This is a genomic window from Arthrobacter sp. Soil_C_60 (genome assembly GCF_057656375.1).
Genome location: NZ_JBDGKM010000003.1, coordinates 112,116 through 224,699, shown reverse-complemented (window position 1 = coordinate 224,699; position 112,584 = coordinate 112,116). Strand labels below are relative to the sequence as shown.

Annotated in this window: 102 protein-coding genes, 4 tRNA genes, 1 pseudogene and 5 riboswitches (1 of these 112 cut by a window edge); of the genes and pseudogenes, 40 read left to right on the top strand and 67 right to left on the bottom strand. The window is 66.2% G+C overall.

The features are described from left to right. A protein-coding gene (locus AC3A4M_RS07845) for a DUF1206 domain-containing protein (RefSeq protein ID WP_498735047.1) crosses the window boundary here: on the top strand, positions 1-722 show its 3' portion. It extends 118 nt beyond the left edge of the window; 722 of the gene's 840 nt are visible here — the last part of the coding sequence; the start codon falls outside the window, past its left edge; its stop codon occupies positions 720-722. Positions 723-800: 78 nt separating this feature from the next. Here AC3A4M_RS07845 and AC3A4M_RS07840 read toward each other — a convergent pair whose 3' ends face one another. The 7 genes from AC3A4M_RS07840 to AC3A4M_RS07810 form a co-directional block, all read right to left on the bottom strand. Next, a complete protein-coding gene (locus AC3A4M_RS07840) occupies positions 801-2,207 on the bottom strand; it encodes an LLM class flavin-dependent oxidoreductase (protein WP_498735046.1) in 1,407 nt (468 codons plus the stop codon). Between the two features lie 89 nt (positions 2,208-2,296). Next, a riboswitch (SAM riboswitch) is annotated at positions 2,297-2,386 on the bottom strand. 114 nt (positions 2,387-2,500) lie between these two features. After that, positions 2,501-3,730, bottom strand: coding sequence for an acyl-CoA dehydrogenase family protein (locus AC3A4M_RS07835; RefSeq protein ID WP_498735045.1), 1,230 nt, complete (start codon positions 3,728-3,730; stop codon positions 2,501-2,503). Continuing rightward, positions 3,727-5,175 (bottom strand): LLM class flavin-dependent oxidoreductase, encoded by a 1,449-nt coding sequence (locus AC3A4M_RS07830; RefSeq protein WP_498735044.1) that lies wholly within the window; start codon positions 5,173-5,175, stop codon positions 3,727-3,729. Before AC3A4M_RS07830 ends, AC3A4M_RS07835 begins: the two co-directional genes overlap by 4 nt. A 47-nt stretch (positions 5,176-5,222) precedes the next feature. Then, the gene (locus AC3A4M_RS07825) at positions 5,223-6,569 is read right to left on the bottom strand and encodes an MFS transporter (protein WP_498735043.1); all 1,347 of its coding nucleotides are present in this window, start codon (positions 6,567-6,569) and stop codon (positions 5,223-5,225) included. Positions 6,570-6,662: 93 nt separating this feature from the next. Next, a riboswitch (SAM riboswitch) is annotated at positions 6,663-6,829 on the bottom strand. 45 nt (positions 6,830-6,874) lie between these two features. Next, the gene (locus tag AC3A4M_RS07820) at positions 6,875-8,332 is read right to left on the bottom strand and encodes an APC family permease (RefSeq protein WP_498735041.1); all 1,458 of its coding nucleotides are present in this window, start codon (positions 8,330-8,332) and stop codon (positions 6,875-6,877) included. Further along, a complete protein-coding gene (locus AC3A4M_RS07815; RefSeq protein ID WP_498735039.1) occupies positions 8,329-9,576 on the bottom strand; it encodes an acyl-CoA dehydrogenase family protein in 1,248 nt (415 codons plus the stop codon). Before AC3A4M_RS07815 ends, AC3A4M_RS07820 begins: the two co-directional genes overlap by 4 nt. A gap of 75 nt (positions 9,577-9,651) precedes the next feature. Then, positions 9,652-9,765: riboswitch (SAM riboswitch) on the bottom strand. 109 nt (positions 9,766-9,874) lie between these two features. Next, positions 9,875-10,291, bottom strand: coding sequence for a CoA-binding protein (locus tag AC3A4M_RS07810; protein ID WP_498735037.1), 417 nt, complete (start codon positions 10,289-10,291; stop codon positions 9,875-9,877). Between the two features lie 92 nt (positions 10,292-10,383). After that, positions 10,384-10,498, top strand: a riboswitch (SAM riboswitch). An 11-nt stretch (positions 10,499-10,509) separates the two neighbouring features. Between AC3A4M_RS07810 and AC3A4M_RS07805 the strand changes: the two genes are divergently transcribed. The 5 genes from AC3A4M_RS07805 (at position 10,510) to acs (ending at position 17,136) form a co-directional block, all read left to right on the top strand. Then, entirely contained in the window at positions 10,510-11,721 is a 1,212-nt protein-coding gene (locus AC3A4M_RS07805; protein ID WP_498735036.1) for a cobalamin-independent methionine synthase II family protein, read from the top strand. A gap of 435 nt (positions 11,722-12,156) precedes the next feature. Further along, positions 12,157-13,011, top strand: a complete 855-nt coding sequence (locus AC3A4M_RS07800; protein WP_498735034.1) for an ABC transporter ATP-binding protein — start codon at positions 12,157-12,159, stop codon at positions 13,009-13,011. Positions 13,012-13,151: 140 nt separating this feature from the next. After that, a complete protein-coding gene (locus AC3A4M_RS07795; protein ID WP_498735033.1) occupies positions 13,152-14,198 on the top strand; it encodes an aliphatic sulfonate ABC transporter substrate-binding protein in 1,047 nt (348 codons plus the stop codon). Beyond that, on the top strand, positions 14,198-15,124 hold the full coding sequence (locus tag AC3A4M_RS07790) for an ABC transporter permease (protein WP_498733652.1): 927 nt from the start codon (positions 14,198-14,200) through the stop codon (positions 15,122-15,124). The genes AC3A4M_RS07795 and AC3A4M_RS07790 overlap by 1 nt, the downstream gene beginning before the upstream one ends. After that, positions 15,100-17,136, top strand: coding sequence for an acetate--CoA ligase (gene acs / locus AC3A4M_RS07785; RefSeq protein ID WP_498735031.1), 2,037 nt, complete (start codon positions 15,100-15,102; stop codon positions 17,134-17,136). The genes AC3A4M_RS07790 and acs overlap by 25 nt, the downstream gene beginning before the upstream one ends. A 212-nt stretch (positions 17,137-17,348) precedes the next feature. Here the strand turns inward: acs and AC3A4M_RS07780 are convergent, their stop codons facing one another. After that, complete coding sequence (locus tag AC3A4M_RS07780; protein ID WP_498735029.1) at positions 17,349-18,116, bottom strand: type IV toxin-antitoxin system AbiEi family antitoxin domain-containing protein; 768 nt, start codon at positions 18,114-18,116, stop codon at positions 17,349-17,351. Positions 18,117-18,339: 223 nt separating this feature from the next. Continuing rightward, a riboswitch (SAM riboswitch) is annotated at positions 18,340-18,434 on the top strand. Between the two features lie 119 nt (positions 18,435-18,553). Between AC3A4M_RS07780 and sfnG the strand changes: the two genes are divergently transcribed. The 4 genes from sfnG to AC3A4M_RS07760 all read left to right on the top strand — a co-directional run bounded on the left by sfnG (position 18,554) and on the right by AC3A4M_RS07760 (position 27,799). Beyond that, positions 18,554-19,738 (top strand): dimethylsulfone monooxygenase SfnG, encoded by a 1,185-nt coding sequence (gene sfnG, locus AC3A4M_RS07775; RefSeq protein WP_498735027.1) that lies wholly within the window; start codon positions 18,554-18,556, stop codon positions 19,736-19,738. Continuing rightward, positions 19,738-21,213, top strand: coding sequence for an O-acetylhomoserine aminocarboxypropyltransferase/cysteine synthase family protein (locus AC3A4M_RS07770; protein ID WP_498735026.1), 1,476 nt, complete (start codon positions 19,738-19,740; stop codon positions 21,211-21,213). The genes sfnG and AC3A4M_RS07770 overlap by 1 nt, the downstream gene beginning before the upstream one ends. After that, complete coding sequence (locus AC3A4M_RS07765; protein ID WP_074700122.1) at positions 21,210-21,710, top strand: CoA-binding protein; 501 nt, start codon at positions 21,210-21,212, stop codon at positions 21,708-21,710. Before AC3A4M_RS07770 ends, AC3A4M_RS07765 begins: the two co-directional genes overlap by 4 nt. Positions 21,711-22,069: 359 nt before the next feature. Then, positions 22,070-27,799 carry a peroxidase family protein gene (locus AC3A4M_RS07760; RefSeq protein ID WP_498735024.1) on the top strand — a complete coding sequence of 1,910 codons (5,730 nt, stop codon included), beginning with the start codon at positions 22,070-22,072 and terminating at the stop codon, positions 27,797-27,799. Between the two features lie 103 nt (positions 27,800-27,902). Here AC3A4M_RS07760 and AC3A4M_RS07755 read toward each other — a convergent pair whose 3' ends face one another. The 5 genes from AC3A4M_RS07755 to AC3A4M_RS07735 form a co-directional block, all read right to left on the bottom strand. Beyond that, a complete protein-coding gene (locus AC3A4M_RS07755) occupies positions 27,903-28,862 on the bottom strand; it encodes a hypothetical protein (RefSeq protein WP_498735022.1) in 960 nt (319 codons plus the stop codon). Continuing rightward, entirely contained in the window at positions 28,859-29,413 is a 555-nt protein-coding gene (locus tag AC3A4M_RS07750) for an RNA polymerase sigma factor (RefSeq protein ID WP_498735021.1), read from the bottom strand. The genes AC3A4M_RS07755 and AC3A4M_RS07750 overlap by 4 nt, the downstream gene beginning before the upstream one ends. A gap of 249 nt (positions 29,414-29,662) precedes the next feature. After that, positions 29,663-30,469 (bottom strand): carbon-nitrogen hydrolase family protein, encoded by an 807-nt coding sequence (locus AC3A4M_RS07745; protein WP_498735020.1) that lies wholly within the window; start codon positions 30,467-30,469, stop codon positions 29,663-29,665. Positions 30,470-30,546: 77 nt separating this feature from the next. Further along, positions 30,547-31,959 carry a pyridoxal phosphate-dependent decarboxylase family protein gene (locus AC3A4M_RS07740; RefSeq protein ID WP_498735019.1) on the bottom strand — a complete coding sequence of 471 codons (1,413 nt, stop codon included), beginning with the start codon at positions 31,957-31,959 and terminating at the stop codon, positions 30,547-30,549. A gap of 43 nt (positions 31,960-32,002) precedes the next feature. After that, entirely contained in the window at positions 32,003-33,292 is a 1,290-nt protein-coding gene (locus AC3A4M_RS07735) for an adenylosuccinate synthase (RefSeq protein ID WP_498735017.1), read from the bottom strand. A 233-nt stretch (positions 33,293-33,525) separates the two neighbouring features. On the opposite strand from AC3A4M_RS07735, the gene AC3A4M_RS07730 reads away from it, so the two are divergent. Then, positions 33,526-34,401: a DUF72 domain-containing protein gene (locus AC3A4M_RS07730; protein ID WP_498735570.1), complete on the top strand. Its 876-nt coding sequence runs from the start codon at positions 33,526-33,528 to the stop codon at positions 34,399-34,401. Here the strand turns inward: AC3A4M_RS07730 and AC3A4M_RS07725 are convergent. The 6 genes from AC3A4M_RS07725 to AC3A4M_RS07700 form a co-directional block, all read right to left on the bottom strand. Beyond that, positions 34,365-34,991, bottom strand: a complete 627-nt coding sequence (locus AC3A4M_RS07725; protein ID WP_498735016.1) for a thymidine kinase — start codon at positions 34,989-34,991, stop codon at positions 34,365-34,367. The genes AC3A4M_RS07730 and AC3A4M_RS07725 overlap by 37 nt on opposite strands. 71 nt (positions 34,992-35,062) lie before the next feature. Then, positions 35,063-36,208 carry an LPXTG cell wall anchor domain-containing protein gene (locus AC3A4M_RS07720; protein ID WP_498735015.1) on the bottom strand — a complete coding sequence of 382 codons (1,146 nt, stop codon included), beginning with the start codon at positions 36,206-36,208 and terminating at the stop codon, positions 35,063-35,065. Positions 36,209-36,493: 285 nt separating this feature from the next. After that, positions 36,494-36,913: a DUF3151 domain-containing protein gene (locus AC3A4M_RS07715; protein ID WP_498733626.1), complete on the bottom strand. Its 420-nt coding sequence runs from the start codon at positions 36,911-36,913 to the stop codon at positions 36,494-36,496. Then, the gene (fbaA, locus tag AC3A4M_RS07710) at positions 36,914-37,990 is read right to left on the bottom strand and encodes a class II fructose-bisphosphate aldolase (protein WP_169992393.1); all 1,077 of its coding nucleotides are present in this window, start codon (positions 37,988-37,990) and stop codon (positions 36,914-36,916) included. A gap of 40 nt (positions 37,991-38,030) precedes the next feature. Next, positions 38,031-39,125, bottom strand: a complete 1,095-nt coding sequence (locus tag AC3A4M_RS07705; RefSeq protein WP_498735569.1) for an FUSC family protein — start codon at positions 39,123-39,125, stop codon at positions 38,031-38,033. Between the two features lie 114 nt (positions 39,126-39,239). Next, a complete protein-coding gene (locus AC3A4M_RS07700; RefSeq protein ID WP_498735568.1) occupies positions 39,240-39,815 on the bottom strand; it encodes a TrmH family RNA methyltransferase in 576 nt (191 codons plus the stop codon). A gap of 206 nt (positions 39,816-40,021) precedes the next feature. On the opposite strand from AC3A4M_RS07700, the gene AC3A4M_RS07695 reads away from it, so the two are divergent. After that, a complete protein-coding gene (locus AC3A4M_RS07695; RefSeq protein ID WP_498733622.1) occupies positions 40,022-40,816 on the top strand; it encodes an HAD-IIA family hydrolase in 795 nt (264 codons plus the stop codon). Between the two features lie 4 nt (positions 40,817-40,820). On the opposite strand, the gene AC3A4M_RS07690 is transcribed toward AC3A4M_RS07695, so the two are convergent. The 3 genes from AC3A4M_RS07690 to AC3A4M_RS07680 form a co-directional block, all read right to left on the bottom strand. After that, positions 40,821-41,831, bottom strand: a complete 1,011-nt coding sequence (locus tag AC3A4M_RS07690; RefSeq protein ID WP_498735014.1) for a thioesterase domain-containing protein — start codon at positions 41,829-41,831, stop codon at positions 40,821-40,823. A gap of 38 nt (positions 41,832-41,869) precedes the next feature. Next, entirely contained in the window at positions 41,870-42,436 is a 567-nt protein-coding gene (pyrE, locus tag AC3A4M_RS07685; protein ID WP_498735013.1) for an orotate phosphoribosyltransferase, read from the bottom strand. A 222-nt stretch (positions 42,437-42,658) separates the two neighbouring features. Further along, positions 42,659-43,858: an ROK family transcriptional regulator gene (locus AC3A4M_RS07680; RefSeq protein WP_498735012.1), complete on the bottom strand. Its 1,200-nt coding sequence runs from the start codon at positions 43,856-43,858 to the stop codon at positions 42,659-42,661. Between the two features lie 115 nt (positions 43,859-43,973). Between AC3A4M_RS07680 and AC3A4M_RS07675 the strand changes: the two genes are divergently transcribed. The 10 genes from AC3A4M_RS07675 (at position 43,974) to AC3A4M_RS07630 (ending at position 54,870) form a co-directional block, all read left to right on the top strand. Beyond that, the gene (locus tag AC3A4M_RS07675; RefSeq protein ID WP_498735011.1) at positions 43,974-45,632 is read left to right on the top strand and encodes a sugar ABC transporter ATP-binding protein; all 1,659 of its coding nucleotides are present in this window, start codon (positions 43,974-43,976) and stop codon (positions 45,630-45,632) included. Beyond that, complete coding sequence (locus AC3A4M_RS07670) at positions 45,629-46,681, top strand: ABC transporter permease (protein WP_498735010.1); 1,053 nt, start codon at positions 45,629-45,631, stop codon at positions 46,679-46,681. The genes AC3A4M_RS07675 and AC3A4M_RS07670 overlap by 4 nt, the downstream gene beginning before the upstream one ends. Further along, on the top strand, positions 46,678-47,835 hold the full coding sequence (locus AC3A4M_RS07665) for an ABC transporter permease (protein ID WP_498733612.1): 1,158 nt from the start codon (positions 46,678-46,680) through the stop codon (positions 47,833-47,835). The genes AC3A4M_RS07670 and AC3A4M_RS07665 overlap by 4 nt, the downstream gene beginning before the upstream one ends. 30 nt (positions 47,836-47,865) lie before the next feature. Continuing rightward, positions 47,866-49,083, top strand: a complete 1,218-nt coding sequence (locus tag AC3A4M_RS07660; RefSeq protein WP_498735009.1) for a substrate-binding domain-containing protein — start codon at positions 47,866-47,868, stop codon at positions 49,081-49,083. A 76-nt stretch (positions 49,084-49,159) separates the two neighbouring features. Beyond that, positions 49,160-50,011: a sugar phosphate isomerase/epimerase family protein gene (locus AC3A4M_RS07655; protein ID WP_498735008.1), complete on the top strand. Its 852-nt coding sequence runs from the start codon at positions 49,160-49,162 to the stop codon at positions 50,009-50,011. Positions 50,012-50,035: 24 nt separating this feature from the next. After that, positions 50,036-51,217 carry a Gfo/Idh/MocA family protein gene (locus AC3A4M_RS07650; RefSeq protein ID WP_498735007.1) on the top strand — a complete coding sequence of 394 codons (1,182 nt, stop codon included), beginning with the start codon at positions 50,036-50,038 and terminating at the stop codon, positions 51,215-51,217. Positions 51,218-51,247: 30 nt separating this feature from the next. Further along, complete coding sequence (locus tag AC3A4M_RS07645) at positions 51,248-52,243, top strand: sugar phosphate isomerase/epimerase family protein (RefSeq protein WP_498735005.1); 996 nt, start codon at positions 51,248-51,250, stop codon at positions 52,241-52,243. 63 nt (positions 52,244-52,306) lie between these two features. Continuing rightward, positions 52,307-53,131 carry an NAD(+) synthase gene (gene nadE, locus AC3A4M_RS07640; RefSeq protein WP_498735003.1) on the top strand — a complete coding sequence of 275 codons (825 nt, stop codon included), beginning with the start codon at positions 52,307-52,309 and terminating at the stop codon, positions 53,129-53,131. 105 nt (positions 53,132-53,236) lie between these two features. After that, positions 53,237-54,040 carry an exodeoxyribonuclease III gene (locus AC3A4M_RS07635; protein ID WP_139003923.1) on the top strand — a complete coding sequence of 268 codons (804 nt, stop codon included), beginning with the start codon at positions 53,237-53,239 and terminating at the stop codon, positions 54,038-54,040. A 2-nt stretch (positions 54,041-54,042) separates the two neighbouring features. Further along, on the top strand, positions 54,043-54,870 hold the full coding sequence (locus tag AC3A4M_RS07630; RefSeq protein ID WP_264667971.1) for a DUF8083 family protein: 828 nt from the start codon (positions 54,043-54,045) through the stop codon (positions 54,868-54,870). A gap of 13 nt (positions 54,871-54,883) precedes the next feature. Here AC3A4M_RS07630 and AC3A4M_RS07625 read toward each other — a convergent pair whose 3' ends face one another. From AC3A4M_RS07625 to AC3A4M_RS07555, 15 genes are all read right to left on the bottom strand, one after another. Next, positions 54,884-56,128 carry an RNA polymerase sigma factor gene (locus AC3A4M_RS07625; protein WP_498735002.1) on the bottom strand — a complete coding sequence of 415 codons (1,245 nt, stop codon included), beginning with the start codon at positions 56,126-56,128 and terminating at the stop codon, positions 54,884-54,886. A 26-nt stretch (positions 56,129-56,154) separates the two neighbouring features. After that, positions 56,155-56,598, bottom strand: a complete 444-nt coding sequence (locus tag AC3A4M_RS07620; protein ID WP_498735001.1) for a YciI family protein — start codon at positions 56,596-56,598, stop codon at positions 56,155-56,157. A 139-nt stretch (positions 56,599-56,737) separates the two neighbouring features. Continuing rightward, entirely contained in the window at positions 56,738-57,751 is a 1,014-nt protein-coding gene (locus AC3A4M_RS07615; RefSeq protein ID WP_498734999.1) for a LacI family DNA-binding transcriptional regulator, read from the bottom strand. Positions 57,752-57,758: 7 nt separating this feature from the next. Continuing rightward, positions 57,759-58,724: a carbohydrate ABC transporter permease gene (locus AC3A4M_RS07610; RefSeq protein WP_498734998.1), complete on the bottom strand. Its 966-nt coding sequence runs from the start codon at positions 58,722-58,724 to the stop codon at positions 57,759-57,761. After that, positions 58,721-59,686, bottom strand: a complete 966-nt coding sequence (locus AC3A4M_RS07605) for a carbohydrate ABC transporter permease (RefSeq protein WP_498734997.1) — start codon at positions 59,684-59,686, stop codon at positions 58,721-58,723. Before AC3A4M_RS07605 ends, AC3A4M_RS07610 begins: the two co-directional genes overlap by 4 nt. Positions 59,687-59,774: 88 nt before the next feature. Continuing rightward, positions 59,775-61,133, bottom strand: coding sequence for an ABC transporter substrate-binding protein (locus AC3A4M_RS07600; protein WP_498733592.1), 1,359 nt, complete (start codon positions 61,131-61,133; stop codon positions 59,775-59,777). A 213-nt stretch (positions 61,134-61,346) separates the two neighbouring features. Then, positions 61,347-61,958 carry a hypothetical protein gene (locus tag AC3A4M_RS07595; RefSeq protein WP_498733591.1) on the bottom strand — a complete coding sequence of 204 codons (612 nt, stop codon included), beginning with the start codon at positions 61,956-61,958 and terminating at the stop codon, positions 61,347-61,349. Further along, positions 61,955-62,587 (bottom strand): hypothetical protein, encoded by a 633-nt coding sequence (locus tag AC3A4M_RS07590; RefSeq protein WP_498734996.1) that lies wholly within the window; start codon positions 62,585-62,587, stop codon positions 61,955-61,957. The genes AC3A4M_RS07595 and AC3A4M_RS07590 overlap by 4 nt, the downstream gene beginning before the upstream one ends. Then, entirely contained in the window at positions 62,584-62,976 is a 393-nt protein-coding gene (locus tag AC3A4M_RS07585; RefSeq protein ID WP_498734994.1) for a hypothetical protein, read from the bottom strand. Before AC3A4M_RS07585 ends, AC3A4M_RS07590 begins: the two co-directional genes overlap by 4 nt. After that, positions 62,973-63,164, bottom strand: coding sequence for a DUF2273 domain-containing protein (locus tag AC3A4M_RS07580; RefSeq protein WP_074700154.1), 192 nt, complete (start codon positions 63,162-63,164; stop codon positions 62,973-62,975). The genes AC3A4M_RS07585 and AC3A4M_RS07580 overlap by 4 nt, the downstream gene beginning before the upstream one ends. Before the next feature lie 32 nt (positions 63,165-63,196). Continuing rightward, the gene (locus AC3A4M_RS07575; protein WP_498735567.1) at positions 63,197-63,688 is read right to left on the bottom strand and encodes an Asp23/Gls24 family envelope stress response protein; all 492 of its coding nucleotides are present in this window, start codon (positions 63,686-63,688) and stop codon (positions 63,197-63,199) included. Positions 63,689-63,758: 70 nt separating this feature from the next. After that, the gene (locus tag AC3A4M_RS07570; protein WP_498734993.1) at positions 63,759-64,379 is read right to left on the bottom strand and encodes a hypothetical protein; all 621 of its coding nucleotides are present in this window, start codon (positions 64,377-64,379) and stop codon (positions 63,759-63,761) included. A gap of 137 nt (positions 64,380-64,516) precedes the next feature. Next, positions 64,517-64,592: transfer RNA gene (locus AC3A4M_RS07565), tRNA-Phe, on the bottom strand. A gap of 57 nt (positions 64,593-64,649) precedes the next feature. Beyond that, positions 64,650-64,723 (bottom strand) — tRNA-Asp (locus AC3A4M_RS07560). Positions 64,724-64,806: 83 nt separating this feature from the next. Beyond that, a tRNA-Glu gene (locus AC3A4M_RS07555) sits at positions 64,807-64,879 on the bottom strand. Positions 64,880-64,987: 108 nt separating this feature from the next. Here AC3A4M_RS07555 and AC3A4M_RS07550 point away from each other — a divergent pair. The 3 genes from AC3A4M_RS07550 (at position 64,988) to AC3A4M_RS07540 (ending at position 68,179) form a co-directional block, all read left to right on the top strand. After that, the gene (locus tag AC3A4M_RS07550; RefSeq protein WP_498638104.1) at positions 64,988-65,353 is read left to right on the top strand and encodes a metallopeptidase family protein; all 366 of its coding nucleotides are present in this window, start codon (positions 64,988-64,990) and stop codon (positions 65,351-65,353) included. 2 nt (positions 65,354-65,355) lie between these two features. After that, on the top strand, positions 65,356-66,288 hold the full coding sequence (locus AC3A4M_RS07545; RefSeq protein WP_498734992.1) for a cation diffusion facilitator family transporter: 933 nt from the start codon (positions 65,356-65,358) through the stop codon (positions 66,286-66,288). Positions 66,289-66,577: 289 nt separating this feature from the next. Beyond that, the gene (locus AC3A4M_RS07540; RefSeq protein WP_498734991.1) at positions 66,578-68,179 is read left to right on the top strand and encodes a C40 family peptidase; all 1,602 of its coding nucleotides are present in this window, start codon (positions 66,578-66,580) and stop codon (positions 68,177-68,179) included. Positions 68,180-68,206: 27 nt separating this feature from the next. Here AC3A4M_RS07540 and AC3A4M_RS07535 read toward each other — a convergent pair whose 3' ends face one another. After that, a complete protein-coding gene (locus AC3A4M_RS07535; RefSeq protein WP_498732769.1) occupies positions 68,207-69,220 on the bottom strand; it encodes a universal stress protein in 1,014 nt (337 codons plus the stop codon). A gap of 199 nt (positions 69,221-69,419) precedes the next feature. On the opposite strand from AC3A4M_RS07535, the gene AC3A4M_RS07530 reads away from it, so the two are divergent. Then, entirely contained in the window at positions 69,420-69,968 is a 549-nt protein-coding gene (locus tag AC3A4M_RS07530) for an FAD-dependent monooxygenase (RefSeq protein WP_498732770.1), read from the top strand. Position 69,969: 1 nt separating this feature from the next. Here the strand turns inward: AC3A4M_RS07530 and AC3A4M_RS07525 are convergent, their stop codons facing one another. Next, the gene (locus AC3A4M_RS07525; RefSeq protein WP_498734990.1) at positions 69,970-70,575 is read right to left on the bottom strand and encodes a copper resistance CopC family protein; all 606 of its coding nucleotides are present in this window, start codon (positions 70,573-70,575) and stop codon (positions 69,970-69,972) included. A gap of 73 nt (positions 70,576-70,648) precedes the next feature. Between AC3A4M_RS07525 and AC3A4M_RS07520 the strand changes: the two genes are divergently transcribed. Beyond that, positions 70,649-72,109 carry an NCS2 family permease gene (locus AC3A4M_RS07520; RefSeq protein WP_498734988.1) on the top strand — a complete coding sequence of 487 codons (1,461 nt, stop codon included), beginning with the start codon at positions 70,649-70,651 and terminating at the stop codon, positions 72,107-72,109. A 267-nt stretch (positions 72,110-72,376) separates the two neighbouring features. Here AC3A4M_RS07520 and AC3A4M_RS07515 read toward each other — a convergent pair whose 3' ends face one another. The 3 genes from AC3A4M_RS07515 to AC3A4M_RS07505 form a co-directional block, all read right to left on the bottom strand. Further along, complete coding sequence (locus AC3A4M_RS07515; RefSeq protein ID WP_498734987.1) at positions 72,377-73,231, bottom strand: spermidine synthase; 855 nt, start codon at positions 73,229-73,231, stop codon at positions 72,377-72,379. Positions 73,232-73,307: 76 nt separating this feature from the next. Further along, the gene (locus AC3A4M_RS07510; RefSeq protein WP_498734986.1) at positions 73,308-74,006 is read right to left on the bottom strand and encodes an O-methyltransferase; all 699 of its coding nucleotides are present in this window, start codon (positions 74,004-74,006) and stop codon (positions 73,308-73,310) included. After that, positions 74,003-74,332 (bottom strand): thiamine-binding protein, encoded by a 330-nt coding sequence (locus AC3A4M_RS07505; protein ID WP_498734985.1) that lies wholly within the window; start codon positions 74,330-74,332, stop codon positions 74,003-74,005. Before AC3A4M_RS07505 ends, AC3A4M_RS07510 begins: the two co-directional genes overlap by 4 nt. Before the next feature lie 115 nt (positions 74,333-74,447). Between AC3A4M_RS07505 and AC3A4M_RS07500 the strand changes: the two genes are divergently transcribed. Continuing rightward, complete coding sequence (locus AC3A4M_RS07500) at positions 74,448-75,590, top strand: acetate/propionate family kinase (protein ID WP_498734983.1); 1,143 nt, start codon at positions 74,448-74,450, stop codon at positions 75,588-75,590. Positions 75,591-75,642: 52 nt separating this feature from the next. On the opposite strand, the gene AC3A4M_RS07495 is transcribed toward AC3A4M_RS07500, so the two are convergent. The 5 genes from AC3A4M_RS07495 to AC3A4M_RS07475 form a co-directional block, all read right to left on the bottom strand. Further along, on the bottom strand, positions 75,643-75,909 hold the full coding sequence (locus AC3A4M_RS07495) for a DUF1876 domain-containing protein (RefSeq protein ID WP_074700163.1): 267 nt from the start codon (positions 75,907-75,909) through the stop codon (positions 75,643-75,645). An 87-nt stretch (positions 75,910-75,996) separates the two neighbouring features. Next, entirely contained in the window at positions 75,997-76,308 is a 312-nt protein-coding gene (locus tag AC3A4M_RS07490) for an AzlD domain-containing protein (RefSeq protein WP_139003900.1), read from the bottom strand. Further along, the gene (locus AC3A4M_RS07485) at positions 76,305-77,111 is read right to left on the bottom strand and encodes an AzlC family ABC transporter permease (protein WP_498734981.1); all 807 of its coding nucleotides are present in this window, start codon (positions 77,109-77,111) and stop codon (positions 76,305-76,307) included. Before AC3A4M_RS07485 ends, AC3A4M_RS07490 begins: the two co-directional genes overlap by 4 nt. Positions 77,112-77,137: 26 nt before the next feature. Next, on the bottom strand, positions 77,138-79,360 hold the full coding sequence (locus AC3A4M_RS07480) for a glycoside hydrolase family 15 protein (RefSeq protein ID WP_498735566.1): 2,223 nt from the start codon (positions 79,358-79,360) through the stop codon (positions 77,138-77,140). 54 nt (positions 79,361-79,414) lie between these two features. Then, complete coding sequence (locus AC3A4M_RS07475) at positions 79,415-80,287, bottom strand: glycerophosphodiester phosphodiesterase (RefSeq protein ID WP_498734979.1); 873 nt, start codon at positions 80,285-80,287, stop codon at positions 79,415-79,417. Between the two features lie 104 nt (positions 80,288-80,391). Between AC3A4M_RS07475 and AC3A4M_RS07470 the strand changes: the two genes are divergently transcribed. Beyond that, positions 80,392-81,672 carry a DUF445 domain-containing protein gene (locus AC3A4M_RS07470; RefSeq protein WP_498734977.1) on the top strand — a complete coding sequence of 427 codons (1,281 nt, stop codon included), beginning with the start codon at positions 80,392-80,394 and terminating at the stop codon, positions 81,670-81,672. An 18-nt stretch (positions 81,673-81,690) separates the two neighbouring features. Here the strand turns inward: AC3A4M_RS07470 and AC3A4M_RS07465 are convergent, their stop codons facing one another. Next, positions 81,691-82,710, bottom strand: a complete 1,020-nt coding sequence (locus AC3A4M_RS07465) for a hypothetical protein (protein ID WP_498734975.1) — start codon at positions 82,708-82,710, stop codon at positions 81,691-81,693. Between the two features lie 192 nt (positions 82,711-82,902). On the opposite strand from AC3A4M_RS07465, the gene AC3A4M_RS07460 reads away from it, so the two are divergent. Next, on the top strand, positions 82,903-83,154 hold the full coding sequence (locus tag AC3A4M_RS07460) for a DUF6458 family protein (protein WP_264667687.1): 252 nt from the start codon (positions 82,903-82,905) through the stop codon (positions 83,152-83,154). Here the strand turns inward: AC3A4M_RS07460 and AC3A4M_RS07455 are convergent. Together AC3A4M_RS07455 and AC3A4M_RS07450 are read right to left on the bottom strand one after the other, a co-directional pair. Beyond that, complete coding sequence (locus AC3A4M_RS07455; RefSeq protein WP_498734974.1) at positions 83,151-83,771, bottom strand: alpha/beta hydrolase; 621 nt, start codon at positions 83,769-83,771, stop codon at positions 83,151-83,153. The genes AC3A4M_RS07460 and AC3A4M_RS07455 overlap by 4 nt on opposite strands. Before the next feature lie 24 nt (positions 83,772-83,795). Beyond that, positions 83,796-84,197, bottom strand: a complete 402-nt coding sequence (locus tag AC3A4M_RS07450; RefSeq protein WP_498734973.1) for a hypothetical protein — start codon at positions 84,195-84,197, stop codon at positions 83,796-83,798. Between the two features lie 178 nt (positions 84,198-84,375). Here AC3A4M_RS07450 and AC3A4M_RS07445 point away from each other — a divergent pair, with 178 nt between their 5' ends. Genes AC3A4M_RS07445 through AC3A4M_RS07425 form a run of 5 tightly spaced genes read left to right on the top strand, consistent with a single transcriptional unit; the run spans position 84,376 to position 90,321 of the window. After that, positions 84,376-85,158 carry a DeoR/GlpR family DNA-binding transcription regulator gene (locus AC3A4M_RS07445; RefSeq protein ID WP_169992314.1) on the top strand — a complete coding sequence of 261 codons (783 nt, stop codon included), beginning with the start codon at positions 84,376-84,378 and terminating at the stop codon, positions 85,156-85,158. After that, positions 85,155-86,126, top strand: a complete 972-nt coding sequence (locus tag AC3A4M_RS07440; protein ID WP_498734972.1) for a 1-phosphofructokinase family hexose kinase — start codon at positions 85,155-85,157, stop codon at positions 86,124-86,126. Before AC3A4M_RS07445 ends, AC3A4M_RS07440 begins: the two co-directional genes overlap by 4 nt. A gap of 59 nt (positions 86,127-86,185) precedes the next feature. Beyond that, the gene (locus tag AC3A4M_RS07435) at positions 86,186-88,273 is read left to right on the top strand and encodes a PTS fructose transporter subunit IIABC (RefSeq protein WP_498734970.1); all 2,088 of its coding nucleotides are present in this window, start codon (positions 86,186-86,188) and stop codon (positions 88,271-88,273) included. Positions 88,274-88,330: 57 nt separating this feature from the next. After that, a complete protein-coding gene (ptsP, locus tag AC3A4M_RS07430) occupies positions 88,331-90,016 on the top strand; it encodes a phosphoenolpyruvate--protein phosphotransferase (protein ID WP_498734968.1) in 1,686 nt (561 codons plus the stop codon). Between the two features lie 26 nt (positions 90,017-90,042). Next, positions 90,043-90,321, top strand: a complete 279-nt coding sequence (locus AC3A4M_RS07425; protein ID WP_169992307.1) for an HPr family phosphocarrier protein — start codon at positions 90,043-90,045, stop codon at positions 90,319-90,321. Positions 90,322-90,443: 122 nt separating this feature from the next. On the opposite strand, the gene AC3A4M_RS07420 is transcribed toward AC3A4M_RS07425, so the two are convergent. Then, positions 90,444-90,671 carry a hypothetical protein gene (locus AC3A4M_RS07420; protein WP_139003888.1) on the bottom strand — a complete coding sequence of 76 codons (228 nt, stop codon included), beginning with the start codon at positions 90,669-90,671 and terminating at the stop codon, positions 90,444-90,446. 267 nt (positions 90,672-90,938) lie between these two features. Between AC3A4M_RS07420 and AC3A4M_RS07415 the strand changes: the two genes are divergently transcribed. After that, positions 90,939-91,487 carry a hypothetical protein gene (locus tag AC3A4M_RS07415; protein ID WP_498734967.1) on the top strand — a complete coding sequence of 183 codons (549 nt, stop codon included), beginning with the start codon at positions 90,939-90,941 and terminating at the stop codon, positions 91,485-91,487. A 22-nt stretch (positions 91,488-91,509) separates the two neighbouring features. Here AC3A4M_RS07415 and AC3A4M_RS07410 read toward each other — a convergent pair whose 3' ends face one another. From AC3A4M_RS07410 to AC3A4M_RS07360, 11 genes and pseudogenes are all read right to left on the bottom strand, one after another. Then, on the bottom strand, positions 91,510-92,763 hold the full coding sequence (locus AC3A4M_RS07410; RefSeq protein WP_498734966.1) for an endonuclease/exonuclease/phosphatase family protein: 1,254 nt from the start codon (positions 92,761-92,763) through the stop codon (positions 91,510-91,512). A gap of 45 nt (positions 92,764-92,808) precedes the next feature. Next, on the bottom strand, positions 92,809-94,260 hold the full coding sequence (locus AC3A4M_RS07405) for an amino acid permease (protein WP_498734964.1): 1,452 nt from the start codon (positions 94,258-94,260) through the stop codon (positions 92,809-92,811). Positions 94,261-94,428: 168 nt separating this feature from the next. Beyond that, positions 94,429-95,481, bottom strand: a complete 1,053-nt coding sequence (locus AC3A4M_RS07400; protein WP_498734962.1) for a HoxN/HupN/NixA family nickel/cobalt transporter — start codon at positions 95,479-95,481, stop codon at positions 94,429-94,431. Between the two features lie 81 nt (positions 95,482-95,562). Beyond that, positions 95,563-96,441, bottom strand: coding sequence for an urease accessory protein UreD (locus AC3A4M_RS07395; protein WP_498734960.1), 879 nt, complete (start codon positions 96,439-96,441; stop codon positions 95,563-95,565). Continuing rightward, on the bottom strand, positions 96,438-97,055 hold the full coding sequence (gene ureG, locus AC3A4M_RS07390; protein WP_498732926.1) for an urease accessory protein UreG: 618 nt from the start codon (positions 97,053-97,055) through the stop codon (positions 96,438-96,440). Before ureG ends, AC3A4M_RS07395 begins: the two co-directional genes overlap by 4 nt. 83 nt (positions 97,056-97,138) lie before the next feature. Further along, positions 97,139-97,888 (bottom strand): urease accessory protein UreF, encoded by a 750-nt coding sequence (locus AC3A4M_RS07385; RefSeq protein ID WP_498734959.1) that lies wholly within the window; start codon positions 97,886-97,888, stop codon positions 97,139-97,141. 12 nt (positions 97,889-97,900) lie between these two features. Beyond that, positions 97,901-98,374 carry an urease accessory protein UreE gene (gene ureE, locus AC3A4M_RS07380; protein ID WP_498734957.1) on the bottom strand — a complete coding sequence of 158 codons (474 nt, stop codon included), beginning with the start codon at positions 98,372-98,374 and terminating at the stop codon, positions 97,901-97,903. A 47-nt stretch (positions 98,375-98,421) separates the two neighbouring features. Beyond that, positions 98,422-100,134 (bottom strand): urease subunit alpha, encoded by a 1,713-nt coding sequence (gene ureC / locus AC3A4M_RS07375; RefSeq protein ID WP_498734955.1) that lies wholly within the window; start codon positions 100,132-100,134, stop codon positions 98,422-98,424. A 140-nt stretch (positions 100,135-100,274) separates the two neighbouring features. Beyond that, positions 100,275-100,703 (bottom strand): annotated as a pseudogene (locus AC3A4M_RS07370) (urease subunit beta); the annotation flags it as partial. Positions 100,704-100,717: 14 nt separating this feature from the next. Next, positions 100,718-101,020: an urease subunit gamma gene (locus AC3A4M_RS07365; RefSeq protein WP_139003877.1), complete on the bottom strand. Its 303-nt coding sequence runs from the start codon at positions 101,018-101,020 to the stop codon at positions 100,718-100,720. Positions 101,021-101,259: 239 nt separating this feature from the next. Beyond that, positions 101,260-104,748, bottom strand: coding sequence for a bifunctional proline dehydrogenase/L-glutamate gamma-semialdehyde dehydrogenase (locus AC3A4M_RS07360; RefSeq protein WP_498734954.1), 3,489 nt, complete (start codon positions 104,746-104,748; stop codon positions 101,260-101,262). Positions 104,749-104,876: 128 nt separating this feature from the next. Here AC3A4M_RS07360 and AC3A4M_RS07355 point away from each other — a divergent pair, with 128 nt between their 5' ends. The 3 genes from AC3A4M_RS07355 to AC3A4M_RS07345 all read left to right on the top strand — a co-directional run bounded on the left by AC3A4M_RS07355 (position 104,877) and on the right by AC3A4M_RS07345 (position 107,957). Further along, positions 104,877-105,782, top strand: a complete 906-nt coding sequence (locus AC3A4M_RS07355; RefSeq protein ID WP_498734952.1) for a LysR family transcriptional regulator — start codon at positions 104,877-104,879, stop codon at positions 105,780-105,782. Positions 105,783-105,870: 88 nt separating this feature from the next. Then, positions 105,871-106,641, top strand: a complete 771-nt coding sequence (locus AC3A4M_RS07350; RefSeq protein WP_498734950.1) for an ABC transporter ATP-binding protein — start codon at positions 105,871-105,873, stop codon at positions 106,639-106,641. Further along, on the top strand, positions 106,638-107,957 hold the full coding sequence (locus tag AC3A4M_RS07345) for an FtsX-like permease family protein (protein WP_498734948.1): 1,320 nt from the start codon (positions 106,638-106,640) through the stop codon (positions 107,955-107,957). The genes AC3A4M_RS07350 and AC3A4M_RS07345 overlap by 4 nt, the downstream gene beginning before the upstream one ends. An 88-nt stretch (positions 107,958-108,045) precedes the next feature. Here the strand turns inward: AC3A4M_RS07345 and thpD are convergent, their stop codons facing one another. The 5 genes from thpD to AC3A4M_RS07320 all read right to left on the bottom strand — a co-directional run bounded on the left by thpD (position 108,046) and on the right by AC3A4M_RS07320 (position 111,807). Next, on the bottom strand, positions 108,046-108,945 hold the full coding sequence (gene thpD / locus AC3A4M_RS07340) for an ectoine hydroxylase (RefSeq protein ID WP_498734946.1): 900 nt from the start codon (positions 108,943-108,945) through the stop codon (positions 108,046-108,048). Between the two features lie 91 nt (positions 108,946-109,036). Beyond that, complete coding sequence (locus tag AC3A4M_RS07335; RefSeq protein ID WP_074700189.1) at positions 109,037-109,435, bottom strand: ectoine synthase; 399 nt, start codon at positions 109,433-109,435, stop codon at positions 109,037-109,039. 46 nt (positions 109,436-109,481) lie between these two features. After that, positions 109,482-110,753: a diaminobutyrate--2-oxoglutarate transaminase gene (gene ectB / locus AC3A4M_RS07330; protein WP_498734944.1), complete on the bottom strand. Its 1,272-nt coding sequence runs from the start codon at positions 110,751-110,753 to the stop codon at positions 109,482-109,484. A gap of 133 nt (positions 110,754-110,886) precedes the next feature. Then, positions 110,887-111,396, bottom strand: coding sequence for a diaminobutyrate acetyltransferase (gene ectA / locus AC3A4M_RS07325; protein ID WP_498734942.1), 510 nt, complete (start codon positions 111,394-111,396; stop codon positions 110,887-110,889). A gap of 338 nt (positions 111,397-111,734) precedes the next feature. Then, positions 111,735-111,807 (bottom strand) — tRNA-Lys (locus tag AC3A4M_RS07320). A 125-nt stretch (positions 111,808-111,932) separates the two neighbouring features. Between AC3A4M_RS07320 and AC3A4M_RS07315 the strand changes: the two genes are divergently transcribed. Continuing rightward, complete coding sequence (locus AC3A4M_RS07315; RefSeq protein ID WP_074700192.1) at positions 111,933-112,580, top strand: hypothetical protein; 648 nt, start codon at positions 111,933-111,935, stop codon at positions 112,578-112,580. The last annotated feature ends 4 nt before the right edge of the window (positions 112,581-112,584 follow it).

The following is a 112,584-nucleotide window of genomic DNA, read 5'->3' as shown; positions in this document are numbered from 1 at the left end:
GGCTGATGCATCTGCTGATTGGCTATATTGCCTTGCGGCTGGGCCTTGGGGCATCGGGGGAAGCAGACCAAACCGGTGCTATCTCCCAGCTGGCCAGCACACCGGGAGGCGTCTTCCTGCTGTGGGCCGGGCTCATCGCCTGCGCCGCCTTGGCACTGTGGCAACTCGCCGACGCCGCATTCGGTTACCGCGGGTTGGAAACCAAAAAGAAGTGGGGCAAACGGTTCAAGGCAGCCGGTCTGGCAATCGTCTTCGCCGCCATCGGTTTTACGTTCGGCATCTATGCCCTTGGCGGCAAGAGCGACAGCAGTCAATCCTCACAGGACGCCAGCGCCCAATTGATGGCGTTTCCCGGCGGAGCGCTGGTGCTTTTCCTGATCGGCGCCGGCATCGCCATCGCTGGAGCCTTCTACATCTACAGAGGCATTACGCAGAAGTTCCTAAACGATCTGAAACCCCTGCCCCCGGGCGGCACGAGGATCGGCATCGGCTGGGCCGGTTCTTTCGGCTACGTGGGCAAGGGGGCTGCGCTGTTGGTGCTTGGCATTCTTTTCTCGGTCGCGGCGTTCCACCAGGATGCAGAGGAAGCCAAGGGTCTCGACGGCGCACTGAAGGCGCTGAAAGAACAGCCCTTCGGCGACGCCGCGCTGATTGTGGTGGCCCTCGGCCTCATCTGCTACGGACTGTACTTGGGCGCGCGTGCCCGCTACGCCAAGATGTAGCGGGCACGCACCGGGCCTACGCGTACCGGATTCCTGACGCCGCCCCGGGCCTGGGTCAGGAAAGCCTCACCGACTAAGTCAGGAAGCGGAGACGGCTGCGCCGAGGCGATAGCCGGCACCCCGGTGCTGCTCCGGCAGCCGGTCGCCCTTGCCGAACAGCTTGTTGCGCAGCGTTCCTTCCGCGTACTTGGTCGGGTAGGCGCCACGCTTTTGCAGTTCCGGAACAACGAATTCGACGATGTCCTCAAAGGTACCCGGTGTGATGGCGTAAGCCAGGTTGAAGCCATCCACATCGGTCTCGTCCACCCACTCGATGAGCTTCTTGGCAACTTCCTCGCCGGAACCAACGGTGATCGGTCCAAAACCGCCGACGCCGACCCATTCGGCCAACTGTCGAATGGTCCACGGCTTGCCGTCGTCGCCCGAGGCCTTCTGGAACGTCTCCACGGAGGACTGGATGGCGTTGGACTTCACGTTCTCGCCGATCACGTCGTCCGGCCCGTAGCTGGACAGGTCCACACCCATCCAACCTGAGATCAGCGCCAGTGCACCGTTGACGTCCGCGTAGGACTTGTAGTCCTCGAACTTGGCCTGAGCGGTGGCGCTGTCCGGACCGGTCACAACGGTCTGCATCGCGTAGATGCGAACGTCGTAGCGGCCGCGGCCGGCTGCCTCCACCGCATCGCGGATCTTCTTGACTGAAGCGGCCAGCATTTCCTTGGTCGGGCACGTGACGAAAACGGCTTCGGCATTCGTTGCCGCGAACTCGGTCCCGCGCTTGGATGCGCCGGCTTGGAAGATGACCGGGGTGCGCTGCGGGCTCGGCTCAGTAATGGCGATGCCGGGGACCTTGAAGTACTTACCCTCGTGGCCGATCTCGTGCACCTTGGCCGGATCCACAAAGACACCGGCTTCCCGGTCCTTGACCACGGCGTCTTCTTCCCAGGAACCTTCGAGCAGCTTGTAAACCACCTCAAGGTACTCGTCGGCGTGGGCGTACCGCTCGTCGTGCTCCATCTGGTCCGTTTGGCCCATGTTGCGCGCTGCAGACGGCAGGTAACCCGTGACCACATTCCAGCCGACGCGGCCGTTGGTCAGGTGGTCCAGCGTGGCCAGTCGCCGGGCGAAGGGGTACGGATGCTCATAGGCGGTGCCGGCAGTGAGGCCGAAACCAAGGTTCTCGGTCACCGCGGCCATAGCCGAAACCAGCATGAACGGATCGTTGACCGGGACCTGTGTACCCGCGCGGAGCGTGACTTCGTTTGAGCCGCCGAACACGTCGTAGGTGCCCAGCACATCGGCGATGAAGAGACCGTCGAAGAGGCCCTCTTCCAGCACCTTCGCCAGGTGCGTCCAGTAGCCGATGGTCTTGTAATCGGCGGACTTGTCCTGGGGATGGCGCCACAGACCGGGCGACTGGTGTCCAACGCAGTTCATGTCGAAGGCGTTGAAGCGGATTTGCCTGGGGGCGGGTACCAATGTCATTTCAGACTCCTTCATGACCGTGAAGAGCCCCTACACCGGTAGCTGCGGTCGCTGACGAATACCGCGGCGGCTACCGAAAGAATTTTGGATCTCCATCGGTCCTGGCGGTAGCACCTTCCTCAAAGAGGGGGTTGCTGCGGCGTCAACGAGCCAGGTCTCTCAGCCGCTCTGGATGGTTACAGCTCCATTCCACCGCAGTCCGGCGGCGGGCGCGAAATCCTTACGTCATACCGGGTAATCCCCCGGCTGCTTTTCGCGCACCCGCCGTCCGCGACTGCCGTCGGCATCCCCGTTCAGGACTTGGCCGGTGCATCACCGATGCTGTGGAGTCCCTCGGGCGTGGTGCCGTTGACCTCATAGTCGCCGATGGTCCGCGCCTTGAAGACGGTGGGATTGTGCGTGGCTACGGTCCGAGCGTTGCGCCAATGGCGGTCCAGCGCTTTGCCCCTGGATGTCGCGCTTGCTCCCGTGACGTCAAACAGCTGCCCGGTGGCCTCAAGAACCAGCTCCGGAACAACGATCTGCGCCTTCTCCACAGCAGCTTCCCCGCGGACGTAACGCTGAACGTCGTCGAGCGAAAGGGACTTGTCTGCCGCGGCATCCAGTTCCCGTGCCGCGGTCAGGACCACCGATTCGGCGGCGAATGCTTTGGCCGACAGCTGGCCGACGAGCTGGAGGATCAGCGGGTCATTGCGGAACAGTTCGCCGGTTCCGGTGTTAAAGGTCCGCTTGCGGTTCCGCACCAGGATCTTCGCGTCCGCGAGCGCCGCATTGCCAATCCCTGCCAGTACGGCGAGCAGCACCAGCTGGAAGAATGCAGGTTCGTGCGTGCTCGACGGCTTGCGTTCGATAACGTCGGCCGGCTCCACCACGGCATCGCGGAAGTAGGTTGTCCCCGTCCCGGTCAGCTGCTGGCCGAAGCCGTCCCAGTCGTCAACGATCTCCACGCCCGCCTGCTTGGTATTGACGACGGCGTACTGGCGGCCCTCGACACCGTCGGTACTGGCCATGACCGCGATCCACTCCGCGAAGATGCTGCCGGTGGTGTAGTACTTTTCACCGTTGAGCAGCCACCTCCCGCCGTCCCTGACCAGCTTGGTGTTCGTGGTGCCCAGCGCGTTTCCGGCCTTCTCCGTGGCCGCGTTGCCAAAGATCTCGCCGGCCACAATGCGCGGATACCAGCGGCGGGCAAACTCCTCGCCTTCCAGGCCAACCGTCTCGACGAAGGCGAAGTGCGAGCGGTACAGGTGGGCGACGCTGGAGTCCGCCGCCGCAAGTTCGATCAGGAGGCGGAAGAAGTGCTCGAAGGAGACACCGTCGCCGCCATGCTCCAGCGGCACCCGCAGTTTCCCGAAGCCTGCCGCGTTCAGCCACGCAACTTGTTCGAACGGCAGGATCCTGTTCAGTTCCCGGTCCAGTGCCCCCTGGGCGATCCGCTCGAAGACCGGCCGAAAGCGGCCGGCCAACCGCTCGTAGGTTGCTTCCGCGGTCTCGGTGCGCTCGTTCGCGATAGTTTCCGTCATCGTCTTCCTTCCAAAACCTTGTTCTGTGCTGCGGCTGAGAATTCGTCGAAGGCGCCGCGGTACTGACGTGCGGGGTGCCGGTCGTTGAGCTGCGGCCCGTTGTAGCCCTCGCCGCCGCCGAACAGCTTTTCCCGGAAGCTTCCCGGCGCGTACTCTGTCTGTGCCAGTCCCCTGCTGCGCAGTTCCGGCAGCACTCCGTCGATGAAGTCCGTGTAGGAACCGGGCAGGATCTGGTTGATGATGTTGATGCCGTCCACGCCGGCGTCCTGCCACTGCTCCAGCCGGTCGGCAATCTGTTCCGGGGTTCCCTTGACCCGGTGGGCCCGCCCGCGGAAGTTGGCGATATCGCGCAAGGTCGGGTTGCCTCCGGGGACCGATTTGCGCAGGCTCTCCAGGTGTCCCTGCGTGCCTTCCGTCTGGAAATCGCCCAGCGGCGTGTCCGGATCCAGTCCGCCCAGATCTACGCCGAGACCGCCGGCGATGTGGGCGATCATCGCTCCGGAGTCCAGGTATTCATCCAGTTCGGCTTCTTTGCGGTCCGCCTCCGCCTCGGTGCCGCCGACGATAAAATGCAGCCCCTGGAAGAACTTCAGATCCTCGGCCCTGCGCCCGGCCGCAACCGTCTGGCTCCGCACGGCTGCGGTGTATGCGGCGGCGGCTTCGGGATGCGCCGCCAGCATGAAGGTCGCCTCGGCATTGGCGGCGCAGAACTCCTGTCCGCGGCCCGAGCTCCCGGCCTGGAACAGCACCGGGGTCCGCTGGGGCGACGGCGAGGACAGGTGCGGTCCGTCGATCGAGTACCGTTCGCCGCGGTGGTAGATCTTATGGACCTTCTCCGGATCCGCGTGAACTCCGGCCGCCTTGTCCTGGACCAGCGCGCCGTCGTCCCAGGAGCCTTCCCACAGTTTGTAGACCGCGGAGACGTACTCTTCGGCCCAGGCGTACCGGTCTTCGTGCGCGGCCAGACCGCTGCCGCCAAAGTTCCGGTGTGCATTCTCCAAGGCGCTGGTCACGATGTTCCAGGCTGCGCGACCATTGGAGATGTGGTCAAGGGTGGACATCTGCCGGGCGAACTGGAACGGATGGCTCTGGATCACCGACGAGGTCGCAGCCAGCCCGATCTCCCGGGTTGCCCCGGCCAGGGCACCCAGCAGGATGAGAGGATCATTGGCCGGCACCTGCAGGCCACGCCGGATGTGCGAGGCCCAGCCGCCGTCGTCGTCGCCGTAAAGGCCCACGACGTCGGCGAAGAACAGGGCGTCGAACTTCGCTTCTTCCAACTGCCGGGCCAGGTCCGTCCAGAGCTGCAGGTCATTGAAGCGGTGCTGCTGCGCCTGCGGGTGGCGCCATTGTCCGCCCATGATGTGGCTGTTGGTGTTCATGACGAAGGCGCTCAGCAGCAGGCGGGGTCGCCCCTGCGGGTAGCGCGTACTCTCGGTGGCCAAAACAGGCCCCTTTCTATGAAGCTGCGGTTGCCGGGTCCCGGCTCGGGTCAGGAAGCGGAGACGAGCTCCGGCTTCGTATCGGCCTGCTCGTTCCCGGACAACGGGCGGTCCTTCGTCTCGGGAGCCTTGAGCGTGGCGATGATGGTGATGGCTGAGACGCCGAGGAAGTACACGATGACCCAGACCGGATTCCCGCCGCCGGCTGCCAGCAAAGCCGTCGCCACCAGGGGTGCCAGGCCGCCGCCGAGTACCGAGCCGAGTTGGTAGCCGAGGGAGACCCCGCTGAACCGGACGCGTGTGCTGAACAGCTCGGAGAAGAACGCCGCCTGCGGACCGTACATGGCGTCATGTCCGACGTTCAGGCCGAACACCACGCCGAGGACGATCAGGAAGAACACCCCGCTGTCGAGCAGCCAGAAGAACGGGATGACGGCCACGGCGCTGCTGACTGCCCCGAAGAGGTAAACCCTGCGCCGGCCGATGACATCCGACAGCCAGCCCCACAGCGGGACGGTGACCAGGCCCAGCGCGGACGCGATCAGCACGGCGGCCAGGCCGGTATTGCGGTCCGTACCGGAGACCTGCGTCAGGTACGTCAGGATGAAGACGGTGTAAACGTAGTAGAAGGCGTTTTGCGCAATTCGGAGGCCGGTAGTGAGCACAACCTGCCGCGGGTGGGTCTTGATGCTCTCCAGCACCGGGCGGTCAGCAACCTTTTCCACCTGCTGTACACGCTTGAACTCTGCGCTGTCTTCAACGGACAACCGGATCACCAGTCCGACGGCGACCAGCAGCAGGCTGGCCACGAAGGGGATCCGCCAGCCCCAGGCCAGGAACTGTTCGTTGGTCATGGAGTTCTCCAGCACCAGCAGCACGCCCGTGGCCAGCAGCATGCCGGAGGTCGGCCCCAGCTGTGTGGCACTGCTGGTCAGCCCGCGGCGCTTCGGTTTGGCGTGCTCCACCGTCATCAGTGCCGCACCGGCCCATTCGGCCCCGTAGCCGATGCCCTGGAGAACACGCAGCAGCAGCAACAGTACGGGGGCGACCCAGCCGATCTGTGCGTAGATCGGCAGCAGACCGATGGCGGTGGTGGCCAGACCGGTCAGCAGCAGCGAGGCAACCAGCACGGTCTTGCGACCGATCCGGTCGCCGAAGTGGCCGCCGAGAATCCCGCCGACCGGACGGGCGACGAAGCCGACAGCGTAAGTGGCAAAGGCGGCGATGGTGCCGACCAGCGGTTCGGCCGGGGCGAAGAACAATGGCCCGAAAACGGTGGCCGCTGCGAGCCCGTACAGGACAAAGTCATAGCCTTCGATCGTCGTGCCGATGAAGCTGGCGACGGCGACCTTCGTAGTCATTTTCTTAGGCGGGGAAGGGTTTGCGGTGGTGCTCATTACTGTCTCTCCTTTGGCGTCAGCCGAGAAGATGCAGCGCACATCCGATCGGACCACGGCAGAAGGCAGTGGGAGGGACCGGTTGAGGCGCTTACTCCATCGGTCCTGGCAGTAGCACCCTACGGAACAGGTCTTACTGCGCTAGTTCGGCGCAGCCCTCGACAAGTTCCTTGTTATCAACGCGAATCCAGGGAGATTCGTCGTGACCAGGGTTGCTGCGGCGTCATAGAGCCAGGTCTCTCAGCCGCTCGGGATGGTTACAAGTTCATTCCACCGCAGTCCAACGGCGGCGTGAAATTCGTACGTCACACCGGGTAATCACCCGGCTGCTTTTCGCGCGCCCGCAACCGTTGCTGCCGGGAAGCGATGGCGGCGCCCGCTGCAAAACCCAGCAGGATAAGTACGACGACGGCGACCGCCAACGCAGTGCTGTTGCCGACCAGCGAGGGCAGGTTCTGCAGGATCAGCACCAGAATTCCCAGCAGGCCTACGAATCCGAGTGCCGGCGCGACGGACCGCCTCCAATCGATCACTGCTGTTTGCTGGCGCCGGAAGAACACGAGCACCGCCACGCTGGTCAATGTCATCAGCACCACTATCCCGAGGGAGGCGAAGCCGGCGAACCAGGTGTAGAACTGGACGATCGGGTCCCAGCCGGCGACAACAGCCGTCAGCAGGAACAGGGCTACTACCGCGTTGTCCACGATGGAAGCGAGATGCGGCGAGTTGTGCCGGGCATGCGTCCGTGCGAGCTTCCGCGAAAAGACGTCCCGTCCCGCCAGTTGGAAGAAATAGCGCGAACCAATGTTGTGGAAGGACAGGATGCAGGCGAAGAGGCTGGTGGCCAGCAGCACCTGGACGATGTGGCTGCCCGCCGTGCCCAGATAGAGTGCAGTAGTTTCGGACAGGAGGGTGCCGGGGGCATCCGTGGCTTTTTGTACGATCGGCCCATCTCCCCAGGCACTGATCAGCAGCCAGGTGGAGAGTGCGTAGAAGCCGCCCACTATGATCAAGGCCAGGTAGGTGGCCCGGGGAATTGTCTTGTCCGGATCGCGGGCTTCGTCGCGGAAGATCGCGGTGGCCTCGAAGCCGATGAAGCTGAGGATGGCGAACAGCAACGCGATGCCCGGGGCGCCGGACAGGACTGTGGACGGCGTGACGAATCCTGTTGACAGGCCCTCGGGGCCGCCCCCGCCGAAGACGATGAAGGCGTCAAGTACCAGGACGATAACCACTTCGGCCACCAGCAGGACGGCCAGCACCTTGCCGGAGACCTCGATGTTCCTGTGTCCCAGCCAGGCCACGGCCACCAACGCCGCCGCAGCCCAGAGCCACCAGGGCAGTTCCGGTCCGCCGTAGGCACGGACCACTTCGTCCACGGCTGGTGCGAACAGGCCATAGACCCCGGCTTCCAAGGCCAGGTAGGACAGCAGCGCCACGAACGCGCCGCCCAAACCCGCGCGTCGGCCCAGCCCCTTCTCGATGTAACTGTAGAAGGCACCGGCGGTGGGAACATGCGGCGTCATCGTGGTGAAGCCGACGGAGAACAGCAGGAGGATGCCCGTCGCAAGCAGGTAAATGAAGGGCAGTCCGGCCCCGTTGCCGCTGGCAATGGCCAACGGCACAGTGCCGCCAATGACCCCGAGCGGCGATGCGGCGGCCACCACGATCAAGACGATGCTTGCGACGCCGAGGCGGCCGGACAGGCGAGGAGCGCCGGTTTCTGTTTGCGAAGCAGCTTTCGCAGGGCTGGCAATGCTCACTTCGAGGCCTTAGCGTAATTCGCTTCTGCATTCGAGCCGGCAGCTTCCCGGCCAGCATCGGCGCCGGCGACACCAATGGTCCAGACGTAGGGCGGTTCCGTAGCGTTGACCTCCCAGTCGCCGACGATCCGCGACTTGTAAATGAACGGGTTGTGCGTGGCCACGGTGCGGGCATTGCGCCAGTGCCGGTCCAGCGCCTTGCCCGTGCTGGTCGAGGATGCACCCAGCACATTGAACAGGGCTCCCGCCGCGTCGGGCACCAGAGCGCTCAGCACAATCTGCGCCTGGCCGGATTCAAGTTCGACGGCGATGTTGGCCGCCTTTTCGGCGTCGTCGTTTTGCAATCTTGAAGCGAAGACCCGGTCGAGGCTCTGGGCCACGCGCAGGGTGGTGGCTTCCGCGGCGTAGGCCTTGGCGCTGATTTCGCCGACAACCTGCAGGATCTGGGCGTCGTTACGCACCAGCGGGGCGTTGCCGTGGCCGAAGACGCGCTTCCGCTCGCGGACGTTCGCGGCAACGTCGGTGACCACGGCCTTGGCGATGCCGGCCAGGCTGACCAGCAGGATGTGCTGGTACAGGGCCGTCTGGTAGGGGAAGCGGTCGGCGAAGGCCGAGACGTTGGCCGGGTCCACTTCGGCGTCGGTGAATACCGTGGTCCCGCTGCCTGTGAGCCGCTGGCCGAAGCCGTCCCAGTCGTCGAAGGTCTCCACGCCGGCGGTCTTGGTGGAAATGATGACGGAGACGTCCGATCCGTCCGGGCGTTTGGCCGTCACATCAATCCAGTCGGCGAAGATGGTGCCGGTGGTGTAGAACTTGCGCCCGTTCAGCACCAGCTTGTCGCGGGCTTCGTCCAGCACGGTGCCCGTGCCGCCGACACCGGGCTCGGTCCACGCATTGCCGGCCAGCTGACCGTTGGCGAACCGCTGCAGCCAGACGCTGCGGTCTTCGCGGTGATGGTGGTAGAGGTGTTCCTCCGTCAGGGCGATGTGCGAGCGCAGGGCCTGCGGAATGTTGCTGTCCGCGGCGGCGAGCTCGATGAGCAGCTGGGTAAATTCTTCCCAGCTCAGGCCGTCCCCGCCGAATTCCGTGGGGATGCGCGCGGCGCCGAAGCCGGCTTCCTTCAGCCAGCCGATCTGCTCGAACGGCAGTTCCCGGGCCTGTTCACGGTCCAGTGCACCGGCGGCGATTCGTGCGAAGATCGGCCGGTACTTGGCGGCGGCCTTGGAGAATGCGTTGTCGGTCATGAAGTACTCCTGGGCAGAGGCTCCCGCCTGCCTGCGGCGCGCAACAATCCAAAAGAAGGGGACGCAGCCGGGAGGGGGCCGTACTTGCCGGACACGGATTGTGCACGGCCAGATCCTCATCTGGGGCACCCCACTACGGGAGAGGGTTGCCGCCCAACCAGCCAGAGCTTGTCGTTGGGACTCTTGATCTTGGAGTTCAGTATGCCGAGGAGCCGGGCTCCCCCAAACAAAAATGAAGTTATGTGAATGCGGCACAGCTACGCCCGGCAGCTACACAGGCCCGGCTACAGGCCCACCGCTACAGGCCGAGGTACGGCGCCTCGATCTTCGGGCAGGTGTCCATGACAACGTCCAGCCCGGCGGCCTTGGCCCGTTCCGCCGCGGCTTCGTCGATCACACCGAGTTGCAGCCACACGGCCTTCGCGCCGACCTCGATCGCCTGGTCCACCACGGGGCCGACCTTCTGCGAGTTCACAAAGCAGTTCACCACGTCGATCTCGCCCGGGATCTCCGCCAGCTTCTTGTACCCCTTTTGCCCGTGGACGTCGTCGCCCTTGAGGCTGACCGGAAGGATCTCCATGTCCAGCCGGTCCATCATGTAGCGGGACACGCTCAGCGCCACGCGGCGGGGATTGTTGGAGAGGCCTACCACGGCCCAGCGTGCCGGGGTGCTCAGCAGCCGCTTGATGACTTCGGGATCATTCTGATGCGCCATGCCGCCAGCCTACCGGCGTCACATTCACTCGGGAATGGCGGGGCGCGGTTGGCGGACTTGCGCCGGCAACTCGAAATGCCATTTAGTGGGAGGACCCATCCCGAGCGGCCGAGAGACCTGGATCGATGAAGCCGCAGCAACCCGCCCCCTTGAACAAGCCGTCAGGCTGAACACGGGCAACGGTGCTACTGCCAGGACCGATGGAAAGGAACTCCACCATGTCCTCAAACACTGACCACATCCGCGTCACCCACGCCGGTTCGTTGCCCCGCACGCCGGAACTGCTGGCCGCCAACGAGTCGAAGGAAGCCAACGGAATTACCCCGGAATTCCTGGACCTGCTCGAAACCTCGGTGATCGACGTCGTCGCTCGCCAGCGGAACCTGGGCATCGATATACCGAACGACGGCGAGTACGGGCATGCCATGGCCAGTTCCGTTGATTACGGCGCCTGGTGGAACTACTCCTTCGCGCGCCTGGGCGGACTCGAACCGACCAATGTGGACCGTTGGGCCGATGCCGAAGTGCGCCGCTCTTCCCCCGGCAACATTGTGCTGACATCCTTCCCGGACCGCCGCGACCGGCAGAAGTTCAATGACGCCTACAACGATCCGTCCTCGGGCATCCTGGCGCACCGCAAGTCCGTCACGCAGCCGAAGATCGCCGGTCCGCTGACCTACACCGGGCATGACCTGGTGAAGTCGGACGTGACCAACCTCAAGAAGGGCCTCGACGCCGCCGGGCTGTCCGAAGGTTTCGTGGCCGCGCTGTCCCCCGGGTCCTGCGCCCGCGTGGCCAACGAGTACTACAAGACGGACGAAGAGCTGCTGTACGCGTGTGCCGATGCCATGCGTGAGGAATACAAAGCGATTATCGACGCCGGCCTGACGGTCCAGCTCGATGACCCGTCCCTGGCGGAGAGCTGGGATCAGATCAACCCGGAGCCCAGCCTGGAGGACTACCTGAAGTTCATCCAGCTGCGCGTCGAGGCCACCAACTGGGCGCTGCGCGACCTGCCGCAGGAGCAGATCCGGCTGCACGTCTGCTGGGGCTCCTGGCACGGCCCACACACCACCGACATCCCGTTCGCGGACATCATCGATTCGGTGCTGCAGATCAACGCCGGCGCGTACTCCTTCGAGGCCGCCAACGTCCGTCACGAGCACGAATGGCGCATCTGGGAAGACACGAAGCTGCCCGAGGGCAAGTCCATCATTCCGGGCGTGGTCTCCCATGCGACCAACGTCGTCGAGCATCCCGAACTGGTGGCGGACCGGATTGAGCGCTTCGCCCGGCTGGTGGGCCGCGAAAACGTCATCGCCTCCACCGACTGCGGCCTCGGCGGACGCGTGCACCCGCAGATCGCAATCGCCAAGCTTGAGGCGCTGGGCCAGGGCGCGGACCTCGCCACCAAGCGCCTCTGGAAGTAGCCTCCCCGGTAATCTGCACCGCTGCCTCCCGCTGACTGTGCAGATAATGCCCTTTTGCCCGCCGGGAAAGGGCATTATCTGCACAGTGGACGGCGGTTATGGCAATCTGGACGGCGGTTTGGGCCCATCCGAACAGGGGCTAGGCGGCCAAGCTGCCGGCAGACGGTGGGTGATCGCCCTTTTCGGCCCGGCTTTATTACGCGGGATTGTTACAGCCGCCTTGCCGGATGGGCCTTGCGTGCAGTTTAGTTGGCGTTGACCATCCCGAGCGGCCGAGAGACCTGGATCGATGAAGCCGCAGCAACCCTGGTCGTTGGAAACCTCCCCTGGTTCCCGGCGATAACGAGGTGACAAGCCACGGGAACGGCTAAGCGAAAGCTGCGCCGCAAGGCTTGCTCCGTAGGGTGCTACTGCCAGGATCGATGGAGTGATCTCATGACTGCAGTAATCCCGTCTGTGCGACCGGCGACCCCTTCCAGCTCGGCCTCTTCCAGCAGCGTCGACCCGGCCCACCATGCCTCGGCATTGCCGGTTTCCTTCCGCGCGCTGCGCCGCACCTTCGGCACCGGGAACGCCGCCCACACCGTGCTCCGCGACATCAACTTCGACGTCCGGCGCGGTGAAGTCCTCGCCATCCTCGGCCCCAGCGGCTGCGGCAAGTCCACGCTGCTGCGCGCCGCGGCCGGGCTCGACGCCCCCAGCGCGGGCTCCGTGGACATTGACGGCACGCCGGTCCAGGGCATCGATTCGCGCTGCGCCTTCGCCTTCCAGGAACCGCGACTGCTGCCCTGGCACACGCTGCAGGCCAACGTGGCCATCGGCATGCCCACGGGCACCAGCGCGAAACAGGGCAAGTCCAAGGTCGCCCGCCTGCTGGAGCTGGTGGGGCTGGACAAGTTCGCCAAGCACCGGCCGCGCGAGGTCTCCGGCGGCATGGCCCAGCGCGCCTCGCTGGCCCGCGCCCTTGCCCGCAACCCCGGCGTGCTGCTGCTCGATGAGCCGTTCGGCGCTTTGGACGCGCTGACCCGGATCAAGATGCAGGATCTGCTGCTGGACGTCCACACAGCCGAACCGACCACCGTCCTGCTGGTCACGCACGACGTCGACGAGGCCCTGCAGTTGGCCGACCGGATCATCGTGCTGGGCAAGGAAACCGGCAAAGAGCACGACGGCGCCACCATCGTGCGTACCGTCGATGTCCCCGGCGACCGCCCGCGTGACCGTGGTTCCGTGGAGCTGGCCCGAATGCGCAGCTCCCTGCTGGCCAGCCTCGGCGTCGACGGCCACTAACGCTGCCCGACTGGTACGGCGGCCGGTAGCGCCGTCGTACTCCCCTGTTTTCTCCTGAGCTATGCCGGGTCCATTGCGGCCCGTTACACCCGTGTTCCGCGGATCGTCTCCTGTTCCGCACTACTTTTGAAGGATCAATCATGTCGCTTGCCAGCCGCTTTTCCCGCCGTTCCCTCTTCGGAGCGGCCGCCGTTGCCGCCTCCGCTTCCTTGGCCCTGACCGGCTGCGTGGCCGGCGAGGATTCCGAAGCCACCGCCGCGGCAGGGGCCGCCGGCGACGGTGTCCTGAACATCGACTTCGCCACTTACAACCCGTTGAGCCTGATCATCAAGGAAAAGGGCTGGCTCGAAGCCACGCTGGCCGAGGACGGCGTTGAGGTCAACTGGATCCAGTCCGCCGGTTCCAACAAGGCCAACGAGGCACTGCGTTCGGGCGCCGTCGATGTTGGCTCCACTGCCGGTTCCGCCGCCCTGCTGGCCCGCGCCAACGGTTCGCCGATCAAGACCATCGACCTCTATTCCCAGCCCGAGTGGTCCGCCCTGGTGGCGCTGAAGGAGTCCGGCATCGAGAAGGTCGAGGACCTCAAGGGCAAGTCCGTGGCCGCCACCAAGGGCACCGATCCGTACTTCTTCCTGCTGCAGTCCCTTGAGGAAGCCGGGCTGACCCCGGAGGACGTGACCGTGCAGAACCTGCAGCACGCCGACGGCTGGAGCGCGCTGAACAACGGCTCTGTGGACGCGTGGTCCGGCCTGGATCCGATCATGGCCGGCGCCGAGCAGGAGGGCGCGGAGCTGTTCTACCGGAACCTGGACTTCAACACCTACGGCTTCCTGAACGCCACCGAATCCTTCCTCGAGGAAGAGCCGGAACTGGCGCAGACCGTGGTCAACGCGTATGAGAAGGCGCGTGCCTGGGCCGCCGAGAACCCGGAAGAGACCGCGCAGATTCTCGCCGACGTCGCCGGACTGGACCTCGAGGTAGCCACCACGGTGATCACCGAGCGCAGCAACCTCGACGTCGATCCGGCGCCGGGCGAGGTGCAGCGCGCCGTGCTGGAGAAGATCGGCCCGGCCTTCGTCGAAACCGGCGACGTGGCCAGCCAGAAGCAGATCGACGACGCCGTCGACACGCTTCTCGTAGACTCGCTGGTGCTCAAGGCTGATCCGTCAGCCATCAAGGAATCCTGATGACGCACATTGGGAATTCTGGAGCCACCGGCAACAGCGTTATCGCCACCAGTAAAGAAGGCCTCGAGGCTACTGGCGTGACGGTAACAACCGCAGGCGCAGCCCAGCCGGGTCCGGCAGGTCCTTCACAGGACCGCTCCCCGGCAAACGGATGGTCCCCGGCCGGGGTACTGGACCATGGCTGGGCGCGCCTGTTCCTTGGACTGCTTATTCCCGCCGCGCTCATCGCGGCCTGGCAGTGGAGCACCTCCGCAGGCCTCTTCAGCGTGGTCCAGCTGCCGCCGCCGGCCATGGTGTTCGAGGCGGCGGCCGACCTGATCCAGCGCGGCGAGCTGGCTACGCATATTGCGATCTCGACCCAGCGCGTGCTGATCGGCTTCGCGTTCGGCGCCGCTCTGGGCCTGGCGTTCGGTGCCTTGGTGGGCCTGTCCCGCTGGGCCGATGTCCTGCTGGCGCCGCTGATCGGCGCCCTGCGTGCGGTTCCGTCCCTGGCGTGGGTGCCGTTGCTGATCCTGTGGATGAAGATCGGCGAGGACTCCAAGGTCACGCTGATCCTGATCGGCGCCTTCTTCCCCGTCTTCACCACGGTGTCGCTGGCGCTGCGCCACGTGGACCGCAACCTGGTGGAAGCCGGCCGGGCCTTCGGGCTCAAGGGTCTGAAACTGCTGACCACGGTGCAGCTTCCCGCCGTCGTTCCTTCGGTGTTTTCCGGACTTCGGCTCGCGCTGGCGCAGGCGTGGCTGTTCCTGGTGGCGGCGGAACTGATCGCTTCGTCGATGGGACTAGGCTTCCTGCTGACGGACTCACAGAATAATGGCCGCACCGACCGGTTGCTGCTGGCGATCGTCCTGCTGGCCGTCATTGGAAAGATAACCGACGCGCTCCTGGGAGTCGCGGAGAAATGGGCAGTAAAACGATGGGCATAAATGTAGCCGAAACCACCGCCGGACAGACCCCCGCGCCGGAGACCCCGGCCATCGCCTGGGCCGAGCCGCAGACCGAGACCGAGCGCATCGCGTTCTGGGAGGCGGCCGCCCGGCGCCTGGACTGGGCCGAGCCCTGGCACACTGCGCACTCCGCCACCCCGGTGGATACCGAGGCGCGCCGCGGACCGGAGCTGCGCTGGTTCGACGGCGGCAAGCTCAACGCCGCCTACAACTGCGCCGACCGCCATGTGGAGGCCGGCCGCGGCGACAAGGTGGCCCTGCATTTCGAGGGCGAGCCGGGCGACCGCCGCACCGTCACCTACGCGGATCTGCAGCGCGAGGTTTCCAAGGCGGCCAACGCGCTGCTGGCGCTGGGCATCACCAAGGGCGACCGCGTGGTCATCTACCTGCCGGTGATCGTGGAGACCGTGGTCATCACGCTGGCCTGCGCCCGCATCGGCGCCGTGCACTCGCTGGTCTTCGGCGGCTTCTCCTCCGAGGCACTGAAGTTCCGCGTCGAGGACACCCGCGCCAAGCTGCTGGTCACCACCGACGGCCAGTTCCGCCGCGGCCAGGCCGTCCCGGTCAAGGCCAACGCGGATGAAGCCGTTGCCGGGGACAACGCGATCGAGCATGTCCTGGTGATCAACCGGACCGGCCACACAGACATCAACTGGGTGGAAGGCCGCGACGTCTGGTGGCACGACGTCGTCGACACCGCCTCCGAGGTCCACGAGCCCGAGGCGTTCGACGCCGAAACGCCGCTGTTCATCATGTACACCTCCGGCACCACCGGCCAGCCGAAGGGCCTGGTCCACACCACCGGCGGCTACCTGACGCAGGCCTCCTTCAGCCACGAGTACCTGTTCAGCAACCCGGATCCGGCCCAGCGCGACGGCGACGTCCACTGGTGCACCGCGGACCTGGCCTGGGTCACCGCGCATACCTACGAGATCTACGGCCCGCTGTCCAACGGTGTCACGCAGGTCATCTTCGAGGGCACGCCGAACACGCCGCATCCGGGCCGCCACTTCGAGATCATCCAGCGCTACGGCGTGACCAGCTACTACACCGCGCCCACCCTGGTCCGCTCCCTGATGGGCTGGTTCCCGGACGGCATCCCCGCCGACTACGACCTGAGCTCCATCCGCCTGTGCGGCACGGTGGGCGAGGCCGTGAACCCCGAGGCATGGCGCTGGCTGCGCACCCAGATTGGCCGCGATTCGCTGACCGGGGATCCGGCGTCCGGCGTTCCCATGGTGGATACGTGGTGGCAGTCCGAAACCGGCGCGACCATCCTCTCGCCGCGCCAGACGGACGCGTCCTTCAAGCCCGGCTGCGCCACCCGCGCCTTGCCCGGCGTTGCCACTGACATTGTCGACGACGCCGGTGCCCGCGTGGGCGCGAACGTCCAGGGCAACATCGTGGTCACCAAGACCGGGCCCTCGATGGCGCGGACGGTATGGGGCAACCCGGAGCGCTACTTCACCTCCTACTGGGAGAAGTACGCGGACCAGGGCTGGTTCCTGGCTGGCGACGGCGCACGTTTCGACGACGACGGCGACACCTGGATCCTGGGCCGCACGGATGACGTGATCAACATTTCCGGCCACCGCTTGTCCACCATTGAGATCGAGTCCGCCCTGGTCTCGCACCCGGCGGTGGTGGAGGCCGGCGTCTGCCCCACGTTTGACGCGAAGACCGGCCACGCGGCAACCGCGTTTGTGGTGCCGGCGGACAAGTCGCTGATCGCCGCGTCCACGGCCGCCGAGCCGACGGTTGAGCAGGCTGCGGCTGCTGCCGAGTTGCGCGCGCATGTTGCGACGCAGATCGGGCCGATCGCCAAGCCGCGCGAGATCGTGTTTGTCCCGGACGTGCCCAAGACCCGGTCCGGCAAGATCATGCGGCGTCTGCTGACCCAGCTGTTCGAGGGCAGCACGTTGGGCGACACCACGAGCCTGCAGAATGAGCCCTGCATCGCGGACATCAAGGAGATCTGCGAGGCGCGGTAGGTTCGGGCCCCGGGGGTGGGGCGCGGGGCGGGAACCGCAGCCGGCCCCACGCCCCGGGCCCGAGGCTGGCTACCGCTCCGGGCCCCCGCTTGAGCCCATGTTTTAAAGGAGGCATCTGCATCATGCCTAGTCACAGCCTCAGCAGGTTCCGAAACATGGACCGTTAGGCTTGAACGTGGGCTCGAGCATCCATCGTTCGCGCATCACTCGCTTCAGGCCACTCGACGAACTGCCGCTTTTACCTCGGCCACGACTTTCTCCGGCGTGAATACCAGGTCCTCGAACAGGTAGCGCAAAGAAGGATAACCGCTCAGGACCGCGGCGTTGTTTCGCTTCCGGTCTTTGCGAAAGGAAACGCGGTCCCAGTGAAAGTCGAAGCCGTCCAGCTCGACGATGAGGCATCGCTCGACGATCATGTCCACGCGTCCAACGCCTCGGACCTGCACCTGAGTTTCTACATGAAGTCCTGCCGTGCGGAACAGATCCCGGGCAATGACTTCAAGCGGTGAATCGGCGTCGACCCCAATGCTGCTAACCACTTCCCGCCGGACACCGTTCCGCCTACCTGGCAAGAGTTCCAACAGTTGATCCCGGGTTACTGCTGTCCGTCGCACTGCCGACTCTGCAATCACCAGTGCTTCCAGGCGGGGACGGCAACGAATGGCATGAAGGACGCAGTCGAGGACTGCGACGTAATTGCCCGGGCCTCGCTCGCCCAACAGCTGCCCGCGGTGCTTGACGAAGGGGCCGGTGTGCCGGCCGTTGTGTGTCCACACATGCACTTGTCCCGGATCCTTAATGGTCCATAAGCCGAGCTCTTTGGCGGCTGAGACACAAGTGAGCAACCCGCCCGGCATCAGCGCAGCGCGGAGAACCGGGTCAGCATTTGGCGTTCCAACGAGTCCCCTCCTCAGCGCAACGATGTCCCCATGCGCGATGGCTGCCTTGATGCGGTAAGACCCGAAGCCCGCCTTGGCCAAGTCCGCGGCTTTGAGCGTACCCCCGTACCGTGCCACATACTCTGCAATGGGATCCACGTTCTGCATAGTCAAGAGGATGTCCAGATATGCAGTTCCACGGCCAGAGCCTCTTCGCAGCTGTGGAAAACATTGTTGATATCCCGCGCACTCGGCAAACTCCCGGGAGAACGCAATGCGGCTAAATATTCTTGGTCGCCGCCCGTAACAGTTGCGAGAATAGTCGGGACCATCCCGAGCGGCCGAGAGATCTGGCTCATTGACGCCGCAGCAACCATCCGGACTCCACCGGAGAGGTGCTACCGCCAGAAGCGATGGAGAGAGCGCAAGCAATCTTTGATCCGGATGGCGCAAGGCTGTCCGGCCTGGCGCCCGACGGATCGTCATTGCCCGGGATTCCCGCACATCGCGCCGCGGCGCAGACTTTGAAGGAATTCGCCATGAGCACCAACACCTCGGTCAGCCAGATCGCTGATCTCGAAACCCCGCTGAAATTCGCCTACTGGGTCCCGAACGTTTCCGGCGGCCTGGTGGTTTCCACCATTGAACAGCGCACCAGCTGGGACTTCGACTACAACAAGAAGCTGGCCCGGATCGCCGAGAACTCGGGCTTCGAGTACGCCCTGACCCAGACCCGCTACGCCGCCAGCTACGGCGCGGACAAGCAGCACGAGGCCACCAGCTTCTCGCTGGCCCTGCTCGGCGCCACCGAAAAGCTCAAGGTCATCTCCGCTGTCCACCCCGGCATGTGGCATCCCGGCGTGCTGGCCAAGTTCATCATCACGGCGGACCACCTCTCCGGCGGCCGCGCTGCCGTCAACGTTGTCTCCGGCTGGCTCAAGGACGAGTTCGTGAACTTCGGCCTGGAGTGGCTCGAGCATGACGAGCGCTACGTCCGCACCGAGGAGTTCATCCGTGTCCTGCGCGGCCTGTGGACCGAGCAGGAGTACTCGCAGTCCGGCAAGTACTACAACATCAACAACTTCACCCTTAACCCGGCGCCGCTGGACGTCCCGGGCCGGGCGCACCCGGAGATCTTCTTCGGCGGCAACTCCACTGCGGCCCAGGCCGCCGCCGGCCGCACCGCCGACTGGTACTTCTCCAACGGCAAGGACCTGGCGGGCTTCGAGGACAACATCTCCGGCGTCACGGCCGCCGCAGCCGCCGTCGGCCGCACCCCGAAGTTCGGACTGAACGGCTTCGTCATCGCCCGCGACACCGAAACCGAGGCCAAGGACACCCTGCGCGAAATCGTGGAGAAGGCCCACCGCCCCGCCGTCGAAGGTTTCCGCGCCGCAGTTCAGGAAGCCGGTGCTTCCACCAAGGACGGCAAGGGCATGTGGGCCGATTCGAGCTACGAGGACCTGGTCCAGTACAACGACGGCTTCAAGACAGGACTTATAGGTACGCCGGAGCAGATTGCCCAACGTATCGTGGACTTCAAGAAGATCGGCGTGAACCTGATGCTGACCTGCTACCTGCATTTCCAGGAAGAGGTCGAGGCCTTTGGCCGCAACGTCCTGCCGATCGTCCGCGAACTCGAGGCAGACTTGGCCCGCAAGAACGGTACCGAACTGAACACGGACCTGCTGCCCGAAACCAACTTCGAAGGAGCCACTCTTTAATGGCTGAACGCACATTCGGCTTCCGCACCCGTGCCCTGCATGCGGGTGGAACTCCCGATGCCGAGCACGGTGCCCGCGCCGTACCGATCTACCAGTCCACGTCCTTCGTCTTCAAGGACACCGACGACGCCGCCAATCTCTTCGCGCTGCAGAAGTACGGCAACATCTACTCGCGGATCGGCAACCCCACGGTGGCCGCATTCGAGGAGCGGATCGCCTCGCTCGAAGGCGGCATCGGCGCCGTCGCTACCTCCTCCGGCATGGCCGCCGAATTCATCACCTTCGCCGCGCTGACCGGAGCCGGGGACCACATTGTGGCCTCGTCCAAGCTCTACGGCGGGACGATCACCCAGCTCGACGTCACCCTGCGCCGCTTCGGTGTGGAAACCACCTTCATCGACAGCAATGATCCGGCGGATTTCGCCGCAGCAGTGCAGGAGAACACGAAGGCCGTCTACACCGAAATCGTCGCCAACCCGTCCGGCGACATCGCCGATCTTGAGGGCCTGGCCAAAGTAGCGCACGACGCCGGGATCCCCCTGATCGTCGACGCCACCTTGAGCACGCCGTACCTGATCCGTCCAATCGAGCACGGCGCGGACATCGTCATCCACTCGGCCACCAAGTTCCTGGGCGGCCACGGCACCACACTGGGCGGCGTCGTCGTCGAAAGCGGTCTTTTCAACTGGGGCAACGGCAAGTTCCCGACGATGACGGAGCCGGTGCCCTCGTACGGCAATGTCTCCTGGTGGGGCAACTTCGGCGAGTACGGCTTCCTGACCAAGCTCCGCTCGGAGCAGCTGCGCGACATCGGGCCGTCGCTGTCGGCGCAGTCCGCGTTCCAGCTGCTGCAGGGCGTGGAGACGCTGCCGCAGCGGATGGACGAGCACCTGAAGAACGCCCGCAAGGTCGCCGAGTGGCTCGAGGCGGACGAGCGTGTCTCCTGGGTCAACTATGCTGGCCTGCCCTCGCACCCGCACCACGAGCGCGGCCGGAAGTACCTCCCGCAGGGCGTTGGATCGGTGTTCTCCTTCGGGGTCAAGGGCGGCCGCGTTGCCGGTCAGAAGTTCATCGAGTCCCTGCAGCTGGCCTCCCACCTGGCCAATATCGGCGACGCGCGGACCCTGGTCCTGCACCCGGGCTCGACCACACACCAGCAGCTGACCGGCGAACAGCTGCTGGCCGCCGGTGTGCCCGAGGACCTGATCCGCATTTCCGTGGGCCTTGAGGATGTCGAGGACATCCTGTGGGACCTGGACCAGGCCCTGGCCGAGTCCCAGCATGCCGGCGCCGAGCACGGCCCCAGCCGCGACCATGAAGACGACGTCTTCAATACCTCGGAGTTCGCGTCGCCGTCCTATGCCGGTGAATCCTGCACCGTTCCGGCGGCCCGCAGCGCGCACACCGAACCGGGCACGCGCGTGGTCGAGTCGGTCGAGGATCTCGTCGAAGCCGAAGAAGGAGCTGCCAAGTGAGCGTATCCGCGCCAGAGCGCAAGTGGGTCGGGCCGTCCGCACCGGAGCGCCTGAACATCCTGCGCAACACCAAGACCATCGCCATTGTCGGCGCCTCGGACAAGCCGAGCCGGGCCAGCTACTTCGTGGCCACGTACCTGCTCTCCTCGAGCAAGTACAAGGTCTACTTTGTGAACCCGGTAGCCAAGGAGATCTTGGGCCAGCCGGTCTACGCCTCGCTGGCGGATCTGCCCGAGGTCCCGGACCTGGTCGAGGTTTTCCGCAAGCACGACGACCTCCCCGGCGTGCTGGATGAGTCCATCGCCGTGGGCGCGAAGACCATCTGGCTCCAGCTCGGCTCCTGGCACGAGGAAGTTGCGGCCAAGGCCGAGGCTGCCGGGCTCAATGTGGTTATGGACCGCTGCGTCAAGATCGAGCATGCACGCTTCCATGGCGGCCTGCACCTGGCCGGTTTCGATACCGGAGTCATCTCCTCGAAACGCCAGCTGACAGCCTGATTAACCCATCTGGAGGGGGCGAGCGGTGCCTATGGCAACCGTTTGCCCCCTCTGCTTTTCCCTACAATCCAGCCCAAAACGTACCCATCCCCTTATTTAGGGGATCCCGCAGACCCCCCATCTCTAGGTTTTTACCAAGGTCCTGCCTCGACGATTAACTCCGGCCCATTAACAATCGATGAAGTCCGCGTCGACTGATGAGCCGCTCAATCGAGACCGAGGGGTCTTAGATGTTCACTCACCGGGTTATGGGGAATAAGCGGGAGGATGCGCGGGGGCGCAAAGCATCCTCCCGTCAAGCTGGTGCCGGGCAACCGGCCACGAAACAAACTGGGTACCGGCGCCGCGGCGTCGCCGGCATGCTCGCACTTGTACTGACCACGTCGCTGGGCCTTCCGGCCCTTGCAGGTCCGGCCCACGCTGGGGTGGTGGGCCAGGGATTCACCGTTACGCCAGCGGATCTGGCGTTTATCCTCAAGCAGATCAAGATTTCCGAGGCCCATGTGGCCAACACGACGTCCGCCACGGGCCCCTGCGGAGCGCTGCTCGGCGACGGTCCCAACCAGGTGCCGGGCCCGCTGGTCTCCTACGGCCTGCGCACGGTGGACGGTTCCTGCAACAACCTGCAGGAAGACCGCGAAAACTTCGGCGCGGCGCAGGAGAAGTTCCCGCGGCTCACCACGCCGGACTTCCGGCCGGCCGAAGACAGCACGTCGACGAGGGTCGCCGCCACGGCCGACCCCGGATACGCCTCCAAGAAGGACGTTTGGGACTCGCAGCCGCGCGTCATCAGCAACCTCATCGTGGACCAGACGTCCACCAACCCCGCGGCCGTCAAGGCGGCGGGCTTTCCCTTGCGCAGCCAGACCGCCGACGGCGTTGTCCCCTGCACCACGGATCCAACACCGACGACGGCGGGCCTTCCCGAAGGCTGTGTTCCGTCTGGGGAAACACTGTTCATCCCGAATGTCACCACCGACGTAGGACTCTCGCCGCCCTACAACGGCCTGTTCACGCTCTTCGGACAGTTCTTCGACCACGGCCTCGACCTGGTCAGCAAGTCCGGCGGCACGGTCTATGTCCCGCTGAAGGATGACGATCCGCTGATCCCCGGACGCGACGGAAAGCTGAACACGGCCGATGACCTGCCGCCGCACCTGCGCTTCATGGCGGTGACCCGGGCAACCAACCAGCCCGGCCCCGACGGCCAGATGGGCACCGACGACGACATCCAGGAAGCCACCAACCGGACCAATCCCTACGTGGACCAGTCCCAGACCTACGCTTCCCACGCAGCACATCAGGTGTTCCTGCGCACGTATGCGAAGAACACCGCCGGCAAGCCCGTCTCCACCGGCGAGCTGTTGACCTCGGCCGACGGCGGCATGGGCACCTGGCAGCTGCTGAAGAAGCAGGCTGCCGAGCTGCTCGGCCTGAAGCTGGTCGACGCCGATGCACTGAACATCCCGGTGATCCTCACCGATCCGTACGGCAAGTTCGTTCCGGGCCCCAACGGGCTCCCGCAGTATGTGACGCCGACGGGAACCGTGGAGGGCAACCTTGCCGCTCCCGTGCCTGCGCCCGCCAACGTTCAGCGGGTCAGCGAGGCCTTCATCGAGGACATCGCGCACAACGCCGTCCCCGCTCCGGGACTGATCGCGGACACCGACACCGCCATCACTCCGGCCACCGCACGCCAGACCGCCGGAACCTACGACAACGAGATGCTGGACCGGCACTTCGTCGCCGGTGACGGCCGCGTCAACGAGAACATCGGCCTGACCTCCATCCACCAGATCTTCCACTCCGAGCACAACCGGCTGGTGGATGACATCCAGAAGGTCCTCACTGAAGACACCGGCAATGCCCGGGGCGATGCCGCCCTGAAGGAATGGCAGCTCGCCGCCGGCGCGGAAGGCTGGAACGGGGAGCGCCTCTTCCAGGCTGCACGTTTCATCACCGAGATGGAATACCAGCACCTGGCCTTCGAGGAGTTCGCACGCAAGGTCCAGCCGCTGATCGAACCGTTCTCCGGCTACCACGACGACGTGAACTCCGCGATCAGCGCCGAGTTCGCCCACGCCGTGTACCGGTTTGGCCACTCGATGCTCACCGACACCATCTCGCGCACCAACGAGGACGGCTCGTCGAACGATACACCGCTCCTGAACGGGTTCCTCAACCCGGTGGCCTACACCGACGGCGGTTCCGCCGGCGTCCTGGACTCCAAGTCCGCGGCCGGCAGCATCGCCATGGGCATGTCCAACCAGGTGGGCAACGAGCTCGACGAGTTCGTGACCGACACGCTGCGCAGCAACCTGCTGGGCCTGCCGCTGGACCTCGCCGCCATCAACATGGCCCGGGCCCGGGAGACCGGCCTGCCGTCGCTGAACGAGCTGCGCAAGGAGCTGCACGCCAAGACCAACGACAGCCAGCTCATGCCGTACAAGAACTGGATCGACTTCGGGCTGAACATCAAGCATCCCGAGTCGCTGGTGAACTTCGTTGCCGCCTACGGCACGCACGAAACCATCACGTCCAAGACCACTCTGGTGGAGAAGCGGGAGGCCGCCCGGCTGATCGTGGATCCGCCGTTCGACACCGCGCCGGAAGCCATTCCGGCCGACGCCGGCGACTTCATGGGCGCCACGGGAACCTGGGCGGACAAGCCAACCGGTCTGGACACCGTGGACCTGTGGATGGGCGGCCTTGCCGAACGCACCAACCTGTTCGGCGGCCTGCTCGGCTCAACCTTCAACTATGTTTTCGAGAAGCAGATGCTTGACCTGCAGAACGGTGACCGGTTCTACTACCTGGTGCGCACGCCGGGCATGAACCTGTTCTCCCAGCTGGAAGGCAACTCCTTCGGCGAGATGATCATGCGCAACACCAACGCGCACTCCATCACCGCGGACGTCTTCTCCACCGCAGACTGCAAGTTCCAGCTGGCCAACCTGGGCGGCACCGGCACGAACATCGCGGATGATCCGGCGTCGGAATGCAACGAGACCGAGCTACTGATCCGGATGCCGGACGGCACCATCCGCTACCGGACGATGAACTCGATCGATCCTCCCGGCATCAACGGCCAGAGCGTCTTCAACGGTACCGACAGCAGGGACCAGGTCTGGGGCGGCGTCGACAACGACACGTTCTGGGGCGGCCCGGGCAATGACCGCATCGAAGGCAACGACGGCGCCGACACCGCCTTGGGCGGCGAGGGCAACGACATCATCACCGACGCCGCCGGGGACGACGTTCCCAAGGGCGGTCCGGGCAATGACGCCATCGATGCCGGACCCGGCCTGGACATCATTCTGGGCGGCGACGGCAAGGATCTGCTCAACGGCGGGGCCAACACCAACGAGCACTTCGGCGGACCGGGCGATGACTTCATCATTGCCGGCGGCGGAATGGACACAGTGTTCGCGGACTCCGGCGATGACTGGATTGAAGGCGGTGACGGGGCCGACCTGCTGCAGGGCGATTCCGGCGCGCCATTCTTCGACGATCCCAACAAGCCGGGCCACGACGTCATCAACGGCCAGAACGGCGACGACGATTACGACGCCGAAGGCGGGGACGACATTCTGCTCGCCGGTCCCGGCATCGAGCGCAATGCGGGAACGGCAGGGTTCGACTGGTCCAGTTACGAGTTCGACGAGCTGGCCGCGGATGCTGACCTGGAGCTGAGGCTGCTGGGTGTCCCGCTTCCGGTGGACGTCCTGCGTGACCGCCATGCGGAAGTCGAAGGGCTTTCGGGCGGCAGCAGGAACGACATCCTCCGCGGCGACAGCGTGGTGCCGCGGACTGCCGAAGGCGAGGGCTTCTCCGGAGGCAACTGGCTGGACGCGGACGGCGTGGCACGCATCCGCGGCCTCGCGGCCCTGCTGCCCGCCGGCGCAACCTCCGGCACGGCGGTCTGGGGCGAAGGCAACATCATCCTCGGCGGCGGCGGCAACGACACCATCGAGGGCCGCGGGGCCGACGATATTCTCGACGGCGACAAGGAACTGCGGGTCCGGCTCAGCGTCCGGACCAACGCAGCCGACGCCGCCACCGAGATCGGATCGGCAACGGCGCTGGCCAAGCCCTATCTGGCCGGCAGCACGGAGACATTGCAGCAGGCGATCTTCGCCGGCAAGGTGGATCCGGGCAACGTCGTCGTCGTTCGTGAAATCGTTGACAGCGCCAGCCCGGGCAATGCGGACGTCGCGGTGTTCAGCGATATCAGCAGCAACTACACCGTCACCACCACCCCGGCCGGCGCCCAGCCGGGCGCGGCGGGCAGCATCACTACCGTCACGCACAATGTGGCGGACGGAGATGACGCCGCCTTGACCGGCGACGGCACCGATACCCTGCGCAACATTGAGCGCCTGGTGTTCGCCGATACGCAGGTACCCGCGGCTCCGACCGGCGTCACGGCCACGGGCGGCAACGCCTCGGCGAACGTCGGCTGGTTTGCACCGGCAGGTTCATCGATCACCGGTTTCGAGGTCAGGATCCTCAACGCCAGCGGCACCCAGGTCGGCGCTCCGCGCCCGGTCGACGCCACAACGACGTCGCTGCTGGTAGACGGCCTGACCAACGGATCGGCGTACCGGTTCCAGGTCCGCGCGGTCAACGAAGCAGGCGCCGGCGCCTACTCCGCTCCGAGTGCAACGGTGACCCCGGCTCCGGTTGCGGCCGCTGCCCCGGCCATCGGCACCGCCACCGCCGGCGACCAGCAGGCCACCGTGCGGTGGAGCGCTCCGGCCAGCAACGGCGGATCCGCACTGACCGGCTACAAGATCATGGTGATCGACGCTGGCAATGCCCAGGTGGGTGAAATCCGGGAGGCCGGAGCAACCGCCACGAGCATGGTGGTCACCGATCTGCCGGCCGGCAGCCAATTGCGGTTCCAGGTCGCCGCGGTCAACGCGGTGGGTACGGGAGCCTTCTCGGATCCGTCGAACGCCGTCCAACCGGTGGAGACGGTAGCCCCGACGGTCACCGCCCAGACCCCGGCGGATGCGGCGACGGGAATCCTGCTCGGCGCCAATCCCACGGTGACCTTCAGCGAACCCGTGACCGGCGTCAGCAACACCACCATGGTGCTGCGCAATGCCGCCACCAACGCAACCGTTGAAGCCACCGTGACCCAAACCAACGGGAACATGACGGCGGTCCTGGATCCGGTTGCCGATCTGGCTGCCAACACCCGGTACGAGGTAACGGTGACCGGCGGCGCCACGGCCATCCGGGACGCCTTCAACAACCCGGTGGCATCCACCACCTGGAGCTTCACCACGGAGGCTGGCCAGCCTGCCACGGTCAAGAACGTCGACTTCACCGGCGACGGTTTCGCCGACCTGGTGGCGCGCGACGGCAACGGCCGGCTGTGGCTGTACCGCAGCGACGGCGACGGTAACCTGATGTCGCGCACCGTGCTCGGCTCCAGCGGCTGGAACGTTATGAACGCCATCGCCAGCCCCGGCGACTTCGACGGGGACGACAAGGCGGACATCATCGCCAAGGACAGCGTCGGTTCCGGCCGGCTCTGGCTCTACCCCGGCGACGGCGCGGGCAGTCTCGGCACGCGGATCCTCATTGGCTCCAGCGGCTGGAACGCGATCAACGCGGTCTTCAGCGGAGGCGATTCGGATAACGACGGCGACACGGACCTGATTGCCCGTGACACCTCGGGCCGGCTCTGGTTCTACCCGGGCAACGGCGCGGGTCGCTTCGAGCCGCGCGAGCTGATGGGCAGCAGCGGGTGGAACTCCATCACCAGCCTGCACAGCCCCGGCGACTTCGACGGGGACGGCAGCTCGGACCTGGTGGCACGGACCACGGACGGGCGGCTGTGGATGTACCCGGGCACGGGCACCGGCAGGCTGGATCCGCGGATCCAGATCGGGACGGGGTGGAACTCCATGAGCGCCATCTTCAGCCCCGGCGACCTCAACAGCGACAACAACCCGGACGTCATCGCCCGGGACGCTGACGGACGGTTACTGCTCTACCCGGGCACCGGCACCGGCGGGTTCACACCCCGGCAGGTCATCGGCAACAGCGGCTGGAATGCGATGAGCATCCTGTTCTGAGCCGAAGCGGCCAGCTAAAAAGCCAGGCTCCGGGAAACCGGGGCCTGGCTTTTTGCCTGCGTTCTGCGGAGCGTGCGTTCTGGGGCTGGGTAGGTTCTGCGGCTCAGTCCCTGTCCACTACATTGCCCAGGGTTCTGCCCAACCGCTCCACGGTTGGGTCCACGCCCTTCTCGACGATCTTTTCGACCGGACCGGATTGCTTTTCCGCCGCTCCGCTGCCCTTGTCCTCGACCTGGCCGGGCGCCTGCTTGTCCTGACCCTTGTTGATGAGCGGGGCACCTTCGACCGCAGGCCGCACGAGCCGCTTCACGGGCTGCTGCGCCTTCCCGGCGTTCGGCACGGCGTTCCGGACGGTCTCGCCGGCGGGCTTGTGGGGCTGGGGGTGGGGCTTGTTGGCCTTGGGCTTGTTGTGGGTCTTGTCATTCGCCTTGGCCTTTTCGTTGGCCTGGCCACCGGCCGGCTGGCCCTTGCTTGCCGCGGCCTGTCCTGCCGGATCCGGTCCAGCGGGTGCGGCGGGAACGGCGGCCGGCTGTCCGCCGGCGCGGACCCGCGAATCGGCCCCGTTGCCGCTCTGGCGACCGCGCTCCTTGGCGGCGGCCTTCACCGGGCCGCCGGAACTTTCAACGCGTTGCCCGGCTCCGGCGGGGATGTCCGCCCCGCCCGGCAAGGCGACCACCGGGGGAAGCGCCGGCAGCGCACCGTCGGAGGCACCGCCGTCGTTAGCTTGGTTTGTAAGCTGGTCCGGCTCATCCGGCTGCACCAGCTCCACCGCGGTGTCCACGGCGGCGTACAGGTTCTCGCGGACCTCCTCGTTGGCCGCCACGGCGCCCACGCCCAGGCTCATGGAGGCGGCGACGACGACGCCGATGATGGCGCCCCGGCGCTTGCGGCGCAGCGGGACGACGTTGGGCTTGAAGAAGGCGGCAAGCTCCGGGGACGGCTCGGGAGCGGGGCCCTGGCCGAGGTCGCGGAGCTCGGCCAGCAGGGTATGCAGTTCCGGGTAGTCGCCCGCGTCGGCGAGCAGATCCGCATCCGGCGCGCTGCCGGGACGTTGCTGGTTCATGATGCCCCTCCTACCTTGCTGCCGATGACCATGTCCTTGAGTTTCGCGAGTGCCCTGCGCTGGAGCTGCTTGACCGAGCCCTCCGATTTACCCATGACGCTGGCCACCTGGTCGATGGGCAGGTCTGCCACGATGCGCAGCGACAGGACTTCACGCTGGTCCGGGTTCAGGGCCTGCAGCAGTTGGACGACGTCGCCGCCGGAGCGGTCCACCACCACCTGTTCGGCCGAGGAGACGGTCCGGGTGTCGAAATCCGGGTCGTACTCGGCGAGGTGGGGGTGGCGCGCACGGGCGCGGGCGGCGTCCACCACTCTGGCGTGGGCTACCGAGAACGTGAACGTCTTCAAACCTGCAACACCCCCGGTGACCTTGTCGAGTTTCTGGAAAACCGTCAGGAAGACTTCCTGGGCGACGGCTTCGGTGTCCTCAACGCCCCTGGCCTGCAGGTACCCCATGACCTTGGGCGACAAAGAGCGGTAAATCTTCTCGGCGGAACGCCCGTCTCCGGAAACAGCTGCCGACAGATCCTCATCTGTCAGCAATCCATCCACGGTTTTTCCTTTAAGTAGCGACTGGCCCGGCGTCCCTTATCATAGCCGCGCCACTCGCTCCGCGCTGGATGCAGCGCCCGACATTCGGCCGGGGCCCATCCAGAAGATGTGAAAGCCGCGCCACAGCTCGTTGGGGGGGAAGCTCTGGCGCGGCCTCTACATATAAGTAATCGAACCGGCTTGAGGAAAAGTTACGCGGTTTCAAAAAACTTTCTAAAACTTTTTTCCGGGCCGTCCCGATGCCTGGCTTTAGTGGGCCTCCACCACGTCCACGGTGCTGGCCAGGCGCCGGTTCCGCAGCACCGGGAGGAACTCGCGGACCTCGTCGATGCGGCGGCGGGTCACGTCCACGGTGACAACGCCGCGCGGTTCGTCGTTGAGGTAGTCCTGCACGATGCCCATCGGATCCAGGATGGCCGAATGCCCCACGGTATGGCTGCTGGAGGTGCCGGCCGCGGCCACCCAGCAGGTGTTCTCGATGGCGCGGGCCTTGAGCAGCGTCTCCCAGTGCTCGATCTTGTGGTCCCCCTTGAACCAGGCGGCGGCCACGCAGATCAGGTCCGCGCCCTGGTCCGCCAGGCCGCGGGCCATCTCCGGGAAGCGCACGTCGTAGCAGGTCATCACGCCCACCCGCAGCCCGCCGATCTCCACGAGCTTCAGGCCGCCGTCGCCCGGCTTGATCTTGGTGGACTCCTGATACGAGAACGCGTCGTACAGATGCAGCTTCCGGTACGTATCCACAATCCGGCCGGTCGCGTCCACGATGACGAGCGTGTTGTAGGGGCGCTCTTCCCCGCTGGCCTCGTAGCCGCCGGCGATCAGGGCGATGCCGGTCTCCGCGGCGATGAACGAGAGCTTCTGGACGAAGGCGGTCCAATGCTCGTTGACGGCGGAGATCAGATTCCCTTCGACCTTGCCGACGGTGAACATGGACTCTTCGGGGAACAGGATCAGCTCGGCACCCGCGGCCTTGGCCTCTTCGGCCTGCGCACGCATGACGCTGAGGTTTTCGTTGACGTCCCCGGAAGGATCGAATTGCCCAACACTGACCTTCATGATGCGCTCCCGTCTCGCTGGCGGCGTGTGTCATTCCAGACTACAGAACCTGCGGCACGGAATCTCTAGAGGGTTTTTCAGCGTCCGGCGCAGCGCAGGATCGCCTCCACGGAGCGGTCCGCGTCCTCCAGGGTGGTGGACCAGTTGCTCACGCTGATCCGCATCGCGGCCATGGCGTGCCAGGTGGTGCCGGAGAGCCAGAGCGTGCCGTCCTCCTGCACGCGGCGTACGACGTCGTGGGTAAAGTCGTCCCCGCCGGCGCCGCTAATGTTTCCATCACCGCGTGGGATAAAGCGGACCAGCACCTGGTTGAGCACCACGTCGTTGAGGATTTCGACGCCGTCAACCTGGCCGAGCTGGGCCGCCATGTGCCGGGCCAGCGCGCAGCAATGCTCAACCATCTCCCGCACCCCGTCGCGGCCGAGGGTGCGGAGCGCCGCGTAGATCGGAAAACCCCTGGCGCGGCGGGAGAACTCCGGCACCCAGGAGACTTCGTCGCGTTCCTGCCCGTATTCAAGGTAGGAGGCGTGCGGGGGCGCCATGGCCTTGACGTGCGCATCGGCGTCGGCGACAAACGCCAGGCCGGAATCGTAAGGGACGTTGAGCCATTTGTGCGCGTCCGTGGCCCAGGAGTCGGCCAGTTCCACCCCGTCGAGCAGGGGCCGCAGTTCCGGGCTCACGGCGGCCCAGAGGCCGAAGGCCCCGTCCACGTGGACCCAGGCTCCTTCGCGGCGGCGGACCAGGTCAATGGCGGCGCGGATCGGATCGAAGGAGCCGGTATTCACGTTCCCGGCCTGCAGGTTCACAATCAACGGATCCCGGTGCGGAATCCGCGCGAGGACTTTCTCGAGCTCCCGCAGCCGGATCCGGCCCTGGCTGTCCGTGGCCACGGTGTGCACGCGGTCGCGGCCGAGCCCCAGGTACTGCAGGGCGGACAGGACCGTGCTGTGCGCCTCGTCGCCGACCACCACTTCCACCTCGGGCGCGCCGAAAAGCCCGCGCCCGGTGACGTCCCAGCCCGCCCGCTCCAGCACTGCGGTGCGGGCGGCGGCCAGGCAAGTGAAGTGCGCCATCTGGCACCCGGTCACCAGGCCGAACCCGCTGGCCGGCGGCAGGCCGAACAGCTCCAACAGCCAGGCGCCCACCACTTCTTCCACCACCGACGCTGCCGGTCCGGCCACGTAGAGCCCGGCGTTCTGGTCCCAGGTGGAGGTCAGCCAGTCCGCGGCCAGGGCCGGCGGCAGGGCCCCGCCGATAACAAAGCCGAAGTAGCGCGGTCCCGCCATGGCCACCGCGGCACGGCCGCCCACCGCCGCCAGCTGCTCGATCACGGCCTGCGGTTCCTCGCCGGTCTCGGGCAGTGCGGTGATCAGTTCGCGGCGCAGGTCCGCCGCAGCCATGCCGCTCTTGACCGGCCGCTCAGGCAGGGCACGCAGGTACTCGGTGGCCAGCTCGGCAGTGCGCCGCAGGATGCCATAGTCATCCGCCATTCCTGCATGCTACGCCCAAACCCCGAGGCCGGACAGGGTACCGCTACTCGGCGATAAGGTCCCGCACCACGATGGTCTGGTCCCGGTCCGGTCCCACGCCGATGGCGGAGATCCGGGTGCCGGAGATATCCTCGAGCGCCTTCACATAAAGCTGGGCGTTCGGCGGCAGATCCGCGATGCTCCGGGCCCCGGTGATGTCCTCGGTCCAACCGTCGAAGTACTCGAAGATGGGCTTGGCGTGGTGGAACTCGGTCTGGGTCATCGGCATCTCGTCATGCCGGACGCCGTCGACGTCGTACGCCACGCACACCGGAATCCGCTCGATCCCGGTCAGCACGTCCAGCTTGGTCACGAAGTAGTCCGTGAAGCCGTTGACGCGCGAGGCATGGCGCGCCAGCACAGCGTCGTACCAGCCGCAGCGGCGCGGGCGGCCGGTATTCACGCCGAACTCGCCGCCGGTCTTCTGCAGGTACTCGCCCATCTCGTCGAAGAGCTCGGTGGGGAACGGGCCGGCACCAACACGGGTGGTGTAGGCCTTGATGATGCCCACGGCACGGTTGATCCGGGTGGGGCCGATGCCCGAGCCCACGGACGCGCCGCCCGCCGTCGGATTGGAGGAGGTGACAAACGGGTAGGTCCCGTGGTCCACGTCCAGGAACGTGGCCTGGCCGCCCTCCATCAGCACCACCTTGCCGTCGTCGAGCGCCTCGTTCAGCACAAAGGTGGAGTCGATCATCATGGGGCGAAGCCGGTCGGCGAAGGACAGGAAGTACTCGACGATCTCTTCGACGTCGACGTCGCGCCGGTTGTAGACCTTGACCAGCAGCTCGTTCTTCTGATGCAGCGAGCCTTCCACCTTCTGCCGCAGGATGGACTCGTCGAACACGTCCTGCACGCGGATGCCCAGCCGGGCCACCTTGTCCATGTAGGCGGGGCCGATGCCGCGGCCGGTGGTGCCGATGGCCCGCTTGCCGAGGAAGCGCTCCGTCACCTTGTCCATGGTCTGGTGGAACGGCGCCACCAGGTGGGCGTTGGCGGAGACGCGGAGCTTGGACGTGTCCGCGCCGCGTGCCTCCAGGCCGTCGATCTCCTCGAACAGGGCTTCCAGGTTCACCACGCAGCCGTTGCCGATAATGGGGGTAGCGTTGGGGCTGAGAATGCCGGCGGGAAGGAGCTTGAGCTCATACTTCTCACCACCGACGACGACGGTATGGCCGGCGTTGTTGCCGCCGTTCGGCTTAACCACGTAGTCCACGCGGCCGCCAAGCAAGTCCGTTGCCTTGCCTTTACCTTCGTCGCCCCACTGGGCTCCGACGATCACAATTGCTGGCATGGGATCCTCCCCCATTCGATGCGGCGGAAACCCTGCCAAGGGGAGAGGCAGGAAGCATCTGCCGCGCATGAGAACGCCCCGACTCCGGGTGGAGTTCTGGGGCTCTTACCTGCCAAGTTTAGCCGATGCGCCGATTAACCGCGGATTCCTGCGGCCGCGGGACGTCGCAATGTGTGCCGGGCTGGCTCTGGCCGGACGCGTCCGGCCAGAGTAGCGTGCTGAGCGTGGGGACTTTGAAGCCAGTTGCGCGCGTCGGCATCTCCGGATGGCGTTATGCCCCGTGGCGCGGAACGTTCTATCCCAAGGGCCTCCCCCAGCGCCGGGAACTCGAATACGCCGCGACCCACCTCGACTCGCTGGAAATCAACGGCTCCTTCTACTCGCTGCAGCGCCCGTCCAGCTGGCTGCAGTGGCGCGATGCCACTCCGGAACATTTCGTCTTCGCGGTCAAGGGCGGCCGCTTCATCACCCACATGCGCCGCCTTCGCGACGCCCGCGGGGCGCTGGCGAACTTCTTCGCCTCGGGCGTGCTGGCGCTCGGCGGCAAGCTCGGCCCGTTCCTGTGGCAGCTGCCGGAGAACCTGAAATACGACCCGGACGTCGTCGAGGAGTTCCTGACGCTGCTCCCCCAAACAACGACGGCGGCGGCCCACCTTGCGTCCGAACATACGGATTTGATGCGGGACAGGACCTGGTTCGACGTTACCGAGGACCGGCCGCTGCGCCATGCCATGGAGGTGCGCAGTTCCACCTTCGTCACCGAGGACTTCTATGCCCAGCTGCGCCGGCACAACATTGCCCTGGTCATAGCCGACAGCGCCGGGACGTGGCCGATGCTGCACGAGATCACGGCGGACTTCGCCTACGTCCGGCTGCACGGCAAGGACGAGCTTTATGTCAGCGGCTATGGCGATGCCGACCTGGATCACTGGGCGGACGCGGTCCGCGGCTGGCTGGACGGCAGCGGCTGCCCCGATGGCGTGGGCCGGGACGCCTACCTCTACTTCGACAACGACGTTAAGGTCCGCGCACCGTACGACGCGATGGGCCTGGCGAAGCGGCTGGCGGACTCTCAGCTGCCGAGCCGGCCGCCGGACGCCTCCAGGTAGCAGTTCCCGCACAGCGATTCGTACGCAATGTCCTGGCCGTCGATGGCTACCTGCTCGCCGTCGAAAACAATCTCGTTTCCGATCCGCCGGGTGTTGAAGACCGCCTTGCGCCCGCACCGGCAGATGGTCTTCAGCTCCTCGAGCGAGTGGGCCAGTTCAAGCAGCCGCCCGGCGCCGGGGAAGGCTGCCGTGCGGAAATCGGTGCGGATGCCGTAGGCGATCACCGGCACACCGTCCAGCACCGCAATGCGGAAGAGGTCGTCCACCTGGCCTGGTGTCAGGAACTGCGCCTCGTCCACCAGCAGGCATGCCACCGTCTTGACCTCCACATGCTCCAGCAGGGCATCCGGATCGTCCCCGGAGGCGGCCTTGGCGAACAGCTCCCGGACGTTGTCGCCCGGGCGGATCAGGAAATCCACTTCCCGGGTCATGCCCATTCGGGAGACGATCGCGGTGTCGCCCTTGGTGTCGAGCTGGGGTTTGGCCAGCAGCACGCGCTGCCCGCGCTCCTCGTAGTTGAAGGCAACTTGGAGCAGCCCGGTGGACTTTCCGGAATTCATCGCGCCGTACCGGAAATAGAGTTTGGCCAAAATCGTACCTTTCAAAGCGGTCCAGCAGTCGATTCTACTGATCCGCAATGACGGTCCGGTTCAGCCGACGTTCAGGCCATCCGGCGGCGCAAGGCGACCAGGGCGACGCCGAGAAGCAGCAATCCTGCTCCTCCCGCGGACAGCCAGATGGTGCCCGAGGCGCCGGTCTCCGCCAGCTCGCCTGCCGGAGCGGCGACGGCGGCACTTTCGGCTGGCTTCTGAGCCGGCACCAGTGCGGCCGGCGCCACCTCGACGCTGGCCGGGGAGGCGGCCGGAGCAGGTTCGGTGGCCGGCGCGGCGGGGAAGGGCACATCCATCGGCCATTCCCCGAAGTTCTCAGGCCATTCTCCAAACTCAGCCGGCCATTCTTCGAGCCACTGGAACCATCCGTCCAGCTCCCGAATCAAGTCTTCCGCGGCGGCCGGATCGGAGGCGCCAAGTTCGCGGATCAGGGCTTCCAGACCTTCCCGGTCTCCCGTTTCGAGGTAGCGGACCATGAGGTCAACGATGTAGATCATGCCCTCGGACTCGAGCACCAGGTCGATGTTCTCCTCCATCCAGAGGGCAATGGTCTCTTCGTCGCTGGCAGCGATGTCATCGGGGATGTTGAAGTCCGCGTGGGTCAGGGTGCGGCCGCCCACCACGATCGGTTCGAAGCCGGCAGGAACCGAGGTCTGAGGAGTAGAGGGCGTGGGAGCAGCCGGGGTGCCTGGTTCGACAACCGGGGCCGGCTCACTTCCGGCGCCGGGCGCCGGGTCAGCTCCGGCAGCAGGCTCCTCCCCCAAGCCGCTGTCCGGCGCGTCATCCATACCGTCTTCCGACGCGTCGGCGACTCCGCCGTCGCCACCGTCAACGTCCTCAATCGATTCCTCGACTTCCCCGGTGGGCGTCCCGCCGTCGTCGTTGGTCTCGGTTTCCTCCACCAGCACGGGAATCACTGCGTCGGCCAGCAGCTCTTCCGGTACCGGAGCAGGTGCGGATTCGACCGGCACAATTTCGGCAGCAGGCGCGGGTTCGGCAGCAGGCGCGGTCTCGGTGGCAGGTGTAGCCTCCAGGTCAGTGACAACCAGGTCCGCGGCGGGCGCGGGGGCGGTATTTTCCGCGGCGGGAAGGCCTGACGGATCCTGATGGTTGTCCGCCTGGGCCGGTGCGGCACCGAGGGCGAGTGTGGCGGCAACGGCGCCGGTGAGCAGCGCTGAGCGCAGTCGTGATGTCACGTGGATTTCCTGTCCCCAACTTGGCTGTGCAGGCAGGGCAGCACTCGCGCCAATCCGATGAATTCCGCGCCCTGCGGCCGGCTTCATCCGGACCTAAGCAGAAATATAAGTGATCCGGGACATATGCGCCAGTCGGAACGTTTTTCCCACTGCTTGGCTTCGTTAAACGAGTGGCGGGAACAGGGGCCCTACGTGCGCCCTTGTTCCCGCCTTTTCTCCATTTATTGCGTCAGGTTGCTGCGCCACGAGGCTAGGAAGCCTCTGGCGCCGAGATCCCGCCTCGATTCAGGAGGCCTCGATGGCAGCCTTCGCCTCGGGGTCCGATTCGTTCAGGAACTTGTCGATCCGGACTACTTCCTCGCCCTCGCCGATGGCGGCGGCCGCGCGGCCCAGCGCGTACAGGGCGCGCAGGAAGCCGCGGTTCGGCTCGTGCTCCCAGGGGATGGGCCCGGCGCCCTTCCAACCGGCCCGGCGCAGTGCGTCCAGGCCGCGGTGGTAGCCCACGCGGGCGAAGGCATAGGACTCGATGGTCCGGCCCTCGCCGTAGGCCTCTTCGGCCAGGATGGCCCAAACCAACGACGACGTCGGGTGCTTGGCAGCGAGGTCAAGGGCCTCATCGCCGGCGTCCAGTCGTGCCAGGACTTCGGTTTCCTCCGGCAGCTTTGTGGCGTCCGGGCCCAGCAGGTTCTTGCGGAACTCGGCCATCTACTTCACGGACTTTCCGGCCGAACCCAGCCGCTGGGCGGCCTCGACCACGCGGGCGGCCATGCTCTTCTCGGCAGCGGCACCCCAGACCCGCGGGTCATAGGTCTTCTTGTTGCCGACGTCGCCGTCCACCTTGAGGACGCCGTCGTAATTAGCGAACATGTGGCCGGCCACCGGGCGGGTGAACGCGTACTGGGTATCGGTGTCCACGTTCATCTTGATCACGCCGTAGGAAACAGCGTCCGCGATTTCCTGCTCGGAGGAGCCGGAGCCGCCGTGGAAGACCAGGTCGAACGGCTTCTCCTTGCCGATCTTCCCGCCGACCTCGTCCTGGATCTGCTTGAGCAGCTCGGGGCGCAGCTTCACGCCGCCCGGCTTGTAGACGCCGTGCACGTTGCCGAAGGTCAGGGCCGTGATGTAGCGGCCCTTCTCGCCTGCGCCGAGCGCCTCGATGGTCTTCAGGCCGTCATCGACCGTGGTGTAGAGCTTCTCGTTGATCTCGTTCTCGACGCCGTCTTCCTCGCCGCCGACGGTGCCGATCTCGACCTCGAGGATCATCTTGGCCGCGGCGGTGCGGGCCAGCAGTTCCTCGGCGATGCGGAGGTTGTCTTCCAGGGTCTCGGCCGAGCCGTCCCACATGTGGGAGTTGAAAATCGGGTCCTCGCCGCGCTTGACGGCGGCCTCGGATTCGGCGAGCAGCGGCAGCACGAAGCTGTCCAGCTTGTCCTTGGGGCAGTGGTCCGTGTGCAGCGCAACGTTGATCGGGTACTTCTTGGCAACCTCGCGGGCAAACGCCGCAAAGCCCAGGGAACCGGCAACCATGTCCTTGACCCCTGCGCCGGACCAGTAGGCAGCGCCGCCGGTGGACACCTGGATGATGCCGTCCGAGCCCGCATCGGCGAAGCCCTGCAGCGCCGCGTTCAGCGTCTGGGAAGAGGTGACGTTGATGGCGGGGTAGGCGAAGCCGCCGCTCTTGGCGCGGTCAATCATCTCGGTATAGATCTCAGGGGTTGCAATAGGCATGCGGACTCCTTGATAGATAAGTGAGTTCTCGAGGGAGGTGGCCTCTGTCTCCATCCTATCCAGTCGGCCCCGGCAGCGGGCCACCCGGAGGGGTCTATGAAGCCGCCGTGAGGTCTTTGCGGCCGCGCGATTCCCCCGGGCCGTGCGGCGCGGCAGCCCGCTGCGCGCGGACGGTAACCACCACGAGGATGCCGATCGCCGCTCCCACCAGCGTCTCCACACCGCGCTCGGTGACCAGCAGCAGCGGGTCCTCCGGGAACGCCAGCTGCGTCATGAGCAGAATGACCGGAGTGAAGGAGACCATCGCCAGCCCGTAATGCCGGGTCATGAACAGTTCCGTGGTGAATTGGAAAATGATCACGAGGAGGGCCAGCACTGCGGCTTCCTGCCCGGGAAAGAACTGCAGCGGTGAGGCGGGACCGGGAAAAAGTACGACGGCGACAATCGCCAGCCCGAGGAAGGTGCCGACAATCCGGTGAAGTCCGCGATGCACGCTGCTGGGCAGGTCCGCTCCGGCCAAAGGTACGGCCGCCGCGGCCATGGCCCAGTGCGGATGCCCGCTGCCGCTGAGGACCCCGATGGCTCCCGCGGCGCCGACGGCCAGCACGTAGCGCGCGGCGTGAACCACTGTCTTCTGGCGGCCCAGGGGTACGGCGGCGCGCACAGCTGCGGGGTTCCAGGTCCGCAGCCTGATCCAGCCCCCGAAGCCCACCGCGATGGAGAACGCGGCCGATGCCGCGCAGATCAGTACGGCGGCGAACATCGGAATGGTGGTGGGGACGGAGGCACAGGCGCCCAGGGCCAGGATGCCGAAGAACGGCCCGTTCGGCCGGAGCCGCAGCCTGTCGGCCACCACGGAGCCCACCCCTGCGAGCAGCGCCTCGACGAGCACCAGTCCCCACGAATGGATGTGGGCGACCGATAGCAAGACGCCGACGGTCACGCCGGACAGGAGGAACAGGGCCGCCTGCGTCTGGTGCTTGAGCCGGAGCTGGTGTGGTTCGTTCCTGCCGTACATGCCCGTCAGCGCCCCGAAAACGGCGTAGATGATCAGGTCAGGCCGGCCCAGGAACAGCAGGGCGAGCGACGGTACGGCCACGCTGACCGCCACGCGGAATGCAGCCAGATGATCGTTGCTGGCCGGGCCGAGGGAATGCAGCGTGCGGACGTGGTGCTTGACCAGCTTCACCCGCACACCCCCTCTTTGAGCCAACTATCGGAAGTTAGCAGAGCGGACGGCGGGCCCCTATCCGCTCGTCACAGAAGGTCCCAAAGCGACATAAACCGCCAGCTGGGCGAACACCTAGACGTGCTGGGCGAAGACGTGGCGGCGGACCCACGCATGCATCGCGATGGCGGCCGCGGCGGAGGCGTTGATGGACCGGGTGGAACCGAACTGCGCAATGGACAGCGTGGCATCGGCCACCTCGTGGACCTCGGGCGTCAGGCCGGGGCCTTCCTGGCCGAACACCAGCACGCAGTTTTCCGGCAGGTCGTAGGTTTCCAGCGGCACCGAGTCGGGGAAGTTGTCGATCCCGATCACCCGCAGCCCCTCCTCCTGCGCCCACATAACGAAGTCTTCCACCGTGGGGTGGTGGCGGACGTGCTGGTAGCGGTCGGTGACCATGGCACCCCGGCGGTTCCACCGCCGTCGTCCGATGATGTGCACTTCCTTGGCCAGGAAGGCGTTGGCGCAGCGCACCACGGAGCCGATGTTCAGGTCATGCTGCCAGTTCTCGATGGCCACGTGGAAGTTGTGCCGGCGGGAATCCAGCTCCGCCACGATCGCCTCGTGCTTCCAGTAGCGGTACTCGTCCACCACGTTGCGGGTGTCCCCGTGGGCCAGTAGCTCCGGATCCCAGTGGTCGCCTTCCGGCAGCGGGCCTTCCCAGGGGCCGACGCCGACCGCCGGGACGAGCCCGGTTTCAACGGTCGCGGCGGCGGTATTCCCGGAGTCATTCCCGGGGTCCGCGGCAGGCGCGGCCACGGCGAGCTGGTTGTTCGTCTCTTCCACCTCTCAAGGGTAGGTGACAGACTGAGGCCAGCCGCAAAGCGAAAGCCCGAACAGCAAGGAGTCCTGCACCTATGGCCAAAGCGGAGAGCCGGAAGCCCGCCGACATCGAATGCTGGCTCACGGACATGGACGGCGTGCTGGTGCACGAGAATTCGGCCATTCCGGGTGCCGCCGAGCTGATCCAGCGCTGGGTAGACACCTCGCGGCGGTTCCTCGTACTGACCAACAACTCCATCTACACACCCCGGGATCTGGCGGCCCGGCTGCGCCAGTCCGGCCTGGAGGTGCCCGAGGAAAACATCTGGACCTCGGCGCTGGCCACCGCGGAGTTCGTTAAAGACCAGATGCCCGGCGCGCGCGTCTATGTCATCGGCGAGGCGGGATTAACGACGGCGCTGCACGCGGCGGGCTTCATCCTCACCGACCAGGACCCCGACTACGTGCTGCTGGGCGAAACCCGGACGTACTCGTTCGAGGCCATCACCAGGGCCATCAGGCTGATCGTGGACGGCGCACGGTTCATTGCCACCAATCCCGATGCCACCGGCCCCTCGCGGGACGGCCTTATGCCGGCCACCGGCGCCGTCGCGGCCCTGATCAGCAAGGCCACCGGTCGGGCGCCGTACGTGGTGGGCAAGCCGAACCCGATGATGTTCCGCTCCGCGATGAACCAGATCGAGGCCCACTCGGAGACCACCGCCATGATCGGGGACCGGATGGACACGGACATCATCGCCGGCATGGAGGCGGGCCTGCACACGGTTCTGGTCTATACGGGGATTACCCGGCCCGAGGACGTCTCCGCGTTCCCGTTCCGGCCCAACCAGACGCTCAAGTCCGTGGCGGACCTGCTCCCCCAGCTGTAGGAACTCAGAAGAGCATCCGCCGTCCGCCGCCTGTGGGCAGCGGAAAGTGCTCTTCCTCCACCTGCAGGATCAGCGGCTGGTAGACGCCCGGGTTCCACTGCGGCGAAGCATGCGCCGGCACGGCACCTGCGGTCACCAGGTCGGCCGTAAGCATGCACGAAGCGTAGTTCACGCTCCAACTGCGGCGGGCGGTGTTGTAGTCCACGGTGCCGTCATTCGGGTTGCCCATCCAGGAAATCATGGTGTCCCCGATGCTGTTCTGGAAACGCTTGGCATCGAAGTGGTAGATGTACGAGGACTGGGATTGGATCAGCGTGCTGGAGACGGCCAGCGGGGAGAGCTGTTCCAGGGTCTGGTCCATGATCTGGCGCCAGCTGCGCTCGTCCTTGTGCACAATCCGCTCGCCCAGTTCGTAGGTGCCGCGCAGGTAGCTGGGCACGCGGTAACCCGCCTCGTAGAAGAACACCACGCTCTCGAACATGGCGCGGTCCAGCACGTCGAACCGGCTGTACGGGCTGCAGTCCATCATGATCAGCTCCACCGGAATGCCCTTGGCGAGCATGCGTGCCGTCATCTCCACCGCCACCATCCCGCCGAAGCTGTGGCCGTAAAAGTAGAGCTTCTCCAGGCCGTGCTCCGCGACGTGCTGCTCCAGCACCTCGGCCAGATGCTGCAGATCCAGTCCGCGGTTGGAATAGCCCGCCATCGCCATCTGTCCGCGCTGGGTCAGGGCCGGGCGCAGCGAGTTCAGGATGAACAGGCCTTCTTCCCAACTGGTCTTGTACCCGGGGAACAGTATCCAGCTGGTCTTCGGGAAGCGCGTTTCGGCGTACTCGTCCGGGAGCGTGAGGATCTGCGGCAGTTCACGCTGCTCCTGGATGGCCCGCGTGACCGTCAGATCGGCCGCGGTGGCCAAACCGAAGGCGGCGCTGACCAAGAACGAGCGCCGCGAGACACGATGCATTCCGGCGGCCAGTCTCAGCTGGTGGGCGTGCTCGCTGTCATGAATGTTCATCGTGCCGCCGCCCGGCGTGTTGGCCGGGCCTCCCGGGCCTAGTCCAGGCCCAGCTCGTCCTTGCCGAAGACGAACAGGTAGGGAACGCCGGCTTCCTTTTCGATCCGTTCCTTGGCGCCGGTGTCCCGGTCCACGATGACGGCAACGGCCTTAACCTCGCCGTCGGCCTTGCGCACGCCTTCCACCGCGGTCAGCGCAGAACCGCCTGTGGTCGAGGTGTCTTCCAGCACGACGACGCTGCGGCCGGAAACTCCCGGCCCTTCGACCTGGCGGCCCATGCCGTAGGACTTCTGCGCCTTGCGGACCACAAACGCATCGATGGCGCGGCCTGTGTCCGCCGCGGCGTGCATGACCGCGGTACCGACGGGGTCTGCGCCCATGGTCAGTCCGCCTGCAGTTTCGAACTCGATGCCGGCTTCATCCAGCATGGCGAGCATGACCTTGCCAACGAGGCGGGAGGCTTCGTGGTGCAGAGTGACGCGGCGCAGATCAATGTAGTAGTCCGCTTCGGCGCCGCTGGAGAGGGTCACCTTTCCACGGACGACGGCGAGTTCCTTGATCAGTTCGAGCAGGCGGGCGCGGTCATCCGCGGAAGTCTGGGTCATGGGCACCAGTGTAGTAGGCGGGCGCGCGGCGGCGGATTCGAGAGACGCAGGCCACTGCCGCTACGCTTTCGAGCCCATGTTTCGTTTTCCACAGCCGCATGATTCCGCGGATTTTGGCAGCTAAACATGGACAGATACGCCTGAACATGGGCTCGAAGCCGGGAATCACCCCGGCTGGAGGGTAGTTAGCACTCTGGGAAGCCCCAGCGGCGTGAACGACGCTCAGCGCGCGGCGGCTTCGATGGCCTCCGGCGAAAGCACGTGGCTGATCGCCAGAGACGCGGCCCCCACCACTCCGGCCCGCTGGCCGGCAACGGAGGGCGCGATCCGCAGATGCTCGGTGGCCAGCGGCAGCGAGCGCCGGTAGACCACCTCGCGGATTCCGGCCAGCAGGTGCTCGCCCGCTTGGGCCAGGCTGCCGCCGATCACGATCACGGACGGGTTGATCAGGTTGACGCAGGTTGCCAGCACGTCGCCGATGTCCCGCCCGGCCTGCCGCACCACCTGGATCGCCTGCAGGTCCCCGGCCCGGACCAGGTCGATCACGTCCTGGCTCGTCGACGCGTTCCGCCCCTCTTTCGCGAGCACGCCGGCGAGCGCGGGGCCGCCGGCGAGCGCTTCGAGGCAACCGGTATTGCCGCAGCGGCACTGCATGTCTTCGCCCCGCGGCACCCTGACGTGCCCCAAGTCCCCGGCGGTGCCCTGCGCGCCGCGCTGCAGTTGCCCGTTGGAGATGATCCCGGCGCCGATGCCCGTAGCCACTTTGATGAACATCAGCTCCGGCACTTCCGCCCAGGCGGTGGCCTGCTCGCCGAGCGCCATGATGTTCACGTCGTTGTCCACCAGCACGGGCACGTCGAAATGCCGCTGCACCAGCCCCGGCACATCCACGCGGTCCCAGCCGGGCATGATCGGTGGATTGATGGGCCGGCCGGTGTCATGTTCCACCGGTCCGGGCAGCCCGATGCCGATCGCGCCCAGTTCCCGCGCCTGGCGTCCGGCCGCGTCAAGCAAGCGGCCCACCGCCGCGGCGAGCCACCCGAGCACCTCCTCCGGCCCGGCAGCGATGTTCAGGGCAGCACGTTCTTCAGCCAAGACCGTGCCGGCCAGATCGGTCAGGATGACCAGCGCGTGCGTGGCGCCGAGGTCCGCCCCGATCACCACCCGCGCTCCGGAATTCAGAGCAAACAACGACGGCGGCCTGCCGCCGGTGGAGACCGCCCCGCCGTATGGGGCGATGAAACCAAGCTTCATCAGGGTGTCCACCCGCAGGGCCACAGTGGATCTGGCCAGACCGGTCAGCTGCGCCAGTTCGGCCCGGGTCCGCGGCTGCCCGTCACGCAGCAACTGGAAAACGTCGCTGGCGCCGGGAGCCGGAAGGGCTGCGTTTCGCGGCGGGGAAGCCACCTGGGAGTTCGACACACTTTCAGTAAAGCACGCAGCACTTGCGTTCGTCTCTACTCGACTAATAAATGTTTTCCACGCAACTTTTGTCAAACTATCGACAGAAGTGTGTGAGCCATGCCACTCTTGGAGCGTGGGTGAAATCATCAGCAAACATGCCGGACCCGGCGCCCTGTCTTCGCCGGCAGGAACCGGTCCCGTCAGGCCGGAAGCCGGCCCTGTTCTGGAAGTCCGCGGACTGACCAAGAGCTTCTTCGGCATTCCCGTGCTCGAGGACGCGGCACTGAAACTCCATGCCGGCGAGGTACACGGGCTCGTCGGCGAAAACGGGGCCGGCAAGTCCACCCTGATGAAGGTCCTCGCCGGCGTCTACCAGCGCGATGCGGGCACGGTCCTGCTGGACGGCAAAGAGGTCCACTTCAGCCATCCCACCCAGGCCCACGAGGCAGGCCTCTCCACGGTCTTCCAGGAATTCAACCTGCTGCCGGACCGCACCGTGGCCGAAAACATCTACCTCGGCCGGGAACCGCGCAAGGGCCTGCTGGTCAACAAGGCCAGGATGAACGCCACCACCGCCGAGCTGCTCGAATCCCTGGGCATCACCAGCATCAAGCCGACGACGGCGGTGCGTTCCCTTTCCGTTGCGGAGCAGCAGATCGTCGAAATCGCCAAGGCCATCAGCTACGACGCGCGAATCATCTCCATGGACGAGCCCACCGCCGCGCTGGCCGGACCGGAGGTGGAACTGCTCTACCAGATCGTGCGCCGGCTGCAGGAACGCGGCACGGCCATCCTCTACGTCTCCCACCGGCTGCGCGAGATTTTCGATCTCTGCGACACCATTACGGTGCTCAAGGACGGGCGCATTGTGGACACCCGGCCCGCCGCGGAGCTCGACGACGCCTCCCTCGTCCGCCTCATGGTGGGACGCCCGATCTCCGCCTACTTCCCGGACAAACTCCCGCGCGACGAGGCCGACGAGCCGCTGACCGAGACCCCGCTGCTGGCACTGGACAACGCCGGCAACGACCAGCTGGACGACATCAGCCTGAGCATCGCGCCGGGCGAGATCGTCGGCGTCGCCGGGCTTCAGGGCTCGGGCCGGACGGAGCTGGTCCAGGGCATCTTCGGCGCGGCCCCCTTCACCCGGGGCACCATGCGGCTGGACGGCACGGAACTGCTGCCCAAGTCGCCCCGGCAGGCCATCCGGGCCCGGATCGCGCTGATCACCGAGGACCGCAAGGCGGAGGGCCTGAGCCTGAACCAGTCCATCCTGGACAACGCGCTGGGCGTCATCCGCTCCGTCTTCCCGCGCAGCACCGGCGCGGTCAAGCAGGACATTCCCGGCGTGTTCTCGGCGCTCGAAGTCATCGCCCGGGACCTGGACCAGGAGGTGCAGTACCTCTCCGGCGGCAACCAGCAAAAGGTGGTGCTGGCCAAGTGGCTCGCCATCAGCCCCCGCGTGGTCCTGCTGGACGAACCCACCCGCGGCATCGACGTCGGCGCCAAGATCGCGGTCTACCGCCTGATGCGCCAGCTCGCGGCCGAGGACAAGGCCGTCCTGATGGTCTCCAGCGAACTGCCCGAAGTCATCGGCATGTCGGACCGCATCATCGTCATGCGGGACGGCCGCATCGCCGGGGAACTGCCCGCCGGCGCCACCGAAGAACAGATCCTCCAGCTCGGTACGGGCGCGAGGCCGGCCGCCAACAGCACCAATAACGACGACGGCGCCCGCGCCGCCGGAAGCATCCAGGCCGAGGAAAGCAACGGAACCGGGGAGAGCGCATGAACAAGGCCAGCGGCGGCGGCAGCATTTTCAGCCGGCTGTCCTCCACCCACATCGTCTATCTGGTCGCCCTGCTGACCCTCGCCGTCGGATCCGTTCTCGTGGCCACCGCCGGACGCAGCTTCTTCAGCCCGGGCAATATCTCCAGCATCCTGACCGGCACCAGCGTGCTGGGCTTCATCGCAATCGGGCAGACCCTGGTCATCCTGGTCGGCAGCCTGGACCTGTCCGTCCCGTATGTCACCAGCCTCGCCAGCCTGATCGCCGCGGGAGTGATGGCGAACAACAGCGCCAACGTACTCGCCGGCGTGCTGCTGGCGCTGGGCGTTTCCGCCCTGATCGGCCTGTTCAACGGGCTCATCGTCTCCGGCCTGAAGGTGCATGGCTTCATTGCCACCCTCGGCATGGGGTTGATCATCAGTGGCTACCTGGCCACCAACTTCAAGGGCAGTTTCGGCCAGACGCCGTTTTCGTTCCGCCTGGTCGGTGCCACCGGACTGGGCCCGGTGCCCATCTCCACACTGATCATGCTCGCCTGCGCCGGCCTGGCCATGCTGCTGCTCCACCGCACCCGGGTAGGCCACCAGATCTACGCCGTCGGCGGCAATCCCAACGTCGCGAGGATGTCAGGCATCCGCATCCAGACGCCGGTCATCACCGCCCATGTCATCTGCTCGCTTATGGCCGGCATGGCGGGGCTGCTGCTGGCCAGCCGGCTCGGCGTCGGCAGCCCCACGGTGGGCTCCCAAGGCGGCTACGATCTGCTGTCCATCGCGGCGGTGGTGCTCGGCGGCACCCTGCTGGCTGGCGGCAAGGGCAGCATCACCGGCACCCTCGGCGGCGTCCTGATCTTCGCCATGATGGACAACATCATGTCGGTCATGCAGGTCAATCCGTTCCTCAAGGACGTGGTCCGCGGGATCGTGATCGTGGTGGCCGTGGCGGTCTATGCGCGGCGAAGGATTGTGAACCGGCCGCCGCGCTTCGGGCACGACGGACACAGCCGGCAGGAATTGCCCGGCGCCGAGGATCCCCAGGAGGTGCGGGCATGAGCCGGACCCTGACCCCGAGCGACCGCAGTGCGGTGCTGCAGCAGAACCGGGCCGGCCGCGGCGAACGCTTCCTGCGGGCCCTGCGCACCCCCGGCGGCGCCGTGTTCGTCCTGCTGGTCGCCCTGTTGGCGGCCATCATCGCAGTCAACCCGTCCTTCGGCGAACCCGATTCCTTCATCCGCTTCATCGGCCGCACTGCGCCCATCGCCATCGCCGCCATCGGGCAGTACTTCGTCATCGTCTCCGGCGAGTTCGATCTGTCCATGGGCTCCGTAGTCACCATGCAGGTGATCACCGCCGGCAACCTTATTGGCGACGACGACGCCAAGGTCGTCCCGGTCCTGCTGCTCATGTTCGTGCTGGGGGCTTTCATCGGGCTGGTCAACGGCCTGGTCACCACGCTGCTGCGGGTACCGAGCTTCATCGTCACGCTGGGCATGATGCTGGCCCTGCTGGGATTGGTGCTGTTCTGGACCGGCGGCGCCGCGCAGGGCAATCCGGCGGACAGCTTCCGGCAGATCGGCCGCGGCGGCATCGAGGGCGTGCCCGTGCTGGAGGTCATCCCCTATCCGGTGATCATTCTGGCCGCGGTGGCCGCACTGGCCTTCTGGCTGATGCGACGTCCCTACGGGCGCACCCTGATCGCAGCCGGCGACAACCCGACGGCGGCGGCGCTGACGGGAGCCCCGGTGTGGTGGATCAAGACCCGCGCCTTCATGCTCTCCTCGCTGGCGGCCACCGTTGCGGGCATCCTGCTGGTCGGCTATGCCGGTGTCCACCCGTCGGTCGGGCGAGGTTATGAGTTCACGGCGATCACCGCCGTCGTACTTGGCGGGGTTGTCCTCGGCGGCGGTCGCGGCTGGGTGCTTTCCGCCGCGGCCGGTGCGTTTGCGCTGGAGTCGCTGTTCACGCTGCTGAATTTCGTCGGCGTGCAGTCGACCTGGCGGGACAGCGTGCAGGGCGCCATCATCATCGTCGCCGTGGCGGCCGCCGCCAAGACCTGGCAGCGCAAACGCAAGGGCACGGCAGCGCCCGCGCACGAAGCGCCACCTCAACAGATCGAGCCGCCGCAACCGGCGCAGGCTGCCACCGCTGGCCCGGACTCCACAGCCACCGAACAACCCGAACATCACAACGGCACCACCGCCCGCTGAGGGCACCGAACAGGGAGGAAACAGATACTGATGCGCAATCAAAGTATCCGTACCGCGGTTACGCTCGCAGCGGCAACATCGTTGCTGGCGCTGACCGCCTGCACCACCGATCCATCCGTGACCGAGGACCCGGGCGGCAGTGCGGCGGCGTCGCCGGAGGCGACCGAGCAGGAGTGGTTCGACCAGGCGCTCTACGACGAACAGTTCGAACAGCGTACGGCGGAATTCGAGGGGGATCCGGAGCAGCCGTACCTGCAGTACATCGCCGGCGAGATGAAGGACACCTCGGACCTCGCCGTGGAGGGCGAGCAGAAGGTCTGCTTCGCCAACGCCTCCATTTCCAACCCGTGGCGGCAGACCGGCTGGATCACCATGAACCAGCAGCTCAAGGTGCTGCAGGACTCGGGCGTCATCTCCGAGATGGAGACGCGCGACGCGAAGGACAATGACAACACGCAGATCGCGGACATCGACTACTTCATCAACGAGGGCAACTGCGACGCGTTCATCATCTCGCCTAACTCCACTGCGGCCCTGACGCCGGCCGTGGAGCGCGCTTGCGACACGGGCAAGCCCGTGGTGGTCTTCGACCGCGGCGTGGAAACGGACTGCGCCACCACCTTCATCCATCCGATCGGCGGCTTCGCCTGGGGCATTGACACCGCAACGTTCCTCTCCGAGCGGCTGCAGGAGGGCGACAAGGTAGTGGCCCTACGCATCCTGCCCGGCGTGGACGTGCTGGAACACCGCTGGGCCGCGGCGGAGAAGATCTTCACCGAGAACGGGATCGAGGCCACGGACTACTTCACCGGTGCCGACCCGACCGAAATCAAGAAGATCATCTCCGACGAGCTGGCCACCGGGGACGTCCAGGGCGTCTGGATGGACGCCGGCGACGGCGCCGTGGCCGCGATCGAGGCCTTCGAGGACGCGGGCAAGGACCTGCCGGTAATGACCGGCGAGGACGAGATGAGCTTCCTGCGCAAGTGGCAGGAAACGGGCATCGAAGCGCTGGCCCCGGTCTACTCCAACTTCCAGTGGCGCACCCCGCTGCTGGCGCTGGACAAGATCTTCAAGGGCGAGGAAGTCCCGGCCGAGTGGGTGCTGCCGCAGGAGCCCATCCCCGCGGATGAACTCGACCAGTGGCTGGAGCTCAACGAGGGCATGCCGGACGGCCACTACGCCAAGTTCGGCGGAGAGGACCTGCCCGGCTACCCGGAGGTCTGGCAGGAACGCCAGATGCCCTGACCGTTCCCGGACAGGCTGCCGGCACGGCGGCGCCGCACTGAACCAGCACCATCCATGACAGCAAAGGAGGCAGGACATGGCAGACCGGCTCATCGGAGTGAACACCTGGGTGTGGGACTCCCCGCTGACCGACGCCAACCTGCCTCCTTTGCTGGAGAAGATCGCTGCGCTGGGCTTCGACGCGGTGGAGCTGCCGCTGGAAAACGCGGGCGACTTCACCGCCGCAACCGCCCGCGAGGCACTGGCGGCCACCGGACTGAAGCCCTTCATTGTGGGGGCGATGGCGCCGGGGCGGGATCTCGTCGCGGCGGACGCCGCCGCCGTAACCGCCACCCAGGACTACCTCGCCGCCTGCATCAGGATGGCGTACGACGTCGGGGCGCCGGCTGTGTGCGGACCGTTCTACTCCGCCACGGGGAGAGTATGGCGGCTGACCGAGGCCGAACGGGCAGCGGCGTACCGCGAGCTGCGCCGCAATCTGGCGCCGCTCGCCGCCGAGGCGGCGGAGGCCGGCGTCGTTCTTGGTATTGAACCGCTGAACCGGTACGAGACCTCGCTGGTAAATACCGTGGAGCAGGCGCTGGACGCGCTGGAACCGCTCCTGGGCCACGGCGTGGGGCTCGCGCTGGACAGCTACCACCTGAACATCGAGGAACGATCCAGCGCCGCAGCCATCCGCGCGGCCGGCCAGCACCTGGTACACCTGCAGGTCTGCGGAAATGACCGCGGGGCGCCGGGCGGGGACCAGACCAACTGGCCGGAACTGGTCAAGGCGCTGGACGACGTCGGCTACACCGGCCCGCTGAATATCGAGAGTTTTACCGCGGACAACGCCGCCATCGCCACCGCCGCGTCTATCTGGCGGCCGCTGGCGCCGAGCCAGGACCGGCTGGCCGCGGATGGACTGGCCTTTCTGCGCGGGCTGTGACGCGCACGTGAGAAGAGGAAAAAGATGACCGCAACCGTTCCGGATCCCGCTCCGGCGCGCTCCCCTGCCGCGGCCACCCCGGCGGCTCCGTTGGGGGTAGCCGTACTGGGGTATTCGTTCATGGGCAAGGCGCACTCCAACGCCTGGCGCAACGTGGGCGCGTTCTACGACACTCCCCCGGTGGCCCGGCAGGTGCTGGTGGGACGGGACCAGGACCAGTTGAATGCCGCCGCGCAGCGCTATGGCTGGGCCGAAACGGCCACCGACTGGCGCGCGGTGCTGGCGCGGGACGACGTGCAGATTGTGGACATCTGCACGCCCGGGCATCTGCATGCCGAACAGGCCATCGCGGCGCTGGAGGCGGGCAAGCATGTGCTGGTGGAGAAGCCGCTGGCCAACTCGGTGGCCGAGGCCGAAAAGATGGCCGCCGCAGCCCGCGAGGCCGCCTCCCGGGGCGTCATCGCGATGACCGGTTTCACGTACCGGCGGATTCCGGCCCTGGTGCTGGCGCGGCAGCTGATCGCGGACGGGAAGCTGGGGCAGGTCCGGCAGGTGCGCGTGTCCTACCTGCAGGACTGGCTCGCGGACGAGGCCGCGCCGATGACCTGGCGGCTGCGGAAGGAAACCGCCGGCTCCGGCGCCATGGGCGACCTCGCTTCGCACGCCGTCGACCAGGTGCAGTTCCTGCTCGGCGAGCGCGTGGCCAGCGTCTCCGCCACCATCAACACGTTTGTTCCGCAGCGCACCGGCCCCAACGGCCCGGAGCCGGTGACGGTGGACGATGCCGCCTGGGCCACGCTGCGGCTGCCGTCCGGCGCCGTTGCCAGCGTGGAGGTCAGCAGGTTCGCCACCGGCCGGCGCAACGCATTGGAGATCGAGGTCTACGGCTCGGGCGGGCACCTGCGCTTCGACCTGGAGAACTTGAACGAACTGCATTATTACGACGCCGGCGCACCGGCAGCGCTGCAGGGTTCGGCGCGGATTCTGGTCACCGACGCGGAGCACCCCTACCTTGGCGCGTGGTGGCCGCCCGGACATATCCTCGGCTGGGACCACGCCTTCACCTCGCAGGCTGCGGACTTCCTGACCGCCATCCGGACCGGCAGCCCGCCCGCGGCATCCTTCGACGACGGCCTGGCCGTGCAGCGGGTGCTCGACGCAATGGAACGCAGCGCCGCCCAGGCAAGCACCGCCGTCGTTATTTGATCCTTAAGTCCAGACAGAAAGCGAGCAGTCATGGCACGCAACTACACGCTCTTCACCGGCCAGTGGGCGGATCTGCCCTTCGAAAAGGTGGCCGAACTGGCGGCCGGATGGGGTTACGACGGCCTGGAGATCGCCGTGTCCGGGGACCATCTGGACGCGTGGCGCTGGGACGACGACGCCTACATCCAGGACCGGCTGGACATCCTGGCGCGCAACGGCCTGAAGGTCTGGGCGATCTCCAACCACTTGAAGGGGCAGGCGGTGTGCGATGACCCGATCGACTTCCGGCACCGGGACATCGTGGGCCCGCGGGTGTGGGGCGACGGCCATCCGCAGGGCGTCCGCGAGCGCGCCGCGGAGGAAATGAAGCTCACCGCGCGGCTGGCGCAGCGGCTCGGCGTGCAGACCGTGGTGGGGTTCACCGGCTCGTCCATCTGGCAATACGTGGCGATGTTCCCGCCGGTGCCCGCCGAGGTGATCGAGGCCGGTTACCGGGACTTCGCGGACCGCTGGAACCCGATCCTGGATGTATTCGACGAGTGCGGGGTCAGGTTCGCGCACGAGATCCACCCGTCCGAAATCGCGTACGACTACTGGTCCACGGTGCAGGCGCTGGAGGCGATCGGCCACCGCGAGGCCTTCGGGATCAACTGGGACCCCAGCCACATGATGTGGCAGGACATCGACCCGGTCTCGCTGATCTGGGACTTCAAGGACCGGATCTACCATGTGGACTGCAAGGACACGAAGCTGCGGATCACCGGCCGCAACACCCGGCTGGGTTCGCACCTGCCGTGGGGTGATCCGCGCCGCGGCTGGGACTTCGTCTCGGCCGGGCGGGGCGATGTCCCGTGGGAAGCGAGCTTCCGTGCGCTGAACGCCATCGGGTACGACGGCCCGATCAGCGTGGAATGGGAAGACGCCGGAATGGACCGGCTGCGCGGCGCGCCGGAAGCGCTGGCGTTCCTGAAGCAGTTCGACTTCACCCGGCCCGAGGCTTCCTTCGACTCCGCCTTCAAACAGTGACGGGCACCGGCTGATCCTGGCGCGGGCAACACGCCGGAAACAGAGTGCAGGTAGGCTGGCTCCATGCGTGAACTCCAGGTGAAAATCATTGCTGAAATGGGCGTCCGGCCCACCATTGATCCCGCTGAGGAAACCCGCCGACGGGTCACTTTCCTGAAGGACTATCTGAAGGCCAGCCGCACCAAGGGCTTTGTCCTGGGCATCAGCGGCGGACTGGACTCCACCGTGGCCGGCAAGCTGGCCCAGCTGGCCGTCGACGAGCTCGAAGCCGAAGGCGTGGAGGCCAATTTCGTGGCGGTCCGCCTGCCCTACAACGTGCAGCATGACGAGGACGACGCGCAGGCGGCGCTGAAGTTCATCGACCCGAAGACGTCGTGGACCTTCGACGTGGCTCCGGCTGTGGACGGATTCGAAACCGAATTCACCACCACCACCGGCGAAAAGATCACCGACTTCAACAAGGGCAACATCAAGGCCCGGACCCGGATGATCGCCCAGTACGCCCTGGCCGGACAGCACAACTACCTGGTCATCGGCACCGACCACGGCGCGGAATCGGTCACCGGCTTCTTCACCAAATTCGGCGACGGCGGCGCGGACATCCTGCCGCTGTTCGGCCTGAACAAGCGGCAGAACCGCCAGCTGCTGGAGCACCTCGGCGCGGAGGAGCGGCTCTACAAGAAGGCACCGACGGCGGACCTGCTTGATGACCAGCCGGGCCGCACGGACGAGGACGAGCTCGGCCTCTCCTACGACCACATTGACGACTACCTCGAGGGCCGCGAGGTTCCGGAAGGAGTAGCCGAGGCGATCGAGCACCGGTATCTGGTCACCCGGCACAAGCGCACGGTCCCGGTGACCATCGCGGACGACTGGTGGCGGAACTAAGCTCCGGGCTGGCCGGCTACCTCGCCCTGCTGGTCGAATCGTCCCACGCCGCCGGTCCCGGCGCCCGATGAACAACAGGGCTGCCAGTTCGGTAACGTAGTGAGCGTGAAGATTGCTACGTGGAATGTTAACTCGATCCGTGCCCGCGCCGACCGTATCGAGGCATGGTTGCTGCGCTCCGACGTGGATGTGGTGGCCATCCAGGAAACCAAAGCCACCGATGAGAACTTTCCCTGGGAGCTGTTCGAAAACAACGGCTACGAGGTGGCCCACTTCGGGCTGAACCAGTGGAACGGCGTCGCCATCGCCTCCCGGGTGGGGCTCGACGACGTGGAGCGCACCTTTATGGACCAGCCGCACTTCGGCAAGACCGATGACGCCGTCCACGCCGAAGCCCGCGCCATCGCGGCGACCTGCGCCGGCGTCCGGATCTGGAGCCTGTATGTGCCGAACGGCCGGGCGCGGAACGACCCGCACATGGCGTACAAACTGCAGTGGCTGGACGTGCTCAAGAAACACGCCGCGGACTGGCTGCAGGCGGACCCGCAGGCACAGATCGCCCTGACCGGGGACTGGAACATCGCCCCGCGGGACGAGGACGTGTGGGACATCGAAAAGTTCCAGCGCGAAGAACTGACCCACGTCAGCGAGCCCGAGCGGGCCGCCTTCCGTGCCTTCGAGGAGGCCGGCTACATCGACGTCGTCCGCCCGATCCACCCCGGCCCGGGCACCTACACGTACTGGGACTACACCCAGTTGCGCTTCCCGAAGAAGGAAGGCATGCGGATCGACTTTGTGCTGGCCTCGCCGGCGCTGGCCTCGCGCGTGACGGATGCGATCATCGACCGCGAGGAGCGCAAGGGCAAGGGCGCCTCCGACCACGCGCCCGTGATTGTGGAACTGGACTAATGATGACCAGCTTCCCGTACGTTTCCTACCTTCGGGTCTTCGAGCCCCTGGATGCGTTCTCCGATGAAGAGCAGCTGCTCATCATGGAACAGCGCAGCCGGGACCGCCGGATCACCGAGGAGCTGGACCGCGGGGAGTCGCTGCGCCGCATCACGCGGACGGTCTCCGACCCGTTCCCGCACGACAGCGAGGATCTGGTGCGGGTGCTGCACTACCCGTCGCCGGAGGGCCTGACCACGCCGTACTACTGCCCCAACCAGCTGGCCGTGCGCAGCACCCTGGCGGCCGAGTCCATTTCGCACAGCCTGCATAACCCGCTGCTGGGCTTGTTGCTGCCGGAAGCGGCGCGGGATGCCCAGCAGCAGCGGCTGGATCCGGACACCTTCGCGGACTCGCTGGCCAAGCTGCACACCAGAAGTTCCACCTGGGGCATCCCGTTCGGCTGGTTTGTCCTCTTCCGCGAAGACGACCATGCCGAGGTGATCGAAGGCCGCCACGGCGTGGAAACCGTGCGGCTGAGCGCGCCGCTGATGCAGTGCATCGACCGCGCCCGGTATGCCGCGGCCAGCCTCGCGGTGGCGGCGCCGGGACTTGACCTGCTCGACGAACTCACCGAGATCACGGAGTGGATGGAGACGTTCACGCTGACGGGCATGTTGGAACTGGACTACGGCCGCGTGGCGGACATGGTCTACCCGGACGATTCGCCCTCCGATGTCCAGGCCGGCATCGAGTCGCTGGCCGAGGGCGACATGACCGGGGCGGCTGCCGCCTACCGGCGCCTGGCCACGCGATGGATCAAGATCCGGCAGCTGGCACGCGCCTCCTGAGCCTTCGGGGTCTTCAGACCTCGGCGGCCTTGCCTTCCAGGACCGCCCGTTCACGGTCGTTCCGGGCCAAGGCCGCGGCCACCGTAAACTCCGCGCGGGCCTCCTCCCGCCGGCCGAGCCGGGCCAGCAGTTCGCCGCGGACGCTGGGCAGCAGGTGCGATCCGCGCAACGCACCGTCGGAACTGAGCCGGTCCACGATGGCAAGCGCCGTTGCCGGCCCGGTAGCCATGGACACGGCCACGGCGCGGTTGAGTTCCACCACCGGGCTCGGCGCGATCCGGCCGAGCGCCTCGTACAGCAGCACAATGGCGGGCCAATCGGTCTCATCGACGCTCGCCGCGAAGGCGTGGCACTGGGCTATCGCGGCCTGCAGGGCGTAGATGTTCCTCCCCCGGCCCAACGCATCGGCCCGGGCCAGGGCGGCTTCGCCCCGCCTCATCTGGGCCCGGTCCCACCGGCTCCGGTCCTGGTCTGCCAGCAGGACCGGAGTCCCGTCCGGCCGGGTGCGGGCGGCGAAACGGGAGGCCTGGAACTCCATGAGCGCCACCAAGGCATGGGCCTCGGGCTCACGCGGCACCAGCCCGGCGAGGATGCGGCCGATCCGCAGCGCCTCGTTGGCGAGATCCGGCCGCATCCAGCGGTCGCCCGACGTCGCCGCATACCCCTCGGTAAACATGAGGTATACAACGCCGAGAACGGCCCCGAGCCGTTCGCCCCACTCGTTCGGTTCCGGGACCTCGAAGGGCACCCGGGCGGCCGCGAGGGTCTTCTTGGCCCGCACGATCCGCTGCTGGACAGTGGCGACGGGCACCAGGAACAGCCGCGCGATCTCCTCCGTGGTCAAGCTGCCGACGATCCGCAGCGTCAAGGCCACCTGGGCCTCGCGCGAGAGGACGGGGTGGCAGGCGGTGAACACCAGCCGCAGCACGTCGTCGTCCAGCGGTTCCCACGCCACCGCGTCCTCGTCCTGCAGCCCGCGGGCGATGTCGAGGTAGCGCTCATCGAGCCGCGCGGCCCGGCGCCACCCGTCGATGGCCTTGCGTTTGGCCACCGTGGTGAGCCAGGCGCCGGGGCTGCGCGGAATGCCGGATCCCGGCCACTGGGTCAGGGCATCGGCCACGGCCTCCTGGGCCAGATCCTCCGCGAGCCCGACATCCCCGGTCGCCCGCGCCAGGACCGCAACGATCCGTGCGCCTTCGATCCGCCACAGCGCATCAATCCGGCGTCGGACCCCGTCCGCCCCCTCCGCACCAGTCACGGCGGGCTCCCGGCCCGGGGCTTGTCCTAGCCGTTCTCGCTGTTCAGGTCCGCTTCCTGCTTGCGCCATTCGGATTCCTTTTGGATGTATTCGTTGTCGGCAAAGTCGGCGAAATCTGCCTCTTCGGTGATCCGGCGGACTTCGAGCTTGGAACCTGGACCAAGCGGGCAGCGGCTCGCCCACTCGACTGCCTCTTCCTTGGACGAGACCTGGATGATCCAGAACCCGTTGAACAGCTCATGGGTCTCGCCGTAGGGGCCGTCCGTAACAACGGGCGGCTCACTCGAGAAGTCGACAACGAAGTTCGCGTCCTCGGACACGTCGGCCAGACCGTCCCCGCCCAGCATGACTCCGGCCTTGATGAGCGACTCGTTGTAGGCGCCCATCTCGTTGATTATCTCCTCGAAAGGGATCTCCTTGGAGGCCTCAAGAGCTTCGGCGGTGCTGCGCATGATGAACATGTATTTCATGGTTCTCTCCTTGTTTGATGAAGGCGCCGTGCGCGTCCTTCTACTATTGCGTCGAACAGGGCACGGGGGAATCGACACGGCGCCGAAAATTTCTTTGACATCTTTGCGTCGCCGTCTCGTTGCCCACGCCGGACAATGATTACGACGACGGCGGCGGCGCCGTGGAGCGGCGGATGATCATTTCATGCGGCTGGAAGGGCGGCGTGGCCAGCCTTGGCGCCCCCTGCAGTTCGCCCAGCAGGAGTCCCGCCGCATAGCTGCCCTGGTTCTCGGGGCTTTGGCGCACCGTTGTCAGTCCCATGGGCTCGGCGAATTCGTGGTCGTCGATTCCGATCACGGACAGTTCCTCGGGGACGCGGATCCCGCGCTCCTGTGCGGCCACCAGCACGCCGAAGGCCATCTCGTCCGAGGAGGCGAAGACGGCGGTGGGGCGCTCCCCCGGCTGGTCGAAGAGCCGGGCGGCTGCCAGCTTGGACTCCAGGAACCTGAACTCTCCGGTGATCACCCACTGGGGTCTGGCCTCCAGCCCGTGGCGTTCCAGCGCAGCCCGGTAGGCTTCCTCGCGCTGCTGCGGGACAGCGAACTCGATCCCGTACTCACCGCCTCCGCGCACATGGGCGATCCGGGTGTGGCCCAGGCCGATCAGGTACTCCATGGCATCCGTGGCCGCCCCGCCGTCCTCGATGCTGACATTGCGCAGCCCGTCCACGTATCCGCCGATGGTGACATTGGGATAGTCCAGCTGCTGCAGCGCCGCCAGTTCTTCGGGGGTGAGCTCCATGCACATGACCAGCAGCGCATCGATCCGTTTGCGCAGCATGGAGCGGTGGAAAACCCGGTCCCGGTTCAGGCCGGTGCCGCCGAGGCTGAAGACCACCATGTCATAGCCGGCGGCCCGCAGCGCCCGATCAACGCCCTCCAGTGCGGAGGAAAAATACCACCGGTCAATCAGCGGAAGCAGGACACCCATGGCCATGGTCCGTCCGGAGGCCAGGTGCGCGGCCGACGACGAGGCAACATAGCCGAGCTCTTCCGCCTTCGCCAGCACCTTGCCGCGCGTGGCTGCCGAGACCCCGGGCAATCCGCGCAGCGCACGGGAGACCGTGGCCGTCGATACGCCCAGTGCCCGGGCGACGTCGTCGATCCCGGTCATGGCAGCCTCACCCCTTGAGGCCACCTGCGAGCAGGCCGCGGACAAAGTAGCGCTGCAGGCCGAAGAACACCGCCAGCGGAATGATCATAGAGACGAAAGCGCCCGCGGTGAGCCGGTGCCATTCGTTGCCCCGTGTGCCCGTCAGCTCGGCCAGCCGCTGCGTAATCGGGGCGACATCCGCGGTGCCACCGGAGAAGACCAGCGCCACCAGGAGATCGTTCCACACCCACAGGAACTGGAAGATGCCGAAGGAGGCAATCGCCGGCACCGAAAGCGGCAGAATGATCCGCCAGAAGATGGTGGCGTGGCCCGCGCCGTCCACGCGTGCCGCCTCGATCACCTCGCCCGGGATCTCGGAGATGAAGTTGTGCAGCAGGAAGATGGCCAGCGGCAGGGCGAAGATGGTGTGCGCTATCCACAGCTGCGCGTAGGTACCCGCGGGCAGCAGCTGGAATTCGCCGATTTTAAGGTTGATGAACAGGGACAGCAGCGGAATGAGGGCCATCTGCAGCGGAACGATCTGCAGGGCGAAGACGAAAATGAACAGCGTATCTTTGCCCCTGAACCTGCCCCAGGCGAAGATGTAGGCCGCCATGGATGCGAGCACCAGCGGGAAGATGGTTCCCGGGATGACGATGGCCAGCGAGTTCAGGAAATACTGGCCCAGGTTGGGCGAAGAGCTTCTGCCCGAGGCCAGCACGTCGCCGTAGTTCTCCAGGGTGAACTGGAAGTCGCCGAGGAAGTTCCACCAGCCGCTGTTCTGGATGCTGTCTTCGGGCCGGAAGGAGGAGATAAACAGCCCGAAGGTCGGGATGGTCCAGATGGTGGCGATGATGATGGCGGCCGCCGTGGCGCCGCGGGAAGTCAGCCGCTGCCGAACCCGTCGGGCCATGGGCTCCGGCCGGCGGGACTCGATGGCATCTTCGGTCGCCACCGCCGTCGCCGCGGAAGCATCTGCTGGTATGGCGCTCATCGGATCTCCCTCTGCATCTTCAGCTGCCGTGCGTTGTAGACGACGATCGGCAGGACCATCAGGAACAGCACGAGCGCGAGCGCGGCACCGCGGCCGGGCTCGTTGGCGCGGAACGCCTGGGTGTACATCTCGTTGGCGATGACCGAGGTTTCGAAGTTGCCGGCGGTCATGGTCCGGACAATATCGAAAACTTTCAGTGTGCCGATCGTAATGGTGGTGATCACGACGATCAGCGCGCCGCGGATGGACGGGATGGTGATATTGCGGAACTGCTGCCAGGCGCTGGCACCGTCCAGCCGTGCCGCCTCGACAATCTCGTTCGGGATGCCCTTGATCGCCGCGGACAGGATGACCATGGCAAAGCCGGTCTGGATCCAGATCATCACCGCGATCAGGAAGAAGGTGTTCTCCGGGGCGTCCAGCAGGAACTGTTTGGGCTCGCTGCCGAACCACACCAGGATCTGGTTGAGCAGGCCGATCTGTTCCTGCTCCGCGCCGCGGTAGGCGTACATGAACCGCCAGATCACGCCCGCACCGACCATCGAGATGGCCATCGGCATGAAGACCAGCGCCTTCAGGCCCTTTTCGCCCCGGGCCCTGTCGATAAAGACCGCATAAGCGAGCCCTATGCCGGTCGAGAGCAGCGGCACCAGGATGACCCAGAGCACCGTATTGCGCAGCGTGACCAGGGCCTCGGGCTGCGTGAACATCCAGACGAAGTTGTCCAGCCCGTTGGGGTCGCCATTGCGGTCTGTGAAGGCCAGGAAGGCCGTCAGTACGGCCGGGCCGACCAGTCCGATAGCCAGCAGAATTGTCGCCGGGGCAAGGAATCCGATGATCGTGGCCTTGTCCCGGAACGACTTTGGCGCCCTGTCGACCAGCAACATGATCAGGCCGATGATCGCGGCGAAGATGGCAAGGGCAATCACCACCTGGAAAAACTTCTCGCCAAGACCCTCCATGGCGCAGCCTCCTTGATGCGGGGAATGAAGCGGATAAGGCCCGGCCGGCGCAGCTGTTCAGGCGGGCCGGCCGGGCCCGTGGACTCAGTTACTCACTGGGCCAGCTCGACTCGATGGAATCCAGCACTTCCTCGGTGGACTTGCCGTTGATCCACTCGACGATGCCGCTCCAGAAGGAGTTGGCTCCGACCGCTCCGGGCATCAGGTCCGAGGCGTCGAAGCGGAACACCGTGTTTTCATCCTGCAGCAGCTCGATGGACTGCCGGTCCAGCGGGTTCTGTGCCAGCGACGGATCCAGGCCCTTGTTAGCGCTGATGGCCGCTCCCTGCTGCACGCGGTTGTTGGCGAATTCCGCCGAGGCCATGTACTGCTGGAACGCCGAAACTTCTTCGCGGTCCGCGTAAGCAGCAACGAATTCGCCGCCACCGGTGATTGCGCCTGCGCCGGCTTCCTCACCCGGGGTGATGAAGGCCCAGACGTCGCCGTCCTCGGCCACGGTGGTGCCCTCCGGCCAGTTGGCTGCCTGGAAGGTGGCCTGGTGGTGCATGGCGCAACTGCCGTCGAGCACCGGCTGGCCGCCCTCTTCGACCGTGGTGGAGAGGATGGAGCGGACGTCGCCGAAGCCGCCGTTGACGTAGTCCGGGTTCTTGACGATGTCGCCCACGGCGTTGAACGCATCGGCGATCTGCGGGTCGTTGAACGGGATCTCGTGGCTGATCCACTGGTCGTAGACCTCGGGGCCGGCCTGGCGCAGCACGGCGTCCTCGATCCAGTCCGTGCCCGGCCAGCCGGTGGCCTCACCGGCTTCGAAACCGGCGCACCAGGGCTTCATGGTGCCCTCGTCCGCAATGGCCTGTGACAGGGTCATCATTTCGTCCCAGGTCTGCGGGACTTCCCAACCCTTCTCCTCGAAGGTGGACGGTACATACCAGACGTACCCCTTGACGCTGGCCAGCATCGGAGCGGCGTAGAACGTGCCGTCCACGGTTCCGTAGCCCTTCCAGTCCTCGGACCAGTTTTCATCCACGAGTGCTTCGACTTCCGCCGGAGCCGGCTTCAGATAGCCCGCCCGGGCATGGGCGGCAAGGAGGCCGGGCTGCGGAATGATGGCAACGTCCGGCGGATTTCCGGCCTGGGCGCGCACCCCGATCTGGGTCTCGAACTCGTTGGAGCCTTCGTACACCACGTCGATCCCGGTGCATTCTTCGAAGTCCACCCAGGAGTTTTCGAGGCGCTCCCCTTCGAGGTCGGTGATGGTTGAGTAGACGCTTACCTCGGCACCGTCGAACGTTCCGTAGGTCTCGTAGGTACTGCAGTCCGCTGCTGCCTCCGAGCCCCCTCCTCCCTCTTCCGCGCCGCCGCCTGGGCCGCAGGCGGAAAGGGTGAGGGCCAGCGCACTGAGCGTTGCCAACGGCAGAACTGCCTTTTTCGAGCGGACAAATCCCATGATGTGACTCCTTTGTCAGGTGGCCGCGAGTGAACTGGACAAAGCAGCAGTAAGCCACCAGGTGTGGATCGGGTATCTGAAACGTAAACGCTTACGCTGCGCAAGACAAGAACGTTTTACCGACCGGTAGGCTTTGATGCCGAATTGTGATCCAACCCACCCGAACTGGCGACGTACGCCTCGGCAGGACCCGGACGAACTACCAGCGGAGGATCAGTGGACGCGTTCGGTGCGCCCCAACCGGGCGCGTGCGCTGGTGCCGATGCTGATGACCACAGGAGTCTCCCGGCCGATCACAAGGTCCAGCGCTTCCACTAGATCCGAGACCTGCTCGGCCACAAGGTACGGCGGCACGCCCTTCCGCGGCAGCACCCTGATACGCAGGCCCGGCGTGCCCCGGAACTCGTAGGTGGCGACGGAGGCGTGCAGGATTTCCTCGCGCTCCAGCAGGGCAGTCTTCAGCGCCTGCTCCGCAACCGCGGTGCCTAGCTCAACGGTGCCCGGGCCGCCGTCGTCGTTGTAATCCGCGGCCAGAGTGCTCGCGCGGCCCTTGCCTTGCTGCGCCACCCAGGCGATCATCAGCACGATCAGGACCAGCATCAGCAGTGCCAGCACAATCCACAGCCAGCTGTCCCGCTGGCCCGGCAAAGTAGTCGCGGTCAGCACGTTTTCGATGTCCGCCCCGGCCCTCCGCGTCAGCGCATGCCAACTGCCGGCCAAGGCCGGAACCGCGGCCAGCGCCACGGTGGTGGCGCCCGCGCCGATCAGCAGCAGTCCGATCAGGGTCAGCAGCACGCGGTTGAGTACCCGCGGAGTCTCATTCATTGGCCCACCACTCCCGACGCCGAAACTCTGACCCGGACCTCGGGCATGGGGTCGATGTGGGAGCGGTGCAACTCGTCCTCCACCGCCGACTGGATGGCGGATTCCTCCACGGGAATGCCGGAAGTGGGGCGCAGCTGGACCTCCACCAGCGAGCGCGACACCGTCACGAGCACCTGTTCCTCGGTGACATTCGCCCGGGTACGCGCACGGCGCGCCAGCGATGAGGCCAGAACTTCGTCGTCCACGATGGCGATTCCGCGCCGGCTGGGAAGGACGTGGCGGTGCAGATGGCCCGGCAGGACACCCTGCAGGAAGAAGAACAGGCCGGCGAAGAGGATCAGCACTCCGCTGGTGCCCAGGATCAGCGTGGGTACGTTGTCCGGCAGCTGGTTCAGCCAGGCCGCGAAGTCCCGGGGTTCAAGCAGCCAGGCGGGTTGGCCGATGGCTTTCAGCGCGGCTTCGAGCAGGACGTAGAGACAGACCAGCGAAACCAGGACCGCGGCGATGATCGCTGCCGGGGCACGAGAACTACGGGTTTCACGCAGGGCCAGCCGGTCGTTGAAGCGGTCCCCGGCCTCGTAGGCAGTGGCCTGGCCGTCATAGTGGTTTTGGTAGCCGGTTTCGCTCATCGAACGCGGCCTCCGTCCTGAAGCCGAATTCCGGTCACCCGGATATCCACCCTGCTCAGCGTGGATCCGCTGATGCGCGTGATCCGGTCCAGGATTTCCCCTTTGGCGGCGTGCACCCGCTCCCAGATCGAGCCGCCGAAACCGGCCACCAGCTGCGGGTCCTGCAGGACCCTGGTCAGCGAAGGAATGCCAATCGGCAGGGCAAGCGAGAGCGCCAGGTAGCCCTGGTCGTCCCGCCAGCTTGCCCGGATGAGCGTGGGGGAAACACCAAGGACCTCCCCGGCAACGCCCTGGGCGGTGCTGGTCAGGGCCTGTGTGCTGACGCGGTTGTGTCCGACGAGCCGCCGCTCTGCTCCGCGCGCCGGAACCGCGCCCTCAGCGGCAGTCATGAAGAGGAGCGGCGTCCGGTCAGCGCGTCGCGGACACCGCGCAGATCGAGTTTGCCGTCCGCGGCACGGCCGATCAGGGCGCCGACAGCCAGGAACACGGCCATCAGCAGGAAGCCCCAGAATTCGAATACCAGTGCCGCCCAAGCCAGGGCCGCGCCCACGGCCATGCCGACTACGGTGTTGCTCATTTTTTGCCTGCCTCCAGGTTCTCCGACGGCCCTCACGGTGCCGGCTGCCTGGCGGATTTCTCCGCCGTCGTTTTCGCGTCATTGAGGCCGGGCACATGAACGTCATTGATTTCCACATTGACTTCGATGACATCCAGTCCTACAAACTGCTCCACGGCGCTGTACACCGCCGCACGGACCTTCTGGGCGAGCTGCTGCAGCGGCACCCCGTACTGGGCCACCAGGCTAATGTCCACGGCCACCTGGGTCTGTCCCACCTCCACGCGGACACCTTGGCCGATATCGCTGCCGGCCACGGCATCGCGCAGCGCGCTTAACGCCCGCCCCGTACCCGAGCCCAATGCGTAAACACCGGTGACGCTGCGTGCCGCCACCGCGGCGACCTTGGCTACCGCGGTATCCGAGATGGTTGTGCGGCCGGGTGCCTCCGGACCTGCGTTGTGCAAGGCCGGCTCCTGGAGGGCAGGGTCGGGAATGGCGGGCTGGTACGCCGGCGGTTGACCTGCCGGATTCTGGTTCTCCACCTGTTCTCCCATCGCCGAGCTTTCTCTTGAAGCAAGCCTAACGCGTATGGCCGACGGCGGGAGCGCCCGATTAAAAGGTGCAGTTGGACTTCAGCCACTCCTGGATGGGCTCTACCGCTTCCCGGAAAGATTCGTCGTCGAAATCGGTCAGGTCCTCGTGCTTTGCCAGCTCCGCTTCGACCTCGTCCAGCTCGTCGTGCAGCTCGGCCGGCGCCTTGTCCCGCAGGTCCTCGACCTCGGCCTGCAGTTCGTCTAACCGCGCCTCGTCCACGCCCGCAATGAAGCTCAGCGGCGCCAGCATCAGGACGGCGACCTTGGCCGCCACCGCCGTGCACGCTTCGGTCCTGGTGCCGTAACTTCCCCATTTGCCGGTGTCCTCGGACGGCGCGGAATGATCAGAACTGCTGCTGGAACCGTCCGTGCTCTCCAGAGGCATCTCGCCGGGCAGCCCGGCTTCCCCGTCGCCGAATGTTCCAGAGCCGGAAGCGGACGACGGCGGCTGTCCGGCTTCCGTTTCAAGCGATGGGTCCGGTTCGCCCACCCCAGGCGACGTTAGTCTGGCCGAGGTCTCGGACGGAGACTGCGGGAAGGCGGTGCAGGCAGTCAGTCCCACTACGGCGGCCGTGAAGATGACCGCGGCCTTCGCCAGGAACAGTCCTGTCCTCCCAAATGAAAATAGCGCCGTACCCACGCAAACAGGGTACCGGGCCACTCTGTGAAGACCATGGGAACGTTTCAGCCGCGCTGGGCGGATATCCCCCGATAATTCGGGGCCGGAACGGCGTTAAATGAAAGAACCCCGCGCTTCCGAGAAGGCGGGGATCTAAGTGGTGGCTCCGACCGGCGTCGATCCGGTGACCTTTCGATTTTCAGTCGAACGCTCTACCAACTGAGCTACAGAGCCTGGGAACATCTGACGATGATCACCGTTGACTTTCTAAATCACTCTAGAAAACCAGAGCGACCCTGACGGGACTCGAACCCGCGACCTCCGCCGTGACAGGGCGGCGCGCTAACCAACTGCGCTACAGGGCCTTGCTTTTTTGCCAGCATTCATCTTACCAGTCTTTTGGAGCGGCTTTGACCACGTCCGGCTGACTGGAAATCAGCTTACTGAGTACCCCCAACGGGATTCGAACCCGTGCCGCCGCCGTGAAAGGGCGGTGTCCTAGGCCGCTAGACGATGGGGGCCTTAGGACCACATCGGATTGTCACCCGCTGTGGACTCATAAAACTATAGAGCCTAGATCCGGATTTTCCAAAACGGGTTTTCGGCACGGGTAGAGTCGATACGTGCCGATGGAAATGTCCCTGCCGGATTTCGAGGACGCGGTCAACGACGCGATCGATCAGATTCCGGACAAGATCGCCCGCGAGATGAGCAACGTGGGCATCTTTGTCGAGGAGGAATACACCCCGCAGCCGTGGGAGGACCCCGAAACGGAACTGCTCGGCCTCTACGAAGGCACACCCCTGACGGAGCGGGACCAATGGTGGGACGCCGGCTCGCTTCCGGACCGGATCACGGTGTTCCGCGGACCGATCCTGCGGATGTGCGAGAGCCGCGACGAAGTCATCCACGAGGTCCTGGTCACCGTGATCCACGAGGTGGCACACCACTTCGGCATCGCGGACGAGCGGCTGCACGAATTGGGGTGGGGCTGACCATGGGTCACGGCCACGGACACAGTCACGGTCTACCCGCTTCCGGCACCGCGACCGCCAAGCACCGCAAGAAGCTCATCTGGGTGGTCGCCATCACCCTTGCCGTGGTGGTCATCCAGGTTATCGGCGCCTTCATCTCCGGCTCCCTGGCACTGCTGGCCGACGCCGGCCACATGCTTTCCGACGCGGCAGGCGTCTCGATAGCCCTGATGGCCGCGTGGATTGCCACTCGTCCGCCCTCGGACAAACGCACTTACGGCTACCAGCGTGCCGAGGTCCTGGCGGCACTGGCCAATGCCGTGGTGCTGATCGTCATTGCGGTCATCATTTTCCTGGAGGCCCTGCGCAGGTTCGGGCAGACGCCGGAGATCCATACCGGCGCGATGCTCCTGACTGCCGTGCTCGGCGCCGTCGCAAATCTCGTCTGCCTGCTGATCCTCCAGGGCGGACACAAGGAAAGCCTCAACGTCCGTGGCGCCTACCTGGAGGTGCTCGGGGATCTGCTGGGCTCGGTCGCGGTGATTGTCGCCGCCGTCGTTATCGCCCTGACCGGCTTCGTCCAGGCCGACACATTCGCGTCCATCCTGATTGCGGTGATGATCCTGCCGCGGGCCTGGAGCCTGCTGCGCGACGTCGTCAATGTGCTGCTCGAGGCGACGCCCAAGAACGTGGACGTGGCCAGCATCCGCGAGCACATCATGAGCGCCGACGGCGTGGTGGACGTCCACGACATCCACATCTGGACCATTACATCCGGCGTCCCGGTGTTCTCGGCACACGTGGTGGTGGCCGACGAAACCCTTCACGCCGAGGGGATCGACCGCGTGCTGGACCGGCTTTCCGGGTGCCTGGGCAGCCATTTCGATACCGAACACTGCACTTTCCAGATCGAGCCGGTTTCCCACGCCGATCACGAAACCCGCCACCACGACTGACGTCCCTGCCGGCCCCATCCACTGCGAATCTCCCCCGGCAAAGTCACACCCGTTTCTGCGACACGCCCGCGTAAATGAGGTAGAACTACACTGTTGTTACTACTGTTTCTACTGGGACTAATGTTGCCAAAGTGACTAAGGATGCATATTCTCAAGGAGTTGTGAATGCAGCCCGGTCTCCCGTTCGGCCTTCTTTATCGGCCCGAGACCGCCTCGATCCCATGATCGGCCGTTCCTGAACGTATGCATTCACTGCGCACTTGCAGCTAGGGGACCGCAACATATGGGGATGTCACAAGGGCGCTCTGCCTGTTCAAAACGTACGACGCCGGTGCGCACCATTTCGCTGGCGGCTGCCACTGTCGCTTTGCTCGCCACAGCCGGCCTGTCTCCGGCCGTCGCGGCACCCGCCGGGGAGCTGCCGCAGGTCTCGGTGTCCGCAGTGCAGATTCCCGCCAGTCCAGCTCTGTCCGACAAAGACATTCAGTCGGCCAAGGGGGACGCCGAGGCGACGAAGGCGCTCGTCGAACGGATCGAAGAGCAGCTGCGCGCGGCCAGCGGGGAGCTGGAAAGCGCCCGCTACGAGACGATGCAGTCGCAGAACAACTACAGCACCGCCCTGCTCATCCAGCAGGACCGCACGGCCGAACTGGAGGACGCTCGCGGCAAGGCGAAGCAGGCCGGTGAATACTTCGAAGCCGTGCAGGACCAGGTGGGCCAGCTGGCGGGAGACCTGTACCGCAATGGCGGCGTCAACCCTGGTTTGAGCTCCCTGCTGGCGAGCGCCGATGCGGACGAAGTGCTCTACAAGGCCTCCACCCTGAACGCGCTGTCCGACAACCGGTTCCAAACCCTGACCTCTGCCCAGCAGGCAGCCCAGCTGTGGGCGGCCTGGGAACTCCACGTTTCGGAAGCCGAAGGAGCCGCCCAGGACGCGGCGGCCGCGGCCAAGGCCGCGGAGTCCAACGCCAAAGCCGCCAGCGCGGCCCACGAACAGCTCGTCAGCAAGCAGGAGGAACAACGCCAGGTCCTGCTAGACCATCTGGCCGAACTCCGCGGCACCAGCGTGGCCGAGGAGAACCAGCGGATCGCCGCACTAGAAGAAGCCGAGCAACAGCGCCAGTTCGAGGCTCTGGTGGCCGAATCGGAACGCCAGGCAGCCGCGCAGCCAGCAGCAGCCGGCAACTTACCGGCTTCCGGCAATGCCGGAGGCCCGGCGCAGACACCTGCAATGGTCCTTCCGGCCGCGGACGGCATCACCCCGGCTCCGGATCCTCCAGCTCCGGCCGCCCCCAGCGCCCCGTCGGCGCCTTCCGCACCGGTGGCTCCCCCGGCCCCACCTGCTGCCGCTCCGGCACCCGCACCGGACCGCGCACCGCAACCTGCACCCGAGCCCGAACGCGCCCCGGAGCCAGCCCCCGCACCGCCGCCGCCGGCGCCCGCCCCGGCGCCCAAGCCTTCGCCCAAACCCGCTCCACCGAAGCAGGAGCCGGCTCCCGCGCCCGCACCGAATTACTCGATGGCGCAGACCGCGATCAACTACGCGACCGCCAAGGCGTCAAACAAGAAGTCCTTTTACGAATGGGCCGGAAACGGGCCGTGGGGTTTCGACTGCTCCGGCCTGACACAGCAGGCCTTCGGCACGGCGGGCAAATGGATTCCGCGCACGGCCACGGCACAGTACGATCAGGCACCACACAAGGTTTCGCTGGGCAATCTGCAGCCCGGAGACCTGGTGTTCTGGGGCACCGAAGGAAACTTCTGGCATGTGGCGCTCTACATCGGCGGCGGCCAGGTGGTCCACGCCATGAACCCGAACGACGGCCTGCGCGTCACACCCATCGGCTACATGTACGGCAAACTGCATGGGTATGGAGCGCGCTGGACCTAAAGCCGGGAGGCTATGGGCAGGGCAGGATCACTCCTCCGGCATCGGGCCGAATTTCTTGCGGTCGTCGAGCCGCGGATCATGGGCGTCCGGGACCACCATGACGGGGCCCTTGGCATGATGCAGGACTCCCTGGCTGGTGGAACCGAGCAGCATGCCGGCGAATCCGCCGCGTCCGCGCGTACCCATGACCAGCAGTTCTGCCGTGCGCGTGGCTTCGATGAGCAGCTCCACTGGAGAGCCGTCCTGGACCTCGCCGCTGATCTGCAGGCCGGGGAAGTGGCTGCGCAGCCAGGCGACGCCGGCGTCCAGCTGTGACCTGAGGTCCGCGTACAGCGCTTCCCGGTCCAGCGGCGCGGGTACCCAGGCCAGCGAACCTGTGAAGGGCGGCAGTGCGCAGATGACACGCAGCGGCCGGCCCCAGCGGGCGGCCTGCTCGGCTGCGACGAGCGTGGCCATGCGTGCCTGCTCCGAGCCGTCGACGCCGACCAGGACAACCTTTTCCACGTCGTCGGGCTTGACCGGGGCGTCCTTGGTCTTGGGCAGTTCGAAGTCCACCCCTTCGAGCCGCGGAGCGCAGGCCAGCGGAATGGTCACCGAGGGGCAATGGGCGTGAGCCGGGACGGCACTGCTGACCGAGCCCAGCAGCCGGCCCATGAAGCCACCGCGTCCACGCGTACCGACAACTACCAGCTCCGCCTCTTCGGACAATTCCAGAAGCACCCCGGCGGCGTCCCCGGTTTCCACCGTGGCATGGACCTCGACGCCGTAGCCGTCCAGCTTCTCCACGGCCTGCTGGAGCACGGCTTCTGCCCCCTCGCGGATCACCGCATCGTCCAAGGTGGCGTAGCCGGCATCCATGCTCGAAGCGGCGAAGACGGGAACGGTATAGGCGGTGATGACATGCAGCGGGGTCCGGCGTTTTTGTGCCTCCTGGGCTGCCCATACCAGTGCACAATGGCTCTGGTCCGAACCGTCCACACCAACCACGATTCCGCGGGGCGTTCCGCCGTGGTTGGCATTACCGGGTGTTGCGTTTGTCATTGCTCCCGCCTCCCTCGAATGGGCAACTGCTCCGTTGCCATCTACTGCCAGCTTACTCCCAGAGAAGCCTCTTCTCAGGGAGGGCAAATTTGGATAGGCTTCGAGAAATCGCTGTCGAGCTCTCCCTCGGCCTGTGACCTGTGCCCGATGCGGATCCCGCCGCCGTGGCACTCTCCTACCCGTTCGAGGAGGCTGTACGGTGAGTGCTGTGTGCCCCGCAGACGTACCGATCGAGTCCACCACCACCGTCGTCATTGGTGCCGGCCTGCCCGGCCTCGCCGTGGCCAGTGAACTGAGCAGGCACGGTGTCGCCTCCATTGTGCTGGAGGGCATGGGCTCGGCCGGCAAGCGCAGGAGTGTCATGACGGACTCGGTCTCGCTGACGGAACGCTCGGAACTGCTGCGGCTGCTCCGCGGCTATGCCACCAGTCACTGCCTGGACGTCCGTTCCAGCACGATGGCCAGCAAACTGAGCCGGGACCCGCAGCAGAAGTGGGTCATCCACACGGAGCAGGGCATCCTGCAGGCGGAGTCGGTGGTGCTTACGGACTGCCCGCAGAACCAGGTCCGCCGGTTCCTGCGCGGCCTCGGTCTCAGCCTCGGCAAGGACCTCCGGACATCGTTGAAGTCCCTGGGCCTCTACCTGGTGGGCGTGGCCGATCTGCTCACGCCCAGCACCCGGGAGATTGTCCGGCAGGCCAAGCTGGTCGGCGATGCCATTGCCGGCGGCCGCATGCTTACCGCCTGAGCTACTCGCCGCCCTTGCCGAGACGGCGCTTAGCCGTCACGCCGATGACGACGCCAAGCACCACAAGCACGGCGACCATGCCGAGGACGCTCCACGGAACGGTCTGGCCGGCTACCGTGAGGCCCGCCGGCTCGTCGGCCGGATTTTCCTGCGTCTCGATCGGCTCGGGCGTGCCCGCGCCGGCGCCAGCACTGGCACCTTCTGTGCCCTCGGCGCCGGATTCCACCATAAAGGTGAAGTTCCCTTCAATCGGATGGGCGTCGGATGACACCACCCGCCACACCACCGAGTATTCGCCCGCAGGCGCATCGGCCTTGATCGGCTGGCTGACTTCGGTATCCGTGATCTGCACCTCGCCGTCGGCCCAGTTGGTGCCCGACGAATCCTGGATCTGCACTACGGAACCCAGCGCCACGGGGACGTTGCTGAAGGTCAGTGTCAGCTCCTCGGGCATGGTCTCCACCGTCGCACCGTCTTCCGGGGTGTGCGAGAGAAGTTCATCATGGGCTTGTGCCCCGGCGGCGGGAAACAGTACGAAGGCGGCGGCCACCAGCACAGCCGTGACTAACCTAACGGCTGCGGAGGCACTCAGGAGAAGCTTTTTCACTCCTCCAGCCTACGTCGAGGGTTAGGATTCATGGGAAACGCGCCATCCCAACACTTCTGCGGAGGACCTCTCCATGCCCCGACAGGGAAATGTACAGACCAAACAGGGCTTCCTGGCCAAGGTGGACACCTATTTTGAGATCACCAAAAGAGGCTCCAACTACTCGCGTGAAATCCGCGGTGGTCTAGCTACCTTTTTTGCCATGAGCTACATTGTGGTACTCAATCCGCTGATTCTCAGCGGCGCAGACTCGAACGGCGATGAACTCGGTGGTGCCCGCGTGGCTGCCGTCACCGCGTTGGTGGCCGGCGTGCTGACCATCGTCATGGGAGCCTGGGCGAAGTATCCGTTCGCCCTCGCGACCGGTCTGGGTGTCAACGCGTTCATTGCCGTCACCGTGGCCAGCAATCCCGGCCTCACGTGGCCCGATGTCATGGGCCTGGTGGTGCTCTCCGGTGTCACCATGCTGATCCTGGTGCTGACCGGCTTCAGAACGGCCGTCTTCAGGGCTGTTCCCGCGAGCCTGAAAACAGCCATCGTGGTGGGCATCGGCATGTTCATTGCGCTGATCGGCCTGGTCAACGCCGGCTTCGTCCGCCGCGTCCCCGACGTTGCCGGCACGACCGTACCGGTGGGGCTGGGCTTCGACGGCAAGCTCATGGGTTGGCCCACCCTGGTCTTTATTTTCGGCCTGGTCCTGACCATGGCCCTGGTGGTGCGCAAGGTCAGAGGCGCCATCCTGATCGGCATCGTGGCCGCCACCGTCTTCGCCCTAATCGTGGAGGCCGTAGCCCACCCCGGTTCCCAGGGCGCCGGGGTACCCACCGGCTGGTCGCTGGTCACGCCGAGCCTGCCGGACTGGAGCGCCCCGGACCTGAGCCTCATCGGCCAGGTTAACGTCTTCGGCGCGTTCAGCGAACTCGGCGTCACGGCCGCCAGCCTCCTGGCCTTCGCCATCCTGCTCAGTATCTTCTTCGACGCGATGGGCACTATGGTGGGCCTGGCCAATGAGGCCGGCCTGACCGACAAGGAAGGCAACATCCCGCACGTGGACCGGGTGCTGCTGGTCGATGCGGCCGGCGCCATCGCCGGCGGTGGAGCCTCGGTCTCCTCCAACCAGATCTACGTTGAATCCGGCGCCGGGATCGGGGAAGGCGCCCGGACCGGACTGGCAAGCATCGTCACCGGCCTGCTCTTCGTCGTCGCGATGTTCTTCACGCCGCTGATCTACCTGGTTCCGTTCGAGGCGGTGGCCCCGGCACTCGTCGTCGTTGGTTTCATGATGGTGTCGCAGGTTGGCCGGATCGACTGGTCGGACTGGGGCGTAGCCCTTCCATCCTTCCTGACCTTCACCCTGATGCCGTTCACCTACTCGATTGCCAACGGCCTGGGCGCCGGTTTCATCGCCTACGTCATCATCCGCGCCGTGCAGGGCCGCACCAAGGACGTGCATCCGCTCATGTGGGCGGTTGCCGCGGCGTTTATGATCTTTTTCGGGATCGGGCCGATCGAGCAGCTCCTGGACATGGCCTGACGGATTAAAACCGAGATGCCGGGTGCTGGGCCTAACTTGGGGGGATTAGGCTTCAGCTCCCGGCATCCGGCACCGGATCAGGTCCGGTTGAGCAGACAGGGTGCTCCAGCCACCATCCATAGTGTCGAAGCCGATTTTGTCCCCGGTCTGCCTCCGAAGAGTTCACCGCAAGCGGATCCCTCCCGGGCCTTTACGGTCTCCCACGACCGTTCATTCCTAATGTAATACAGAACCTGCTGACAAGTCACAACAATCGGTGAAACGATCCTAATTAGTTGCCGGATCTTGCAGAACGGCAACCCCTCTGGAAAACTTCGCCACTTCCCCACGACCCCAGAGCTGGGCCGGAACTGCGCCGCCCAGCAGGACCCGCACGAGCTGCGGGTCGTCGCCGAACGGAATGTCGCTGCCGGCGATGATGACGTTGCCATAGCGCCGCCCTTTAAGCATAGGCGGGTCCGCGATGATCAAGGTATGTTCGAAGACGCTTGAGATAGTGGCGGCCTCGGCGCGGGCGAGGAGCAGTTGCGGGGTGTCCCCGCAGTTGACCAGATAGATTCCGCCCGGTGCCAGCACCCGGCGGGCGGCTTGGGTGAACTGCAGCGTGACCAGGCTGTCCGGGGTCTGGCTGCCGGCAAAGACGTCCCGGATGATCAGGTCCCGGCTGTTTTCGGACAGCGACTCGGTGACCTCGCGGGCTTCGCCGACCCGGATGCGCACCAGCGGCGCCTTGGGGATGTCGAACCATTGCCGAACCAGCTCGGCCAGTTTGGCATCGATTTCGACGACGACCTGCCGCGCGTCCGGGTAGCGCGACGCGAGGTAACGCGCCATCGAGCAGGCCCCGCCGCCCAGATGCAGCGCGCGCAGGGAACCCGTTGCCGGCCAGTGCGATTCGATCAGCGCCGCCATCCAGCGCATGTACTCGAAGTCCAGCCGCTCGGGCTCGCCGATCACTACATGCGAGGACTGGACCCCGTTGATTTTCAGCAGCCAGGCGTCCGTGCCGTCGGCGTCCCGGACCAGTTCGGCCACGCCGGAGGAAATCTCGTACCGGCCTTCGGCGGGCCCGGCAGCAGCAGCGGCCGGCTCGGGGTTCCGGCCGCGGTTGCGCCGTCCCATCAGCCGTTCCGGTCGACGAAATCAGGCGCAGTCATACCGTTGATCGTAAGACGTCCGCCGCCCGGCCGGAAACCGCCTACTTCACAACCGCGAAGGCGAAGCCGTCCCAGCCCTTGGAGCCGATGGTCTGCACGGCCGTGGCATCCAGCCGGTCATCGCTGCCCAGCAGCGCCAACGCATCGCGCGTGCCACGGATGGCCGCTGCCTCCGCATCATCCCCGCCCGCACCGGCCTGGTCCGCATCCAGTACGCTGCCCCCGCGGACTACGTTGTCCACCACGATCAGGCTGCCGGGGCGGGTCAGCTTCAGCGCCCAGTTGACGTAGTTGGCGTTGTTTTCCTTGTCGGCGTCGATGAAAACCAGGTCAAAGGGGCCCGCGCGTTCAGCCTCGAGCTGCGGCAGCGTGTCCAGTGCGGCGCCCACACGGATGCTGACCTTGGCACCGACTCCGGCCCGATCCAGATTCTCCCGCGCTACCTCGGCATGGCGCGCCTCGTACTCGCAGGTGACCACTTCGCCGTCGTCCGGTAATCCGCGCGCCAGCCACGTGGTGCTGTAGCCGCCCAGGGTGCCGATTTCCAGTACCTTCCTGGCTCCGGTCAACCGGGCCAGCAGCATCAGCAACTTTCCCTGCGGCGCGGCCACTTCGATGTGCGGCATTCCGGCGGCCGCGGTGGCGTCACGGGCCGCGGCCAGCGCCTCGTCTTCGCCGACCAGCGTGGCGGTCAGGTAGTCCTCCACCTCCACCCAGCGCTCTCCCGAGCCGGCGTTCATGTTCGGTCCTGTTCGGTGATGGCTGCTTCCAGCCGTTCCACCTTGCCGGTCAGTTCCCCGTAGTAGCCGGGCCGGATGTCCGCTTTCAGGACCAGCGAGACCCGCTCGCCGAACTGTCCGACGGCTTCCGTGGCCCGCTTGATGACGTCGAAGACCTCGTCCCACTCACCCTCGATGGTGGTGAACATGGCGTCCGTCTTATTGGGCAGGCCCGATTCGCGGACGATTTTCACGGCGGCAGCGACGGCCCCGTGGACCGAAGCATCGTGTGGTGCGGGCCCTGTGGCAGGCGCCCCGGACGGAGAAACAGAGAAGGCTACAAGCATGAGCCCAGTCTTCCACAGCCACCTGCGGCGCAACAGGCTTTGCCCCGGCGGTAGTCCGCGGCCTCCGGCTTTGGCAGGATGGGGGTGGACCACTCTTCCCCGGGAGGCACGTTTTATGCTGATCCTCGTCATCAACTCCGGCTCCTCGTCGCTGAAGTACCAGGTGCGCGAGGTCCCCGCGGAGGACAACGCGGTCCTGGCCGACGGCAGCATCGGGCAGATCGGCGACGGCGAAGTCCGAGACCACGCCGACGCCCTTGAGGCCATGGCCAAGGAGCTGGACCGGAAGCTCGGCTCCCGCAAGATTGACGTGGTGGGCCACCGGGTGGTGCACGGCGGCGAGCACTATGATCGCCCCGTGCTGATTTCGCCCGAGGTGCTGGAGACGATCGAGCGCCTCAGCCCGCTAGCGCCGCTGCACAACCCGGCGAACGCCGAAGGCATCCGGGCGATCGGCAAGAAGTGGCCGGACATTCCGCAGGTGGCCGTCTTCGACACTGCCTTCCACCGCACGCTGCCCGAACACGCGTGGCGTTATGCCCTGCCCGATGAGCTGTACCGCGAACACGGAATCCGGCGCTACGGCTTCCACGGCAGCAGCTTTGAGTACGTCACCGGGGAGGCGGCCAGGCTGCTTGGCATCCCGCCCGGTTCCTTCAACGCCGTGATTGCGCATGTGGGCAACGGCGCCTCGGCCACCGCCATCTCCGGCGGCCGAAGCGTGGACACCTCGATGGGGCTGACCCCGCTGGAGGGTCTGGTCATGGGTACCCGGCCGGGCGATCTCGATCCCGGGCTGGTGCTCTTCCTGCAGCAGACCGGCCGGACCCCGGACGACCTGCAGGACCTGTTCAACCACGAATCCGGGTTGAAGGCCCTGGCCGGGGAGAGCGACATGCGCCGGATCGTCGAAGCATCAAACAACGACGACGCCAGGGCGGCACTCGCGCTGGAAGTCGCGAGCTACCGGCTGGCCAAGTACGTCGGCGCGTACCATGTTGCCTGCGGCGGCGCCCAGGCCCTGGTCTTCACCGCCGGAGTCGGTGAGCATTCCGCCGCGTTCCGCGCCCTCGCCGTCGACCGCCTCGGCGTGCTGGGCATCACGCTGGACAGCGAGGCCAACTCGGCGGCCGACGATCCGCAGGAGGCGTGCGTCATCAGCGGCCCCGGATCCGCCATTCCCGTCCTGGTGGTTCCCACGGACGAAGAAAAGGTCATCGCCGAGGCGGCTGCCGCCGTCGTTAGTCAGCGCACGTAGCCAACGCCGTCCTTAATCAGCGCAGCGCGTTCGTCCCGGCTGCGCTCCCCTGTCAGCCTTTGAGATGCGCCCGTTCCTTGGTCGAATTTTCGATATCCGACGCCGTGGCTTCGATCAGCTGATGCGCCAGGTCCGACAGGGCCCGTGCAGCGGCCAGCTCATCGCCGATCTTGGGGACGTCGGAGTCGATCGGATTGAGCCGGGCCAACCCGATTCCCCGATGATCTCCTCCGCCATCCGCCTTCAACTTGGCCTCGGCCCGCGTTTTCCCTTCGTACTCGTCGATGACGATCTCCACCGACCAGCGCTTTTCCTCCATGGTCACCGCCTCCTCTTAACACCCCCACCTTCCGACGCCATGGCAACTGCGTCAAGGGTCCGTGGGCACAGAGTTTGCCGGTCTTGCCTAGCCCCAGCCGGCGAGGCGGAGCAGGGCTGCCGCAGCGGCGCCGGCGATGACGACGACGAGGAACGGCGCGCGCAGCACCAGGGCAACCGCGGCGGCCAGCAGTGCACCGAACCGCGCATCGAAGGTCAGCTGCTGCCCCGAGGAGAAGGCGTTGACCACCGTCAGCGAGGCCAGCAGGCCGATGGTCAGCGTGGCAGCAACGCGGGACATCCGCTCGTTCTTCATCCACTTCGCCGGCACCAGATAGCCCACGAGTTTGGTGGCGTAGCTGACCACGCAGGCGACGAGAATCCAGAACCACAGGCTCATTCGGGCCTCCTCTGGCCCGGGCCGTTCTTGCCCCGGCCGCGGCTGGCCGTGGCGTCTTCGGGCAGCACCATGTGATGGCAGTCGTGCTCGGAATACGGCTCGTCGTAGGGTTCGATGTCCGGGGCCATGCCGGCGGGAACGCGATTATGCGCGAACCAGCCGATGACCCCGGCGACGCCCGCGGCGACCAGGATGGGAACGCCGCTCGGCAGGAAGGGGACCGCCAGCAGCGTTGCCAAACCGCAGACGACGGCGATGGCGGCCGGCTCCTTGCCCTTGAGCCGGGGCCACAGCAGTGCCAGGAACGCCGCCACGGCTGCCCCGTCCAGTCCCCACTGCTTCGGATCGCCCAAGGCGTTACCGGCGAGCGCGCCCACGGCGGTGAACAGGTTCCACAGGATGAAGATGCCCACCCCGGCGGTCCAGAAGCCGCGGCGCTGCTCGTCCGGGTCGGTCTGCCCGGAGGCAGTGGCCGTGGACTCGTCGATGGTGACCTGGGCGGACAGCAGTTTCCGCCACTGCCGTGGCGACAGCAGGGCGTTCATCTGCATGCCGTAGATCCCGTTGCGGATGCCGAGCAGCGCCGAAGCGCTCATCGCCGCAATGCCGGTGCCGCCGCCGCTGATAACGCCAATGAAGGCGAACTGGGAGCCGCCGCTGAAGAGCAGGAAACTCAGGGCCATGGTCTGCCAGAAGTCCAGACCTGACGCCACGGACAGGGCGCCGAACGAGATCCCGTAGAGCCCGGTGGCGATGGCGATGGAAAGCCCCACCTTCACCGCGGGGGACTGCAATAACTTCACCCCACCAGACTAGTCCTCCACAGGAACTACAGAGCTTCCTGTGCGTGGCCGTTGATGGCGTCGGCGGCCCGGATGAGGGCCAGATGCGAGAAGGCCTGCGGATAGTTGCCCGCCATGCGCTTGTTCACCGGGTCGTACTCTTCGGCCATCAGCCCCAGTTCGTTGGCGTAGCCCACCAGCTGGTCCATCAGCTCGCGGGCGTCTTCGATCCGGCCGGACCGGGCGTACTGCTCCACCAGCCAGAAGGAACAGGCCAGGAACGGGTGCTCGCCCGGCTCCAGGCCATCTAAGCCGGCTTCCGTCCTGTACCGCAGGATCAAGCCGAACTCATCAACTAGCTCCTGCTCGAGGCGGGCCACAGTACCCAGCATCAGGTCGTCGTCGTACTTCACGAATCCCACCTGCGGGATCACCAGCAGGGAAGCGTCCACCTCGGTGCTGCCGTAGGTCTGGACGAACGAATTGATCTCCCTATTGAACCCCTGCTCCATGATCTCCTCACGGAGTTCGTCACGCAGATCCGCCCAGTGCTCCGCCTCGCCGTCCAACCCGTGGTCGCGCACGGCGCGCACCCCGCGGTCGAAGGCAGCCCACATCATCACACGCGAGTGGGTGAAATACCTCTGCTTGCCGCGCATCTCCCAAATGCCGTGGTCCTTGTTGTCGAAGTGCTTCTCGATGTAGTGCAGCAGAGCCTTCTGCAGGGGCCAGGAGAAATGATCCTCCTGGCCGCCCATGTTGCGCAGTTTCTCGAGCACCACCATGACCTCGCCGATCACGTCCGCCTGGTACTGCCCGACGGCGCCGTTGCCGATCCGCACCGGCTTGGAATCCGCGTAGCCGGGGAACTGGTCCAGCTCCCGCTCGGCCAGATGCCGCTCACCGGCCAGGCCGTACATGATCTGGAGGTCCTCCGGGTCGCCGGCGACGGCGCGCAGCAGCCAGTTGCGCCATTCCAGCGCCTCGGTCTCATAGCCGTGCGTCATCATGGATTCCAGCGTCAGGGCGGCGTCCCTGAGCCAGACGTACCGGTAGTCCCAGTTGCGTTCCCCGCCGAAATGCTCGGGCAGCGACGTGGTGGGCGCGGCGACGATCCCGCCGGTCGTCTCGTGCGTCAGCGCGCGCAGCACCAGCAGCGAGCGCTTGACCATCTCGTGGTATTCCCCTTGCGGAGGGAAGCGCGAGCACCAGTCCCGCCAGTACATCAGGGTGTCTTCCAGTGCCTGGTCCACGTCGATCATGGGCGGAACCGGGCGGTGCGATTGAAACCAGCACAGTTCAAAGTCAACGGTTTCGCCGGCCTTAACCACGAATTGGCCGCGGTGCCGGCGGTCCTTGGCGTGGGGCAGGTTGGACCCGTGCAGGACCACAGCGTCCGGGCCGGCGATGCCAACAATGGATTCCTCGTCGGCGTCCTCGTTTCTGACCCGGTTGACCCACGGCACCACAACGCCGTAGCCGAACCGCACCACAATCTCCTGGCTGATGGTCACGGTGCCGCTGACGCCTTCTACCCGGCGGACCAGGGAGGCCCGGCGGTCGCCTACGGGCATGAACTCGGTAATGGTGGCTTCGCCGGTGTCCGTCCTCCAGCGGGTGCGGAGCACAAAGCTGGAGTCGATGTAACTGCGTTCGACGACGACGGGGGCTCCGGCACGCTTCTTGCGTTCTGCTTCATTCTGCTCGTCCGCGCCGGTGGGTTTGCCTTCCTCGCCATGAACGGATCCTTCCCGCCGGGCGTGATCTCCGCGCGGGTCTTTGGCTTGTCCGCGGACCTCGCCGCCGCGGTGCACAGCCTCCGTGGTAGCGCCACCCTCCACAGTCAGATCCTGTCCTTGGTCCTGGTCAGAGACTACTGCCGTGGCGCTCCCGCCGGCAGCGGCCTTGCCCTCCGGGGCCCCGTCCCGGTCCAGCGCTTTCGCGTCCGCGCCGCTCGCGGCGGCATCGGGGTCGATCTGCTGGCCTGCGTCGCCGGTACCCTCGGCGGGCCCGGCACCTTGACCGGCGGCTTCCCCGGCGGGCCCGGTACCCAGCGGGACATCGGTTTGCTCACGGCTACCATCCGGAGCCAGCAACCAGCGGCCGTGCTCTTCAGTGCCCAGCAGGGCACCGAACGTCGAATCTGAATCAAAGCGTGGGAAGCAGAGCCAGTCCATGCTGCCGTTCCGGGAGACCAGTGCCCCCGTGTGCAGATCCGATATGAGCGCGTAGTCCTCAATTGGAGATGCCATTTCTCCACTCAACCACAGGCAGGAGCAGGTGTGCCACGGTCCGCGTTATTCTGCGGCGGCTATTCGCACAGCTCAGGAACCGGCCTCCAGCTGTTCCAGCAGTTGCCGCACCTGCACGGGCCGGTTGGTGGTGATTTCGTGGATCCCCAGCTCGTGGCAAAGCCGGACGTCGTCCGGCTCATTGACGGTCCAGACCCTGAAGCGCAGGCCCGCCGCGAGCCAGCGCTCGATCAGCGGCCGGTGCGACCTGATGTAGTCAATGCCCGGGCCGGCCATCCCCACGGCGCGTTGTTCGATCAGCGCCTCGCCTTCGGACAGGGCCCGGCGCAGCAGCGCTACCACGGCGCCCACTGTCAGGGAGCCCATGAAGAGGGAACTCTTGATCTCTTCGGCCTCAATGTTGTCCAGCAGTTGGCACAAGTGGTCCGTGGGCACATGGTCTTCCAGATGTTTGGCGGTGTCGGGATGGAAGCTCATGAACGAGAGCTTGAGGTTGCCCAGCCTCGACGTCTCCGGATCCCACCCCTCGGCCATCAGGTACTTCAGCAATTCGTCCTCGAGGGTCTGGCCGAACGGGCTGGGGTGCTTGAGCTCGATCGCCAGGTCGAGCGGACGGCCGGCCTTGCGCATGAGGTCGATCAGCGCGTCCAGCGTGAGCAGCTGGTCCGCCACGCCGCCGTACTCAGGCGGAATCGGCACGCCGCGCCACGACGAGAAGTCCAGCCGCAGCAGCTCTTCCAGCGTATGGTCGGCAACGTGGCCGGTTCCGGTGGACGTGCGGTCCAGATCAAAATCGTGGAAGCAGATCAGCTTCAGGTCCGCCGTCAGGTGGATGTCGCACTCAAGCCCATCGGCGCCGTCGGCAATCGCCTGCAAATAGGCAGCCCGGGTGTTTTCCGCGTACTGTTCGCTGGAACCGCGGTGGGCGAAGATCTTATGCTTCATGGTTTTCACCGTACGTGAATTTGCCGACCGGAACCCGCTTTCGCCACGACGGACTGGTTAACTTAGCTTGACGGGTCCCAGAACTTTTTTGCCGCGGAGGCCAGATGAGCACACAGCTGATGTACGACGACGGCCGCAGCGTTATCGGGGATGCCGAACGCGCCGCCGGGCTAACGAAAATGAAACGCCTGGCCACCGGAATGCTGGTGCTCATGGCTGTGATCTTCATCGTGGCGTTCGCCCTGCAGGAGCAGTATCCCTGGCTGCAGTATGTCCGTGCCGCTGCCGAAGGCGGCATGGTGGGTGCCCTCGCGGACTGGTTCGCGGTCACCGCGCTGTTCAAGCACCCGATGGGCCTGAAGATCCCGCACACGGCGATCATCCCGCGCAAGAAGGACCAGATCGGCGCCAGCCTGGGCTCCTTTGTGGAGGAGAACTTCCTCTCGGAGGAGGTGGTCAAAACCAAGATTGCCTCGCTGGGGGTCTCGGCCAAAACCGGCGCCTGGCTGGCCCGGCCCGAAAATGCGGACCGCGTAGCCCGGGAAGGCGCCACCGCCATCCGCGCCGCCATGCTGGTCCTCAACGACGAGGACGTCCAGGACGTCATCGAGTCGATGGCGCGGCGGCACCTGCTGGATCCGGAATGGGGCCCGCCGCTGGGCAAGCTGGCCAAACGGCTGCTCGACGACGGCCACCACCTCAAACTGGTAGACCTGCTACTGGACCGCGCAGCGGACTGGGTGCTGGACAACCAGGAAACCGTGGCCCGGCTGGTGGCGGACCGCTCCCCCACCTGGGTTCCCTCCTTTGTGGACTCGCTGATGGGCGACAAGGTCCACCTCGAGCTGTACAAGTTCATTGCCGCCGTGCAGGCGGACCCGGAGCACCAGGTCCGGCAGCAGCTGGACGTCTACCTCCAGTCGCTGGCCCAGGATCTGCAGACCGACCCGGACATGATCGCCCGGGTGGAGAACCTCAAGAAGAACGCGCTGGGCGATCCGGAGGTACGCCAGCTGGCGGTACGGACGTGGGACACCCTCAAACGCGCCCTGCTGGAGGCGGTCGAGGATCCGCAGAGCGAACTCAGCCGCAAGTTCACCACGGCCGTCCGCGACTTCGGCAGCCGGCTGGCCAGCGACACGGAACTCGCCGCCAAGGTGGACGGCTGGATCGAGGAGGCCGCCGGGTACCTGGTCCGGACCTACCGGTCCCAGATCGCGTCCGTCATCACCGAAACAGTAGAGCGGTGGGACGCCGAGGAAACCTCCCGCAAGATCGAATTGCAGGTCGGCAGGGACCTGCAGTTCATCCGGATCAACGGCACGGTAGTCGGGTCCCTGGCCGGCCTGGTCATCTTCGCCATCGCCCACGCCATCTTCGGGTAGCTCCGCAACGCGGCCTACTCAGACGTCGTCCGGCTCGGCTCCGCGGTGCTGCCCGGTCTGCGGGTCCGTCTCGGCCGGTAGATCCGGCCCCGGTGACGCTGCAAGATCCTCGGGCCGAGGCGACTGGGAGGACTCAGGTCCGGCATGCGTCGTGGACAACGGCGTGGCACCCACCGCCGTGCCTGCAACTGCACCGCCGGATGCGCCGGTAGCGCCAGCACCCGCGCCCAGCTCCTTGCGCCTGCCCGGAATCAGGTTCCTGCGGGGGATCAGGTGCTTGCGCTGGGCCAGCTCCTCCACCAGGGACATCGGCAGGGTCAGCGGCGGCTCGCCGAAGGCCTCGCGGGTGGATTCGATGACGCGGCGTCCCATCATGTGGTTGCCGGCACCGCCCACCACGGCCCCGATACCGAACGGCACAGCACGGCCGAGCAGGGCAGTGCCCTGCTTGGCCAGGAACTTCTTCAGGAAGCGCCGGCGCATGCTGTCCATGATGGTGCCCATCATGCCCGCAGGCATGCTGGTCCCGATGACGTTGCCCCACGCCTGGCCCGGCTTGTTCCGCCCGTTGGTCTGGCCGGCCAGTTCGCGGATCAAGGCGCTGCCTTCCTCGCCCATCAGGATGGCCATGACCATGGTCCGGGACCGTTCCGGGTTGTCCGTGTGGATCCCGTGCAGCTCGGCGATGGACTGCGCATAGAGCGCGGTCGCCTCCAGGAACCCTACGGTCGCGGCGGCGGAAAGTCCCAGGGCGGCGATGGTGCCCACACCCGGGATTAATGCGGATCCGCCCACGGCCGCCCCACCGCCGGTGATGGCGGAAAGGTAGTACTTCTCCAGCTTCGCGGACAGCTCGGCCGGCGAGGCCTCCGGGTACTTGCTCCGCAGCCGGTTCAGGTTGGCCAGTACCAGCGGGCGCTGCACGTCCAGGGCCTTCATGATTCCGTTGGCGACAGCCGGTTTGGGGTTGCCCTTCTCGTCAAAAGCCGCACCGGCAGCCATCTTGACCGCCGGGTTGAATTTCCTGTTCTTCGCCACGAAGTCCTCCTTGAGGTAGCGGACATGGCCTTCGCCTTAACACTAGATCACCGGCTCCGCAGCACGCCGGGAACCGGCAATTTTCCCCGGCGCGGCAACAAGATCAGTATGCTGAGGAAAGCACCGCAGTATTCCTCTATCGACGCCCGCGGCCATCGGCAGGCTGGCGTCAGGAACAAGGAGTAGTTGGTTATGAGAATCGGATCTTCGATTGCCCTGATCGCCATCGGCGCCATCCTCGCGTTCGCCGTGGCCGACGTCGTCGACTTTATCGACCTGACACTGGTCGGTTGGATCCTGATGGGCGTGGGCGTGCTGGGCCTGATCATCTCGGTGGTCATGGCCGGCACCAGCAGGCGCCGCGTGACCGAGAGCCGGCAGCTGCATGACCCGCACACCGGGGAGACCGTCCGCCGCGACGACACCCGGGACAACGGCCTCTAGCCCAGGTAGGTCTTCAGGAAAATTCCGACGTCGCGGATCTCCTCCGGCCCGATGTTGTGCCCCATCCCGGGATACGTGCGCGCCGTGAGCCGGGTGTGGGCCTCCAGCCAGTCCGCCGCGTAGTCCACCGCATCCTGATGGATCACTACGTCCGCGGCGTCCCGCCCCCAGAAGAACGGCAGCGTGCCGTCCAGGTCATCCGTCAGGGTCAGCAGTTCGTTCTCCAACACAAAACCTGAAAGCCCGACGGCGGCACGAAAGGCCGTGGGCCGCAGCCGGATCAGCGTGGTGGCCATGGCCATGCCCTGGGAGAAGCCCAGCAGGCTGGTGCCGGTGAACATGCCGGACGCGAGCACCGGGTCCAGCCAGGCGAACACCTTGTTGGCCGAGCTGACGACGTCGGCAAAGTCCGAGGCGAGGAACGCATCCAGCAGGAACCAGCCGTAGTTGGCCCCGACGTCGAAATGGCCGCGCAGCGCCACCCCGGTCACATTCGCCGGCAGCGCCTCGAACAGCGGCAGCACCCGCTCCTCGGAGGAGCCGTAGCCGTGGATCATGACCAGCAGCTCGGTGCCGGCGCGCTCGTCCTCGGGGCGGGACCATACGGCAGTCGTCATGGACTACTTCTACCACCCGCCCGCTCAGCGCGGCTTCTTGCTGCCCAGCGCGACCAGTGAGAGCACAATCCCCACCCCGCTGATACCGGTAGCGATGAACGACGACGCCGGATGCCCGCCCGTGAGTACGGCCGCGGCGAGGGACAGCGGCAGCCACAGCACCGCCCAGCCGAGCACGCCGAACAGCGGCGCATAGCGTTCCCCGCGCGCCGTCCAGCGGTAGGCGAAGATGCCGAAGACCAGGGACAGCAGACCGCCGCCAAGCATCATAATGGCACCAAACCCGCCCAGCCCCGGGTTCCCGAAGGACCCCACCAGCAGCGCGGTCAGGACGTCAACGCCGATTACCACCACGCCCAGTCCTGCCGCCAGGAGCAGCACGTTGCCGGCCTGGAGGAGCATCAACCTGCGGACATCTGCCCTCATGGCCCCCACTGTATAAGAGCTCCCCCTAAGGCTCCCGGGAACTCCGGAAGCCCGCTTTTCTGTTTTTATGTTGGTTTTCGTTGACAAGCGGAAACAAACACAGATAAAGTCATCAAAACAAAGATCGACGTGACACCAATCACTCCCCCTCCCGGTTCAGCTTCTCGAAGGAGAAAACATGTTTGCCGCCGAACGCCACCGCAAGATCGGTGAGCTTGTGGCCGCCAAAAACCGGGCCACCGTGGGTGAACTGGCGGACCGTTTCGACATCACCAAGGAAACCGTCCGGCGCGATCTGGCCACCCTCGAACAGCAGGGCGTGCTTCGCCGGGTTCACGGCGGCGCCGTCGCTGCCGGCCGGGCCAGCACCAGCGAACAGAGCCTGGGCAGCCGCCAGCTCCAGCGGCACGAGGAGAAGCAGCGGATTGCCCGCAAGGCCCTGGAGCTCATCCCCTCCGGCCCGGCCTCGCTGGTGATCGACGCCGGCACCACCACGGAGCAGCTGGCCGAGCTGCTGGCCTCCGAGTCCAACGGGCGGCACGAGGACCTGCTGGTCATCACGCACGCGGTCCCCATCGCTTTCCGGATCTCCACCGGCTCGAAACTCCAGCTGGAAATGATCGGCGGGCGGGTCCGCGGCCTGACCAGTGCGGGCATCGGTGCGCGGACGCTGGAACAGTTCGCCGCCCTGCGCCCGGACATCGCGTTCATCGGAGCCAACGGCATCGATGCTGGCTTCGGCCTGAGCACCCCGGATGCTCTGGAGGCCGCCGTGAAAACGGCAATAGTCCGCTGTGCCCGCCGCGTGGTCGCGCTGGTGGATTCGTCCAAACTCGAGGAGGAAACCTTGGTCCGCTTCGCCGGCCTTGAAGAGATCGACACCCTGATTACCGACGCCGCACCCCCGGCCGCACTGGCCGAGGCGCTCGAGGCCGCGGATGTCGAGGTGGTGGTGGCATGATCATTACCCTCACGGCCAACCCCAGCCTGGACCGCACCGTAGAGCTGTCCGGCTCCCTGATCCGCGGCAGCGTGCAGCGCGCGGTGGCCGCCTCCCAGCAGGCGGCCGGCAAGGGCGTCAATGTGTCCCGCACCCTGGCCGCTTCCGGCGTCGCCAATCTGGCCATTCTCCCCGGCGACCCCGAGGATCCCGTGATCACCGGGCTGCGGCAGGACGGCCTGGCGTACGTGGGCCTGCCCATCGGCCAGGCCCTGCGCAGCAACATCACGCTGACGGAGCCGGACGGCACCACCACCAAGATCAACGAACCCGGCCCGCATCTGGACAGCAGCCGGCAGGAAGAACTCGCCGAGGCCGTGCTGGCAAAGTGCGACGGCGCCGCCTGGCTCGTGCTCGCCGGTTCCCTGCCGCCGGGCGTGCCAGCCGATTTCTACGCCCGGCTCACCGTCCGCGTCCGCGAAAAACTCGGCCCGGCTGCCCCACGGATCGCCGTGGATTCGTCCGGCGAACCGCTGCGCCAGGCCTTCGCCGCCGGTCCGGCCGCCGTGCCGGATCTGGTCAAGCCCAACGCGGAGGAGCTGGCCGAACTGGCCGGCGTCCACAGCGAGGCCGCGCTGGAGGCGGACCCGGAACTCACCGCGCAGACCGCCGCGCTCCTGCTGGATAAGGGCGCTGAAGCGGTGCTGGCCACGCTGGGTTCCAAGGGCGCCGTCCTCGTCACGCGGGAGGGCGCCTGGTACGCGACGCATCCGCCGGTCAGCGCGCGCAGCACCGTGGGCGCCGGGGATTCCTCCCTGGCCGGCTACCTGCTGGCGCACAGTTCGGGCGCGGCCGCCGCGGATTGCCTCCGCCAGGCCGTAGCCCACGGTGCCGCAGCGGCAGCGTTGCCCGGCACCACCTTGCCCGCCCTGTCGCAGACGACGCCGGACGCCGTCGTTGTTAGTTCGCTTTCCGTTCCCGCCCCCTGACTTCATTCCATCCCGCAAGCCCAATTTCCCGTCAGTTCCACGCCCACAAGGAAGACGCCATGTCCCACCTCATCACCGAAGAACTTGTCACCCTGGATAAGAACCTCGGCACCACCAGCCAGGATGTGATCCGGCAATTGACCCAAGTGGTGCTCGACAGCGGCCGCGCCAGCGGATTCGACGGCCTCTACGCCGACGCCGTCGCCCGCGAACAGAAGACCGCCACCGGCGTGCCCGGCGGCATCGCCATTCCGCACTGCCGCTCCTCCGCCGTGCTCGAACCCACGCTCGCGATGGCGCGGCTGGCTCCCGCCGTGGACTTCGGCGCCAAGGACGGCCCCGCCGATCTGGTCTTCTTCATCGCCGCGCCCGAGGGAGCCGACAAGGAGCACCTGAAACTCCTCTCCAAGCTGGCCCGTTCCCTGATCAAGAAGGACTTCACCGCCAGCCTCCGGGCCGCCGAGTCGCCCGCGGACATCGTGGCGCTGGTCAACAGCGCGCTCTTCCCGGACGAAAGCGCCCCTGTTGCCGCGGGCGCCCCGGCCGGGGCAGGCACTGCTCCTGCAGGCGCGGCTGCCGCGGCAGGTGCCGGTGCAGCCGCCGGCACCGCCACCGTGACCGAGCAGCACGGCCGGCACGCCGCTGCTGCCGCCGCCGATCCCAACCGCCCCAAGTCCCTGGTTGCCGTGACGGCCTGCCCCACCGGCATCGCCCACACCTACATGGCGGCCGATTCCCTGGTCGCCGCGGGCAAGGAAGCCGGCATCGAGGTGCAGGTCGAGACCCAGGGCTCGGCCGGCGCAACCCCGCTGGATCCTGCCGTCATCGACAGGGCCGACGCCGTGATCTTCGCCGTCGACGTCGATGTGCGCGAGAAGGAGCGCTTCGCGGGCAAGCCGGTCATCCAGTCCCCCGTCAAGCGGGCCATCGACGAACCCGACGTGATGCTCCGCGAGGCACTCGCCGCCGCGGACGACCCGAACGCCCGGCGCGTCAGCGGCACGGCCGACGTGGCCTCGCACCAGACCGGCCAGGCCGGCGAAAGCATCGGCGCCAAGCTCAAGCGCGCCCTGCTGACCGGCGTCAGCTACATGATCCCGTTTGTCGCCGGCGGCGGTCTGCTCATTGCGCTGGGCTTCCTGCTCGGCGGCTACGCGATCACCGATATCGCGGACACCGTGGTGCTGGAGAACAACTTCGGCAACCTGCCCGACGGCGGACTGCTCACCTATCTGGGCGCCGTCGCCTTCAAGATCGGCGCGCTCTCCATGTCCTTCCTGGTCCCCGCGCTGGCCGGCTACATTGCCTACGCCATTGCGGACCGGCCGGGTATCGCCCCGGGCTTCACCGCCGGCGCGGTTGCCGGTTTCATGGGCGCCGGCTTCCTGGGCGGCCTGGTCGGCGGCCTGCTGGCCGGCTGGATTGCGCACCTGATCGGACAATGGTCCGTCCCGCGCTGGCTGCGCGGCCTGATGCCCGTGGTGATCATCCCGCTGCTGGCCTCCATTGTGGCCTCGGGCCTGATGTTCCTGGTGCTCGGCGGCCCGATCGCCGGCCTGACCACTGCGCTGAACGGCTGGCTCTCCGGCCTGACCGGTGTTTCCGCCGCCGCCCTGGGCATCATCCTGGGACTGATGATGTGCTTCGACCTTGGCGGACCGGTCAACAAGGTTGCCTACGCCTTCGCCGTCGCCGGCCTCGGTGCAGGCAGCGCCGACAACCAGGCTCCGTGGATGATCATGGCCACCGTGATGGCGGCCGGCATGGTGCCGCCGCTGGCGATGGCCCTGGCCACGGTGCTGGACCGCAAGCGCTTCTCGCTGGCCGAACGCGAAAACGGCAAGGCCGCCTGGCTGCTGGGCGCGGCGTTCATCTCCGAAGGCGCCATTCCGTTCGCCGCGGCCGATCCGCTGCGCGTCATTCCCGCCAGCATGCTCGGCGGAGCGGTGACCGGCGCCCTGACCATGGCCACCGGTGTGACCTCGCAGGCGCCACACGGAGGCATCTTCGTCTTCTTTGCGATGGGCAATGTGGTTATGTTTGTGGTAGCCGTGGTGGTGGGAGCTATCGTCTCGGCCCTGGCCGTCCTGGCCCTGAAACGCTACGCAACGAAGAAGACCGCTCCGGCAGAAACTGTCGCGGCCTAGGCCGCGACAGCCTACGCTGACAGACAAGCCATCGAGTAGTTGAGCAAGGGGTACGCAATGACCAGCATTACCGGAGTAGGCGTCAGCCCGGGGCGAGTGATCGGGCCGGTACTGCAGATGCCGTCGGCCGTCGCCGAGCCGGCACCCGGTGCAGGGCTGCCGGCCGGCGCCACCGCCGAGGGAGAGGCCGACCGGCTGCGTGCCGCGGCGAAGACGGTGCAGGCTGCGCTGAAGGACCGCGCTGCCGGGGCACGCAAGGAGGCGGCCGAGGTCCTGCAGGCCACCGCGCTGATGGCCGCGGATCCGATGCTGCTCAAGTCCGCGGTCAAGCTGCTGGAGGCCGGCCGCGGCACCGAACGCGCCATCTGGGAAGCCGCGGAGCAGGTCGCCGAACAGCTCAAGTCCCTCGGCGGCTACATGGCCGAACGCGCCACCGACGTGCTCGATGTCCGCGCCCGGATCGTGGCCGAGCTGCGCGGCGTACCGGCCCCGGGCATCCCCGCCTCGGACGTGCCGTTCGTGCTGGCCGCGGAGGATTTGGCACCGGCGGACACCGCCACGCTGGACCCGGCGATGGTGCTGGCGCTGGTCACCTCCGGCGGCGGACCGCAGTCCCACACCGCCATCATCGCCCGCTCGCTCGGGCTGCCCGCCGTCGTCGCCGCCACCGGCGCCACGGAACTGGCGCCGGGCACGGAAGTCTTCGTGGACGGTGCCGCGGGCATCGTCACGCCGTCCCCCGGCGAGGCGGAGCGTGGCCTTGCCGCGGCCTATGCTTCCCGCGAACCGCTGCAGCCCTTCGACGGCACGGGTACGACGGCGGATGGCCACCTGGTCCCGCTGCTCTCCAACGTGGGCGGCGGTGCCGATGCAGTGGCGGCCGCCGCGTTAGGGGCCGAGGGCGTGGGCCTGCTGCGCACCGAATTCTGCTTCCTCAACCGCGATTCCGAACCCACCGTCGACGAACAGGTGGCCGCGTACAAGGCCGTCTTCGACGCCTTCCCGGCCAAGAAAGTGGTGGTCCGGACGCTGGATGCCGGTGCCGACAAGCCGCTGCCGTTCCTGACCGACAGCACCGAACCCAACCCTGCGCTCGGCGTGCGCGGCTACCGGACGGACCTGGCCACCCCCGGCGTGCTGGAGCGCCAGCTGCAGGCCATCGCCACGGCGGCCGGCCAGAGCGAGGCCGAGGTCTGGGTGATGGCGCCGATGATCGCCACCGCCGAGGAGGCCGGCCGTTTCGCCGGACTCTGCCAGGCCGCGGGGCTGGAAACACCCGGCGTCATGGTGGAGGTTCCCTCCGCCGCGGTGACCGCCGGCTCGGTCCTCAAGCGCGTGGACTTCGCCTCGATCGGCACCAACGACCTGACGCAGTACACCATGGCGGCGGACCGGCAGCTCGGCCCGCTGGCGGCGCTGAACGATCCCTGGCAGCCCGCCGTCCTGCACCTGGTCAAGGCCACCGTGGACGGCGCGGCGAGCCTGCAGGAAGCACCCAAACCGGTGGGAGTCTGCGGCGAGGCGGCCGCGGACCCGGCCCTCGCCGTCGTCCTTGTTGGCCTGGGCATCAACTCGCTGTCCATGAGCGCCCGCTCGCTGGCCGCCGTGGCCGCGGTCCTCAAATCCGTTCCGCTGGAGCGGGCCCAGCAGCTGGCTGCGCTGGCGCTGGGATCCGACACCGCTGCCGAAGCCCGCGCCGCCGTGCGCGCCGAACTGCCCTTGCTCGAAACCCTCGGACTCTAAGCACGTCCCGTCACAAAGGAGAAATCATGCCCGAACGTATCGCAACCGTCGCCAGCCGCGTTGGCTTGCACGCCCGCCCCGCCGCCATTTTTGCCGAGGCCGCCGGCGACCAGCCGGTGGAAGTGACCATCGCGCTGGAAGGCGCCCCCGCCGACGAGGCCATGGACGCCTCCAGCATCCTGTCGCTGATGAGCCTGGGTGCCGAGCACGGCTCCAAGGTAGTGCTGCGGGCCGAGGGCGACGGCGCCGACGCGGCCCTCGACGCCCTGGTGCAGGTGCTCGAAACAGACCACGACGCCGAATAGCACCTACTGCTTGCAGCATCGCCGCGGCCGGTCCACCGGTTCCGGCAACGGCACAGGCTCCGGTCCAGTCCTGCGACTGAACCGGAGCCTGCGGTGTTAGCGGCCAGCGGCGGGACCCGCTGCTACCAGCGGACCTTCTTCTCCGCCGGCCCGCGCCTGTTGCTGGCATGCGTGGGCTTGTGGCTGTTGCCGATGCTGTGCCAGCCGGGCAGATCCCCCGGGCTCTTGGCACCCTTGGCGTCCGCGAGCCGCTTCTGCTGCTCTTTGCTCAGTTTCTCGGCGGCAGCGGGGGCAAGATGCACGTTGAGTTCGGCCTTGGCCGCGTCAGGGTTGTTGTCGATGGTGGTCATGGTTCCTCCGTTTCTTACGATGTACGCCTGAGAGGGTGCGCCAGAAGCCGGGACAGAGCCCGGCAAAACGGGTCTTTTCATCAAGAGTTAGGGGAAAAGAACTCGGAGGCACAGCCTCAACAAGCAGGATTTTCTTTTGGGCAGCTTTGGAGCCGGCCGGTACAGCGGAGACCGTCTCTACTCGAAAATCAGTGTTCCCATGCGTGCAAGCCTAACAGCGCGGCCTAAGTTCGGGTAGATTTTTCTGCAACAGATTTGGGGGACGCCATGACGCAGTTCGATGACCGGTACGACCCGATCTACCAGCGCGGGCACCGGATACCGGCCGACGGCCGGCCGCAGGACCTTTCCGCAGAGCCCATGGACCGGGCAGCGGGTAACGGGTCCAGGGCGGCTAGCGCTGGCATTGACCGCACTGAGGCCGGATTTGCGGCGGCAGCAGCGCCCCGTCCCGCCCCGGCGGCCCATTCCACTTCCACCGACCTGACCGGCGCGGCGGACATCTCCGAGGTCGTTCCGCCCGAGCTTGCCGGGCGGGAACAAGGGCAGGATCCCGCTCCGGCCCCGCGGTCGAAGTTCAATCCGTTCCTGCTGGCCCTCTGGCTGCTGGGGGCGGGCGCCATCACCCTAGGATTCTGGGCCGCGCTAGGACCGGTAATGACCATGAACGATCCGTTCGGCGTCAACTCGGGCTTCGGCCCGCCAGAGTGGATATACCTCCTCAGCATGCTCTCGCCGGGGCTCATTGCCGGCGGGCTGACTGCCCTTGCCGCCGCACTCGTCCTACACAGCCTGGCTTGGCAGCGCCGGGGTTAGGACATCCGCTTGGCCGCCCGGCTCAAGCTGGACCTTTCGAAAGCTTCAGGTCGACCCAGACCAGCCGGTGGTCGCTGGTCGGAAACGGAAATTCGCCGGTCAGGTCTGCTCCCGGCTCCCCCGGCTCAGGCCAGAAGACCCCGGCGCCGCTGACGTTGAGGTTCTTCGAGGGCAGCACGTAGTCGACGCGCAGGTTCCCGGGCGCCGGATGGTCCTGGAAGTCGGCCGTGTCCAGCCGCGGATCGCCCAGATGCCTGATGTTGCTGGCTCCCTGGCTTCTCGCCGCGTCCACTGCTCCCCTTGAAGCCGGCTCCGGATCCTGGACCCGCGGGTGCTTCAGCAGCTGGTCGATGGAGCCCGGCCAGGAGTCGCCGTCGCGCGGGTCCGAGTTCTGGTCGCCCATAATCACGAACCGTTCGCCGGGCTTCAGGCCGCCGTGCAGTCCGGCGTCGTCGTAAATATAGTCGGCCCGCTTGCCGCCGGAGACGTAGTCCGCCCAGAAGCGGATCTCGTCATTGTTCCGCCGCCCGTTGCGGTCCTCGTCCCCGTCGAAGGACGGCGGCGTCGGATGGCTGGCGAGCACGTGGACCGTCCTGCCGCCCACCCGCACCGGCACATCCCAGTGGGACTTGCTGGAGAGCCGCAGCGCTTCCTGCGCCTCGGCGGAGTAGTAGTCCGCGGGCATCAGGTTGCCCGGCATGTCCTGCCAACGGAAGGTCTGGAAGGTGCGGATGCCCGGCGTTTCAATCGGGAATTTGGACAGCATCACCATGCCGTACTGCCCCTCGAATTCGCCGAAACCGAACGCATCATCGACGGTGCCCAGTTCGCCGTCGTTATTCAGATCCAGTCCCGAGTCGACGCCGGTGTTGGACGGGGCGGTGTAGGCGTACGGGTAGCTCACGGGTGCCTGGCCGTGCTGGCTGACTTCCAGGTAGTTCGTGCGGAACAGGTCCACCGCCGCATGGTCCTGGTCGTAGTCGAACTCGTTGAGCAGCAGGATGTCCGGGTTGTTCCGCTGGATTACCTCGGCAATGTTCCGGGCCTGCGCGTTGCCCGGCGTGGCCAGGTCCGCCGCCAGCTGGCCTTCGGCGGCACGGTTGAGGCTGGCGTTGTAGGTGGCGATCCTGACGGTGTCCTGCTGCATGTTCCCAGTATCCGGCTTCCCCGATCGGGGTTCCGGTACTGCGTGGGCGGCAGGAACAGCGACGGCGGACAGCAGCACCGCTGCCAGCGCGGCAACCAGCGGCTTCAGGATCGGTGGCGAGACAGGCATAAAGGCAACATAGCTGCCCCGGGAGAACGCCAGGTGAACGCTACGTCAGGTGTGGGTCTTGTGGCGGCCGTGGCGCGGGCTTTCCGGGTTCATCAGCGAGTGCCGGCGGCTGTAGAAGAAGTAGATGGCCAGGCCGATTAGCAGCCAGACGCCGAACCTCATCCAGGTCTCCCAGTGCAGTTGCAGCATCAGGAATCCGGAGGCCAGCACGCCGAACGCGGGCACCACGGGCATCCACGGCAGCTTGAACGTGCGGTGCACGTCCGGCCGGGTGCGGCGCAGCACGATCACGGCCACGCACACCACTACGAAGGCGGCGAGAATGCCGATGTTGGTCAGGTCCGCCACGGCCCGGATGGGGAACACACCGGCCAGCAGTGCCGAGGCGATGCCGGCGATCCAGGTGACCCGCTGCGGGGTGCCGTGCCGGTCAGTTGCCGCGAACCAGGTGGGCAGCAGTCCGTCGCGGCTCATCGAGAACCACACGCGCGTGACGCCAAGCAGGAAGGTCAGCATCACGGTCAGGATGGAGATGACCGCGAAGGCCGAGATGATGGTGGCGATAACAGGCAGGCCGACATTCTGGAAGGCGGACGCGAAACCTGCTGTGGGGCTGATGTCGGTGTAGTTCTGCATGCCCGTCAGCACCAGCGTCGCCAGCACGTAGAGCGTCATGGCGATCGCCAGCGAGAGCAGGATGGCCTTGGGCATGTGTTTCTTGCCGTCCGTCGCCTCTTCTGCGGCCGTGCTCATGGCGTCGTAGCCGAAGACCGCGAAGAACACCGTGGCCGCACCGGCGAACACCGCGCCGAAGCCCGAGGGCATGAACGGCGTGTAATTATCGACGTCGACAAAGAAGAATCCCAGCCCGATGATGAACAGGATGAGCAGGACCTTGAGCCCCACGGCAACGAGTTCGAACCTGCCGAAAGTCTTGGTACCACGGCTCAGGATCCAAGTGATGAACAGGCAGACCACGATGGCCGGCAGATTGATCACGCCGCCCTCGATCGTGTCCGCCGTGCCCTGCATCCAGATGGGAACGTCCACGCCGATTCCGGACATGAACTCGGAGAAGTATCCCGAGATCCCGATGGCGACCACCGCCACAATGGCCGTGTACTCCAGCAGCAAATCCCAGCCGATGAACCAGCCGATGATTTCGCCGAGCGCGACGTAACCATAGGTGTAGGCAGAGCCGGCGCGCGGAATCATGCCGGCGAACTCGGCGTAGGAGAGGGCCGCGGCGGCGCTGGCCAGGCCGGCGATCAGGAATGCAATCATGACCGCCGGGCCGACCGGGTCCGCATCGGCGCCGCCGTTGGCGACCAGTCCGGCCAGGGTGAAAATTCCGATACCGATGATGCCGCCGACGCCGATGGCGGTCAGCTGCCACAGACCCAGGCTCTTGAACAGCCCGCTGTCGATGTTTTCGTCTTCAACCAAGTCGATCGGCTTGCGCCGGAGGACTGACCGGCTACTATCTGGGTTGCTCATGGCACACCTCGAGTCGCGGGCGGATCGTGCCCGAGGCTTCCCCCAGCGCCCACAGGCAACTCTAATGTGAACTGATCCTAGTCCTCCACAAGCCGCAGGACTAGTCTCCTGCCCGGTCGGATCCGGTCATCCGCCAAAATTGCCCAACACTGCCGGGGCCGAGTTCAGTTATGCCGCTGCTGGCCGGAACCGCCAGCCCAGGGAAGCGGCACCCCATACGGCCAGGAAGACACCAACCAGCAACAGTCCGGCATGACCCAGATCCACACTGCCCAGCAAGATGGTCAGCGGGTCCCCGAGGCCTACGACCTCAAGCAGAATGCCGGCGATGGTAATGATGGCCACGAACAGGGCAGATACCGACGACAGCCCGGTGACCACCATGTTGAAGCCAATGCGCCGCGCTGGATCCTGCACTGCAGTCCGGTACATCTTCATCATTGCCAAGCCGTTGGCCGTGTCGCAGAGCGTCATCGCCGCGGTGAAGCCGAGCGGCAATGCCATCAGTGCCAGCGGAGAGATGCCCGCGAGCGCCGCGGAGGCTGTCAGCAGCAGGAAGGCAATCGTCGTCGCGGTGTCGAAGCCCAGGCCGAAGAGGAAACCCAGAACGTAGATGTCGCGGGGGCGTTTCACCCGGGAGAGCGGTTTGTCCAGCAACCGGGCGACGAGGCCCTGCGGTTGCAGGTCCTGGCCGGAGACCGGGCCACCGGCACGCGCCCGCTGGTACAGCTGCATGGTGCGCCGGAAGGCGGCGCCATTGAAGATGCCGATGGCCAGCAAGAATAAAGCTGAGACGCCCGCCCCGATCAGCCCCAGCATGGTGTTCGCCGTGGAGCCTTCCTCCAGCGCTGTTGCCATCACGCTGGCGCCGCTGACCACCAGGATGCCCGCTAGCAGCACAACGCTGCTGTGGCCGAAGCTGAACGCGAAACCGACGCTGACCGGCGCTCTGCCCTGGGCCGCAAATTTCCGGCTGGAATTATCGATGGCTGCGATATGGTCCCAGTCGTAGCTGTGCTTGATGCCGGCCAGGTACGCGGTGAGCAACAGGCCCAAGGCCAGCGGGTGGGAATCCGTCAGCAGCGAGTAGGCCAGCAGCCCGACGGTCGCCAGGTGCAGCGCGCCCACCGCAGCGAAGGTCACTCCGATCCGGAGGGCCTGCGGCAGTTTCTCCCGCTCCAGGTAATTCGAACCGGTCAATCCCGTCAATCGGGCGTTCATTGTCTCTCCTTTCCGGCCATCCTGGGGAGGGCCGGCTCGAGTCGGGGACGCAGCCAGGCGCCCGGTCAGCAGTTTTCAGTGTCAGTATTTGCGCAGGTCCAGCCTTCCCTGGCCGAACCAGCGGCCGCGCAGCAGATCGACGGCGGCCAGCAGCAGGGAGTTCAGCGCATCGGTGGAGCCCGATAGCGCCCGCAGCACCAGGCCTGGTCCCTCCAGCAGGGAGATGCCCAGCTGTCCCTCGGGATCCAGGGGGCCGAGCACCTCGTAAAGTTCATCGACGAGGGCGGCGTTGACCCGCCGGTCCACCACCATCAGCGAACCGAGATGCGTGTAATCCTCCAGGAACACCATGCCGGTCACCGGGGAGCCGGTCTGGGCCGGACGGATGAGCAGGTTGTCCAGCGCCAGCAGGGCGCCGTCCACATAAATGTCGCTGCGGAGCCGCACTTCGTCGTATCTGAACAGGGTCCCGTCCGGAGACCAGCCGGGCGTGACAATCTCGGCCATCACCAAGGATGCCTGGGCATCGAGTTCCACCAGGGTGTGCTGGCGGTAGGACGCCTCCCGGTAGGCGATCAGCTGGTCAGGGAGGTACTCCAAGCTGGCCCCCGGTCCCAACCTGATGCGGGTCTGCTGGACGGCGTGGCTGCCGGGCGTGCGGTAGACCTTCGTTGCCGACTGGGTGGTCAGCAGCAGCCGGGCGTCGGCCGTGACGTCGACGTCCAGTTCATAAACGTCCCCGCCCAGATAACCGCCGCCGGGATTGACGACGACGTAACAGACCTGCCCGGACTCATCCAAGTAATGGGGCCGGATGACGCGCAGGGCCCCTTGATGGAACTGACTGGTCGCAATTCCCCGGCCGCCGCGCAGTCCGATCTCCAGCCGCAGTTCGCCGGTTGGTCTGGCGGAGGCAGCAGCCAAGGACCCGGCGGTACGCGGTTCAGCCTCGGTGCTCATCGGATCAGATCGAGCATCAGGACATCGCGCTTCAACCAGCCGATGACCTGGTCCAGGCCCTCGTCCGTCTTCAGGTTCGTGAAGCAGAAGGGCCGTTCGCCGCGGAATTCCTTCGAGTCCGCTTCCATCACGGATAGGTCGGCACCCACATGCGGGGCCAGATCGGTCTTATTGATAATGAACAGGTCGGATTTGATCATGCCCTGCCCGGCCTTGCGCGGGATCTTCTCGCCCTGGGCCACGTCGATGATGTAGATGGAGAAATCCACCAGCTCCGGGCTGAACGTAGCGGAGAGGTTGTCGCCTCCGCTCTCGATGAAGACCACCTGCAGGTCCGGGTGGCGCTCTTTGAGTTCCTCCACAGCGGCGGAATTCATCGAGGTATCCTCGCGGATGGCTGTGTGCGGGCAACCGCCGGTTTCGATCCCGACAATCCGGTCCAGCGGCAGGATGCCATTGGCCGCGAGGATCTTCGCGTCCTCGATGGTGTAGATGTCGTTGGTGATGGCCGCCATCGATATTTCCGTGCTCAGGTGCCGGGTGAGGCGCTCCACCAGCTGCGTTTTACCGGCGCCCACGGGGCCGCCGATGCCGATCTTGATGGGTTCCATAATGTTCTCCTTGCGTTCTGCGTCCCGGCCGCCGGTGGTGTACCCGGTTCCGGGGTCGGATGGATGTCAGTTGAGGGGCGTCCGGGTCAGGACATGAACATGCGTGCACGCTGGCGCTCGTGCCGCATCTGCGCGATTTCCAGCCCCGGCGCTGCGGCGCCGAAGTCCTCCGTGTCCAGGTGCGGAATCCGCGCGACGGCGGCGAGGACGTCGTCGTGCGCCCGGCGCAGCACCCGCTGCCCGGCGTTCTGGCCGATCGGGATGGCGCGGATGGCGTTCTGCGTCAGCGAGGTCACGGTGGAAAACAGGTAGGTAGCCAGCAGCTCCGGCAGCGGCGCGCCGAGGTTGCGACCGGCCAGCGCGAAAGCTACCGCCGGGTGACCGCTGCACACTCCCTGGCCGACGTCCTCGCGGTACTCGTCCAGGGCCTGGCTGCCGAATGTCTCTGCCGCGATCTGTAACATTCTTGCGCCCATTTTGATGCCGGCCAGGCGGATCTGACGGGGCAGCGCCTGTGCCGCGAGCATACGGTCCAATCGCCGGATTTCCGTTCGCGAGCCGGCCTCCATCACCAGCCGGATGGCCATACCGTCGCTGTAGGTCAGCTGGATGTGAATGAACTGCCCCAGCCATTGGCCGAAGCTGGCTTCATCCTGGACCAGTCCCCGGTCCAGATAGCTTTCCAACCCGAATGAATGGCTGAAGGCGCCGGTCGGCAGTGCGGAATCCGAGAGCTGAAGCAACGGCAGCAAGAACGACGGCGGACACCCGGCTGAGGCGTCCGTTTCCGCGCGCGCTGCGGCTGGCAAAGCATACCCGCCGATCGTATTAGTCATTCCGCCGCCGCCTCAGTGCGTGTGTTCGGCATGCCGGAAAGGCACCGGCATCACGCGTTCCTGACGGGAATAGGGAACCTGTGCGTGCCGGAGGAAGTCTTCGATGGTGTGGTCGTACTGGACCACCATGACCTCGGCCCGGTAGTCGCTTTCGGCGTCGAAGAACTGGGCCTGCATATGCCGGTTGCCCAGGTTGTGCGCCACCGTTCCCATCTCCTGGATACACCGTGGCGCAATGACCAGCACGTCGGTGGGAAGCACGGAGATGACAATGATGTTCTGCTCGTCCCGGTGCAGGATGTCCCCGTCGCGCAGGTCACCGGGCGTGCTGAGCCGGATGCCGACGTCCCTGCCGTGGTCGGTGGTGACACGCTGGATGCGTTTTACCAGTTCGGCGCTGGGCAGGATTACTTTTTCTTCGTGCAGTCCGGCCAGTTCTGCGGCCGGAAGTTCGTGTCTGTTGCCGATGACGCGGTCAACAAGCATGGATGGGTCCTTTCAATTCAATTCAAGCTGTTGAGGATCCGTACTTCCTAAAAGAGGAAATAGCGCTGCGCCATCGGCAGTACATCCGAGGGCTCACAGGTCGCTTCCACGCCGTCCACGGTGACGGTGTAGGTTTCGGGATCCACCTGGATGTCCGGCGTTTCACCGTTGTGCTTCAGATCTGCCTTGGTCAGGTCACGGATACCGCTCACCGGCCGGATCACCCGGCGCAGACCGAGCCGCTCCGGAACGCCGTCCTCAATAGCTGCCTTGGACAAGAAGGTGATGGAGGAGGAATGGACCGCGGTGCCCAGGGCGCCGAAGTTCCCGCGCAGCGTCCGTGGCTGCGGCGTCGGGATCGAGCCGTTCGAATCACCCATGATGGACTGCACGATCAAGCCGCCCTTGATGACCATGTCGGGTTTGACGCCGAAGAACGCGGGGTCCCAGAGCACCAGGTCGGCGAACTTGCCCACTTCCACACTGCCGACGGAATCTGCGATGCCCTGGGTGATGGCCGGGTTGATGGTGTATTTGGCGACATAGCGCTTGATCCGGAAGTTGTCCCCGACCTCCGGGTCCTGTTCCATCCGTCCGCGCTGGCGTTTCATGGCGTCCGCAACTTGCCAGGTGCGCAGCACCATTTCGCCCACGCGGCCCATGGCTTGGGAATCCGAGCTGGTGATGGAGAAGATGCCCAGGTCGTGCAGGACGTCTTCGGCGGCGATGGTTTCCTTGCGGATCCGGGAGTCTGCGAACGCCACGTCCTCCGGAATGTCCGGGTTCAGGTGGTGGCAGACCATCATCATGTCCAGATGCTCGTCCACCGTATTAACCGTGTATGGCAGGGTCGGATTGGTGGAGGCCGGAAGCACGTTCGGCTGTCCGGCCATCCGGATGATGTCCGGGGCGTGGCCGCCGCCCGCCCCCTCGGTGTGGAAGGTGTGGATGACGCGGCCGTCGATGGCCCTGATGGTGTCTTCCACGAAGCCGCATTCGTTCAGCGTGTCCGCATGGATGGCGACCTGCACGTCGTACTCGTCCGCCACCTTGAGCGACATATCGATTGACGACGTCGTTGCGCCCCAGTCCTCGTGCACCTTCAATCCGATGGCGCCGGCGCGGATCTGCTCGGCCAGCGGCTCAATGGCGCTGGCGTGCCCCTTGCCCAGCAGCCCGATGTTGATCGGGAGGTTTTCCACCGCCTGCAGCATGCGGGAAATGTGCCAAGGACCGGGAGTCACGGTAGTTGCCTTGGATGCGTCCGAAGGTCCGGCGCCGCCGCCAATCAACGTGGTGACGCCAGAGGCCAGCGCCACCGGAACCTGGTCCGGGCTGACGAAGTGCACGTGGGTGTCGATGCCGCCGGCGGTGAGGATCTTGTGCTCGCCGGCAATAATGTCCGTCGCCGCACCGATGATGATGTTCACGCCATCGGAGATCTGCGGGTTACCTGCCTTGCCGATCTTGAAGATATGCCCGTCGCGCAGGGCGACGTCGGCCTTGTAGATACCGGTGTAGTCCAGCACCACCACGTTAGTGATGACCGTGTCCGGGATATCCTCGTCCCGGACCAGCCGACCGTTCTGGCCCATGCCGTCGCGGATCACCTTGCCGCCGCCGAACACCACCTCTTCGCCGTAGCGGGTGTGGTCCTTTTCGATTTCCAACAGCAGTTCAGTATCTGCCAGCCGAATGGCGTCGCCGGTGGTCGGTCCATACATTTCCGCATAATGCTTGCGGGTCATCTTGAAGCTCATCGGGTACCTTCCTCACTGGCGCCGTCGCCGGAGACCTGTTCTGCCTTTTCGGCTGACCGGACCGCTTCCTTCGCCAGCACCTTTTCTTTGGGGTTCACCGATTCGTCGACCGGGTCGAGGCCGAAGTCGGTGTGGAACCCCTTGGCCGGCTCGCCGCTGTTGGGCAGGTCAATGTCGTACTCGGCCGCGATCTCGGGATCGGCCGCGGCATCAATGCCGGCTGTGCCGCCGATCGCCTCGGTCTCCAGCATCGGTGCGATCTTGCCCAGCGATCCGTTAACCCGGTCCTGCAGGCCGTAGACCTCGCGGCTGCCGGCCAGCTCAACCAGGTGCACGCTGCGTGCGTCGCCGGGTTCGAACCGCACTGCGGTTCCGGCGGGGATATCGAGCCGGAACCCCCATCCGGCCTCGCGGTCGAATTCCAGAGCGTTATTGACTTCGGCAAAGTGGTAGTGGGATCCGACCTGGACGGGCCGGTCCCCGCGGTTAGTGACGTTCACGATCCGGATTTCAGTGCCCTCGTTGCACATGATCTCTTCGGTACGGAGGATGTATTCACCGGGTTTCATCGGCTCTCCTCCTCTCAGCGGATCGGATTGTGGACGGTGACGAGCTTGGTACCGTCGGGGAACGTTGCCTCGACCTGGACGTCCGCGATCATGTCCGCGACACCGTCCATGACGTCTTCCCTGGTCAAAACCGTGGTCCCGTAGCTCATCAGCTCGGCAACGGTTTTCCCGTCGCGGGCTCCTTCGAGAAGTTCGGCGGTAATAAGCGCGACCGACTCGGGATGGTTGAGTTTCAGGCCTCGTGCCTGGCGGCGGCGGGCAAGGTCACCGGCAACGACAATCATGAGTTTTTCGTGCTCACGGGGCGACAAATGCATAGAGAACTCCTAGTTCATCAAACAAATAGGTGTCCACCCGTTATCTACAACCGGCCAGAGAAAAGGCCGGGAGGTCCGTGGATAAGGCAAGAGTAGCAGAGCCGGCACCCCCCGATGACCGCTGGTGAGGGACCTCACCATATCTGTGCGGGCACAAAAACGACCGGCGGAATCCGTAAGGTTTCCGCCGGTCGTTTGCCGGTTGGGGGCCGGAGCGTGGGCTCCCGCTTGGGTGCTACCTAGATCAATCCGTCCGAGAGGTGGTTCGGGGTGCCGAAGCGGTGGGCGGTGATGCTGACGGCCTGCTCGTGCAGGAAGGGCAGCATTTCCACCCGCCCGGCCTCGGTGACGGGATGAGAGTAGACCGCCAGGTCCACCCGTCCCCCGGTTGCCTCGGCGAGCGCCTTGGCGTTACCACCGATCAGCCGGATGCGTCCGGCGGTGAACCGGCCCGCACGAGCCAGCCACTCGGCGTCGTTCTCTGTGGTTACCCCGATGTTCCGATCGATCGCCACGGCGCGCAGGGCGGCCGGAAGCTCGACGGCGGTGGACACCTTGACCTCGGAACCGGCCAACACTCCGGCGGCCAGCACGCGGACCAGCTTGGCCAGCGGCTCACCCTCGGCCAGGCGGACGGTCACCGGCAGCGGCAGGTAGCGGAAGACGTTGCGCTCGGCGCTCAGCCCGGTGACGTCCTTGGCCGCGCCGAACTCGGCGGCCCAGGCCTCGGCATCGGAGGACAGCGAACGTTCCAGGAACGCCGCGTCCTGGGCGGACACCGCCATGTGGGAAAGCCGGGCCGCGTCGAGCAGGTGGCGGGCGCCGTCGTGGGTGACGGCCGCGGCGGCGTGGCTGCGGGCAGGTTCCCAGTCGCCCAGGCCGGCCAGATAGTTGGGGCCGCCGGCCTTGGTCCCGGCGCCCACCGAGGACTTCTTCCAGCCGCCGAACGGCTGGCGCTGCACAATGGCGCCGGTGATGCCGCGGTTGACATAGAGGTTGCCGGCCTGGATGTTCTCCAGCCAGTAGTCCAGCTCGGCCGGGTCCAGCGAGTGCAGGCCGGCGGTGAGTCCGTACTCGATCTCGTTCTGGATGGCCACGGCCTCCTCCAGGGTTTCGGCCGTCATGACGCCGAGGATCGGGCCGAAGAACTCGGTCAGGTGGTAGTGCGAGCCGCGCTTGACGCCGGTGCGCACGCCCGGGCTCCAAAGTTTGCCGGTTTCATCCAGCTTCTCCGGCTTGAGCAGCCAAATCTCACCGTCGGCGAGGTTGGTCAGCCCGTCCAGCAGCTTGCCGTTGGCCGGCTCGATCACCGGACCCATCTGGGTGGACGGATCCACCGGGTAGCCCACCTTGAGCGAGGTCACGGCGTCCACCAACTGGTTGCGGAACCGCGGCGACTGCGCCACCGAGCCCACCAGGATCACCAGCGAGGCGGCCGAGCACTTCTGGCCGGCGTGGCCGAAGGCGGACTGCACCACGTCCTTGGCGGCCAGGTCGAAGTCCGCGCTGGGGGTGACGATGATGGCGTTCTTGCCGGAGGTCTCCGCCAGCAGCGGCAGGTCCGGGCGGAAGGAGCGGAACAGCTCGGCCGTCTCGTAGCCGCCGGTGAGGATGACGCGGTCCACGGCCGGATGCGAGATCAGCTGCCGGCCCAGGTCGCGTTCCTCCAGCTGCACCAGCTGCAGCACATCGCGCGGGATGCCGGCCTCATCGAACGCCTCCCAGATCGCTTCGACCATGACCGCGCCGGTGCGGCGGGCCTGCTTGGCCGGCTTAATGACGACGGCGGAGCCCGCGGCGAGCGCTGCCAGCGTGGACCCTGCGGGGATGGCCACCGGGAAGTTCCACGGCGGCGTCACCACGGTCAGCCTGGAGGGGACAAACGTGGCCCCGTCCACCGCGTCCAGCTTGCGCGCCAGCTCGGCGTAGTAGTGCGCGAAGTCGATCGCCTCGGAGACTTCCGGGTCCGACTGGTCCAGCGTCTTGCCGGCCTCGGCGGCGGCAACTTCCATCAGCCGCGCCCGGTTGGCGGCGAGCTTGTCGCCGGCCAGATGGAGGACCTCGGCGCGCTCGGCGCCGGTCATGTCGCCCCAGGCCTTCGAACGCTCGACGGCGGCCGCTACCACCTTTTCGAGCTGGTCCGGAGTCCGCAGGGTGGCGGCTTCCACGGCCTCGATGCCCAAGGTGGATTCGGGCACGCGGGCCAGGATGGCGCGGCCCCAGGCCAGGTTGGCCGGCAGGGACGGATCCGTGTCCGGCGTGTTGCGGAAGCTGTCCCGGGGAGCCGGGGCTGCCGCCACATTGCGGTCCTGCTGCCGGTTGGGCAGCGGAACGGCGTTGTCCAGGTTGGCCAGCGACGCGAGGAAGCGCTGCTTCTCGCGTTCGAAGAGCGCCTCGTTTTCGCTCAGTTCGAAAACAGCGGACATGAAGTTCTCCTGGCTCGCACCCTCCTCAAGGCGGCGGATCAGGTAGGCGATAGCGACGTCGAATTCCTGCGGCTGCACCACCGGCGTGTAGAGCAGTAGCGAACCGACGTCGCGCTTGACCGCTTCTGCCTGCCCCTGCGCCATGCCGAGCAGCATCTCGAACTCGATTGCCTTCTGCTCGGCGGGAATGCCGCGCTGCTTGGCCAGGAGCCAGGCGAAGGCGACGTCGAACAGATTGTGGCCTGCCACGCCGATGCGGACGGCGTCCACGCGGTCCGGCTGCAGCGAGTAGTTGATGATCCGTTTGTAGTTGGTGTCCGAATCCTGCTTGGTGTTCCAGGTGGCCAGCGGCCAGTCATGCAGCGAGGCCTCTACATGCTCCATGGGCAGGTTGGCGCCCTTGACCACGCGGACCTTGATCGGGGCACCGCCAGCGGCACGGCGGGCCTGCGCCCACTGGGTCAGGCGCATCATCGCGGACAGCGCGTCCGGCAGGTAGGCCTGCAGGACAATGCCGCCGGAGAGGTTCTTGAACTCGGGCTTGTCCAGGATCCGGGTGAAGACCGCGATGGTCATCTCCAGGTCCTTGTACTCCTCCATGTCCAGGTTGATGAACTTGGGCGTGGCGGCATCGGCGGCCTGCCGGTACAGCGGCGTCAGGCTTTCGACGACGTGCTCGACCGCCTCGTCGAAGGCCCACGGCGAGTGCGGGGCCACGGTCGAGGACACCTTGATGGAAACATAGTCGACGTCGTCCCGCGCCAGCAGTTTGTGGGTTCCCTCGAGCCGGCGGGATGCCTCGTGCCGGCCCAGCACTGCCTCGCCGAGCAGATTCACGTTCAGCCCGACGTCGTGCTTCTTGATCTTGGCGATCGCGGGACCGAGCTTGGCATCGGTGGCATCCACGATCAGGTGGCCCACCATTTCGCGCAGTACCCGGCGGGCAATCGGGATGACCACCTGGGGCATGGCCGGCGCCATAGCGCCGCCGAGGCGGACCGCGCTGCGCATGTACCAGGGCAGGAAGGACGGGACCTTGGGCGCGAGCGCCGCGAGGTTCCGTGCCGCGACGTTGAGGTCCTCGGGGCGGATCACGCCGTCGACGAAGCCGACGGTGAAGTCCAGGCCGTTGGGATCCTTCAGGACGCCGGCCAGCTGCTGGGCGGAGGTGTCGACAGGGATCTTGGATGCCTCGGTCAGCCAGTGGCGGACCAGCTTGATGGCATCCTCGGCCAGGTCGTGGACCTGTGCGTCGGCCAGCGCCTGGGGCTGTGCGGCGGGCTCTTTCAGGACATCGGTCATGGCGTTTCGGCTCCTTGTCGAACGGGGCAGTTAGTACCTTCTTCCCCCAGTATGCGTCCGCCGTTCGATTAGATAAAGTGATGTTTTCCGATCATTATCCGTTGGTTAATACGAATAATAGGAGTGCCATGCTGGACGTACGCAGGCTGCGCCTCTTGCGCGAGCTGAAGATCCGCGGCACCCTCGCCGAAGTCGCCGCGGCGCTGAACTTCAGCCCGTCTTCGGTGTCCCAGCAGCTCGCGCTGCTGGAGAAGGAGGCCGGCGTGGAGCTGCTGCGCAAGACCGGGCGCAAGGTGCAGCTGACCCCGCAGGCGGAGGTCCTTGTGGCCCATACCGCCGAACTGCTGCAGACGCTGGAGCGGGCGGAGACTGACCTGGCCGCGTCGCTGACCACCGTGACCGGCACCGTGCGCGTGGCCGTGTTCCAGTCCGCGGCGCTGGCGCTGATGCCCGATGCGCTGAGCGCCATGAACGCCGGTTATCCGGAGGTGCGGATCGAAATGGTGCAGCGGGAACCGGAAACCGCGCTGTACGAAACCTGGGCCCGGGACTTCGACCTGGTGGTCGCGGAGCAATACCCCGGGCATGCGGCCCCGCACCACCCGGAGCTGGACCGCACGCGCCTCACCACGGACGCCATCCGGCTGGCCGCCCCGCCACGGGAGCGCAGCCGCCGCCCCGTTTCCTCGGTGGACGATGCCCGGAACCTGCCGTGGGTGATGGAGCCGCGCGGCGCGGCCTCCCGGCACTGGGCGGAACAGGCCTGCCGCACCGCCGGCTTCGAACCGGACGTGCGCTACGAGACCGCGGACCTTCAGGCCCAGATCCGCCTGATTGAATCCGGCAACGCCGTGGCCTTCATGCCCGACCTGGTCTGGACCGGCCGGAGCACCAGTTGCGAGCTGCTGGAGCTTCCGGGCCAGCCGCGGCGCACTGTCTTCACCTCCGTCCGCCACGCCAGCGCGCACCGGCCGGCCATCCTGGCGTTCCGCCGGGTGCTGGAGCAGACCGCCGCGCAGGTTGCGGGCACGTAACTGCTCCACCCTGGGTATTAAGCGGCCGGGTCGAGGTTCATCCCCGGGCCCGACGCGGCGGTCCCGCCCTCGCGGCGAGGATGGAATCATGAACATCACTCACGCCCACAGTCCGGCCGCCGGCCCTGCAAGCAGCCGCGCCCAGCATCCATCCGCCCGGCCCGTTCCGCCGGTCCTCAGCGCCCATACCGTCACCAAGACCTACGGCAGCACCACAGCGCTGGCCGGGCTGACGCTGAACATCCACGCCGGGGAGTCCGTGGCCATCATGGGTGCCTCCGGCTCAGGCAAGACCACCCTGCTGCACGCGCTGGCGGGCATCATCCTGCCGGACAGCGGCCAGATTATGCTCAACACACCAGGCGCCAGCACGCAGATCAACGGATTGAACGAGTCCCAGCGGTCCAAGCTGCGGCGCGAGGCCTTCGGCTTTGTGTTCCAGCAGGGGCTGCTCATCCCCGAGCTGACCGCGCTGGAGAATGTCGCCATCGCGCTGATGCTCGGCGGGACCCGGCGCCCCGCCGCTGAACAGGCTGCGGCCGGCTGGCTGCAGTCGCTCGGTCTGGCGGGAATGGAGAACCGCAGGATCGGCGAACTCTCCGGCGGGCAGGCCCAGCGCGTGGCGATCGCGCGCGCCCAGGTGACGGGCGCCGGCGTGATCTTCGCCGACGAGCCCACCGGCGCCCTGGATTCCGGCACGTCGGCCGAAGTAATGCGGGTGCTGCTCGATTCCACCACGGGTACCGGCAAGACGCTGGTCGTAGTAACCCACGACGACGGCGTGGCCGCCAGTTGCGGGCGCATCCTCACCTTGAAGGACGGCCGGCTGGTCGGCGACAGCGCCGGCGGTGTGCGATGATCCCCATCCGCCTGGCATGGCTGCTCACGCGCCCCAGCACATCCGGCGCCTCTGCCGCAGTGCTTCCGGTGGTCGCTTTCGGGCTGGTCACCACGCTGCTGCTGACGGTGTTGGCCGGCGCACTCTCCTTCCTGCAGTGGCAGGACGAGCTGGCTTTCCTCTACCAACTGCTCGCCCTGCTGGCCCTGGTGCTGTTGGTGCTGCCCCTGCTGACCCTCGGCGGATCCGCGGCGAGGCTCTCGGCCCGGCGCCGCGATGACCGGCTCTCCACGCTGCGGCTGCTGGGAGCCACTCCGGCCACCGTAGCGGCGATCACCGTCATCGAATCCACGGCACTGGCCCTCGCGGGCTCGGTGGCCGGCGTCGTGGGTTATCTGGTGCTGGCCCCGGCGGTCCAGCTGATTCCCTTCCGTGGCGCGGCCATCGGCGGGGAGTTCTGGCTGGACCCTGGCATCGTCGCCGCGGTGGTGGCCGCCGTCGTACTTTTGGCCGCGGTGAGCGCTGCGGTGGGCCTGCGCAAGGTGGTCATCTCGCCGCTGGGGGTCCGCACGCGCCAATCCCCGGCCAAGATGCACTGGCTGCGCGGGGTCATCGGCGGCGCAATCATCCTTGCCGGTTTCGCTGCGATAAACACCGGCTACGCGGACATGGCGGTGGCCGTGGCCTTCATTGTCGGGGCGTTCGGCGCGGGACTGGCCGTGCTCAACCTGATGGGTCCCTGGGTTATTGCCGTGCTGGGGCGGCGGCAGGTGCGCACCGCCGGCACCGCGGCGAAGCTGCTGGCCGCCCGGACCATCCTGGAATCTCCCAAAGCGGCCTGGCGGCAGGTCAGCGGGGTGGCAATGACCAGCTTCGTGGCAGTCTTCGGCGGCACGGGTGTGGCGCTGGCGGACGCGGCATCCGCCGGACCGGTGACCGGACCCGAACAGTTCCTGGCCGGCGATATCCGCACCGGCATCCTGATCACCATCGTCGTTTCCTTCATCATGGTTGCCTGCTCCGCCGGGGTGAACCAGGCCTCGGCGGTACTGGACCGGGCTGACCTGTACGGCAGCCTGGACAAACTCGGCATGCCGCGGCGGACCATGGACGCCGCCCGGACCCGGGCAGTCATGCTGCCGCTGCTACTGGTGTCGGCAGGTTCGGCGTTCACCGCTGGGATCCTGGTGTTCCCGCTGGCGGGCCTGGCTCTCGTTCTGGCCCCGGTGTCGGTGCTGACCATAGTCGCCTGCCTGGCCGCCGGCATCGGCCTGGTCTGGGCAGGGCTGCAGGCCACACGCCCGGTGATGGACAAGGTGCTCCGCCCCGCAGGCTGAACCGCGGCTGCCTTCAGCTTGATGGACGGTCAGCTGCGGCCCGCCTTTGCCAGACGGGCCGCAGCTGTAGGTGACGGGCGATGGAATATCAGCCGGCTGACGTGAAGTCCGTTGCCCCGACGAACTCCGGACGCGGTGCGCCGGCGGAGTACGGCTCCTCACAGCTGTTCTCCACGCTGTTGAAGACGATGAACACGTTGGAGCGCGAGAACGGCGTAACGTTTCCGTTCGACGCGTGCATGCAGTTGCAATCGAACATGATCGCGCCGCCGGCCTTGCCTTCAAGCACGTCGATGCCGAAGCGGTCGGCGAACTCTGTCAGGATCGCCTTGTCCGGGACGCCGGCCCCCTGCATCACCAGGGACTTCTTGTAGTTGTCCTCCGGCGTGTTGCCGTCGCAGGAGATGTATTCCTTGTGCGAACCGGGCATGATCATCAGCGGCCCGTTGAAGGAGTAGTTGTCCGTCAGCGAGATCGAGATGCTCACGGCGCGCATCCGCGGCATGCCGTCCTCGGCGTGCCAGGTCTCGAAATCGGAGTGCCACATGAAATCCTTGCCCTCGAAGCCGGGCTTGAAGTTCACGCGGGACTGGTGGATGTACACGTCCGAGCCGAGTAGCTGCTTGGCCCGGCCGACCACCCGCGGGTCATTGGCAATCCGCTTGAAGACCTCGCTGGTCTTGTGCACCTCGAAGATCGAGCGGACTTCCTGCGACTTGGCCTCCACGATGGTGCGCTCGTCCGCGCGGACCACCGGATCTTCGGAAAGCCGCTTCAGTTCCGCCCGGAAGGTCTCGAGTTCCTCCGGCGTGATGAGCTGCTCGATGGTGAGGTAGCCCTTTGCCTCGTAACCGGCGAGCGTGGCCTCATCCATGGGGCCCTCAGCCGCAGTTCCCCAGACAACCTTGTCTTCACGGGCCTGGACGCCGGGCTTTCCCGCCACACGTGTCGGATAAACATCAATGCGTGGTTCTGCTGTTGCAGTCATTCCTATCCTCCTCGTTTTCCTTTTTTGCTACCGATAAGGAAAAAGCCCGGCCAGCTTTGGGCTGATCGGACTTTTTACCTGACCGGGGGTCTTAGTGGGCTGGTTCTTCAACCACCAGCGGGTAGACGCCGTTTTCGTCGTGGACTTCGCGTCCGGTGACCGGCGGGTTGAACACGCAGGCCATGCGCAGCTCGGTGGTGGCGCGCACGGTGTGCTTCTCGTTGCCGTCCAGCAGGTACATAGTGCCGTCCCGCAGGTCGTGTACTTCACCGGTAACCTCGTTGGTCAGCGTGCCTTCACCCTGCACGCAGTAGACGGCCTCGATGTGGTTCGCGTAGTGGAACGTCGACGTCGTACCGGCGTAGATCACGGTGTCGTGGAACGAGAAGCCCACGCCCTCCTTGGCCAGCACCATACGGCGGCTGCGCCAGGTTTCGGACTTCACGTCGCGGTCGGTGTCGTTCAGATCGTTCAGGTTCACAACAAGCACGGATGCTCCTTAAGTCTTGGGGTAAATCTTCGGGCAGCGGCGCTGGTTAGAGCGCGCCGACCAGTTCACGTGCACCGGTGACGGTCTTGGCGGCCTCGATCAGGATCTCGAGACCGCGCTCCAGCTCCTCAGCGGTGATGGTCAGTGCCGGCATGAGCTTGACAACTTCGCTCTCGGGGCCGGAGGTTTCCACCAGCAGGCCCTGCTCGTAGGCCGCGGCTGCGATCTTGCCGGCGGTTTCGGTGTCCGGGAAGAACACCCCGGCCAGCAGGCCGCGGCCGCGGACGCTTGCGCCCTCAACCGTAGCGGCGAGGCGCTCCAGGCCGTCGTGCAGCTGGGCGATGCGGGCAGCAACCTGCTGCTGGAAGGCGTCATCGCGCCAGTACGTGTTCAGTGCAGCGGTGCCGGTCACGAAGGCCGGGTTGTGGCCGCGGAACGTTCCGTTGTGCTCGCCTGGCTCCCAGACATCGAGTTCCGGACGGAACAAGGTCAGCGCCAGCGGCAGGCCGAAGCCGGAGATGGACTTGGACAGGCAGATGATGTCCGGGGTGAAGCCGGCGTCCTCGAAACTGAAGAACGTGCCGGTGCGGCCGCAGCCGGCCTGGACGTCGTCGACGATCAGCAGAATGTCGTGCTTTTTGCACAGCTCGGACAGGCCCTTGAGCCAGCTCAGGCGCGCGGCGTTGAGGCCGCCTTCGCCCTGGACGGTCTCCACGATGACGGCGGCGGGCTTATCCACGCCGGAACCGCTGTCTTCGAGCACGCGTTCCAGCCACAGGAAGTCCGCGGTCTCGCCGTCGAAGTAGTCGTCGTAGGGGATCTTGGAGCTGTTGGTCAGCGGGATGCCGGCGCCCTTGCGCTTCATCGAGTTGCCCGTGACGGACAGAGAACCCAGCGTCATGCCGTGGAACGCGTTCGTGAAGCTGAGGATGTGCTGGCGGCCGGTGACCTTACGGGCCAGCTTCAGGGCGGCCTCGACCGAGTTGGTGCCGGTGGGGCCGGGGAACATGACCTTGTGGTCCATGCCGCGCGGCTTGAGGATGACCTCCTGGAAGGTTTCCAGGAAGCGGCGCTTAGCCGGGGTCTTCATGTCCAGCGAGTGCACCACGGCACCGCTGCGCAGGTAGTCCAGCAGCGGCTCGAGCAGCAGCGGGTTGTTGTGGCCGTAGTTCAGCGCGCCGGCGCCGGAGAAGAAGTCAAGGTATTCCTTGCCGTCTTCGGCGTACATGGTGCTGCCCTGCGAGCGTTCGAAAACGGCGGGCCAGCTGCGGCAATATCCACGGACCTCTGATTCAAGCGTTTCAAAAATATCTGTCATGAGAAAGAACTTCCTTCATGTGGTGCGGCCGCTTCGACCTCTTGGGAGGTACGCGAAATGCAGCCGCGGATTAACAAAATTAGAACTGGAGCAAAACTGCGGAGAAAAAGCAGGACAAGCAGGCAATAAATACCTAGTTCAGTGGGCCGATCCGGAATAGGAATTCCGTGTCATGGCCGTCGGGGTACATGCTCCGGGTAAACAGGGGGTCGCGCTCCAACGGAACGTTCCGGCGCTCGGCAAAGCTGGCGAACAGCCGCATGGATGCAGCATTGTCGTCGGTGATCGTCGTTTCAACGAAGTCGGAATCCAGCCGTGCGGCCAGCTCGTCGAGCATGGAGGCGGCGAGTTTCTGACCTCGGAACGCTTGGTTCACCGCGACCTGCCACACCATCAAGGTGCCGGGCTCATCGGGGCGTACGTAGCCGGTAACAAAACCGGCCGGTTCATCATCAATGGTGGCGACGACTGACGTCTCCGCAAAGTCGCGGCACCACAGCAAATAGGAATAGGACGAATTCAAATCGAGGACCTGGGAGTCCTTCGCCATGCGCCACAATGCAGCGCCATCATTCAGGGTTGGTTTACGGAATTTTGCTTCTAGCCTCGGACGTGTCTGGGTTTCTGCGAGTTCTTGAACCATCTATTCGACCGTAACGAGATCTGGATGATAATCAACCCGAGATTGGCGGATTTGACACGTTTTGGGCGCTTAGCGGTCTTCGCACCCTCTACGATGCATTCCGGCTTTGGCCTTATTTTGATTGGCAATCGGCGAAATGACGGCGGCGGAGATCGCCGGGATAATTATCGTTACCATTCTGTGACATTTGGGATGTGACAAAATCGACATCCCGGCGCAAAAGGTCGGCTGCCGGGAGCGGCCAGCAACCTGAATCGGCCGATTCAGGCACCCCGGAGGCTCTGGTTAAACGGCAGTACCCCCGCCCGACATAGCGTCTGGCAGGGGTACAGCAGCGGTGGGCCCTGCGGGGATCGAACCCGCGACCCGCGGATTAAAAGTCCGATGCTCTACCAACTGAGCTAAAGGCCCGCCAGCCATCCGGCCGGATACAAGACCCGGACCAAATCGACCGTTACTTACTTTATCGCACCCATGCCCCTACGTATGAATCGCCGGTCCTCGACCGATATGAGCCGTAGGAGTATCGTCATGGCATGGACGGAAACAACGGAATTGACGCACCGCGGCCGCATAAGCCAAAGCCATTTGCTCCGTTGGACTTCGAAGGATTCACCGGCGGGGCGGACCCGGCACGGGTTTCCGAAGCAGCCCACCTGGCGGCGCAGGCACTGGTCCACCATGGCCGGGAATCGGATGACCCGGAGATCACCAAGCGGCTGGTCAAGCTAGCGGACCAGCAGGGCCTCGAAGCCATCGCGGAGATGTGGGCCGAGAGCCCCGCACGGTCGCTGCCCGGCGCGCTCTGGCGGCTCTATGCCCTGCGCACCGCCACCCAGCAGAACCCCGAGCGCATGTCCGCCTTCTTCAAGGCCGGCAAGGACGTCGCCGAAGTGTCCAAGGTGGTGGCTGGTGTTGCCGAGCCTCCCGGAGCGGACGAAGTCACCAGAATGGCGGACACCATTCTGTCCGGGGCTTTCGACGGCGATTTCGACGTCGCGCTGGACCGCTCGGCTGCCTTCTGCCGCGTTGTGGCCCTCGGCCAGACGCACCATGCGGACGCCGCCGAACCCGCCAATGAGAACCATGCGGCAAAACTCACACAGAGCTCCCACCGCCTGATCAAGACGGCGGAGGACCTCGAAGCGGCGGCGGTTGCCTGGCGCCGCGGCGAGCTGGACTAGGTCG

What these genes read in the sequence shown, in the direction of transcription:
- AC3A4M_RS07610 (WP_498734998.1), bottom strand. Translation starts at nt 58,724, where the DNA reads ATGAGCGCCATACCAGCAGATGCTTCCGCGGCGACGGCGGTGGCGACC.
- AC3A4M_RS07770 (WP_498735026.1), top strand. Translation starts at nt 19,738, where the DNA reads ATGGCTGAACGCACATTCGGCTTCCGCACCCGTGCCCTGCATGCGGGT.
- AC3A4M_RS07455 (WP_498734974.1), bottom strand. Translation starts at nt 83,771, where the DNA reads ATGACGACTGCCGTATGGTCCCGCCCCGAGGACGAGCGCGCCGGCACC.
- AC3A4M_RS07395 (WP_498734960.1), bottom strand. Translation starts at nt 96,441, where the DNA reads ATGAGCACCGAGGCTGAACCGCGTACCGCCGGGTCCTTGGCTGCTGCC.
- AC3A4M_RS07595 (WP_498733591.1), bottom strand. Translation starts at nt 61,958, where the DNA reads ATGAATGAGACTCCGCGGGTACTCAACCGCGTGCTGCTGACCCTGATC.
- AC3A4M_RS07585 (WP_498734994.1), bottom strand. Translation starts at nt 62,976, where the DNA reads ATGACTGCCGCTGAGGGCGCGGTTCCGGCGCGCGGAGCAGAGCGGCGG.
- AC3A4M_RS07495 (WP_074700163.1), bottom strand. Translation starts at nt 75,909, where the DNA reads ATGGAGGAAAAGCGCTGGTCGGTGGAGATCGTCATCGACGAGTACGAA.
- AC3A4M_RS07650 (WP_498735007.1), top strand. Translation starts at nt 50,036, where the DNA reads ATGACCGCAACCGTTCCGGATCCCGCTCCGGCGCGCTCCCCTGCCGCG.
- AC3A4M_RS07470 (WP_498734977.1), top strand. Translation starts at nt 80,392, where the DNA reads ATGAGCACACAGCTGATGTACGACGACGGCCGCAGCGTTATCGGGGAT.
- AC3A4M_RS07600 (WP_498733592.1), bottom strand. Translation starts at nt 61,133, where the DNA reads ATGGGATTTGTCCGCTCGAAAAAGGCAGTTCTGCCGTTGGCAACGCTC.
- AC3A4M_RS07715 (WP_498733626.1), bottom strand. Translation starts at nt 36,913, where the DNA reads ATGGCCGAGTTCCGCAAGAACCTGCTGGGCCCGGACGCCACAAAGCTG.
- AC3A4M_RS07365 (WP_139003877.1), bottom strand. Translation starts at nt 101,020, where the DNA reads ATGCATTTGTCGCCCCGTGAGCACGAAAAACTCATGATTGTCGTTGCC.
- AC3A4M_RS07385 (WP_498734959.1), bottom strand. Translation starts at nt 97,888, where the DNA reads ATGACTAATACGATCGGCGGGTATGCTTTGCCAGCCGCAGCGCGCGCG.
- AC3A4M_RS07360 (WP_498734954.1), bottom strand. Translation starts at nt 104,748, where the DNA reads ATGACCGATGTCCTGAAAGAGCCCGCCGCACAGCCCCAGGCGCTGGCC.
- AC3A4M_RS07590 (WP_498734996.1), bottom strand. Translation starts at nt 62,587, where the DNA reads ATGAGCGAAACCGGCTACCAAAACCACTATGACGGCCAGGCCACTGCC.
- AC3A4M_RS07505 (WP_498734985.1), bottom strand. Translation starts at nt 74,332, where the DNA reads ATGCTTGTAGCCTTCTCTGTTTCTCCGTCCGGGGCGCCTGCCACAGGG.
- AC3A4M_RS07350 (WP_498734950.1), top strand. Translation starts at nt 105,871, where the DNA reads ATGAACATCACTCACGCCCACAGTCCGGCCGCCGGCCCTGCAAGCAGC.
- fbaA (WP_169992393.1), bottom strand. Translation starts at nt 37,990, where the DNA reads ATGGAGACAGAGGCCACCTCCCTCGAGAACTCACTTATCTATCAAGGA.
- AC3A4M_RS07620 (WP_498735001.1), bottom strand. Translation starts at nt 56,598, where the DNA reads ATGAAATACATGTTCATCATGCGCAGCACCGCCGAAGCTCTTGAGGCC.
- ectB (WP_498734944.1), bottom strand. Translation starts at nt 110,753, where the DNA reads ATGACAGATATTTTTGAAACGCTTGAATCAGAGGTCCGTGGATATTGC.
- AC3A4M_RS07690 (WP_498735014.1), bottom strand. Translation starts at nt 41,831, where the DNA reads ATGAACATTCATGACAGCGAGCACGCCCACCAGCTGAGACTGGCCGCC.
- AC3A4M_RS07760 (WP_498735024.1), top strand. Translation starts at nt 22,070, where the DNA reads ATGCTCGCACTTGTACTGACCACGTCGCTGGGCCTTCCGGCCCTTGCA.
- AC3A4M_RS07755 (WP_498735022.1), bottom strand. Translation starts at nt 28,862, where the DNA reads ATGAACCAGCAACGTCCCGGCAGCGCGCCGGATGCGGATCTGCTCGCC.
- AC3A4M_RS07515 (WP_498734987.1), bottom strand. Translation starts at nt 73,231, where the DNA reads ATGGGACGGCGCAACCGCGGCCGGAACCCCGAGCCGGCCGCTGCTGCT.
- AC3A4M_RS07670 (WP_498735010.1), top strand. Translation starts at nt 45,629, where the DNA reads ATGAACAAGGCCAGCGGCGGCGGCAGCATTTTCAGCCGGCTGTCCTCC.
- AC3A4M_RS07810 (WP_498735037.1), bottom strand. Translation starts at nt 10,291, where the DNA reads ATGGCGCATCAGAATGATCCCGAAGTCATCAAGCGGCTGCTGAGCACC.
- ureE (WP_498734957.1), bottom strand. Translation starts at nt 98,374, where the DNA reads ATGCTTGTTGACCGCGTCATCGGCAACAGACACGAACTTCCGGCCGCA.
- AC3A4M_RS07580 (WP_074700154.1), bottom strand. Translation starts at nt 63,164, where the DNA reads ATGAGCAACACCGTAGTCGGCATGGCCGTGGGCGCGGCCCTGGCTTGG.
- AC3A4M_RS07520 (WP_498734988.1), top strand. Translation starts at nt 70,649, where the DNA reads ATGCCCCGACAGGGAAATGTACAGACCAAACAGGGCTTCCTGGCCAAG.
- AC3A4M_RS07665 (WP_498733612.1), top strand. Translation starts at nt 46,678, where the DNA reads ATGAGCCGGACCCTGACCCCGAGCGACCGCAGTGCGGTGCTGCAGCAG.
- AC3A4M_RS07735 (WP_498735017.1), bottom strand. Translation starts at nt 33,292, where the DNA reads ATGCCAGCAATTGTGATCGTCGGAGCCCAGTGGGGCGACGAAGGTAAA.
- pyrE (WP_498735013.1), bottom strand. Translation starts at nt 42,436, where the DNA reads ATGACCCAGACTTCCGCGGATGACCGCGCCCGCCTGCTCGAACTGATC.
- sfnG (WP_498735027.1), top strand. Translation starts at nt 18,554, where the DNA reads ATGAGCACCAACACCTCGGTCAGCCAGATCGCTGATCTCGAAACCCCG.
- AC3A4M_RS07840 (WP_498735046.1), bottom strand. Translation starts at nt 2,207, where the DNA reads ATGACATTGGTACCCGCCCCCAGGCAAATCCGCTTCAACGCCTTCGAC.
- AC3A4M_RS07645 (WP_498735005.1), top strand. Translation starts at nt 51,248, where the DNA reads ATGGCACGCAACTACACGCTCTTCACCGGCCAGTGGGCGGATCTGCCC.
- AC3A4M_RS07410 (WP_498734966.1), bottom strand. Translation starts at nt 92,763, where the DNA reads ATGCCTGTCTCGCCACCGATCCTGAAGCCGCTGGTTGCCGCGCTGGCA.
- AC3A4M_RS07345 (WP_498734948.1), top strand. Translation starts at nt 106,638, where the DNA reads ATGATCCCCATCCGCCTGGCATGGCTGCTCACGCGCCCCAGCACATCC.
- AC3A4M_RS07795 (WP_498735033.1), top strand. Translation starts at nt 13,152, where the DNA reads ATGTCGCTTGCCAGCCGCTTTTCCCGCCGTTCCCTCTTCGGAGCGGCC.
- thpD (WP_498734946.1), bottom strand. Translation starts at nt 108,945, where the DNA reads ATGACTGCAACAGCAGAACCACGCATTGATGTTTATCCGACACGTGTG.
- AC3A4M_RS07540 (WP_498734991.1), top strand. Translation starts at nt 66,578, where the DNA reads ATGTCACAAGGGCGCTCTGCCTGTTCAAAACGTACGACGCCGGTGCGC.
- AC3A4M_RS07415 (WP_498734967.1), top strand. Translation starts at nt 90,939, where the DNA reads ATGACGCAGTTCGATGACCGGTACGACCCGATCTACCAGCGCGGGCAC.
- AC3A4M_RS07615 (WP_498734999.1), bottom strand. Translation starts at nt 57,751, where the DNA reads ATGACCGGGATCGACGACGTCGCCCGGGCACTGGGCGTATCGACGGCC.
- AC3A4M_RS07740 (WP_498735019.1), bottom strand. Translation starts at nt 31,959, where the DNA reads ATGGCGGATGACTATGGCATCCTGCGGCGCACTGCCGAGCTGGCCACC.
- AC3A4M_RS07605 (WP_498734997.1), bottom strand. Translation starts at nt 59,686, where the DNA reads ATGGAGGGTCTTGGCGAGAAGTTTTTCCAGGTGGTGATTGCCCTTGCC.
- ureC (WP_498734955.1), bottom strand. Translation starts at nt 100,134, where the DNA reads ATGAGCTTCAAGATGACCCGCAAGCATTATGCGGAAATGTATGGACCG.
- AC3A4M_RS07800 (WP_498735034.1), top strand. Translation starts at nt 12,157, where the DNA reads ATGACTGCAGTAATCCCGTCTGTGCGACCGGCGACCCCTTCCAGCTCG.
- AC3A4M_RS07420 (WP_139003888.1), bottom strand. Translation starts at nt 90,671, where the DNA reads ATGACCACCATCGACAACAACCCTGACGCGGCCAAGGCCGAACTCAAC.
- AC3A4M_RS07835 (WP_498735045.1), bottom strand. Translation starts at nt 3,730, where the DNA reads ATGACGGAAACTATCGCGAACGAGCGCACCGAGACCGCGGAAGCAACC.
- AC3A4M_RS07545 (WP_498734992.1), top strand. Translation starts at nt 65,356, where the DNA reads ATGGGTCACGGCCACGGACACAGTCACGGTCTACCCGCTTCCGGCACC.
- acs (WP_498735031.1), top strand. Translation starts at nt 15,100, where the DNA reads ATGGGCAGTAAAACGATGGGCATAAATGTAGCCGAAACCACCGCCGGA.
- AC3A4M_RS07790 (WP_498733652.1), top strand. Translation starts at nt 14,198, where the DNA reads ATGACGCACATTGGGAATTCTGGAGCCACCGGCAACAGCGTTATCGCC.
- AC3A4M_RS07500 (WP_498734983.1), top strand. Translation starts at nt 74,448, where the DNA reads ATGCTGATCCTCGTCATCAACTCCGGCTCCTCGTCGCTGAAGTACCAG.
- AC3A4M_RS07745 (WP_498735020.1), bottom strand. Translation starts at nt 30,469, where the DNA reads ATGAAGGTCAGTGTTGGGCAATTCGATCCTTCCGGGGACGTCAACGAA.
- nadE (WP_498735003.1), top strand. Translation starts at nt 52,307, where the DNA reads ATGCGTGAACTCCAGGTGAAAATCATTGCTGAAATGGGCGTCCGGCCC.
- AC3A4M_RS07490 (WP_139003900.1), bottom strand. Translation starts at nt 76,308, where the DNA reads ATGAGCCTGTGGTTCTGGATTCTCGTCGCCTGCGTGGTCAGCTACGCC.
- ectA (WP_498734942.1), bottom strand. Translation starts at nt 111,396, where the DNA reads ATGGTTCAAGAACTCGCAGAAACCCAGACACGTCCGAGGCTAGAAGCA.
- AC3A4M_RS07655 (WP_498735008.1), top strand. Translation starts at nt 49,160, where the DNA reads ATGGCAGACCGGCTCATCGGAGTGAACACCTGGGTGTGGGACTCCCCG.
- AC3A4M_RS07355 (WP_498734952.1), top strand. Translation starts at nt 104,877, where the DNA reads ATGCTGGACGTACGCAGGCTGCGCCTCTTGCGCGAGCTGAAGATCCGC.
- AC3A4M_RS07535 (WP_498732769.1), bottom strand. Translation starts at nt 69,220, where the DNA reads ATGACAAACGCAACACCCGGTAATGCCAACCACGGCGGAACGCCCCGC.
- AC3A4M_RS07550 (WP_498638104.1), top strand. Translation starts at nt 64,988, where the DNA reads ATGGAAATGTCCCTGCCGGATTTCGAGGACGCGGTCAACGACGCGATC.
- AC3A4M_RS07440 (WP_498734972.1), top strand. Translation starts at nt 85,155, where the DNA reads ATGATCATTACCCTCACGGCCAACCCCAGCCTGGACCGCACCGTAGAG.
- AC3A4M_RS07695 (WP_498733622.1), top strand. Translation starts at nt 40,022, where the DNA reads ATGGCCAAAGCGGAGAGCCGGAAGCCCGCCGACATCGAATGCTGGCTC.
- AC3A4M_RS07450 (WP_498734973.1), bottom strand. Translation starts at nt 84,197, where the DNA reads ATGAGGGCAGATGTCCGCAGGTTGATGCTCCTCCAGGCCGGCAACGTG.
- AC3A4M_RS07510 (WP_498734986.1), bottom strand. Translation starts at nt 74,006, where the DNA reads ATGAACGCCGGCTCGGGAGAGCGCTGGGTGGAGGTGGAGGACTACCTG.
- AC3A4M_RS07825 (WP_498735043.1), bottom strand. Translation starts at nt 6,569, where the DNA reads ATGAGCACCACCGCAAACCCTTCCCCGCCTAAGAAAATGACTACGAAG.
- AC3A4M_RS07315 (WP_074700192.1), top strand. Translation starts at nt 111,933, where the DNA reads ATGGACGGAAACAACGGAATTGACGCACCGCGGCCGCATAAGCCAAAG.
- AC3A4M_RS07660 (WP_498735009.1), top strand. Translation starts at nt 47,866, where the DNA reads ATGCGCAATCAAAGTATCCGTACCGCGGTTACGCTCGCAGCGGCAACA.
- AC3A4M_RS07425 (WP_169992307.1), top strand. Translation starts at nt 90,043, where the DNA reads ATGCCCGAACGTATCGCAACCGTCGCCAGCCGCGTTGGCTTGCACGCC.
- AC3A4M_RS07630 (WP_264667971.1), top strand. Translation starts at nt 54,043, where the DNA reads ATGACCAGCTTCCCGTACGTTTCCTACCTTCGGGTCTTCGAGCCCCTG.
- AC3A4M_RS07460 (WP_264667687.1), top strand. Translation starts at nt 82,903, where the DNA reads ATGAGAATCGGATCTTCGATTGCCCTGATCGCCATCGGCGCCATCCTC.
- AC3A4M_RS07445 (WP_169992314.1), top strand. Translation starts at nt 84,376, where the DNA reads ATGTTTGCCGCCGAACGCCACCGCAAGATCGGTGAGCTTGTGGCCGCC.
- ptsP (WP_498734968.1), top strand. Translation starts at nt 88,331, where the DNA reads ATGACCAGCATTACCGGAGTAGGCGTCAGCCCGGGGCGAGTGATCGGG.
- AC3A4M_RS07805 (WP_498735036.1), top strand. Translation starts at nt 10,510, where the DNA reads ATGTCCTCAAACACTGACCACATCCGCGTCACCCACGCCGGTTCGTTG.
- AC3A4M_RS07405 (WP_498734964.1), bottom strand. Translation starts at nt 94,260, where the DNA reads ATGAGCAACCCAGATAGTAGCCGGTCAGTCCTCCGGCGCAAGCCGATC.
- AC3A4M_RS07400 (WP_498734962.1), bottom strand. Translation starts at nt 95,481, where the DNA reads ATGAACGCCCGATTGACGGGATTGACCGGTTCGAATTACCTGGAGCGG.
- AC3A4M_RS07475 (WP_498734979.1), bottom strand. Translation starts at nt 80,287, where the DNA reads ATGAAGCATAAGATCTTCGCCCACCGCGGTTCCAGCGAACAGTACGCG.
- AC3A4M_RS07815 (WP_498735039.1), bottom strand. Translation starts at nt 9,576, where the DNA reads ATGACCGACAACGCATTCTCCAAGGCCGCCGCCAAGTACCGGCCGATC.
- AC3A4M_RS07435 (WP_498734970.1), top strand. Translation starts at nt 86,186, where the DNA reads ATGTCCCACCTCATCACCGAAGAACTTGTCACCCTGGATAAGAACCTC.